At 33.6% G+C, this 115,343-nt stretch carries 116 protein-coding genes (2 of these 116 only partly in view); 79 read left to right on the forward strand and 37 right to left on the reverse strand.

The window, feature by feature from the left end; all coding sequences use genetic code 11:
* The 22 genes from DOS84_RS04110 to DOS84_RS04215 form a co-directional block, all read left to right on the forward strand.
* A protein-coding gene (locus DOS84_RS04110; RefSeq protein WP_111408842.1) for an arylsulfatase crosses the window boundary here: on the forward strand, window positions 1–1,910 show its 3' portion. The gene continues 448 nt to the left of window position 1, outside the view; 1,910 of the gene's 2,358 nt are visible here — the last part of the coding sequence; its start codon lies beyond the left edge, outside the window; the stop codon is at window positions 1,908–1,910.
* A 56-nt stretch (window positions 1,911–1,966) separates the two neighbouring features.
* Entirely contained in the window at window positions 1,967–2,524 is a 558-nt protein-coding gene (locus DOS84_RS04115) for a glycine zipper domain-containing protein (protein ID WP_111408843.1), read from the forward strand.
* Between the two features lie 423 nt (window positions 2,525–2,947).
* Complete coding sequence (locus tag DOS84_RS04120) at window positions 2,948–3,556, forward strand: MarC family protein (RefSeq protein ID WP_111408844.1); 609 nt, start codon at window positions 2,948–2,950, stop codon at window positions 3,554–3,556.
* A gap of 122 nt (window positions 3,557–3,678) precedes the next feature.
* On the forward strand, window positions 3,679–5,076 hold the full coding sequence (locus DOS84_RS04125; protein WP_111408845.1) for a DUF2252 domain-containing protein: 1,398 nt from the start codon (window positions 3,679–3,681) through the stop codon (window positions 5,074–5,076).
* Window positions 5,077–5,443: 367 nt separating this feature from the next.
* Window positions 5,444–5,899, forward strand: a complete 456-nt coding sequence (locus tag DOS84_RS04130) for a MarR family winged helix-turn-helix transcriptional regulator (protein WP_111408846.1) — start codon at window positions 5,444–5,446, stop codon at window positions 5,897–5,899.
* 11 nt (window positions 5,900–5,910) lie between these two features.
* Window positions 5,911–6,543: an NAD(P)H-dependent oxidoreductase gene (locus tag DOS84_RS04135; RefSeq protein WP_111408847.1), complete on the forward strand. Its 633-nt coding sequence runs from the start codon at window positions 5,911–5,913 to the stop codon at window positions 6,541–6,543.
* A 52-nt stretch (window positions 6,544–6,595) separates the two neighbouring features.
* Entirely contained in the window at window positions 6,596–7,162 is a 567-nt protein-coding gene (locus DOS84_RS04140; protein ID WP_111408848.1) for a YceI family protein, read from the forward strand.
* A gap of 386 nt (window positions 7,163–7,548) precedes the next feature.
* Window positions 7,549–8,826, forward strand: coding sequence for a hypothetical protein (locus tag DOS84_RS04145; protein ID WP_111408849.1), 1,278 nt, complete (start codon window positions 7,549–7,551; stop codon window positions 8,824–8,826).
* 265 nt (window positions 8,827–9,091) lie between these two features.
* Entirely contained in the window at window positions 9,092–9,661 is a 570-nt protein-coding gene (locus tag DOS84_RS04150) for a YceI family protein (protein WP_111409073.1), read from the forward strand.
* A gap of 295 nt (window positions 9,662–9,956) precedes the next feature.
* Window positions 9,957–11,357: an anthranilate synthase component I family protein gene (locus DOS84_RS04155; RefSeq protein ID WP_111408850.1), complete on the forward strand. Its 1,401-nt coding sequence runs from the start codon at window positions 9,957–9,959 to the stop codon at window positions 11,355–11,357.
* Between the two features lie 69 nt (window positions 11,358–11,426).
* Window positions 11,427–11,999 (forward strand): anthranilate synthase component II, encoded by a 573-nt coding sequence (locus DOS84_RS04160; protein ID WP_111408851.1) that lies wholly within the window; start codon window positions 11,427–11,429, stop codon window positions 11,997–11,999.
* 28 nt (window positions 12,000–12,027) lie between these two features.
* The gene (locus tag DOS84_RS04165; RefSeq protein ID WP_111408852.1) at window positions 12,028–12,870 is read left to right on the forward strand and encodes a c-type cytochrome; all 843 of its coding nucleotides are present in this window, start codon (window positions 12,028–12,030) and stop codon (window positions 12,868–12,870) included.
* A 45-nt stretch (window positions 12,871–12,915) separates the two neighbouring features.
* Window positions 12,916–13,323, forward strand: coding sequence for a GNAT family N-acetyltransferase (locus DOS84_RS04170; RefSeq protein WP_111408853.1), 408 nt, complete (start codon window positions 12,916–12,918; stop codon window positions 13,321–13,323).
* 95 nt (window positions 13,324–13,418) lie between these two features.
* The gene (gene trpD, locus DOS84_RS04175) at window positions 13,419–14,411 is read left to right on the forward strand and encodes an anthranilate phosphoribosyltransferase (RefSeq protein ID WP_111408854.1); all 993 of its coding nucleotides are present in this window, start codon (window positions 13,419–13,421) and stop codon (window positions 14,409–14,411) included.
* 77 nt (window positions 14,412–14,488) lie between these two features.
* Window positions 14,489–15,268, forward strand: coding sequence for an indole-3-glycerol phosphate synthase TrpC (gene trpC, locus DOS84_RS04180; RefSeq protein ID WP_111408855.1), 780 nt, complete (start codon window positions 14,489–14,491; stop codon window positions 15,266–15,268).
* 97 nt (window positions 15,269–15,365) lie between these two features.
* The gene (locus tag DOS84_RS04185; RefSeq protein ID WP_111408856.1) at window positions 15,366–15,998 is read left to right on the forward strand and encodes a phosphoribosylanthranilate isomerase; all 633 of its coding nucleotides are present in this window, start codon (window positions 15,366–15,368) and stop codon (window positions 15,996–15,998) included.
* 3 nt (window positions 15,999–16,001) lie between these two features.
* Window positions 16,002–17,183, forward strand: coding sequence for a tryptophan synthase subunit beta (gene trpB, locus DOS84_RS04190; RefSeq protein WP_111408857.1), 1,182 nt, complete (start codon window positions 16,002–16,004; stop codon window positions 17,181–17,183).
* Between the two features lie 175 nt (window positions 17,184–17,358).
* On the forward strand, window positions 17,359–17,679 hold the full coding sequence (locus DOS84_RS04195) for a gamma-glutamylcyclotransferase family protein (protein ID WP_111408858.1): 321 nt from the start codon (window positions 17,359–17,361) through the stop codon (window positions 17,677–17,679).
* Between the two features lie 37 nt (window positions 17,680–17,716).
* A complete protein-coding gene (locus DOS84_RS04200) occupies window positions 17,717–18,454 on the forward strand; it encodes a carbon-nitrogen hydrolase family protein (protein WP_111408859.1) in 738 nt (245 codons plus the stop codon).
* Window positions 18,455–18,512: 58 nt separating this feature from the next.
* Window positions 18,513–19,274, forward strand: a complete 762-nt coding sequence (trpA, locus tag DOS84_RS04205; RefSeq protein ID WP_111408860.1) for a tryptophan synthase subunit alpha — start codon at window positions 18,513–18,515, stop codon at window positions 19,272–19,274.
* 23 nt (window positions 19,275–19,297) lie between these two features.
* Complete coding sequence (locus tag DOS84_RS04210) at window positions 19,298–19,750, forward strand: GNAT family N-acetyltransferase (RefSeq protein ID WP_111408861.1); 453 nt, start codon at window positions 19,298–19,300, stop codon at window positions 19,748–19,750.
* A 6-nt stretch (window positions 19,751–19,756) separates the two neighbouring features.
* Window positions 19,757–20,239, forward strand: a complete 483-nt coding sequence (locus tag DOS84_RS04215; protein WP_111408862.1) for a GyrI-like domain-containing protein — start codon at window positions 19,757–19,759, stop codon at window positions 20,237–20,239.
* A 117-nt stretch (window positions 20,240–20,356) separates the two neighbouring features.
* On the opposite strand, the gene DOS84_RS04220 is transcribed toward DOS84_RS04215, so the two are convergent.
* Window positions 20,357–20,941, reverse strand: coding sequence for a CDP-alcohol phosphatidyltransferase family protein (locus DOS84_RS04220; RefSeq protein ID WP_111408863.1), 585 nt, complete (start codon window positions 20,939–20,941; stop codon window positions 20,357–20,359).
* Window positions 20,942–21,185: 244 nt separating this feature from the next.
* Between DOS84_RS04220 and DOS84_RS04225 the strand changes: the two genes are divergently transcribed.
* From DOS84_RS04225 to DOS84_RS04240, 4 genes are read left to right on the forward strand one after another with little or no spacing between them, the layout of a single operon-like run.
* Entirely contained in the window at window positions 21,186–21,812 is a 627-nt protein-coding gene (locus DOS84_RS04225) for a TetR/AcrR family transcriptional regulator (RefSeq protein ID WP_111408864.1), read from the forward strand.
* Complete coding sequence (locus DOS84_RS04230) at window positions 21,802–23,121, forward strand: TolC family protein (RefSeq protein WP_111408865.1); 1,320 nt, start codon at window positions 21,802–21,804, stop codon at window positions 23,119–23,121. The genes DOS84_RS04225 and DOS84_RS04230 overlap by 11 nt, the downstream gene beginning before the upstream one ends.
* A gap of 12 nt (window positions 23,122–23,133) precedes the next feature.
* A complete protein-coding gene (locus tag DOS84_RS04235) occupies window positions 23,134–24,213 on the forward strand; it encodes an HlyD family secretion protein (RefSeq protein ID WP_111408866.1) in 1,080 nt (359 codons plus the stop codon).
* 58 nt (window positions 24,214–24,271) lie between these two features.
* Window positions 24,272–25,855, forward strand: coding sequence for an MDR family MFS transporter (locus DOS84_RS04240; protein ID WP_111408867.1), 1,584 nt, complete (start codon window positions 24,272–24,274; stop codon window positions 25,853–25,855).
* A 342-nt stretch (window positions 25,856–26,197) separates the two neighbouring features.
* On the opposite strand, the gene yaaA is transcribed toward DOS84_RS04240, so the two are convergent.
* The gene (gene yaaA / locus DOS84_RS04245) at window positions 26,198–26,956 is read right to left on the reverse strand and encodes a peroxide stress protein YaaA (RefSeq protein ID WP_111408868.1); all 759 of its coding nucleotides are present in this window, start codon (window positions 26,954–26,956) and stop codon (window positions 26,198–26,200) included.
* 168 nt (window positions 26,957–27,124) lie between these two features.
* Here yaaA and DOS84_RS04250 point away from each other — a divergent pair, with 168 nt between their 5' ends.
* From DOS84_RS04250 to DOS84_RS04265, 4 genes are read left to right on the forward strand one after another with little or no spacing between them, the layout of a single operon-like run.
* On the forward strand, window positions 27,125–27,649 hold the full coding sequence (locus DOS84_RS04250) for a GNAT family N-acetyltransferase (protein ID WP_111408869.1): 525 nt from the start codon (window positions 27,125–27,127) through the stop codon (window positions 27,647–27,649).
* Window positions 27,649–28,926: an MFS transporter gene (locus DOS84_RS04255; protein ID WP_111408870.1), complete on the forward strand. Its 1,278-nt coding sequence runs from the start codon at window positions 27,649–27,651 to the stop codon at window positions 28,924–28,926. The genes DOS84_RS04250 and DOS84_RS04255 overlap by 1 nt, the downstream gene beginning before the upstream one ends.
* A gap of 53 nt (window positions 28,927–28,979) precedes the next feature.
* Window positions 28,980–30,395 (forward strand): amidohydrolase family protein, encoded by a 1,416-nt coding sequence (locus DOS84_RS04260; RefSeq protein WP_111408871.1) that lies wholly within the window; start codon window positions 28,980–28,982, stop codon window positions 30,393–30,395.
* A gap of 28 nt (window positions 30,396–30,423) precedes the next feature.
* Window positions 30,424–31,665, forward strand: coding sequence for an ATP-binding cassette domain-containing protein (locus DOS84_RS04265; protein WP_111408872.1), 1,242 nt, complete (start codon window positions 30,424–30,426; stop codon window positions 31,663–31,665).
* 50 nt (window positions 31,666–31,715) lie between these two features.
* On the opposite strand, the gene DOS84_RS04270 is transcribed toward DOS84_RS04265, so the two are convergent.
* Together DOS84_RS04270 and DOS84_RS04275 are read right to left on the reverse strand one after the other, a co-directional pair.
* Window positions 31,716–32,756: an RluA family pseudouridine synthase gene (locus DOS84_RS04270; RefSeq protein ID WP_111408873.1), complete on the reverse strand. Its 1,041-nt coding sequence runs from the start codon at window positions 32,754–32,756 to the stop codon at window positions 31,716–31,718.
* Window positions 32,746–33,366, reverse strand: a complete 621-nt coding sequence (locus DOS84_RS04275; RefSeq protein ID WP_111408874.1) for a PASTA domain-containing protein — start codon at window positions 33,364–33,366, stop codon at window positions 32,746–32,748. Before DOS84_RS04275 ends, DOS84_RS04270 begins: the two co-directional genes overlap by 11 nt.
* A 290-nt stretch (window positions 33,367–33,656) precedes the next feature.
* Here DOS84_RS04275 and DOS84_RS04280 point away from each other — a divergent pair, with 290 nt between their 5' ends.
* From DOS84_RS04280 to DOS84_RS04300, 5 genes are all read left to right on the forward strand, one after another.
* The gene (locus DOS84_RS04280) at window positions 33,657–34,628 is read left to right on the forward strand and encodes a D-alanine--D-alanine ligase (protein WP_111408875.1); all 972 of its coding nucleotides are present in this window, start codon (window positions 33,657–33,659) and stop codon (window positions 34,626–34,628) included.
* 102 nt (window positions 34,629–34,730) lie between these two features.
* Complete coding sequence (locus DOS84_RS04285) at window positions 34,731–35,303, forward strand: TMEM175 family protein (protein ID WP_111408876.1); 573 nt, start codon at window positions 34,731–34,733, stop codon at window positions 35,301–35,303.
* A 6-nt stretch (window positions 35,304–35,309) separates the two neighbouring features.
* A complete protein-coding gene (gene coaD, locus DOS84_RS04290; RefSeq protein ID WP_111408877.1) occupies window positions 35,310–35,774 on the forward strand; it encodes a pantetheine-phosphate adenylyltransferase in 465 nt (154 codons plus the stop codon).
* A gap of 50 nt (window positions 35,775–35,824) precedes the next feature.
* Window positions 35,825–36,322 (forward strand): GNAT family N-acetyltransferase, encoded by a 498-nt coding sequence (locus DOS84_RS04295; RefSeq protein WP_111408878.1) that lies wholly within the window; start codon window positions 35,825–35,827, stop codon window positions 36,320–36,322.
* Window positions 36,323–36,410: 88 nt separating this feature from the next.
* Window positions 36,411–36,989, forward strand: a complete 579-nt coding sequence (locus DOS84_RS04300; protein WP_111408879.1) for a PhnA domain-containing protein — start codon at window positions 36,411–36,413, stop codon at window positions 36,987–36,989.
* Window positions 36,990–37,081: 92 nt separating this feature from the next.
* Here DOS84_RS04300 and DOS84_RS04305 read toward each other — a convergent pair whose 3' ends face one another.
* The 3 genes from DOS84_RS04305 to DOS84_RS04315 all read right to left on the reverse strand — a co-directional run bounded on the left by DOS84_RS04305 (window position 37,082) and on the right by DOS84_RS04315 (window position 40,614).
* A complete protein-coding gene (locus DOS84_RS04305; RefSeq protein WP_111408880.1) occupies window positions 37,082–37,522 on the reverse strand; it encodes a hypothetical protein in 441 nt (146 codons plus the stop codon).
* Between the two features lie 233 nt (window positions 37,523–37,755).
* On the reverse strand, window positions 37,756–39,105 hold the full coding sequence (locus DOS84_RS04310; protein ID WP_111408881.1) for a DEAD/DEAH box helicase: 1,350 nt from the start codon (window positions 39,103–39,105) through the stop codon (window positions 37,756–37,758).
* Window positions 39,106–39,420: 315 nt separating this feature from the next.
* A complete protein-coding gene (locus DOS84_RS04315; RefSeq protein WP_111408882.1) occupies window positions 39,421–40,614 on the reverse strand; it encodes a BamA/TamA family outer membrane protein in 1,194 nt (397 codons plus the stop codon).
* Window positions 40,615–40,898: 284 nt separating this feature from the next.
* Between DOS84_RS04315 and DOS84_RS04325 the strand changes: the two genes are divergently transcribed.
* A complete protein-coding gene (locus DOS84_RS04325) occupies window positions 40,899–42,629 on the forward strand; it encodes a M14 family metallopeptidase (protein ID WP_111408884.1) in 1,731 nt (576 codons plus the stop codon).
* A gap of 11 nt (window positions 42,630–42,640) precedes the next feature.
* Here DOS84_RS04325 and DOS84_RS04330 read toward each other — a convergent pair whose 3' ends face one another.
* Complete coding sequence (locus DOS84_RS04330; protein ID WP_111408885.1) at window positions 42,641–43,243, reverse strand: NUDIX hydrolase; 603 nt, start codon at window positions 43,241–43,243, stop codon at window positions 42,641–42,643.
* Between the two features lie 7 nt (window positions 43,244–43,250).
* On the opposite strand from DOS84_RS04330, the gene pyrE reads away from it, so the two are divergent.
* Together pyrE and DOS84_RS04340 are read left to right on the forward strand one after the other, a co-directional pair.
* Complete coding sequence (gene pyrE, locus DOS84_RS04335; RefSeq protein WP_111408886.1) at window positions 43,251–43,892, forward strand: orotate phosphoribosyltransferase; 642 nt, start codon at window positions 43,251–43,253, stop codon at window positions 43,890–43,892.
* A gap of 64 nt (window positions 43,893–43,956) precedes the next feature.
* A complete protein-coding gene (locus DOS84_RS04340; RefSeq protein WP_111408887.1) occupies window positions 43,957–44,349 on the forward strand; it encodes an SRPBCC family protein in 393 nt (130 codons plus the stop codon).
* An 81-nt stretch (window positions 44,350–44,430) separates the two neighbouring features.
* On the opposite strand, the gene DOS84_RS04345 is transcribed toward DOS84_RS04340, so the two are convergent.
* Complete coding sequence (locus DOS84_RS04345; protein ID WP_111408888.1) at window positions 44,431–45,159, reverse strand: biotin--[acetyl-CoA-carboxylase] ligase; 729 nt, start codon at window positions 45,157–45,159, stop codon at window positions 44,431–44,433.
* A 96-nt stretch (window positions 45,160–45,255) separates the two neighbouring features.
* On the opposite strand from DOS84_RS04345, the gene rsfS reads away from it, so the two are divergent.
* From rsfS to DOS84_RS04380, 7 genes are all read left to right on the forward strand, one after another.
* Window positions 45,256–45,627 carry a ribosome silencing factor gene (gene rsfS, locus DOS84_RS04350; protein ID WP_111408889.1) on the forward strand — a complete coding sequence of 124 codons (372 nt, stop codon included), beginning with the start codon at window positions 45,256–45,258 and terminating at the stop codon, window positions 45,625–45,627.
* Window positions 45,628–45,642: 15 nt separating this feature from the next.
* Window positions 45,643–47,568 carry an ATP-dependent zinc metalloprotease FtsH gene (gene ftsH, locus DOS84_RS04355; RefSeq protein ID WP_111408890.1) on the forward strand — a complete coding sequence of 642 codons (1,926 nt, stop codon included), beginning with the start codon at window positions 45,643–45,645 and terminating at the stop codon, window positions 47,566–47,568.
* Between the two features lie 110 nt (window positions 47,569–47,678).
* The gene (locus DOS84_RS04360; protein ID WP_111408891.1) at window positions 47,679–48,281 is read left to right on the forward strand and encodes an LUD domain-containing protein; all 603 of its coding nucleotides are present in this window, start codon (window positions 47,679–47,681) and stop codon (window positions 48,279–48,281) included.
* A 1-nt stretch (window position 48,282) separates the two neighbouring features.
* Complete coding sequence (locus DOS84_RS04365) at window positions 48,283–49,134, forward strand: phosphatidate cytidylyltransferase (RefSeq protein WP_111408892.1); 852 nt, start codon at window positions 48,283–48,285, stop codon at window positions 49,132–49,134.
* Window positions 49,124–49,777 (forward strand): phosphatidylserine decarboxylase family protein, encoded by a 654-nt coding sequence (locus DOS84_RS04370; protein WP_111408893.1) that lies wholly within the window; start codon window positions 49,124–49,126, stop codon window positions 49,775–49,777. Before DOS84_RS04365 ends, DOS84_RS04370 begins: the two co-directional genes overlap by 11 nt.
* Window positions 49,777–50,043, forward strand: coding sequence for an acyl-CoA-binding protein (locus DOS84_RS04375; RefSeq protein ID WP_111408894.1), 267 nt, complete (start codon window positions 49,777–49,779; stop codon window positions 50,041–50,043). Before DOS84_RS04370 ends, DOS84_RS04375 begins: the two co-directional genes overlap by 1 nt.
* A gap of 12 nt (window positions 50,044–50,055) precedes the next feature.
* Entirely contained in the window at window positions 50,056–50,832 is a 777-nt protein-coding gene (locus tag DOS84_RS04380; RefSeq protein WP_111408895.1) for a superoxide dismutase, read from the forward strand.
* A gap of 100 nt (window positions 50,833–50,932) precedes the next feature.
* Here DOS84_RS04380 and DOS84_RS04385 read toward each other — a convergent pair whose 3' ends face one another.
* On the reverse strand, window positions 50,933–52,744 hold the full coding sequence (locus DOS84_RS04385; protein ID WP_207802020.1) for a glycoside hydrolase family 13 protein: 1,812 nt from the start codon (window positions 52,742–52,744) through the stop codon (window positions 50,933–50,935).
* A 20-nt stretch (window positions 52,745–52,764) separates the two neighbouring features.
* Entirely contained in the window at window positions 52,765–54,648 is a 1,884-nt protein-coding gene (locus tag DOS84_RS04390; protein WP_111409075.1) for an alpha-amylase family protein, read from the reverse strand.
* A gap of 288 nt (window positions 54,649–54,936) precedes the next feature.
* Between DOS84_RS04390 and DOS84_RS04395 the strand changes: the two genes are divergently transcribed.
* The 8 genes from DOS84_RS04395 to hemN all read left to right on the forward strand — a co-directional run bounded on the left by DOS84_RS04395 (window position 54,937) and on the right by hemN (window position 65,047).
* Window positions 54,937–56,568, forward strand: coding sequence for an OstA-like protein (locus tag DOS84_RS04395; protein ID WP_111408896.1), 1,632 nt, complete (start codon window positions 54,937–54,939; stop codon window positions 56,566–56,568).
* 83 nt (window positions 56,569–56,651) lie between these two features.
* Window positions 56,652–57,833, forward strand: a complete 1,182-nt coding sequence (locus DOS84_RS04400; RefSeq protein ID WP_111408897.1) for an aspartate aminotransferase family protein — start codon at window positions 56,652–56,654, stop codon at window positions 57,831–57,833.
* 215 nt (window positions 57,834–58,048) lie between these two features.
* Window positions 58,049–59,446, forward strand: a complete 1,398-nt coding sequence (locus tag DOS84_RS04405; protein WP_111408898.1) for a tetratricopeptide repeat protein — start codon at window positions 58,049–58,051, stop codon at window positions 59,444–59,446.
* Window positions 59,446–60,195, forward strand: coding sequence for a shikimate dehydrogenase family protein (locus DOS84_RS04410; protein WP_111408899.1), 750 nt, complete (start codon window positions 59,446–59,448; stop codon window positions 60,193–60,195). Before DOS84_RS04405 ends, DOS84_RS04410 begins: the two co-directional genes overlap by 1 nt.
* A gap of 288 nt (window positions 60,196–60,483) precedes the next feature.
* A complete protein-coding gene (locus DOS84_RS04415; protein WP_111408900.1) occupies window positions 60,484–62,496 on the forward strand; it encodes a DUF349 domain-containing protein in 2,013 nt (670 codons plus the stop codon).
* A 133-nt stretch (window positions 62,497–62,629) separates the two neighbouring features.
* Window positions 62,630–62,977: a hypothetical protein gene (locus DOS84_RS04420; protein ID WP_111408901.1), complete on the forward strand. Its 348-nt coding sequence runs from the start codon at window positions 62,630–62,632 to the stop codon at window positions 62,975–62,977.
* Window positions 62,978–63,087: 110 nt separating this feature from the next.
* Window positions 63,088–63,558, forward strand: a complete 471-nt coding sequence (locus tag DOS84_RS04425) for a hypothetical protein (protein ID WP_111408902.1) — start codon at window positions 63,088–63,090, stop codon at window positions 63,556–63,558.
* A 124-nt stretch (window positions 63,559–63,682) separates the two neighbouring features.
* Window positions 63,683–65,047: an oxygen-independent coproporphyrinogen III oxidase gene (hemN, locus tag DOS84_RS04430; protein ID WP_111408903.1), complete on the forward strand. Its 1,365-nt coding sequence runs from the start codon at window positions 63,683–63,685 to the stop codon at window positions 65,045–65,047.
* 53 nt (window positions 65,048–65,100) lie between these two features.
* On the opposite strand, the gene DOS84_RS04435 is transcribed toward hemN, so the two are convergent.
* The 8 genes from DOS84_RS04435 to DOS84_RS04470 form a co-directional block, all read right to left on the reverse strand.
* Complete coding sequence (locus DOS84_RS04435; RefSeq protein WP_111408904.1) at window positions 65,101–65,802, reverse strand: sulfite exporter TauE/SafE family protein; 702 nt, start codon at window positions 65,800–65,802, stop codon at window positions 65,101–65,103.
* Between the two features lie 77 nt (window positions 65,803–65,879).
* Window positions 65,880–66,332 (reverse strand): FixH family protein, encoded by a 453-nt coding sequence (locus DOS84_RS04440; protein WP_111408905.1) that lies wholly within the window; start codon window positions 66,330–66,332, stop codon window positions 65,880–65,882.
* A gap of 54 nt (window positions 66,333–66,386) precedes the next feature.
* On the reverse strand, window positions 66,387–67,805 hold the full coding sequence (gene ccoG, locus DOS84_RS04445; RefSeq protein ID WP_111408906.1) for a cytochrome c oxidase accessory protein CcoG: 1,419 nt from the start codon (window positions 67,803–67,805) through the stop codon (window positions 66,387–66,389).
* Between the two features lie 85 nt (window positions 67,806–67,890).
* On the reverse strand, window positions 67,891–68,823 hold the full coding sequence (locus DOS84_RS04450; RefSeq protein WP_111408907.1) for a cbb3-type cytochrome c oxidase N-terminal domain-containing protein: 933 nt from the start codon (window positions 68,821–68,823) through the stop codon (window positions 67,891–67,893).
* A gap of 27 nt (window positions 68,824–68,850) precedes the next feature.
* Window positions 68,851–69,018: a CcoQ/FixQ family Cbb3-type cytochrome c oxidase assembly chaperone gene (locus tag DOS84_RS04455; protein WP_111408908.1), complete on the reverse strand. Its 168-nt coding sequence runs from the start codon at window positions 69,016–69,018 to the stop codon at window positions 68,851–68,853.
* A gap of 16 nt (window positions 69,019–69,034) precedes the next feature.
* A complete protein-coding gene (gene ccoN / locus DOS84_RS04460) occupies window positions 69,035–71,221 on the reverse strand; it encodes a cytochrome-c oxidase, cbb3-type subunit I (protein ID WP_111408909.1) in 2,187 nt (728 codons plus the stop codon).
* Between the two features lie 62 nt (window positions 71,222–71,283).
* Window positions 71,284–71,463: a cbb3-type cytochrome oxidase assembly protein CcoS gene (ccoS, locus tag DOS84_RS04465; protein ID WP_111408910.1), complete on the reverse strand. Its 180-nt coding sequence runs from the start codon at window positions 71,461–71,463 to the stop codon at window positions 71,284–71,286.
* A gap of 117 nt (window positions 71,464–71,580) precedes the next feature.
* On the reverse strand, window positions 71,581–73,959 hold the full coding sequence (locus DOS84_RS04470; protein ID WP_111408911.1) for a heavy metal translocating P-type ATPase: 2,379 nt from the start codon (window positions 73,957–73,959) through the stop codon (window positions 71,581–71,583).
* A gap of 109 nt (window positions 73,960–74,068) precedes the next feature.
* On the opposite strand from DOS84_RS04470, the gene DOS84_RS04475 reads away from it, so the two are divergent.
* Window positions 74,069–74,749 carry a Crp/Fnr family transcriptional regulator gene (locus tag DOS84_RS04475; protein WP_111408912.1) on the forward strand — a complete coding sequence of 227 codons (681 nt, stop codon included), beginning with the start codon at window positions 74,069–74,071 and terminating at the stop codon, window positions 74,747–74,749.
* Between the two features lie 67 nt (window positions 74,750–74,816).
* Here the strand turns inward: DOS84_RS04475 and mazG are convergent, their stop codons facing one another.
* The 3 genes from mazG to def form a co-directional block, all read right to left on the reverse strand.
* Window positions 74,817–75,590 (reverse strand): nucleoside triphosphate pyrophosphohydrolase, encoded by a 774-nt coding sequence (gene mazG / locus DOS84_RS04480; RefSeq protein ID WP_111408913.1) that lies wholly within the window; start codon window positions 75,588–75,590, stop codon window positions 74,817–74,819.
* Window positions 75,591–75,715: 125 nt separating this feature from the next.
* Window positions 75,716–76,195, reverse strand: a complete 480-nt coding sequence (locus DOS84_RS04485; protein WP_111408914.1) for a DUF5606 family protein — start codon at window positions 76,193–76,195, stop codon at window positions 75,716–75,718.
* Window positions 76,196–76,262: 67 nt separating this feature from the next.
* Complete coding sequence (gene def / locus DOS84_RS04490; protein WP_111408915.1) at window positions 76,263–76,850, reverse strand: peptide deformylase; 588 nt, start codon at window positions 76,848–76,850, stop codon at window positions 76,263–76,265.
* 195 nt (window positions 76,851–77,045) lie between these two features.
* On the opposite strand from def, the gene DOS84_RS04495 reads away from it, so the two are divergent.
* On the forward strand, window positions 77,046–79,259 hold the full coding sequence (locus DOS84_RS04495; protein ID WP_111408916.1) for an FUSC family protein: 2,214 nt from the start codon (window positions 77,046–77,048) through the stop codon (window positions 79,257–79,259).
* 258 nt (window positions 79,260–79,517) lie between these two features.
* Here the strand turns inward: DOS84_RS04495 and DOS84_RS04500 are convergent, their stop codons facing one another.
* From DOS84_RS04500 to DOS84_RS04510, 3 genes are all read right to left on the reverse strand, one after another.
* Window positions 79,518–81,011: a malate:quinone oxidoreductase gene (locus tag DOS84_RS04500; protein ID WP_111408917.1), complete on the reverse strand. Its 1,494-nt coding sequence runs from the start codon at window positions 81,009–81,011 to the stop codon at window positions 79,518–79,520.
* A gap of 110 nt (window positions 81,012–81,121) precedes the next feature.
* On the reverse strand, window positions 81,122–81,532 hold the full coding sequence (gene ruvX, locus DOS84_RS04505) for a Holliday junction resolvase RuvX (protein WP_111408918.1): 411 nt from the start codon (window positions 81,530–81,532) through the stop codon (window positions 81,122–81,124).
* A gap of 23 nt (window positions 81,533–81,555) precedes the next feature.
* Complete coding sequence (locus DOS84_RS04510) at window positions 81,556–82,290, reverse strand: class I SAM-dependent methyltransferase (protein WP_111408919.1); 735 nt, start codon at window positions 82,288–82,290, stop codon at window positions 81,556–81,558.
* A gap of 223 nt (window positions 82,291–82,513) precedes the next feature.
* On the opposite strand from DOS84_RS04510, the gene DOS84_RS04515 reads away from it, so the two are divergent.
* Window positions 82,514–83,329 carry a 2,3,4,5-tetrahydropyridine-2,6-dicarboxylate N-succinyltransferase gene (locus DOS84_RS04515; RefSeq protein ID WP_111408920.1) on the forward strand — a complete coding sequence of 272 codons (816 nt, stop codon included), beginning with the start codon at window positions 82,514–82,516 and terminating at the stop codon, window positions 83,327–83,329.
* A 77-nt stretch (window positions 83,330–83,406) separates the two neighbouring features.
* Here the strand turns inward: DOS84_RS04515 and DOS84_RS04520 are convergent, their stop codons facing one another.
* Window positions 83,407–84,156, reverse strand: coding sequence for a glycosyltransferase family 2 protein (locus DOS84_RS04520; RefSeq protein WP_111408921.1), 750 nt, complete (start codon window positions 84,154–84,156; stop codon window positions 83,407–83,409).
* Between the two features lie 124 nt (window positions 84,157–84,280).
* Here DOS84_RS04520 and DOS84_RS04525 point away from each other — a divergent pair, with 124 nt between their 5' ends.
* From DOS84_RS04525 to DOS84_RS04535, 3 genes are all read left to right on the forward strand, one after another.
* On the forward strand, window positions 84,281–85,345 hold the full coding sequence (locus tag DOS84_RS04525; RefSeq protein WP_111408922.1) for a glycosyltransferase family 9 protein: 1,065 nt from the start codon (window positions 84,281–84,283) through the stop codon (window positions 85,343–85,345).
* Between the two features lie 73 nt (window positions 85,346–85,418).
* Window positions 85,419–86,399, forward strand: a complete 981-nt coding sequence (locus DOS84_RS04530) for a glycosyltransferase family 2 protein (protein WP_111408923.1) — start codon at window positions 85,419–85,421, stop codon at window positions 86,397–86,399.
* Window positions 86,396–87,187: a glycosyltransferase family 2 protein gene (locus tag DOS84_RS04535; protein WP_111408924.1), complete on the forward strand. Its 792-nt coding sequence runs from the start codon at window positions 86,396–86,398 to the stop codon at window positions 87,185–87,187. Before DOS84_RS04530 ends, DOS84_RS04535 begins: the two co-directional genes overlap by 4 nt.
* On the opposite strand, the gene DOS84_RS04540 is transcribed toward DOS84_RS04535, so the two are convergent.
* Entirely contained in the window at window positions 87,171–87,932 is a 762-nt protein-coding gene (locus DOS84_RS04540; RefSeq protein WP_111408925.1) for a Kdo domain containing protein, read from the reverse strand. The two genes, DOS84_RS04535 and DOS84_RS04540, sit on opposite strands and share 17 nt — an antisense overlap.
* A gap of 349 nt (window positions 87,933–88,281) precedes the next feature.
* Between DOS84_RS04540 and DOS84_RS04545 the strand changes: the two genes are divergently transcribed.
* Complete coding sequence (locus DOS84_RS04545; RefSeq protein ID WP_111408926.1) at window positions 88,282–89,223, forward strand: glycosyltransferase family 2 protein; 942 nt, start codon at window positions 88,282–88,284, stop codon at window positions 89,221–89,223.
* 320 nt (window positions 89,224–89,543) lie between these two features.
* On the opposite strand, the gene DOS84_RS04550 is transcribed toward DOS84_RS04545, so the two are convergent.
* A complete protein-coding gene (locus DOS84_RS04550; protein ID WP_124020618.1) occupies window positions 89,544–90,413 on the reverse strand; it encodes a glycosyltransferase family 17 protein in 870 nt (289 codons plus the stop codon).
* A 268-nt stretch (window positions 90,414–90,681) separates the two neighbouring features.
* On the opposite strand from DOS84_RS04550, the gene DOS84_RS04555 reads away from it, so the two are divergent.
* The 7 genes from DOS84_RS04555 (at window position 90,682) to DOS84_RS04585 (ending at window position 98,433) form a co-directional block, all read left to right on the forward strand.
* Window positions 90,682–91,626 carry a WaaS/CpsH family glycosyltransferase gene (locus tag DOS84_RS04555; RefSeq protein ID WP_111408928.1) on the forward strand — a complete coding sequence of 315 codons (945 nt, stop codon included), beginning with the start codon at window positions 90,682–90,684 and terminating at the stop codon, window positions 91,624–91,626.
* Window positions 91,627–91,754: 128 nt separating this feature from the next.
* A complete protein-coding gene (locus tag DOS84_RS04560) occupies window positions 91,755–93,347 on the forward strand; it encodes a capsule assembly Wzi family protein (protein ID WP_111408929.1) in 1,593 nt (530 codons plus the stop codon).
* Window positions 93,348–93,406: 59 nt separating this feature from the next.
* The gene (locus DOS84_RS04565) at window positions 93,407–94,384 is read left to right on the forward strand and encodes a glycosyltransferase family 2 protein (RefSeq protein WP_111408930.1); all 978 of its coding nucleotides are present in this window, start codon (window positions 93,407–93,409) and stop codon (window positions 94,382–94,384) included.
* A 7-nt stretch (window positions 94,385–94,391) separates the two neighbouring features.
* Window positions 94,392–94,958: an L-threonylcarbamoyladenylate synthase gene (locus DOS84_RS04570; RefSeq protein ID WP_111408931.1), complete on the forward strand. Its 567-nt coding sequence runs from the start codon at window positions 94,392–94,394 to the stop codon at window positions 94,956–94,958.
* A gap of 52 nt (window positions 94,959–95,010) precedes the next feature.
* Window positions 95,011–96,447 carry a CCA tRNA nucleotidyltransferase gene (locus DOS84_RS04575; RefSeq protein ID WP_111408932.1) on the forward strand — a complete coding sequence of 479 codons (1,437 nt, stop codon included), beginning with the start codon at window positions 95,011–95,013 and terminating at the stop codon, window positions 96,445–96,447.
* Between the two features lie 21 nt (window positions 96,448–96,468).
* Entirely contained in the window at window positions 96,469–97,488 is a 1,020-nt protein-coding gene (locus tag DOS84_RS04580; RefSeq protein WP_111408933.1) for a COX15/CtaA family protein, read from the forward strand.
* Between the two features lie 171 nt (window positions 97,489–97,659).
* Window positions 97,660–98,433: a CDP-alcohol phosphatidyltransferase family protein gene (locus DOS84_RS04585; RefSeq protein ID WP_111408934.1), complete on the forward strand. Its 774-nt coding sequence runs from the start codon at window positions 97,660–97,662 to the stop codon at window positions 98,431–98,433.
* A gap of 92 nt (window positions 98,434–98,525) precedes the next feature.
* Here the strand turns inward: DOS84_RS04585 and DOS84_RS04590 are convergent, their stop codons facing one another.
* From DOS84_RS04590 to DOS84_RS04620, 7 genes are all read right to left on the reverse strand, one after another.
* Window positions 98,526–99,296: a LytR/AlgR family response regulator transcription factor gene (locus DOS84_RS04590; protein ID WP_111408935.1), complete on the reverse strand. Its 771-nt coding sequence runs from the start codon at window positions 99,294–99,296 to the stop codon at window positions 98,526–98,528.
* 91 nt (window positions 99,297–99,387) lie between these two features.
* A complete protein-coding gene (locus tag DOS84_RS04595; protein ID WP_111408936.1) occupies window positions 99,388–99,741 on the reverse strand; it encodes a 2TM domain-containing protein in 354 nt (117 codons plus the stop codon).
* 138 nt (window positions 99,742–99,879) lie between these two features.
* Complete coding sequence (locus DOS84_RS04600; RefSeq protein ID WP_111408937.1) at window positions 99,880–100,185, reverse strand: 2TM domain-containing protein; 306 nt, start codon at window positions 100,183–100,185, stop codon at window positions 99,880–99,882.
* Window positions 100,186–100,215: 30 nt separating this feature from the next.
* Window positions 100,216–101,571, reverse strand: a complete 1,356-nt coding sequence (locus DOS84_RS04605) for a 2TM domain-containing protein (RefSeq protein WP_111408938.1) — start codon at window positions 101,569–101,571, stop codon at window positions 100,216–100,218.
* Between the two features lie 24 nt (window positions 101,572–101,595).
* Window positions 101,596–102,216, reverse strand: coding sequence for a hypothetical protein (locus DOS84_RS04610; protein WP_111408939.1), 621 nt, complete (start codon window positions 102,214–102,216; stop codon window positions 101,596–101,598).
* Between the two features lie 26 nt (window positions 102,217–102,242).
* Window positions 102,243–102,656, reverse strand: a complete 414-nt coding sequence (locus DOS84_RS04615; RefSeq protein WP_111408940.1) for a DUF2141 domain-containing protein — start codon at window positions 102,654–102,656, stop codon at window positions 102,243–102,245.
* A 235-nt stretch (window positions 102,657–102,891) separates the two neighbouring features.
* The gene (locus tag DOS84_RS04620) at window positions 102,892–105,051 is read right to left on the reverse strand and encodes a TonB-dependent receptor (protein ID WP_111408941.1); all 2,160 of its coding nucleotides are present in this window, start codon (window positions 105,049–105,051) and stop codon (window positions 102,892–102,894) included.
* Window positions 105,052–105,197: 146 nt separating this feature from the next.
* Between DOS84_RS04620 and DOS84_RS04625 the strand changes: the two genes are divergently transcribed.
* Window positions 105,198–105,665: a DinB family protein gene (locus DOS84_RS04625; protein ID WP_111408942.1), complete on the forward strand. Its 468-nt coding sequence runs from the start codon at window positions 105,198–105,200 to the stop codon at window positions 105,663–105,665.
* A gap of 12 nt (window positions 105,666–105,677) precedes the next feature.
* Window positions 105,678–106,136 (forward strand): YciI family protein, encoded by a 459-nt coding sequence (locus DOS84_RS04630; protein ID WP_111408943.1) that lies wholly within the window; start codon window positions 105,678–105,680, stop codon window positions 106,134–106,136.
* Between the two features lie 23 nt (window positions 106,137–106,159).
* On the opposite strand, the gene DOS84_RS19065 is transcribed toward DOS84_RS04630, so the two are convergent.
* Complete coding sequence (locus DOS84_RS19065; RefSeq protein WP_165830394.1) at window positions 106,160–106,303, reverse strand: hypothetical protein; 144 nt, start codon at window positions 106,301–106,303, stop codon at window positions 106,160–106,162.
* Between the two features lie 303 nt (window positions 106,304–106,606).
* On the opposite strand from DOS84_RS19065, the gene DOS84_RS04635 reads away from it, so the two are divergent.
* The 9 genes from DOS84_RS04635 to DOS84_RS04675 all read left to right on the forward strand — a co-directional run bounded on the left by DOS84_RS04635 (window position 106,607) and on the right by DOS84_RS04675 (window position 113,721).
* The gene (locus tag DOS84_RS04635) at window positions 106,607–107,065 is read left to right on the forward strand and encodes an SRPBCC family protein (protein ID WP_111408944.1); all 459 of its coding nucleotides are present in this window, start codon (window positions 106,607–106,609) and stop codon (window positions 107,063–107,065) included.
* A 253-nt stretch (window positions 107,066–107,318) separates the two neighbouring features.
* The gene (locus DOS84_RS04640) at window positions 107,319–107,579 is read left to right on the forward strand and encodes a hypothetical protein (protein WP_111408945.1); all 261 of its coding nucleotides are present in this window, start codon (window positions 107,319–107,321) and stop codon (window positions 107,577–107,579) included.
* A 53-nt stretch (window positions 107,580–107,632) separates the two neighbouring features.
* Window positions 107,633–108,610: a lipid A deacylase LpxR family protein gene (locus tag DOS84_RS04645; protein ID WP_111409076.1), complete on the forward strand. Its 978-nt coding sequence runs from the start codon at window positions 107,633–107,635 to the stop codon at window positions 108,608–108,610.
* 105 nt (window positions 108,611–108,715) lie between these two features.
* Window positions 108,716–109,105: an SMU1112c/YaeR family gloxylase I-like metalloprotein gene (gene gloA2, locus DOS84_RS04650; protein ID WP_111408946.1), complete on the forward strand. Its 390-nt coding sequence runs from the start codon at window positions 108,716–108,718 to the stop codon at window positions 109,103–109,105.
* Between the two features lie 322 nt (window positions 109,106–109,427).
* Window positions 109,428–110,699: a chloride channel protein gene (locus tag DOS84_RS04655; RefSeq protein ID WP_111408947.1), complete on the forward strand. Its 1,272-nt coding sequence runs from the start codon at window positions 109,428–109,430 to the stop codon at window positions 110,697–110,699.
* Between the two features lie 10 nt (window positions 110,700–110,709).
* The gene (locus DOS84_RS04660) at window positions 110,710–111,312 is read left to right on the forward strand and encodes an HPP family protein (protein ID WP_111408948.1); all 603 of its coding nucleotides are present in this window, start codon (window positions 110,710–110,712) and stop codon (window positions 111,310–111,312) included.
* Window positions 111,313–111,577: 265 nt separating this feature from the next.
* Window positions 111,578–112,117 (forward strand): IS1096 element passenger TnpR family protein, encoded by a 540-nt coding sequence (locus DOS84_RS04665; protein ID WP_111408949.1) that lies wholly within the window; start codon window positions 111,578–111,580, stop codon window positions 112,115–112,117.
* Between the two features lie 88 nt (window positions 112,118–112,205).
* Window positions 112,206–113,264 carry a nucleoid-associated protein gene (locus DOS84_RS04670; protein ID WP_111408950.1) on the forward strand — a complete coding sequence of 353 codons (1,059 nt, stop codon included), beginning with the start codon at window positions 112,206–112,208 and terminating at the stop codon, window positions 113,262–113,264.
* A 214-nt stretch (window positions 113,265–113,478) separates the two neighbouring features.
* Window positions 113,479–113,721 (forward strand): hypothetical protein, encoded by a 243-nt coding sequence (locus tag DOS84_RS04675; protein WP_111408951.1) that lies wholly within the window; start codon window positions 113,479–113,481, stop codon window positions 113,719–113,721.
* Between the two features lie 19 nt (window positions 113,722–113,740).
* On the opposite strand, the gene DOS84_RS04680 is transcribed toward DOS84_RS04675, so the two are convergent.
* A complete protein-coding gene (locus tag DOS84_RS04680) occupies window positions 113,741–114,808 on the reverse strand; it encodes a hypothetical protein (protein WP_111408952.1) in 1,068 nt (355 codons plus the stop codon).
* 317 nt (window positions 114,809–115,125) lie between these two features.
* Between DOS84_RS04680 and DOS84_RS04685 the strand changes: the two genes are divergently transcribed.
* Window positions 115,126–115,343, forward strand: partial view of an ABC transporter ATP-binding protein gene (locus DOS84_RS04685; RefSeq protein ID WP_111408953.1) — the start only. 679 nt of this gene lie beyond the right edge of the window; the window shows 218 of its 897 coding nt (coding positions 1–218); it begins with the start codon at window positions 115,126–115,128; its stop codon lies off the right edge, out of view.

Below are 115,343 nucleotides of genomic sequence, written 5' to 3' on the forward strand. Positions count from 1 at the left end.
CATCTGTAAGACCACAAACCATTACACCAATGGCCGAAGTGCTTCGCCAAAATGGGTATAACACAGCTGCTTTTGGAAAATATCACGAAACTCCACCATGGGAAATCTCTAATTCAGGTCCACAAGACCGTTGGCCAACCCGCTCTGGATTTGAAAAATTTTATGGCTTTATAGGTGGTGAAACCAATCAATGGGCTCCTTTGATCTATGATGGAGTTACACTTGTTGAAACACCTGAGGATCCTAAATATCACTTTACAACCGATATGACCAACCAAGCTATTTCTTGGGTACGTTTTCAGCAAGCATTATCACCAGATAAGCCTTTTTTTATGTATTATGCACCAGGAGCTACTCATGCACCGCATCACGTTCCTGCAGCATGGATCGAAAAATACAAAGGAAAATTTGACCAAGGTTGGGATAAAGTAAGACAACAAACCTTGGAACGTCAGATTAAATTAGGTATTGTGCCAGCAGGTACTAAACTTGCCCCAAAACCTAAAGATATAAAAGATTGGGATAAACTTTCAGCCGATGAGAAGAAGTTATTTTCACGTCAAATGGAAGTCTACGCAGGATTTGCCGAACAAACCGATTATGAAGCCGGAAGACTTATTTCCAGTCTTGAAAAATTAGGTGTTTTAGACAATACCATAATTGTATTCATTGCTGGTGATAACGGTGCTAGTGCCGAAGGACAAATGAACGGGATGTTCAGTGAAATGACCTATTTCAGTGGAATACCTGAAACCGTTCCAGATATGTTGAAACATTATGACGAATGGGGTTCTGAAAGTACGTATCCACACTTTTCAGCGGGGTGGGCAGTTGCTATGGATGCTCCTTTTTCTTACACAAAACAAGTAGCATCTGATTTTGGAGGTACAAGAAACGGAATGATCATTCAATGGCCAGCAGGAATCAAAACTAAAGGTGAAGTATGTTCACAATTTGGACATGTTATAGACATCGCTCCAACTATTTATGAGGCAACAAAAATACCTGCCCCAAAAATGGTAAATGGTATTCAACAAGATCCTATAGAAGGAACTAGCCTATATTATACTTTTAACGACGTTAAAGCAAAAGAACAACACACAGTACAATACTTTGAAATGTTTGGCAACAGAGGAATATACCAAGATGGATGGTTTGCACGTACCGTTCACAGACCTGCTTGGCAACAAAAACCTAATAGCACACTTCAAGAAGACAAATGGGAATTATATAACACCTTAGAGGACTTTAGTTTGAATGTTGATTTAGCTTCTAAAAATGATAAAAAACTCAAAACAATGCAGGAATTATTCATGAAAGAAGCAGAAAAATTCCATGTCTTACCTCTTGATGACCGTTTGTTGGAAAGAACCAATGCCGAATTAATGGGCAGACCAACAGTAATGGGCAATAGAAATACCGTAACTTATGGCGAGGGTATGAAAGGAATGGGAGTTGATATTTTTATCGATTTGAGAAATACAGCCTATACGATTACTTCAGAAGTAGCAGTAGATACTAATGGTAACGGTGTTATTGTCTGTCAAGGAGGACGATTTGGCGGTCTGTCTTTTTACATAAAAGATGGAAAACCTGCTTTTAGTTATAATTATTTGGGAATGGAATCAACCCAAATAATAGCTCCTGAAGCTCTGAAACCTGGAAATTATAAATTGGAATATGATTTCAAATATGATGGAGGAGGAATGGGTAAAGGAGGTATTGGAACTATTTCCGTAAACGGAAAAAAAGTTGCGGAAAAAAGAATTGAAAAAACACAGCCTGGACTATTCTCTGTTGACGACTTAGCTGATATCGGTGTAGACGATGGTACCCATGTTGCTGATTATGGCAAGTTCTCAAAATTCAATGGCAAAATTGAGTACGTAACTATTGAAAAAAGAAAATAATTCCGCCATTTGGATCTAAATATAAGTTTATATAATCAATAGAAAAAATAAAAAAAATGAAAACAAATTATTTATCCAAAGCAATTAGCAGACTTTTTATGCCCGTTTTATTAGTTGGTTTTTCGCATTCTTTTTTTGCACAAGAAAAATTACCCACTACACTAGATCCCTCAAAAATGACGTATAACCAAATTTCACAAAGTCTGAAATTGTTTGTATATCCTTCGAAAGGACAAAGCCAGGAAAAACAGAAAGCAGATGAATTTGAATGTTACAAATGGGCTGTGGATCAATCTGGTGTGGATCCTATGAACATGACAAAAACTCAAGCTCCACCACCACAAGAAGGTCCTACAGGTGCCGGAGTAGGAGGTGCTGCAAAGGGAGCGTTAGTAGGGACTGCCATTGGTTCTATTAGTGGTGATGCAGGCCAAGGTGCGGCAATAGGAGCCATAGCTGGTGGTGTTGCTGGAAGAAGAAAAGGAAAACAGGCACAGGCTCAACAAAACCAGCAGGCACAAGCCACTGCAACTGCAACTGACCAAGCAAAAAAAGATAGTTTTAAGAAAGCCTTTTCTGTTTGCATTGAGGGAAAAGGATACACTATTAAATAATAAAAAATAATTAGATGAAACCGCTAAATTCTATAATAAATTGCATTTTTAAATTATATACCTTTTAAACAGATAAAAAAAAACATTCGACTTCTAAAACTTATGGGTCGGGATGAAAATGTTTACCATATAAAAAACATAAGAACAGATAAGACCCTGCTTAAATGACCTTATATTTTTATTTAGAGATTCTCTAAAGACCTTTATTTATCCCAAACAAAAAACGCAGAAAATCTAATTAAAACACTAATATTCAGTACTTTTACATCAACAAATAAACATAAATTAATTAAAATAATAGTATAAATATTCGACGCCTTTACGTCCAATTAATTCTTTGGATTTTTAAAAGAAGATTACAACTTTAAGTTGAAAACTATTTAAAGACAAGCTGACTAATTAAAAAACAAAACTCATTAAGTGATGTCATTCGAAATGCAGATATTTTCGTTTCTTTTCCTAATGCTTGGGCCTTTCAAAGTTATCGTGCCATTCGTTAAAATCACGATGAACGCAACTCCAAAACTTTCTCGGAATATTGCATTTCGAGCCACTCTTTTTTCTTGTTCAGTTCTATTAATAGCAGCTTTTCTCGGTCAAAGAATTATGAGTAGTTATGGCATTCCTATGCCAATTATGGCTCTAACTGGAGGAATTATACTTTTTCTTGTGGCACTTCTTAACGTTATAAAACAGTTTGAACCTCCCACAGGGAAAAAGGATTTTGTTACAACCCCAACATTGAACATGGCATTAAATCCACTTGCTTTCCCAGCAATAGTAACTCCTTATGGAATTGCTGCACTTATCGTTTTCCTTTCCCTTAGCCCTAATTTAAAAACTAAACTAACCATTGGTGCTATAGTCATAGGAATCATGTCTTTAAATTTAATTGTAATGCTTCTATCGAAGAGTTTCTTCAAACCACTCTCTTTAATCCTTTCACTAATTGGAGTAATTCTGGGCATTATTCAGGTAGCACTTGGACTCATGATCATTATTAATCAAATCAAGAAAATATTCGCCTTATAATTGTCTAACAAGAATTACACCCCATAAGAGTACAATTTTTGAATGATATATAGACTCCTTTTAGTGTTAGAAATAAAAAAACAAGGTTAAAATGTAAATAAATATAAGTAACCAAAAAGGCCATGGACAATCAAACAATAAGTTATTTTAAATCGAAAGCCAAAACGATTGAAGAGCGCTTTGCAGAAGGCAAAGCCCTGCGAGATAAATTCCCCAGAAAGAAACAAGGAGAATACAAACCCGATCCTAACCGTGCCGATCCTATTACAATATTAGAAGAACAAGGAAAAACTCGCCTTACTGAACTTGTACCTATCCGGTACGCCCGAATGCTGACTTCTCCTTTTGCGTTTCTCCGTGGTTCAGCTGCGATAATGGCAGCCGATCTTGCAGCTGGTCCTAAACCTACCGGAATTAATGTTCAGCTATGTGGTGATATGCATTTGGCCAATTTTGGTGTATTTGCTTCAGCTGAACGCAACATGATTTTCGGCATCAATGATTTTGACGAAACCTTGCCAGGACCTTGGGAATGGGACATAAAACGGCTTGTGGCAAGTATAGTTGCTGCAGGTGTATTTTTAGGTGCCAATAAAGATTTATGCAAAGAGAGTGTCTTTGCTGGAGTAGCTTCATATAAAAAACACTTAAGAGACTATTCCTATATGGGACATATGGAATTAGCTTATTCTACAATGACCGAAAAAGAGCTACTAAAAAAACTACCTCCCGTGGTACAAAAAGGACTTAAAAAAATAACTGATAAAGCCCGAGAACGCACCAACTTTCAAGTACTTAGTAAGCTAACAGATATAATAGATAATAAATATCGATTACGAGATGATGCCCCTTTTATTGTACACGAAACACACACAAAAAGCGGTAGACCAATCGATGAAGCTTTGGGATTATTTCTTGAATCCTATATGCTTTCCTTGAGCGACAATCGTAAGGAATTACTAAAACATTACCGTATTATCGATGTGGCACGTAAGGTTGTGGGTGTGGGAAGCGTGGGAACAAGATGTTGGGTTGTTTTTCTTTTAGGAAACAATTCTCAAGACCCTTTATTTTTACAGATAAAAGAAGCCCAATCCTCAGTATTTGAAAATTTTATTCCGAAAAGCACTTATCAGAATCATGGACAGCGCGTGGTAGCAGGACAAAGATTGTTGCAGGCCGCTCCGGATATTTTTCTAGGCTGGGGAGAACAGGATGGCATTCATTTTTATGTACGTCAGTTACGCGATATGAAAGGCGGTGTCGAATTCGATCCTGATAAAGTAAACATTGAAAACATGCCAGAATATAGCAAACTATGTGCTTGGGCATTGGCATTGGCTCACGCCAAATCTGGAGATGCAGCCATGATTTCAGGTTACATCGGAAAAGGTGATGAATATGATGAAGCCATGGTTGAGTTTGCCTTTGCATATGCTGATCAGACGGAAAAAGATTATCAAGCAATGCAGGCAGCGGCGGCGAGTGGCAGAATCAAAGTTGCTAACGCGGAATCCTAAAATCAAACCATTTTTTCTAGCTAAACTATATAACAAATTTTAATTATACTTGTTAACAACGGAGAATTCACAATTCAAAACAGCAATATTCTGGTATAACAAAGACTGAAATTTAACGTATCATATAAGTTGATTACCTTTTTACTACTTATTTTAATATGGCATCATATCTCCTATATGATTGCGTTACATTATACTTTTATATTTTTTTTAAAAGACATTAACCTTACTGGTCATTATTGAACTAAAACTTATGCTAATACTTCTCCCCCAACAAAACTCTTTTTAACAAAAAAATAACACAACACTTGTATATACAAATATAAATATGACTACATTTGTATCAACAAATAAGACACCTACAAATATGAAGATTGAAGATGTATTAAAAAGTACGGTTGATTATACTAAATCGACGAGAGTGGTTTTAAATTTGATGTACACACAAAACGTAATCACTGACAGTTTTAATGAGATCATAAAACCTTATGATATTTCAGGGGAACAATATAATGTATTACGAATATTAAGAGGGCAAAAAGGACATCCTGCCAATATGTGCATCATACAGGAACGAATGCTTGCCAGAACGAGTAATACAACAAGACTGGTTGATAAATTATTACTAAAAGATTTGGTCACACGTAATGTTTGCCCGGAAAACAGAAGAAAAATTGAAGTTTTAATTACCCAAAAGGGTTTAGATTTATTAACAGAACTGGATCCAAAAGTAAAAGAGCACGAAGAAATTTTTTCTAAAAATCTTAATGAAGAAGAATTAATACAGTTGAATACCTTACTAGAAAAATACCGAACTAAATAAACATTTATATTATGAGCAATTTTTTGAATAATCAAAATTGGAGATACGCAACAAAGAAATTTGATGCAACAAAAAAAGTTTCAGCAGAAGATTTAAACACTTTAAAAGAAGCGATTCGTATGAGTTCATCTTCATATGGTTTACAACCTTACAAAGTAATTATTGTTGAAAATCCAGAATTAAGAGCGCAACTGCAACAAGCAGCTTGGGGACAATCACAAATAGTAGATGCATCACATTTATTTATTTTTGCCAATGACACTAATATTGGGGATGAAGCAATCGATGAATTTTTGAATACCATAAGTGCTACAAGAGAAACACCTTTGGAAGCTTTGGCAGGTTATGGTGATTTTATGAAATCTAAAATATCAACTTTGGAGCCAGCTGTCAAAAATGTTTGGACATCGAAACAAACCTATTTAGCATTAGGAAATTTATTGAATGCAGCTGCAGAACTTAAAATTGACGTAACTCCTATGGAAGGATTTGTTCCTGCACAGGTAAACGAAATATTAGGATTGGACAAACTAAATCTTAATGCTTCACTTATTGCAACCGTTGGATACCGTCACGAAGAAGATGCTACCCAATTTTACAAAAAAGTTAGAAAGTCACAAGAAGACTTATTTATCACTTTATAATAATTACTAATTCAAATTAAAATCAATTAAATCAAATTAAACAAATTACAACATGAAAAATTTAAAATCAATTGCCTTAGCATTCGTAGTAGCTTTATCTACACTTGCAGTAACTGCACAAACTAAAAAAGTAGACGTTTCAAAAAGTACAATCAATTGGGTTGGAAAAAAAGTAACAGGTGAGCATTCTGGAACAGTAAACATTAAAAGTGGAGCTTTAGTTTTCAAAAAAAATGCATTAAAAGGAGGAACTTTTACTGTTGATATGACAAGTCTAACTTCTACAGATTTAACTGGAGAATACCAAGGAAAATTAAACGGTCACTTGAAAGCTGATGACTTTTTTGGAACAGACAAATATCCTACTTCAACTTTAGTTTTCAAAACTATTGCCGCTAAAGGAAATGACGTATACACTGTTACTGCAGATTTGACTATCAAAGCTAAAACGAATCCAATTACTTTTGATATTACTGTGAAAGGCGACACTGCTACGACAGCATTAAAAATTGACAGAACTAAATACGATATCAAATACGGTTCAAAAAGTTTCTTCGAAGGTTTAGGAGATAAAACTATCTATGATGATTTCGACTTAACAGTGAACTTGAAATTTTAATTTTAGAATCCTTAATGGAAAGAGTACCCTCGGCATTTTTGTCGGGGGTATTTTTTTATGGAAAAATTGAATTCTGCCCAAAATCCCTTTTATGAAAACAGGATTGCATAAAGGATGGAAATGGCATCCCACGCTTTTTTTAGCGTGGATACAATGTACAGCCTGACCCTTGCGGTTATGCCCAAACTAAAATAGTATCTGAATTTGCTTTTGTGATACGGGAGCTTTTTTTACAATAAATAAAATTTCAATTTACCCATAGCCTTCTTAACTTAAAGGTCATGAATAAATAATATTAAGAAAATACGCTTAAAACATCGTAATGGTATTTTTGAAAAAAAATAAAGAACCAAAAAAATACTGCAAAACCTACAATCATAAGCGTTATGAAAAAAAAACTATTCGTTGTCGTTATCATTTTTATTTCTATTATACCTCTGAATGCACAACAAATAAAAGGAATCACTGGCGACACAAACTGGTTTACCAGTTGGACCAATTTCAAACCTGCAACCACAGAATATAATGAAGCCAACCAAATACTGGCAGGTACAATCAGCTCCGATATGAAACTAACAAGAAACAATACCTATCAATTAGTTGGGACAGTTTATGTCACCAATAATGCTGTTTTGACCATAGAACCCGGAACAGTTATTAGAGGCGATAAAGAATCTTGTGGAACTCTTGTAATTACCAAAGGTTGCAAAATTATGGCAGTAGGCACTGATGCCAATCCAATAGTCTTCACTTCAAACAACGGCATATCCCAAAGAAGACCTGGAGATTGGGGCGGTATCGTAATTCTTGGAGAAGCGCCTATCAACAAAATTGGAGGTGTCGGATTTTTGGATTTCAACTTCGATCCAGCGGTTAGTTATTACGGTGGCCAAGATCCCAACAGCAATTCAGGCATATTAAAATATGTGCGCATTGAATTTTCAGGACACAAAATAAATTCTCTTAAAGAATTAAACGGTTTGTCAATGGCAGGAATCGGGAAAGGTACTAAAATCGATTTTGTTCAAATTAGTTTCTCCAATGATGATTCGTTTGAATGCTATGGAGGCGATGTCAATTTTAACAACTTGATTTCGTTTAGAGCCACCGACGACGATTTTGATTTCACACAAGGAGTCCAATGTACTATATCCAATAGTATAGCTATTCGAAATCCTTATTCTTCGGATTTTTCTGGTTCTCGTTGTTTCGAAATTGATTCTTACGATAAAATTGAAAATGCCGATGTGAGCAAAAAACTAACCAAAATTACCGCCAACAACATTACATTGGTAAACACTGAAGATAATAATCAAGGATTGGTAAGGGAAGCGGTTTATATCAAGGAAAAAAGTTATTTTAATATCAACAACAGTGTCATTGATGGCTTTAGTACGTGTGTTCTGCTCGAAAATAAAATTGGGGTTCTACCGGCCAATTTAGCAAAAATCAACATCCAAGGTTTACAAATTAACAGATGTGGTGGAATTGTCCAAAGCGAAAATGCAACAGTAAATCCAGAATTATCAAACTGGTACAATAGCGATACATTTTCATTAGAAACAACAAAATTGAATAGTACTGAATTATTCATACAGTCAGATGTCAAAAAATCACCAGATTTCAGAGGAAGAAGTACAAACTCTTTTGCTAGTTCAAAATAATTTGTTTTCAATAAACTTCAAACACACAAAGCCTCATATTTAGTATCGGGCTTTTTATATAAAAAAAACAACATAAACCCCTAATACTTAAAATAATATATTGAAAACAATCAAAATATATTTTTTTGGTTTAACTTTATATATCATTTACAATTTCAGCTTATCATTATTTAAGATTCCATTTCAAATCGATTTCATGTTTTTTTATCAAGATGAAATCAACCTACATTTCATTAATTGTTTTATTAACTTAATTACTAGAAATATGAGAAACTTAAAATCATTTAGTATTGTTTTACTTGTTCTTTTTTCTTTCAACCACGGAATTTCGCAAACCTATAAAATTGATGTTTCCAAAAGTATCATTAAATGGGAAGGAAAGAAAATAACAGGCCAACACGAAGGGACTATTAACTTCAAGGATGGTTATCTTATTTTCAAAGACAAAAAATTAACTGGAGGCAGTTTCACTGCAGACATGAAAACTTTATCTAATAATGACCAAACAGGAAACTCCAAAATTAAATTGGAAAATCATTTAAGATCAGAAGATTTTTTCAATACTGATAATTACACTACGTCAACTTTAGTGTTTAAGAGTATTGCCAATAAAGGGAACAATACTTATCTCATAAATGCTGATTTGACCATTAAGGGAATTACTAATAGTATTCAATTTGATTTGGTGATTGTAGGCCCAAATAAAGCCACCGCCGAATTACAAGTTAACCGCACCAAATATGATATAAAATACGGTTCTGGAAGCTATTTTGACGATTTAGGAGACAAAACGATTTATGATGATTTTGAATTAAACGTGACATTGGTTTACTAATTTCAATAATTTAACAAAAAAGCAAAAAATTTCTCTTTTTTTTTATTTCATATTTTTTGCCAGAACAAATATCATTTATATATTTGCAAATAAGAAAAACAAAACATGAACACAATAACAAACAATACTTGGTGGTGGAATAATTTACGTCAGTCGTCGTGAACTAAGCTCCTATAGTATTATTTGAACTATAAATATAAAAGGCTTGTCATCACGACAGGCCTTTTTTTATTTCAAAAAATGAGCAAAAACAATTTAAAGAAAAAAGTCAATTGTATCAAAAGCAACATAAAGCATGAAAACATATAAATTACAAACCAACTACAAACAAATCCTAGCCGATACAATTACGCCGGTAAGTATCTATTTCAAAATCAGGGATAAATTCCCCAATAGCTTATTGCTGGAAAGTAGTGATTACCATGGAAACGACAATAGCTTTTCCTATATCTGCTGTAATCCTATTGCTTCGATAAAAATAGAAAACGAAAACATCTTTAAAAGCTTTCCTGACGGAACATCAGAAATTATCGCGATTGATGCAAACACCAACATCCCTGAAATTATTCAAAATTTTTCAGGACAGTTCCAATCCGATAAAACAGATTTCAAATTCATCAATAATGGTTTATTTGGATATATTTCTTATGATGCCGTTCGTTATTTCGAAAAAGTAAGCATTGGTAAAAAAGAAAACAGCAATTCCATCCCTGATGTGTATTATGCGGTTTATCAAAACATAATTGCAATCAACCATTTCAAAAATGAAGCCTATATTTTCTGCCATAACCTTGACGGAAAAAATAATATCTCTGAAATTGAACAGTTATTGCAATCCAGAAATATTGCTTCGTATAAATTCTCCAAAGAAGGCGAAGGTTTTTCAAACCTAACAGATGAAGAATTCAAACAAAACGTTGCTTTGGCCAAAAAACATTGTTTCCGAGGTGATGTGTTTCAATTGGTTTTATCAAGAAGATTTACACAAGGATTCAAAGGCGACGAGTTCAATGTTTATAGAGCCTTAAGAAGCATCAACCCATCTCCTTACCTTTTCTTTTTTGATTATGGCGATTTCAAAATTTTTGGATCTTCACCCGAAGCCCAGATTATTGTCAAAAACCGTAAAGCCGAAATACATCCAATTGCCGGCACTTTTAGAAGAACAGGCGATGATGAAAAAGATGCTGATTTGGCCAAAAAATTATCAGAAGATAAAAAAGAAAATAGCGAACACGTGATGTTGGTCGATTTGGCCAGAAATGATTTAAGCCGTCACGGACACAATGTGAATGTAGAAAAATACAGAGAAGTCCAATTTTTCTCTCACGTTATCCACTTGGTTTCAAAAGTAACGGGACATTTGCACGAAAAAGCAACAACAATGCAAGTTGTAGCAGATACTTTTCCGGCAGGAACTTTGAGCGGAGCACCAAAACACAGAGCCATGCAACTGATAGAAGATTACGAAAAAACAAACCGTAATTTTTATGGAGGAGCCATCGGATTTATGGATTTTGAAGGTAACTTTAACCACGCTATTATGATACGAACTTTCCTGAGCAAAAACCATCAATTGCATTCCCAAGCAGGAGCAGGAATTGTGGCCAGTTCAGACGAAGAAAGCGAAATGCAGGAAGTTTACAATAAATTACTGGCATTGAATAAAGCATTGGATTTAGCAGAGGAAATTTAAAAATTAAAAATTGAATGATTGAAAAATTACTAACCATTAAATTTTTCAATCTTTAAATCATTAAATAAAATGAAAAAAATACTAGTCATTGACAATTACGATAGTTTCACTTATAATTTAGTGCATTATCTCGAAGATTTGGATTGCGAAGTTACCGTTTACAGAAACGATGAATTTGATATTGACGAAATTGCTGTTTTTGATAAAATTCTGCTTTCTCCAGGACCTGGAATTCCAGACGAAGCTGGATTGTTGAAAGCCGTTATCCAAAAATATGCCTCTACCAAAAGTATTTTCGGAGTATGTCTTGGACAACAAGCCATTGGTGAAGTTTTTGGAGGAACGCTTTCTAACTTAGATAAAGTCTATCACGGCGTTGCAACACCTGTAAAAACAGTAGTTGACGATGAGCTTTTATTTGAAGGTTTGGGCAAAGAATTTGAAGTGGGACGTTACCATTCTTGGGTGGTCGATGCCAACCTACCCGATGTTTTGGAAGCCACTTCTTTTGACGAAAATGGTCAGGTAATGTCTCTAAGACACAAAACATTCGATGTAAGAGGTGTTCAGTTTCACCCTGAAAGTGTATTGACACCCAACGGGAAAAAGATTTTGGAAAACTGGGTGAATTCAACCAAATAAAAAAGACATTAAAACAAATCTTATAACTTTGAAAACAGTCAAAACCCATCTTATCCTTTCTTGCTTTTTTATTTTTAGTGTCCTTTCCTGTAATCAAAAGAAGGAGCAAAAAATAGAACAGACAGTTAATGTCCAAGCTGAAATTGTTTTGGACTTATTGGCTTTGCAAGAAAAAAATAAACTGGGAAAAGATACTGTTGTCACTGTAATAAACGACCCTGTTTATCATAAAACAAAGAAGTATCATGCCGTAAACGCATTGTTTCTTTTAAAGAATGAAATTGATTTATCAAAAGTTGACATAAAAAACACATTAATAATTTTTGAATGCATCGATGGTTACAAACCTGAAATGCCACTTGAATTGTTTTTAGAAACAAACCCTTTTCTGGCTTTCAAAGATGTTGATGCCCCAAAAGGTTCCAATTGGGAAAAGATTGTCAAAAACGGAAATGAGATGGATGCCGACCCTTTTTATCTGGTTTATACATCTGCTCCAACAGATGATCAGGAATACAAATGGCCATATAATGTTATTAAATTTAGGTTAGAATCAAAAAATAAAAATATCGAAGTCTTACAGCCAAAAGACGATGAGAAAGCAATGAAAGGCTTTGCACTATATCAAAAACAATGCATCACTTGTCACGCGATAAACGGAATTGGAGGCGAAATGGGACCAGAATTAAATTATCCCAAAAGTGTAACCGAGTATTGGAAAGAAAGGGATTTGGTCGATTATATCGTAAATCCGGCTTCTTTCAGACACAAAGTTAAGATGCCTACACTAGGAATTACAAAACAAGAATCGCAGGAAATCGTTGACTATTTGAAATACATGTCCGAACATAAAAAAACGAACAGTAATTAGTGAATAGTATTAAGTAACAATTTTCAATTTAAAATAAAAACTAAAATGAGCATACAAATTTCCGAAACAAGAGACATAAACGTTGATGATATATTAATACTTTATAAAGCAAATAATTGGAGTTCTGCTAATAAACCATCACAATTGTACAATGGTTTATTAAATTCCGAAACATTGATTACTGCGTGGGAAGGCAATAAATTAGTCGGACTTGGAAATGCCATTTCCGACGGACATTTAACGGTTTATTACCCACATTTATTAGTCCTACCAGAATATCAAGGAAAAGGAATTGGAAAAATGATAGTTGACAAAATGCAGGAAAAATACAGTCACTTTCACATGCAAATGCTCACTGCCGATGGAAAAGCTGTGGATTTTTATAAAAAAAATGGTTTTGAACGTGCCGGGAATACCGAACCAATGTGGATTTATCAAGGAAATGAACACTAAAAAAGTAAGCAGTTTCCAGTATTTAGTTAGTAGCCAAATTTAGAAATAAAAACTTAAAATCTTAGTCACTTAGAATCTTAGCATCTATATAAAAAATGAAAAACATATTAAACAGATTAATCAACCACGAAATTCTCACCAAAGAGGAAGCTAAAAACGTATTGGTAAATATTTCCAGCGGGAGTTATAATCCAAGTCAGATTTCAGCATTTTTGACCGTATATATGATGCGAAGTATCAGTATTGAAGAATTGGCGGGATTCAGGGAAGCACTTTTGGAATTGTGTATTCGAGTTGATTTATCCGATTACAACACCATCGATTTATGCGGTACAGGAGGTGACGGAAAAGACACTTTCAACATTTCGACTTTAGCTTCATTTGTAGCCGCCGGAGCTGGAATAAAAGTCGCCAAACACGGTAATTACGGTGTTTCTTCCATTTCAGGCTCGAGTAATGTGATGGAGAAATTGGGAGTAAAATTCAGCAACGACAGTACTTTTATTGAAAAATGTATCGACAAAGCCGGAATTGCCATTTTACATGCGCCTTTATTTCACCCTGCCATGAAAAATGTGGGACCTATCCGAAAAGAATTAGGGGTTAAAACCTTTTTCAATATGCTTGGTCCAATGGTAAATCCATCGTTTCCGCAAAACCAATTGGTTGGAGTTTTCAATCTTGAATTGGCAAGAATGTATAGTTATTTGTACCAAAACACCCCAGTTAATTTTACGATTTTACATTCCTTAGATGGTTACGATGAAGTTTCTTTGACTGGCCCTACAAAAATGATTACAAGTACACAAGAAAGAATGCTAAATCCTATTGATTTTGGCGTTCCACTTTTGGAACAAAACGAAATTGAAGGCGGAAAAACCATCGAAGCATCAGCTGAAATGTTTATGAATATCATCTCCGGAAAAGGAAATGAAGCTCAAAACAATGTAGTTTGTGCCAATGCTGGAATAGCGATTGCAACAGTTACTAAATGCTCACCACTGGAAGGTTTTGAATTAGCCAAAGAAAGTTTACTTTCAGGAAAAGGATTGATAGCTTTGAATAAATTACAAGAATTAAGTAAATAAAAATAGTTTAGAATGGGGATGAGTTTAGAAAGTTTAGTCTAAACCCATAACCTTTCTAAACCTTCTAAACTTTTAAGATGAACATACTAGATAAAATCATAATCGACAAAAAAAGAGAAGTTCTTCTCAAAAAATCCATCATTCCGGTTTCACAGTTGGAAGCTTCGGTTTTCTTTGGAAAAGAAACAATTTCTTTAAGTCAAAATTTGCGAAACAGTAACTCCGGAATCATTGCGGAGCACAAACGCCGTTCCCCTTCAAAAGCAATTATAAATCAAAGCTTTACAGTTGAAGAAGTAGTCAAAGGATATGAAAGTGCTGGTGCTTGTGGTATTTCGGTTTTGACGGACGGAAAGTATTTTGGCGGATCTCTAGACGATTTGCTTTTGGCAAGAGCTTCTGTAAACATTCCGCTTTTGCGAAAAGAATTTATAGTGGATGAATACCAAATCCTAGAAGCCAAAGCTCACGGAGCCGATCTGATTTTGCTTATCGCAGCCGTTTTGACCAGAGACGAAATCAAATCATTATCTGAATTTGCCAAAAGTTTAGGCTTGGAAGTATTATTGGAAGTTCATAATTTAGAAGAATTGGAAAAATCAATAATGCCTACTTTGGATATGATTGGCGTGAACAATCGAAACCTAAAAACTTTCGAAGTGAGTTTGGAATTCAGCAAAGAACTAGCCTCAAAAATCCCTAATGATTTTGTAAAAGTTTCCGAAAGTGGTATCAGCTCTATCGAAGCCATAAACGAATTGAAGCCTTATGGTTATAAAGGATTTTTAATTGGTGAAAACTTTATGAAAACCGATAATGCAGGAAAAGCGGCAACGGAATTTATATCAAAATTGTAAAAAGTTTAGAATGGGTATGAGTTTAGAAAGTTTAGTTTATGTCAATCTCTAAACCATATAAACTTTTCTAAACCTTATAAACTAAAACCTAAAAAAAATGAAACTCAAAATCTGTGGCATGAAATATCCCGACAATATACTCGAAGTAGGTTCGCTCCTTCCCGATTATATGGGATTTATCTTTTGGCCAAAATCGGCTCGCTATTTTGACGGAGATATACCAGAATTACCAAAATCAATTAAAAAAACAGGAGTTTTTGTCAATGAAAGCATTTCTGTAATTGAAGAAAAAGTAACGAAATACAATTTGCAAGCTGTTCAGTTACATGGTCAGGAATCGGTTGAATTTTGTTCGGAATTAAAAAGTAAATTTGGTACTTCCATTGAAATTATCAAAGTGTTTTCGGCAGACGAAAATTTTGATTTTAGCGTTTTGAAACCATATGAATCCGTCTGTGATTATTTTCTTTTTGATACCAAAGGAAAATTGCCCGGCGGAAACGGAACCACTTTCGATTGGAAAATATTAGAAAAATACCAATCGCCAAAACCATTCTTCCTTAGTGGCGGAATCGGAATTGCCGAATTGGACTCGATAAAAGAAATTTTGAAAACCAATTTACCGCTTTATGCCATCGATATAAACAGTAAATTTGAAATTGAACCTGGATTAAAAAACACATCATTATGTAAAGATGCATTGCAGTGCATCTCAACAATTAAAAAATAAAAAATGTCATACAACGTCAACGAAAAAGGCTATTACGGAGAATTTGGAGGAGCCTACATTCCCGAAATGTTATATCCAAATGTAGAAGAATTACGTCAACAGTATTTAAAAATAACTGCTGAACCTGATTTTATCAAAGAATTTGAACAGCTGCTAAAAGATTATGTAGGCCGTCCAAGTCCTTTATATTTTGCCAAAAGGTTATCGGAAAAATACGGAACCAAAGTCTATCTAAAAAGAGAAGACCTTAACCATACAGGTGCACACAAAATCAACAACACCATTGGTCAAATATTGGTAGCCCAAAAACTAGGCAAAAAACGCATCATTGCCGAAACTGGTGCTGGCCAACACGGAGTAGCCACTGCTACAGTTTGCGCTTTGATGGGGCTGGAATGCATCGTTTATATGGGCGAAATCGACATCGAGCGTCAAGCTCCAAATGTGGCTCGCATGAAAATGCTTGGGGCCTCCGTTCGTCCCGCACTTTCGGGTTCACGTACCTTGAAAGACGCAACTAACGAAGCTATTCGCGATTGGATTAATAATCCGGTAGATACGCATTATATTATTGGATCTGCAATCGGACCACATCCTTATCCAGATATGGTAACTCGTTTTCAAAGCATCATTTCCGAAGAAATCAAATGGCAATTACAAGAAAAAGAAGGTCGTGAAAATCCGGATTATGTAGTGGCCTGCATCGGTGGAGGAAGCAATGCAGCAGGAACTTTCTACCATTTCCTTGACCAAGAACAAGTTGGAATAATAGCCGTAGAAGCTGCTGGTAAAGGGGTCAATAGTGGCCATAGCGCTGCCACCAGCAAACTCGGAAAAGTGGGTATTATTCATGGTTGCAAAACCCTGTTGATGCAAACCCCCGACGGTCAAATTACCGAACCGTACTCGATTTCTGCAGGGCTGGATTATCCGGGAGTTGGTCCTATGCATGCTCACCTAGCACAAACAGGACGCGCCGAATTCTATTCCGTAACCGATGATGACGCAATGGAATCCGGATTGGAATTATGCAAGTTAGAGGGCATAATTCCTGCCATCGAATCCTCTCATGCCTTGGCGGTTTTAAAAGAAAGAAAATTCAAACCTACCGATGTTGTTGTCATCAGCCTTTCTGGTCGTGGCGACAAGGATTTGAACACCTATATTGATTATTTCAAATTGTAGTATAACGATTTACTTGATCAATTCGCAAAAGCTTGGTTGGGCGTTACCACAAGGGTCGGGCTGTACGTTACAATCTCCCGAAGAAAAATCGGAAGGATTTCCACTTCCATCCCTAACGCACTCACCACATACATATAAAATTTAGGTACAATTAACATTTCCAAAAATAGAATCTATGCAAAAATTATTCGCTTACGGGACTTTACAGGACAAGGATGTTCAAGAAAACCTTTTTGGACGTATTCTTGAAGGAACTCCAGAAACATTGATTGGGTATGAATTAAATGAAATCCAAATCGAAGAGGAATTTGGCATAGAGCATTATCCTATCATTATGGAAACCAATGATTCTAACGACACCATCAGTGGGGTTTTATATGATGTCACAATGAGAGAACTCCATCAGGCAGATTTGTATGAAGGACTCCATTACAAACGTGTGGAAGTAACGTTGCAATCGAACCAGAAAGCCTGGGCTTATAGTGCAGCCATTTAGAAACAATAAAAGGAAATTTAAAACAAAATAAGAAAAAATGATTTTAGCTGCTGCGCAAACCAAACCAATTCGTAGAGATATCGATTCGAATCTTTTGGACCATTATCGTCTGGTGAAATTAGCTGCAGCCAATGGAGCTCAATTAATCGTATTTCCAGAGCTATCGATTACTGGTTATGAAAGAGAAGATGCCGCGCAATTGGCTTTTTCCGAAAATGATTCTCGATTGGATTATTTAAAAAAATTAGCTCACGAAAATAGTATCACCATCATTGCAGGAGCTCCGATACAAATAGAATCAAAATTGTTTTTGGGCGAATTTTGCATTGCACCAAATAATTCGGTTTCATTATACGCTAAACAATTTTTGCATACGGGTGAAGAAATGTATTTCCAACCCTCTTTTGATTACAATCCAATGCTAGAAATAGAAAACGAAAGCATTTCCTTTGCCATTTGTGCCGATATCGACAATCCGAAACATCCGGAAAATGCCAGCAAAAAAAATAGTTCAACCTATGTTGCCAGTATTTTCTTTTCACCAAATGGGATTCCGCAAGCACACCAATCGCTACAGAATTATGCTTTCCAGTACCAAATGAACGTGCTGATGGCAAATTTTGGAGGAGACTCTTACGGAAGTCCATCAGGTGGTCGCTCTGCTTTTTGGAACAACAAAGGGGAATTGATTGCCCAAATGGAAAATTCAGGCTCTGGATTGTTACTTGTACAAAAACAGCATTCTGGTTGGACAAGCAAAACACTCAACGATTAATAAAATATAAAAACAAAACTATAGGATTTTGAAAATCCCAAGATAAAAATATATTAAAATGAATAGAATAAATCAAAAACTACAAGAAGACAAAAAGATACTTTCCATCTACTTTTCGGCAGGATATCCCAACTTGAATGACACCGTACAAATCATTCAGGATTTAGAGAAAAATGACGTAGATATGATCGAAATTGGATTGCCATTCAGTGATCCTTTGGCCGATGGACCAACTATTCAAGCCAGCTCAACACAGGCTTTGCATAACGGAATGACGACACAAATCTTATTTGATCAACTAAAAGACATTCGCAAGAGCGTAAATATTCCGCTAATTATTATGGGTTATTTCAATCCGATGTTGCAATATGGAGTGGAAAATTTCTGTAAAAAATGCGCCGAAATCGGAATCGATGGATTAATCATTCCCGACCTTCCAGTAGATGTATATGCTGACCAGTACAAAGCCACTTTTGAAAAATACGGATTAATCAATGTATTTTTGATTACGCCACAAACTTCAGAGGAACGCATTCGTTTTATTGACAGTGTTTCGAATGGATTTATCTATATGGTGAGTTCGGCGAGTGTAACGGGATCACAAACTGGTTTTGGAAACACACAGGAAGTCTATTTCAAACGTATTTCAAACATGAATTTGAAAAACCCTCAAGTCATTGGATTTGGCATCAATAATGCCGAAACTTTCAATCAAGCGACTCAGTTTGCCAAAGGAGCGATAATTGGAAGTGCTTTTATCACCCATTTAACGGAAAACGGAACTGGTAAAATTGGGGAGTTTGTTAAAGCGATTCAATAGTTGGACCATATAACAAAAACAGCATGACAACAACAAGAACAACCTCCGAAAACATCGATTTTCGAAAACTGGTCGTTTTACTTGATCAAGTTTTGAGAAGTAGAGATGGTGAAGATCATAGTTTTTATGCCCAGCATAATACTCTCGACAAAATCAATCATGTTGTGGTTTTTTATGAGCAAGATATAGCGATTGGTTGCGGTGCTTTCAAGGAATTTGATTCGAATACTGTCGAAATAAAAAGAATGTTTGTTCATCCCGATTATCGGGGAAAAGGAATTGCAAGTGCAGTTTTAAAAGAACTGGAAATTTGGGCAAGCGAAACCTATTATACCAACTGCGTTCTGGAAACTGGAAAAAACAATCCCGAAGCCATCGCACTGTATCAGAAAAATGGTTATACGATTATTCCAAATTACGGACAATACGAAAATATTGAAACTAGCGTTTGCTTAAAAAAATCCATTAATAAATAGTTTACAATGATTCCCAGAATTGAAATTTTATCCAAAAAGAAATTAATTGGTAAACGAATTAAAACATCTCTTACTGATAACAAAACACATGAACTGTGGAGGAGTTTCATGCCAAAACGTGCAGAAATTATTAATCCAATCAGTTCGGATCTTTTTGCGGTTCAAGTATACGAACCAAACTATTTTGAAGCTTTCAATCCCAACACTGTTTTCGAAAAATGGGCGACTCTTGAAGTGACAGACTTTGACAACATGCCAGCTGAGATGGAATCTTTTCTCCTATCTGGTGGGCTTTATGCTGTTTTTGAACTTAAAGGACACGACATCGCTATTTTTGACTATATCTTCAGAACTTGGATTCCCAATTCAAAATACGATTTGGACCACAGACCCCATTTTGAAATATTGGGAGCAAAATATAAAAAAGACGACCCAAATTCGGAGGAAGAAATATGGGTTCCCATCAAAGAAAAAAATAGTCTAAAATAAACAACATTTATCATAGAAGTCTTTATTTGCTAAGAATTAAAAAAGTAGAAAATATAAAAAGAGTGGTTAGTGGCAGCAAAAAATATCTTGACTACAATTTATGAAGCCTGCTAAAAATTAGGTTTTACTATGTTTTTCTCTTTTCAAAACCCAAAACAATCCTTTTACATTTACTTCCCATCTCGGAAGTAAAGCTACCAGAATTATTTCCTCTGTTAATTCAATACCTGTAACAGCAGCTGCAATATAAAATAAAAAATATAAGGGTTCCGGTAAAAGAAAAATCAGAATAAAAAATGCTCCCTGTAATATTGCAGCCGATTTGGCAAGGTAAGTATGAAAACTTGAGATTTTCCTGTAACGAATCAATGCAAACAGTGTTTGAAATGCATAAAGAAAAAAAAGCATCATTAAAATTACAAACTCCTTATTGATAAATTCACTTTTAAAAACAAACAATCCTATTACAGCCGCCAGCACAGTAAGATCGTCACCAATGGAATCGAGTCGAGAACCTAGAATACTTACTGCCTTGCATTTTCTTGCAAGGTAACCATCAATTAAATCGGTAAAAAAACTAATTGCAAGTAACCACTTAAATAGGTCTAATTGTTTTGCAAAAATTAAAACCAATAGTATCGGTGCAGCAACAATTCGATACAAAGTGATTGCATTAACAATATATTGATTTCGTTTATTCATACATTATTTTTCACTATGAATTAGCGGACAAATATAAAAAAAGCTACTCAACCAATGTATCAATTATCTGAATTCAAACATTTTACCACTTACAATTATTTATTTGTAAAAATTCAAAAAACCAAGACTTCTTCTAAAAATATATATCTGAATTATAAATTGTTAAAAAAAAGTTAAAACAAAATTAAACAATCGTTTAATTTAAACAGTTGTTTAATTTTGTACCGAATTTAAAAGTAAAGCTTTGAAAACGGATTTTAACGAAAAACAAATTCAAATTTTAGGAGTAGCCGAAAAGCTATTTGCAGAAAAAGGATTTGACGGCACTTCGATACGGGACATTGCCAAGGAAGCCAAAATAAATATAGCCATGGTTTCTTATTATTTTGGATCCAAAGAACAATTATTGGAAGCCATTATTTTAAACCGCGTTACAGATATTAAACTTCAATTGGACATTTTGACTTTGGAAGATTTAGATCCACTCCAAAAAATACAAAAACTTATTGAACTTTATATTGATAAGATAAACAGTAACAGATGCATATACAAAATTATGCACTTTGAATTTTCTTCAAGTCAAAGAGTTATTAACCTTCAGGCTTTTACTGATTTGAAAAAAGGAAATTTAAAATCAATCGAATCCATCATCCAAGATGGGCAGGAAAAAGGAATTTTCAGAAAAGACATTGTAATTCCTCTTCTTACCACAACCATTCTGGGAACTTATTTCCATTTTCATTTGAATAGGCCTTTTTACGAAAACCTATTAGACCTAAAAACCGAAGAAGAATACAATACCTATATAAAAACAACTTTAACAATGCACATTCAACAAACCATTAAAGCCCTCTTGACATATGAAAGTTAGTTATTTAATGCTCTTTGGAGGGTTCTTCATTGGAATTTCATCCATCAATGCCCAAGACAAAACCAATTTAAAGCTGGAAGATGCTATACAATTGGCTTGGACAAAAAGTAATGAAATCTCACTGGCCAGCACCAAAGTAGAGACGAAAAAACAAGAATTACAATCGGCTAAAAACACACAATATCCCGATTTAAAACTTACTGGACAATTTCTTCAATTGACTGAACCAACGGTCAAATTAGAATTTGATGCTGGATCAGGATCATTTCCTGTACCTGACAGAATGCTCATTGGTCAAGCCAGTTTGAAACTACCTATTTTTGCAGGGATGAAAATTCAAAACGGCATAAAACTTCAGGACAATTTGTTCCAAGCAGAAAATGCAATGGCATCCAAAACTAAAGAAGATGTTGCCATGAGAGTCATAGACTACTATGCCAATTTGCATAAAGCACAAAGAACTATTGAATTATTAAAGGAAAATCAAAAAAGCGCCGAACAACGTGTTACTGATTTTATAGCTTTGGAAAAAAACGGAATCATTCCCAGAAATGATTTATTGAAAGCTCAGCTCCAAGTTTCCAAAATTCAGTTGTCTCTTGACGAAGCTTTGAACAATGAAAAAATAATCAATTACTATCTGGTTACTTTGTTGAAACTACCGTCAGAAACAAGATTGGCTGTAACCGAAAGTGATTTGATTAACTTTCCGAAAAATTCTGTACCGACAGATGAACAACCAGCTTTTCAAAACCGTAAAGATTTAGAAGCTTTACAATTTCAGGAAAAGGCAACCCAAGACAACATTAAAATAGCCAAAGGAGATTACTATCCAAACGTCGCTTTGACTGGTGGATATGCCGCTTTGAACTTAAACAATGTTGTAACATTAGAGAATGCAATGTTTATTGGTGTTGGAATATCTTATGATGTCAGCGGTATTCTAAAAAATGGCACTCAGGTAAAAATTGCAGAAAGTAAAGCGCTAGAAGTAAAAAATACTCAGGAGTTATTAAAAGATAATATTAGAGTTCAGGTACAACAAGCGATTACCAATTATGATTTGGCTATAAAACAAAGTGCGGTTTACAATCAAGCTGTTGAACAAGCTACTGAAAACTACCGAATAGTAAAAGACAAATACGAAAACGGACTTTCGGATACCAATGACTTATTGGAAGCAGACGTAGAACAACTGAAATCAAAAATAGCCGAAACCATCGCCAGAGTAGATGTTATTCAAAAATACTACGAATTACTTTCTGCGACCGGACAACTATCACAAACCTTCAACCTTTCAAAAATATAACCATACCATATCATGGAAAAGAAAAAAACAAACGCCAAATTCATTATAATCCTATCGGTTTTAATCCTAGCTGGAGGAACTTATGGAACAATAAAATACATTCATTCTCAAGGACACGAAGAAACGGATGATGCCCAAATTGAGAAAAACATGAATCCAATAATCCCAAGAGTTTCGGGATATATCAGTAAAGTGTATGTTAAAGACAATGATTATGTAAAAAAAGGAGATACCTTATTTACCATTGACAAAAGAGACTACCAATTAAAGATTGAAGAAGCAAACGCTGCTTATATAGCTGCAGAAGGTGGATTTGAAGTAGCCAAAGAAGATATTGGAAGTGCTTTGGCAAGTATCGCTGTTTCGGATGCCAATGTACAATCGGCTGGAGGAAATATTGAAACTGCAAAAATTAGATTGGGAAGAGCAAATAGCGATTATATTCGTTACGAAAACCTATACAAAACTCACTCAATCACTAAACAACAATACGAACAAGCACTGGCAGCCAAACAAGAAGCCGAAAGCCAAGTGCGTATTTTGCAACAACAACAAAAAGCAAGTTCTTTTCAAAAATCGGTAATTGAAGCAAAATCAAGAGTTAGCAATAAACAAACAGAAGTTGCGGCAGCCAATATCAAAAAAGCAAAAGCATTACTTGAAGTGGCTCAATTGAACTTGACTTACACTGTTGTAACTGCAGCTATTGACGGACAAGTTTCAAAAATTGACATTCAACCGGGACAATTGGTTCAACAAGGGCAATCTTTATTTTATATCATCAATAACAATGAAGCTTGGGTTGTGGCTAATTTTAAAGAAACACAATTAAACAAAATGGTTATCGGTCAAAAAGTAACTGTAAAAGTAGATGCTTATCCTGATTACGATTTTGAAGGAACGCTTACTTCATTTTCACCAGCAACTGGATCTCGTTTTTCATTACTTCCTCCAGATAACGCAACAGGAAACTTTGTTAAAACAATACAAAGATTACCGGTAAAAATAAGCTTGAATGCTTCAAACGATCCTGAAAAAATAAAATTGCTTCGCCCAGGTATGAACGCTGATGTAGATGTTCATTTGAAATAATAAGTTTTAAAAAAACTTATTTAAAGGAATTTAAACCATTACATATTAAAAATTCAAAATGGTACAAAACCAAGAAGACGATTTAGTAGAATACGGCATTAACAGGGTCATCATCACGATAACCTGTATCATGTGTGCTTTGCTCGAAATTGTAGATACTACGATTGTAAACGTAGCCCTGAATAATATGAGAGGTAGTCTTGGTGCTACCCTAACCGATATCGCCTGGGTAATTACTGCGTATGCTATTGCAAACGTTATTGTAATCCCAATGACGAGTTGGTTGTCACAGCAATTTGGGCGCCGTAATTACTTTGCAACCTCCATTGTCATTTTTACGGTAGCTTCCTTTTTGTGCGGAAATGCCACCAATATTTGGGAACTGGTTGCCTTTAGATTCATACAAGGTTTGGGTGGAGGTGCCTTATTGGTAACTGCACAAACTATTATAACAGAGAGTTACCCCGTAGCCAAAAGAGGAATGGCACAGGCAATTTACGGAATGGGAGTTATTGTTGGGCCAACACTGGGACCACCATTGGGAGGCTATATTGTTGACCATTTCTCATGGCCTTTCATTTTTTACATCAACATTCCAATTGGTATTATTGCAACTTTATTAACCATTGGTTATGTAAAAAGCCCAAAATATGGAGACAAACTAAAAGCAAACCAAGTCGATTGGTGGGGAATTGGACTCTTGGCAACTTTCATCGGTTCATTGCAGTTTGTCTTGGAGCACGGTCAGCAGGATGACTGGTTCAATGACAGCATGATTGTAGCCTTAAGCGTAATTTCAGTGTTTGGTTTAGTCCTGTTTATATGGCGGGAACTCACCTATAAGCATCCAATTGTAAACCTGAAAGTATTAAAAGACAGTAACCTTAGAATTGGAACCATTATGTCTTTCATTATGGGATTTGGATTGTATGGATCGACATTTATCATTCCAGTATACACACAATCTATATTAGGATGGACAGCCACCGATGCAGGTTTATTGTTAATCCCAAGTTCCATAACAACGGGTATAATGATGCCTTTTATTGGCAAAATGATTCAGCGTGGAATACCCCAAGCCTATATGGTTGCAGTAGGATTCCTAGTATTTTTTCTTTTCACCTTTTTAATGCGTGGTGTAATGACTCCAGATACTGGCGTTGAGCACATGTTTTGGCCTTTAATTCTTAGAGGTGTTGGTTTGGGATTATTATTTGTGCCTATTACCACTTTATCATTGTCTACCCTTAAAGGGAAACATATTGGTGAAGGTGCAGCCTTTACTGGAATGATGAGACAATTGGGAGGTTCTTTTGGTATTGCCATTATTACTACTTACCTCACTAGGCTTAATCAGGAACATCGCGTGAATTTGATTTCATATCTTGACCAGTCTTCTTATAAAGTACAACAAACGGTTCATCAACTGCAAATGGGTTTTATGGCCAAAGGATATACAGCCAATGAAGCTCTGTCAAAAGCCTATAAAGTAATTGAAATGAAAGTGATGGCACAAAGTTCTGTGCTGTCATTTATGGACATCTTTATGTATCTCGGAATCTTATTCTTACTGTGCATTCCTTTTATTCTTTTGATCAAAAAAGGAAAAAACAAAATAGATCCTGCCGAGGCGATGCACTAGGTTTTAGATAGCAGTTTGCAGAAGGCAGAAGGCAGAATTAAGAATTGAGTTTGCTGATAATTAGGAGCAGAAAGATTAGGCATTTTAGCTGGCATTGGTCCTGCTATCCGCTGCAATCTTCTTATTTTTAAAGAAAAAATAAAAAGGATTTCCACTTCTATAGGGGCTAAAGAGAGATATTTCGCTTTTTTGCCGATATTTAAAAAAAATAGCGAGTTCAGATTATAAAAAAGCTCCAAATCTCACTTATTTATTAGTGAAATTCGGAGCTTTCTTATGCTTTCTTCTCAAATCTGAAATCTGCTTTCTGAAATCTGCCTTCTGCAAACTGCTACCTAAAATCTATCGCGTAAAAACCAAGCTATTCCCTTTGGATAAATTGGCGTCAAACTGATATCCTTCGTAATTGAATCCTTTTAAATCGTCAAGAGTTTGTGCATTGGTATCCAAGATATAGCGTACCATCAATCCCCTAGCCTTCTTGGCAAAAAAACTGATTATTTTCAGATTCCCATCCTTGTAATCCTTGAATTCTGGAGTAATTACCGGAACCTTCAATGCCTTCACATCCACAGCCGAAAAATATTCATTGCTCGCCAAGTTGATAAACAATTCACCTTTTTTAAGCTCTTTGTTCAATGAAGCGGTGATATTTTTTTTCCAAAACTCATATAAATTCTTGCTTTCGCCAATGGGCAATTTCGTTCCCATTTCAAGTCGGTAAGGCTGAATTAAATCCAATGGCTTCAAATAACCGTACAAACCTGATAAAATTCGCAAACTATCTTGAAGTTGTTCTAATTTATCCATCGGAATCGAATAGGCATCCAGTCCCGTATAAACATCGCCATCAAAAGCATATACTGCTGGACGTGCATTTTCGGGTGTAAAAGGAGTCTTCCAATCTTGGTTGCGTTTCCAGTTCAAATCAGCCAATTTATCTGAAATCGACATCAATTCGGATAAGTTTTTTGGCGATTGTTGCTTCAAAACTTTGTGGACCTGACGGGATTCTTTTAAGAAAGAAGAGGATGTATGTTGAGTTGTTGGTAATTCTTGTTCGAAGTTTAGTGATTTGGCTGGAGAGAGTACAATTTTCATATTTGACTGGGCTTTCGAATTCTTTTTATTAGCAATTTCAAAAGTACAAATTGAAATCTAGAATTCGGAAACAATGAATTGAATTGTTTAATGCAATCATAGAATTTTAAAATGAATGCTATTTATTTTCCTTATTTTTGATTTTATAAAGAAATAAAACCGATTCCAATGATCGAAATCAAAAGAGCCTATTTAGAAGATCTTAGCGCGATACAAAACATAGGCATAACAGCTTTTACCGAAACTTTTTCGGAAATAAATACTCCTGAAAATATGGAGAAATACTTGCAGGAAAATTTCAATACAGCTCAATTAACTTTAGAAATAAATAATCCTGATTCTCCTTTTTACATTGCCTTTTGTGATAATGAACCTGTTGGTTATCTCAAATTAAATATGGGAAATGCACAAACCGAAACAATAAAAGACGAAACAATCGAAATCCAACGCATTTATGTTTTAAAAGCTTTTCATGGAAAAAAAATAGGGCAGCTATTACTGGACCAGGCCGTAAAAGTTGCAAATGAATATCACGTCGATTATATTTGGCTGGGTGTTTGGGAAGAAAACCACAGAGCCTTGCAGTTTTATTCTAAAAATGGTTTTGTAACATTTGACAAACATATTTTCATTTTAGGCAATGACCAACAAACCGATTTATTAATGAAACTACAAATAAAGACCAGATCCTAATGAATAACATTCCCCCACCTATTATACAAAATCCGAAATCCATACTCAATGCCGCGGTAATTGTAGCCGCACTTGGCTATTTTGTGGACATCTATGACTTGCTACTTTTTGGAATCGTTCGTACCGATAGTCTAAAAGATCTTGGAATAACTGGAGATGCTGTTAGAAACCAAGGAGAATATCTCATCAGTATGCAAATGTTTGGTATGCTTTTCGGTGGTATTTTATGGGGCATTTTAGGAGACAAAAAGGGGAGAATATCTGTTTTATTTGGTTCAATTTTATTGTATTCCGTAGCCAATATTGCCAACGGAATGGTGACCACTGTTGATGGATATGCGTTTTGGCGATTGATTGCAGGCATCGGACTTGCAGGGGAATTGGGTGCCGGAATCACTTTGGTTGCAGAATCCTTACCTAAAGATAAACGCGGATATGGAACCATGATTGTAGCTTCGGTTGGAGTTTCGGGAGCGGTTGCCGCTTATTTAGTCTATCAATTTTTTCAGGATTGGCGCTTGTGTTATTATGCAGGAGGTGGTCTTGGCATTTTGTTATTGTTTTTAAGAATCAGTATTTCGGAGTCGGGAATGTTCAAACAAATACAGCAAAGCGATGAAAAGAAAGGAGACTTTCTGTCTTTGTTTACCAACTCAAAAAGATTTTCAAAATACCTTCAATGCATACTTATTGGTGTTCCGCTTTGGTTTTTGGTGGGCGTTTTGATTACTTTTTCACCCGAATTTGCAAAAGCCCTTGGTGTACAACATGCTGAAACTATTGCTGCTGGAAAAGCAATAGCTTTTTGCTACAGCGGTTTGGTTATTGGCGATATTGCCAGCGGATTATTAAGTCAATGGCTAAAAAGTCGAAAAAAAATCATGTGCCTGTTTTTGATTTCTAACCTAATTATGGTTTTTGTCTATTTGAATGCGTATGGAATTTCGGTTTCAACTTTCTACCTGCTTTGTTTTGCAATGGGGGTTTCTGTTGGATATTGGGTTTTATTTGTGACCATTGCAGCCGAGCAATTTGGAACCAACATCAGGGCTACTGTAACAACTACAGTTCCCAATTTTGTTAGAGGTTCGCTTCCGCTAATTATTTTGATTTATAGCTTTTTCCGTGATCGCCTTTTTGATGGTGATATTCTCAAATCGGGAATGATTGTTGGCTCCTTATTATCAATCGTTTCCCTATTGGCGCTATGGAAATTAAAGGAAACTTTCCATGTTGATTTGAATTATTCTGAGAGCAATGATGAAACTTTTATTTAAGTGAGATGAAATAAATTTCTATTTATTTTTTATATTTGAATGAAATTTATACAATGAAGATATTTTTCACCTTCCTTTTTTATACCCTATTCCAAGTAGGTTTTGCACAATCTGCCAATCAATATTTTGAAAAAATCAGAGATAATGAAGTTGAACTCACAGCTTTCTTTGCCCAAATGCCCAAAGGTGGCGATTTACACCACCATTATTCCGGTTCGATTTATGCAGAACCATTACTAGCCCACGCCATTTCCGAAGATTTTTATCTCAACACGCAAACCATGACTGTAAGCCAAGAAAAACAGTCTGGAAGTGACTGGGTATTGTTTTCAACTTTGCAAAAGAATGGCGAATTGGATGTCTACAAACAAAAAATAATGCATAAATGGTCTGTCAAAGATTATAATAATGTTGATTACCCTTCGGATAAATTATTTTTTGAATCCTTTATGAAGTTTGAACCTGCCACAAACAACAATTTTGAAGCTGGTTTATTGGAACTAAAAAACAGGGCTATCAAAGAAAATGTAAGCTATATCGAAACCCAACTATCGACTATTCCTTGTGCTATCAAAACGGATGGTTTATCCAAATACAATACCCAATTGCGAAAAATGGCTATCATTAAAAACGAAAAAGCCGTTATGCAATCTTTGGATTCCCTGTTTACTATTTTCAACCAAAAAGAAGCCAAAAAATATGCAACCGATTTCAATACTAATTTTGTTGCCAAAATGCACAAAGAGCTTAAAATCGATGACAATCAATTCACGATGCGCTATCAAAACTTTGTTTTGCGCTTTATGGAACCGGTTGATTTATTCAAAAATTTAATGGTTGCTTTTATCTCTGCTGATAGCAGTCCGTTGATGGCTGGTGTTAATATTGTTTCTCCCGAAGATGGTGAAACTTCAATGAAAGATTATTGGCTGCACATGGTAATGTTCAAATATTGCCACAGCCATTTTCCAAAAGTGAAATACTCAATGCATGCAGGTGAACTTACCTTGGGATTAGTTCGTCCCGAAGAATTATCTTGGCATATCAATGCTGCCGTTTATACTGCTGGCGCCAATAGAATAGGACATGGGGTTGATATGGCCTATGAAGAAAAGAGCTATGATTTATTGCGCTATATGGCAAAGAATAACATACCCATTGAAATCAATCTTACCAGTAATGAGTTCATTTTAAAAGTAAAAGAAAACCGTCATCCTATTTTATTGTACAAAGAATTTGGAGTACCAATTGTCATTAGTACAGACGATGCCGGAATATTGCGAACCAATATGACCGAGCAATATGTTTTACTGGCCAAAAGATATAAAACCATTTCCTATACCGACATTAAACAATTTGTTTACAACAGCATCAACTATAGTTTTATACAAGATCCTGCGGTAAAAAAACAATTAATTCAGGACTTGGATAATAGATTCAAATCTTTTGAAGCTAATTTTACAAATTAGATTATAATGCAAATTACATAATAGTAAAATGAAACATTGGGACATCCTTTTATCCAATCAAGTTGACAAAAAAACCTTTATAAACACTTTATTATCGGGAGAAATTCAGGGGGAATTATCGGTTTTCAATACACTAAATGGAATCCTGTATTCAGACATTTCCATCCAAAAATTAATCGAAGAAGAATATCAATATGATTCCATTGAAGCTACGACTGAATCGAACAGAAACCTGCGTACCTTTTCATCTGGGGAACGAAAAAAAGAGTTTTTAAAGTATTGCCTCAAGAAAAATCCTGACTATATCATTCTGGACAATCCTATGGATCATTTGGACCATAATTCCCGTATTGAATTAACATTGGCAATTGAAGCAATTTTGGGTTCTGTTCGAATTGTCCAATTGGTCAATCGAGCCGTTGACTTACTTCCTTTTATTACTAACAAGGCACTAATAAACGACAATTCATTCGAGTTGAAATCCATAAACTCAATCGAAAATAATTCATTAGAAAAAGACAGCTATAAAATACCAATTCATAAAGAAGTTTTCAATGACAACATTCTTGTCAAAATGAATTCTATATCCGTTTCCTATGATGAAAGACCCATTATCGATTCTCTTTCATGGACTATAAAACAAGGGGATTTTTGGCATCTTATTGGACCAAACGGTTCTGGAAAAAGTACTTTATTGTCCCTAATTTCAGGAGATAATCCCAAAGGTTACGGTCAGGACGTCGAGCTATTTGGAAGAAAAAAAGGAAGCGGAGAAAGTGTCTGGGAAATCAAAAAACAAATCGGTTTTTTCAATACCGCTATGACCGACTTATTTAATAAAAGTTATAGTCTGGAAGAAATGATTCTCTCTGGATTTTTTGATTCCATCGGATTGTACAGAGAACCCACAACCTTACAGCAAAGAATAGCCGCACAATGGCTTGAAGCGATTCAAATGACCCATCTGAAAAACAAAATTTTTAACCGCCTTTCCATCGGACAACAAAGAGTTGCCCTTATTGCTCGTGCAGTTATCAAACATCCTCCCCTATTAATTTTGGACGAACCCCTTGAAGGTTTGGATGACCAAAATATAGCATTGATAACACAACTAATCAATTTAATAAAGAAAGAAACCAATATAGCCATCCTATTTGTTTCCCACCGAATGGAACCGAATCTTTCCCCAGATTCCATTTTGGAATTATCTCCAAGTCCAACTGGTTCTAAAGGAATTATAAAACATCATTTTGAAACTGAAATAAAATAAAGTATTCCATAAAAAAAGTCCCGCAATTTGCGGGACTCTATATTTTATTATTAATCTTCTTCGGCATGATGTGATTTCGAATATCCTCTCCATTTCTCTATACAATCTTTAAAATCCTGAGGCAGTTCCGTGTCAAAACGCATCATTTCACCCGTATTGGGATGAACAAAACCAAGTGTTTTGGCATGCAGCGCCTGACGTGGTAAAGCTTTGAAACAATTTTCGATAAACTGTTTGTATTTCGTAAACGTAGTTCCTTTCAAAATCAAGTGTCCACCATAACGTTCATCATTAAATAACGGATGCCCAATATGCTTCAAATGCGCACGAATCTGGTGTGTTCTTCCTGTTTCCAATCGACATGAAATCAAAGTCACATACCCAAAACGCTCCAAAACTTTATAATGTGTTATGGCAGGTTTTCCTATTTCAGGATCGGCAAAAACAGCCATCTGCATACGGTCTTTCAAGTGTCGTGCCAAGTTCCCTTCAATGGTTCCTTGCTCTTCGGTAACATTACCCCAAACCAATGCAATATATTCTCTTTCCGATGTTTTGGCTTCAAATTGTTTCGCCAAATGCGTCATCGCTGCTTCTGTTTTGGCAATAACCAACAATCCCGAAGTATCCTTATCAATTCTATGAACCAATCCGGGACGCTCGCTGCTGTTCATTGGCAAATTCTCAAAATGAAACGCCAATGCATTCACCAAAGTTCCTGTATAATTCCCATGACCGGGATGTACTACTAATCCAGGTGGCTTATTGATTAGCAAAAGTGCCTCATCTTCATAAACAATATCAAGCGGAATATCCTCTGGATCTACCCTATTTTCAAAAGGCGGATGTGATAACATAACCTGAACCACATCAAAAGGTTTTACTTTATAATTGGACTTTACAGTCGCATCATTCACAAAAATATTCCCTTCGGTGGCAGCGTTTTGAATTTTGTTTCGTGTTGCATTTGGAATCAAACCCATCAAGTATTTGTCAATTCGCAAAATGGCCTGCCCTTTCGGAACCTCAAACCTGTAATGTTCAAATAACTCTTCGTCTAAATCCTCTATTGGTTCAATATTATTGTTCATTTGTTGTTGTTTCTTGTGCTGGTGGAGTAGCTGTGCTGTCCACTGCTTCCTCCTGATAACTCTCTTTTCCGTCTCCCAAAACCAAATCAATTTTAGAGGCTTTCAAAACTCTGTCTCCTACTTTTAGGTTTCTTCCTTTATAACGCATTTCCAAAACCATGTCTTTTCCTAAATTTGGCACATACGTAATTGTTCCTGCTTCAAGTCCCAATGCCTTAAGCGTTGGCACTGCTTCACGATATGTTTTATCAATCAAATCAGGAATTCGAACAGACGAAAACCCAGATGAATTAATCTTAATATATACTTTTCTACCTACTTTAACCTTTGTTCCAGGCATTGGATCTTGCTCCACCACACTGTATTTTGGATAATCTCCCCTAAAATCCACACTGTCCAACAGCTCATAATCCAAATCCAATTCATCCAGCTTGTCCTCTACTTGCTCCTCTGTCAATTTTCTCAAATCAGGAACAGCAATTTCATGACCATGATCCGTTGTAAAAGTCAACCAATGCATGAATAAATAACCCAAAACTGCAATAATGGCAAGTGCAATCAACACCTGTCCGAAAAATACACGACTCGTAAGATATTTTTTTAAGCTCATAAATATTTTTATTTCCCGCAAAGATAAAGCTATTTCGTTTCAAAAAAAATGATAATTTTGTTTAATAGTATTTGCCTTTCCAAGCTTCGTTCAAGGCAAGGAGCTATTTCCCGCTATTCGTTGCAATCTTGTGGACCGAACCCCGGCCCACAAGGATTTTCACTTCTATCGGGGCTAGGGCATTAGTTTTCAAAACAACATTAGAATTAAAAAATTAAAATCACAGTATTACAATTGCACTTAAAAAAAATCGTGCAATTCATGTAATTTGTGCCAAAATCAAGAAAAACATGAAAAACATTGCCATCATTATGGGCGGCTATTCAAGCGAATACCAGATCTCACTCATCAGCGGAAACGTAGTTTACCAGTTTCTGGACAAAACCAAATACAACGCCTTCCGCATCCATATTTTTAAAGAAAAATGGGTATATGTTGATGCCAATGATGCCGAATTCCCAATTGACAGAAATGATTTTTCGGTAAACATAAACGGAACCAAACAAACTTTCGATTGCGTTTTCAACGCCATTCACGGAACACCGGGCGAAGATGGATTGATGCAAGCTTATTTCGAATTATTAAACATTCCCCAAACCGCCTGCGATTATTACCAAGCTGCGTTAACCTTCAACAAACGTGATTTATTGTCGGTATTGAAACCATACGGAATCAAAACAGCGAATTCATATTACCTAAACAAAGGCGACGTTATTAACGCCGATGAAATTGTTCAAAAATTAGGATTGCCTTGTTTTGTAAAACCAAACAAAGCTGGTTCTAGCTTCGGAATTTCAAAAGTAAAAACCGCTGCCGAATTGCCTATCGCTATTGAAGTAGCCTACAAAGAAGACAACGAAATCATCATAGAAAGTTTCCTTGACGGAACCGAAGTTTCTGTTGGAGTGATCAACTACAAAGGAACCGTTACCGTTTTACCAATAACCGAAATTGTTTCCGAAAATGATTTCTTCGATTACGAAGCCAAATACCTTGGTAAATCACAGGAAATTACGCCTGCGAGAATCTCGGACGAAATGACCCAAAAAGTGGGAGAAATAGCCAAACGCGCCTACGAAGTATTAAAAATGAAAGGATTCTCAAGAAGCGAATTCATCATTGTGAACGGCGAACCGTACATGCTCGAAATGAATACAATTCCTGGTCTAACAACCGAAAGTTTGATTCCACAACAAGCCAAGGCTGCCGGAATTTCACTGGAAGATTTGTTTACAAATGCGATTGAGTTAGCACTTAATTAAGTTACTAAGACTCTGAGATTATGAGTTACTTAGATACTAGGCTCGTAGAGTCTTAGATACTCAGAATCTTAGCAACTTAGAATCTTTAAACAAAAAAAAACAATGAACAAAACCAGAATTGAAGCCTTTAGCGATGGCGTATTAGCAATTATCATTACCATAATGGTTTTAGAAATAAAAGCGCCTGAAGAAGATAGTTTTGAATCCTTAAAACACTTGATTCCAGTTTTCTTAAGCTACGTTTTGAGTTTTATTTATGTTGGGATTTATTGGAACAATCATCATCATATGTTTCAAGTGGTTAAAAAAGTGAATGGCTCTATTTTATGGGGCAATCTTTTTTTACTCTTTTGGCTGTCCTTGATTCCGTTTGCAACAAGTTGGATTGGAGAACATCATTTTGCAGCAACACCTATGAGTATTTATGGTTTTGTTTTATTGATGTGTGCTATAGCTTATAATTTACTCCAAAATAAAATCATAAAATTAGAAGGCAAAGATTCGATTTTGCACCGAGCAGTCGAAAAGGACTTAAAAGGTAAAATATCAGCATTAGCGTATCTTTTGGCAATTCCCTTGGCTTTTGTCTCGCCTTGGATTTCTGGTTTACTTTATATTGCAGTAGCGATGCTTTGGATTGTTCCAGATTCAAGAATTGAAAAACAACTAAATTAAATTGAAATGAAAAAAGCCATATTCCCGGGATCATTTGACCCTATCACTTTGGGACACGAAGATATTATTAAAAGAGGCATTTCGCTTTTTGATGAAATTGTAATTGCCATTGGCGTTAATGCCGAAAAAAAATACATGTTCAGCCTTGAGGAAAGAAAACGTTTCATTGAAGAAACATTCAAAAACGAGCCCAAAGTTACCGTTATCACTTACGAAGGTTTAACCATAGATTTGTGCCAAAAAGTGAAAGCCGATTTCATCCTCAGAGGACTCCGCAATCCAGCCGATTTCGAATTTGAAAAAGCCATCGCCCACACCAACCGAAGATTGTCCAAAATAGAAACGGTCTTTTTATTGACCGCTGCCCGAACTTCCTATATCAGCTCCAGCATTGTGAGAGACGTTATCCGAAATCACGGGGAATATGAAATGTTGGTTCCTGAGGCAGTGAGAGTTAAAATGCACAAATAAGATTAGTTACTGCTAATTTTTCAACCAAGTATTAAAAAAAAAGACTTACAATGAATATAAGAAGAGCAGACGAAAAAAAAGATTACGACAAAGTTTGGGACATCTTCACAAATGTTATTTCAACTGGCGACACTTATGTTTTTGACCCAAATACACCTAAAGACTCTTTGCATAAAAATTGGTTTGCAGACTATCTGGACACTTTTGTCGCGGTAGATGACAATGACGAAATATTGGGTACTTATATTATCAAGCCCAATCAAATTGACTTAGGCGACCACATTGCTAATTGTGGTTATATGGTGAACCCAAAATATCATGGCAAAGGAACAGGTAAGATTTTATGTGAACATTCCATAAACTTTGCTAAAGACAAAGGATACTTAGGAATCCAGTTTAATATTGTTGTAAGCACAAATACAAATGCGGTAGAACTTTGGAAGAAGTATGGGTTTAAGATAATAGGAACAACACCAAAAGGTTTTAGACATAAGAACTTGGGACTTGTGGATACTTACATAATGTTTAAAGACTTACAGAACAACTAATACAAACTACTACTAAAAACCAAAAATATAAACTTGCAAAACCTAGCATTTAAGCGTAATTTTGCAACCTAAAATAACACTCCTTATAATGAGCTTCGAAAGAGAATTAAATAAACGCAGCGGTTCCAAATGTGAATTATGCGCTGCCACTGAAAATCTAAAAGAATTCCAAATTTTGCCTACCAAAAAAGGCGGATTGGACGAAAGCATATTTGCCTGTCCTACTTGTATTGACCAAATTGAAAATCCTGGTCATGAAGATTTAAACCACTGGAGATGTTTGAACGACAGTATGTGGAGCGAACACATTCCGGTTCAGGTTTCGGCATGGAGAATGTTGAGCCGTTTGCGCAAAAATGGCTGGCCGCAAGAACTTTTGGAACAAATGTATTTGGATGAAGACACTTTGGAATGGGCACAAGCTACAGGAGAAGGGGAAGATGACGAAAACAAAATTATCCACCGTGATGTAAACGGCGTGATTTTAGCTCATGGAGATTCTGTTGTATTAATCAAAGATCTAAAAGTAAAAGGATCAAGCATGGTTGCAAAACAAGGAACTTCCGTACGTAACATCCGTTTAGATCATGAAAATGCCGAATACATTGAAGGAAAAGTAGATGGACAACAAATTGTGATTATCACGCAATACGTTAAAAAAATATAGTTTGCAGTTTGCAGTTTGCATAAAAAAGTCCCCTAAAATAGAGGACTTTTTTTGTTATAGATGCCTAACATTCTTAATCTGAAAACTAATATCTAGCTTTTTTGAAATAATTTTTCAACTTGCTCTTTTGATAATGGCTCCGAAATATGCGTTGAACTAGCCTCCTTGCTTGAAACCATAAACTGTACAGTTGTTTTATCAGAACTAGCAATATAATGCAACCAAACGTAATTATTAGGCAATTCCAATTTCACGTCATTCAAAGGACTTGCAGCAAATCCGCCTGTAATAATTTTGTAAAGGCTTTGGTAAGCATTATCCACATTTTTAAAAGTAAAAGCTTTCAAAGCTGCCTCTTCATCTTCACTTTGTACAGTTGTATAGAAAAAGGTAAAGTCATCACCAATTTTTTGAACATAAAAACTATTATTTACTCTTCCCAATTTTTCAACTGGCACAGTTTCAATAACTTTAATCTGGCTAAAACCAACAGAACTAATAAACAAAACAGCAATCGCAATAATTTTTTTCATAATTTATTTGAGGTTTAATGATATACTTTAGTAGGTAAGTATTTGTTAGCAAACATAATAATAAAAAGAAACAACTCCTTTCTATTATTATGTTTTTATCAACACTAATTCATTTTTTTTGTTTGTAAATTAACACTGCGACTCATAAGAGATTAAATTTCAGAATTTAAATTGCAGATGCATAAAAATCATAAAGACAAAAAATCTCAATTCTGCACTCTGAAATCTAAGATCTACTCCTCTTCTTTTTTTATAACTTTTCTTGCCACTTCAATCTTGAATTTCTTTCCTTTCATTTTTTCGTCTTTTACATGATTCAATAAATCTTTGACTTTATTGAATTTCACAGCTGCAAATGAGATAAAATCTTTCACTTCAATTAATCCCAAATCTCCTTTTTCGAGTTTTCCTTTTTGGGAAAAGAAACCTACGATGTCAATTTTATTGAGTTTATTTTTCTTTCCGCCGCTAATATAAATGGTTTGAAACTCAGGCGGTTTTGGCAGTGAAGTTGTATTTTCAACATTGAACACTTCCATATCATAATCCAGATAATCCATTTTTTTCTCACTTTCATGGGCAATCACATAAGCAGTTCCCGAAGCCAACATACGGGCAGTACGACCATTTCTATGGGTAAACTCATCTTCTTTCAGAGGCAGATGATAGTGGATTACATGCTTCATTTCGGGAATATCAAGTCCACGAGCTGCCAAATCGGTGGTGATTAAATAACTCATGCTTCCATTGCGGAATTGAATTAATGACCTCTCACGCTCGTCCTGATCCATACCGCCATGGTAATAAGTGGCATAAATCCCCTTTTCGTTTAGGGTATCACTAATACGTTCGGCAGCATCACGATGATTACAAAAAACAATCGCCGATTGTGATTTCAACGAACAAAGTAAATTAAACAAACTTCCCAGTTTATCTTTTTCTTTCGAAACTACCATTTTGGTGGCCAAGTTACTTTCCTGTTCATCTTCGGTTGGGATAAAATCTAATATTGTTGGATTAACTACCCGTGTATATTTTGGAATCTCAATATCCGATGTAGCTGAAACCAACACACGTTTGTTTAGTTTACTCAGTTTACCAATAATGAAAGACATTTGTTCATGAAAACCTAACTGCAAGGATTTGTCGAACTCGTCCAAAATTAAAGTTTGGATTTTGTCCAATCTAAAAGTTCCTCTGTCGATATGGTCTGCAATTCGGCCAGGAGTTCCTATCAAAACAGCCGGTGGATTACTTAAGTTTTTGATTTCAGTATCGATGGAATGCCCGCCGTAGCAAACGTTTACTTTATAATCGGTTCCCATTTTTTTCCAAACCTGTTCAATTTGCAATCCCAATTCTCGTGATGGAACCAGAATCAAACATTGAACGGATAAAATTTCGGGCTGTAGCATTTCGAAAATAGGCAATAAAAATGCTAATGTTTTCCCAGAACCTGTTGGAGAAAGCAGTAAAACATTATTGTCATTTAGGATGACATCTTGCGCAACTTCTTGCATTTCATTTAGGCTTTCGATACCTAAATTCAATAATATATTGTTGGAATGGTGTTTCTTATTCATTTTGCAAAGGTAATCAAAAATAACACTCTGTTTTCAATACTGGAATCGTCCATTTTATACCGCAGAATTACATAGTTTTGATGGTTAGTAATTCTGGGGCATTTTTTGGAATGATGGTAAAAAAGCAAAATATCTCCCTTTAGCCTCGATAGAAGTGGAAATCCTTGTGTGCCGGGGTTCGGTACACAAGATTGCAACGGATTGCTTCGCCAGTTCGGCTTTCAGCCTCGTGTGCGGGACAATACCAGCTAAAAATACCTAATCTTTCTGCTCCAAAATTAATTATCAAACTTAGATTATCTGAGCCATGTAACTTTAAAAAGCCTCGGTAATTCTAAAATAAAACCCCCAATCCCCGCGACCTAGTGCGACATCAATTCCTGCATTTACTTTTTGACCGGCCTTTTCAATCACCTGGTAACGAGCACCGGCACCTATACTTGGCAACGGCTTACTCCATGACGCACCAGAATTATACCAATCGCCCGCTGCGGCACCTTCTTCGGACTTTCTATATGCAATTCCGAGTCCAACAAACCCAACATATCCCCATTTTTTGTAAAAATTATTTCGAAATTCAGATTGAACTGTATAGGTTTGATTTCCTCTATATTCACCTTGGGTATAGCCTCTTAAATCAGTTTGACCAATATAATCCTGCGAAGCAAAAGGGACGTCTCCAAAATTGGCTTTCATTGCAAAGCGGCTGGCTAATATTTTGGTGTTGCTTATTTTCTTATAATGATTTACATATAACATTGTTTTAATGAAATCATGGTCGTTATCCAGCCATGAAGGAACTGTCGAAAATCTGCCGTCTATAAAAACCCCAGAACTCGGATTGTAGATACTATTTCGAGTATCGTAACTAATTGGTATAGCCAATGAATTAATATCATTTGGCTCCACTATTTCACTATTATCTGGAAGTGTGACCGTTACATCCGACCGCATCATAAATCCTCCTATTCCCAAATAAAAATTTTCAAAAACTCTTCTTTGTATAGCAAATGCAAATAGACTTCCCTTTGTAGTATAAGGGGTTTCATAAACTCCTGCCTGACCTCCATCTACATCTTCAAAAGTTTGAAAAGCCTGAAAATTATAGTTTATGTATCCAACTGCACCAAGTATTCTCCAATAATCTTCCATCAGATAAAGACGCGTCCCTAACATTAAATAATAAGAATCATTTGTAGCATAATTACCTACAGCTATAACTCGGGAAAGAGGTGCTTTTTTTGAATTGTCTGCCTTAAAAAGCCCCATGGCTATTATCCCAATTCCAGCTCCCTGTGAACGATCGAATGTCAAAGTGGGCAAAGGCATAAAGGCAAATTTCTTTTCTTTCTTTTTGATAGTATCTGCCTTTTTAACGGTATCCAAATTACCAACCAATATTGTCGACGGTATTTCTTTTTTAAAGTGTAGCCGTTTTTCATTTTTCGAAAATGAAAAAACATAAAAAATACAAAATAAAAATGCAAGGAGTAAAAAGCTTCTTTTCATCTGAAATTAAATTTTGGATACAAATAAATGATAATTGTAAAAATTCAACTATCAAAAATAAGTATAAACAAATTTAAAAACGATTTTTACATATCAATAAATTCATTAATTATCAACCTATTACGAACTACACACCATCAAATAAACATTTATGCGAAATCTTGTGTTTTGGTACAAAAACAAACTGCAATTATCTTAATTCCTTCTAATACCTTCAGTCCGATTTGCGACAAAAAATAATTTTAAATTAATTACATTTGAAACCTACATTCAAAATTAACCTTATGCAATTAATACGCTTTTGTTTCCTGTTGATCACAGTTTCTGTTTTTGCTCAAAAAAATAATAAATACAGTACTTTTTTCGAAAAAGGAAATGGAAACCAATCAGCTAATTATCAAGAAACAATTGATTATTATACTCTCTTGGCCCATGATTTTCAGACTATCAAAATGGAAAAAATGGGATTGACGGATAGTGGCGAACCATTATACATGATTACTTTCAATCCTGAAAAAAAATTTAATTTTGATGAAATTCAAAAAAACAAAGCTGTATTATTCCTCAATAATGGAATTCACGCAGGCGAACCGGACGGTATAGATGCAACGATGCAATTGTTTCGGGATTTGGCTTTAGGCAAAATCAAAACACCCAAAAATACGGTTATAGTAACGATTCCAATTTACAATATTGGTGGTGCTTTGAACAGAAATTCATCATCAAGAGCCAATCAAGAAGGACCAGAAGAATATGGTTTTCGAGGCAATGCCAGAAACTACGATTTGAATCGCGATATGATTAAATCGGATACCCGAAATACTAAAAGTTTTGTTTCCATTTTTCATAAAATAAATCCTGATGTTTTTATTGATAATCACGTGAGTAATGGCTCCGATTATCAATACAAACTGACCTATATCATGACGCAGCACAATAAATTGGGTAACATCTTAGGAGATTACATGAACACTGAAATGATGCCATTTATTGTAAAAGATTTGGAACAAAAAAACATTCCGACAACGCCTTATGTCAATGCATTTGAGGAAACACCTGATAATGGTTTCGTGCAATTTTCGGACACACCAAGATATACAACAGGTTACACTTCCTTATTCAATACTATTGGGTTTGTCGTTGAAACCCATATGCTCAAAAAATATGCTGATCGTGTAAAAGCTACTTATGAATACATGATTTCCACTATTGCTTTTACCGATTTGAATTATAAAAAAATAAAAGAATTGCGTGCCAAAAATGAAGAACAATATAAACCTAAAAAATCATATCCTGTTGAATGGAAAATAGACAGCTCTAAAGCAACAACCTTTTTGTTTTCAGGTTTTGAAGCTTCCTATAAAAAAAGCGAGGTAACAACTGGACAACGATTATTTTACGACAGAACCAAACCCTACCAAAAAAATGTCCCTTATATAAAAGAATATAAATCGGTTAAGGATGTTACGATTCCGAAAGCCTACATTATTCCAAAAGGCTACTGGAATGTTATCGATTTATTAAAAAGTAATAATTGCAAATACACACAATTAAATAAAGATACCATTATTGAAGTTGAAAGCTATAAAATTGCCGATTTCAAAACTTCAAGCCAAGCCTATGAAGGACATTATCCGCATAGAAATACAAAATTGACGGCAACTATTGAGAAGAAATTCTTTGCGAAAGGAGATTATGTATTTTCTACTGAACAAAAAGCTGTAAAATATTTACTAGAAACTTTAGAACCCGAAGCTGTTGATTCGTTCTTCAATTGGAACTTTTTCGATAGCATTTTACAACAAAAAGAAGAATATTCAGAATATGTTTTTGAAGATTTGGCTGCCCAACTTTTAAAAGACAACCCTAGTTTGAAAATTGAATTGGAAACAAAAGTCAATAATGACCCCGTATTTGCAAAAAATAGTGAAGCACAATTGGATTGGGTTTATAAACATTCCAAATTCTATGAAAAAGAACACTTACAATACCCAGTTTATAGATTAATCAACTAAAATCGGTTTATTTATTTGATAATTTTTTCTTCTTCAAACAGAAGTTTTATATTCTCATATGAATTTTCCAGTGCTTTTGGAATTTCACTTGGCTTAAGCCAGGCCACTTTTTCTATTCCTTCTTCTAATTGGCCTTTTGGAGTGCCTTCAAATGTAGATTGCATTTCAAACCAATGGGTAATTTTTAATTTATATTTTCCATTTCGTTTAAAAACATGGTAAGTTTTCTGAAGCTTTTTAACAACTTTCAATTCATTTACACCAGTTTCTTCTTCAACTTCACGCATGGCGGTTTCTTCAATTAACTCCCCTTTATCGGTACCACCTTTAGGTAAATCCCATTTTCCATTTCTAAAAATGAATAAAACCTCTCCATTTTTGTTATAAACCAATCCACCTCCTGCTTTATTTACTGGAATTTTGGCTTTCAAAGTTTTCATAATCACACTCTCATCAGGGTGGTAGAGATAGGCTTTCTTAATTTTATTTTGAAACATTTTCACAATAACCTGCTCGATATCAATACTATCTAGCAAGAAAAGTTGAAAATCCGTCTCCTTAGAGATTTCATTTGTCAAAAAAAGTGGTTTGTCGTTAACAAAAACTTTATACATTTGTATTATGATTTTTAATAAAGATACAGCCGAAAAAACAGCCGAATTGCTTTTGCAAATAAATGCAATTAAATTGAATCCAGGAAATCCTTTTACATGGGCTTCTGGATGGAAATCGCCTATATATTGCGATAATCGTTTAATCCTCTCGTTTCCAGCCATAAGAAATTATGTTAGGGACGAATTTTCTAAAAACATTGAAAAACAATTTGGTAAACCAGACGTTATTGCCGGTGTAGCCACTGGAGCAATTGGAATAGGAATGCTCGTTGCAGAAAGTATGGGACTACCTTTTGTTTATGTTCGACCAGAACCCAAAAAACACGGTCGTCAAAACCAAGTAGAAGGTTTTTTACAAAAAGGACAAAGCGTAGTAATTATAGAAGATTTAATTAGTACTGGAAACAGTAGTTTGCTTGCCGTTGAAGGCTTACGGGGAGCAGGAGCAGTTATAAAAGGAATGGCAGCTATATTTACTTATGGCTTTGACGTTGCAGACCAGAACTTCAAAAATGCTAAAATTGATTTATATACTTTAAGCAACTATCAAAATTTATTGAATTTAGCTGTCGCCAAAAAGTATATTACAGAAGAAGAAGAGCAAACCTTGAGAGAATGGAATGTAAGTCCTTCTACTTGGGCAGTTTAAATATCGGCTTTCTGATTTTAGATTAAATTCCTTTAAAACAAAACAACAAACAATACACAAAATAATGAACTTAGAAAGTCCAAAAGTTACAGTTGAAAAATCAAGTCAAGAATTATTCGATTTATTAAGCGATGTAAAAAACTTCGAAAAATTAATGCCCGATAATATTGCAAAATTTGAAGTTATCGGAGAAGATGCTTTTATTTTTGGATTAAAAGGAATGCCTGAAATCAAATTAAAGATGAAAGAAAAAGTAGCTCCAAACAAAATTGTTTTGGGGGCTGCAAGCGATAAACTTCCATTTACTTTAGTAGCCAACATTGATACTGTTTCAGAACAATCAAGCGCTGTGAAACTAGATTTTGAAGGCGAATTTAATGCAATGATGGCCATGATGGTAAAAGGTCCTATTGGCAAATTCATCGAGACATTGGCAAACAATATGACAAAACTTTAATATCTTTCTATAAAGAAACAACAAAAGCCTTTTAGAAAAAACTAAAAGGCTTTTTTATTGGTACAAAGAAAGAAATTAGTCTTAATACAACATTTGCACTTCTTTGAGATTGTATTCACAAATACTGTCGTCGTCCAAAAGAATCTGAAGTTTACCTATTGAAGAAACCCCTTTTATAATTCCCATAAAATTGTTTTCATTTTCATCTGTAAACGCCGTAGGGACTCCAATTTTAAATAATTCATTGGTATATTCTTCCCATAAATCAGACGCTTTTTTATCATAATCAGCTACCATTTGTTCCATTTGTGTAACTATATCAAATAGAATTTCTTCTTTATCAAAAAAAGAATTACACACTAAAGCCAATGACGACGCTCTTGGCAAATTTTCAAATTGCACTTGATTTACATTTAGCCCCAACCCTACAATCGACGTAATTGCTCCAGTTCCTTTTATGCTATTCTCAATCAATATGCCACCAATTTTCTTATTTGCTGACATAATGTCGTTAGGCCACTTTACACTTACTTCAGGAATATTATACTTTTTTAAGGTCCGGACTACCGCCAATGAAACAACAACATTGAGGTTAAAAACCGTTTCGTTATCAAATAAAAAATTCTTAACCAAAACGCTCATTATAAGGTTTTTACCGGATTCAGAATCCCATTTTGCCCCCATCTGCCCTTTCCCTTTCAACTGATTTTCAGCAGTAACTACAGTAAAATTTTGAACCTCTTGTTTGTTAGATAAACCTTTTAGAAATTCATTTGTAGAATCTATGGCATCGAGTTTGATTAGCTTCATGTGTACTTTTTTTTGTAAAACATAATTTAATATTATGTTAAGGTTCAAAATTAATCACAAAAAATGGTAACTTTACAAACTTATATAAAAAAATAAATGGCGAAAAAGACTATAAACAATGATGTTCTATTGGCGAACATTATAAAAGGAATAGAAGAAGTAAAAGGAAGTGATATCGATATTTTAGATTTAAGAGAAATAGACACTGCAGTTTGTGACTATTTCATTATATGCAATGGTAACTCAAATACTCAAGTGAATGCCATTGTCAATTCTATTCAAAAAACAGTTTCTAAAGATTTAAAAGACAAACCTTGGCACGTTGAAGGTTCTGATGTAGCAGAATGGGTTTTGATGGACTATGTTCACATTGTAGTGCATGTATTCCAAAAACACATCCGTGAATACTACAACATTGAAAGTCTTTGGGGTGATGCCAAAATCACTAAAATCGAAAACAAATATTAAAGAAATAATCTTCTAATGGCTAAAGATAATAATCCAAATTCAAATAAATTTAAAGTAAGTCCTTGGTTAGTTTACACTGCAATACTATTAATTTTTTTAGGAATAAGTTTTGTAACTGGTGGATCTAGCTTTCAAGAACCTGCTCAATTAACTTCTTCTAAATTTAATTCTTACTTAGAGAAAGGACAGATCGAAAAAGTAATTGTTTACAATAAAAACGAAGCTGAAGTTTATTTAAATGCGCAAGCTTTAAATGATCCAGAACATAAAAAAGTAGCAAAAGACGTACTGGACAGACCTAATAAAGGTCCTCATTATTCGTTTGACATTGGTAATGATCAAATTTTTCAAACCAAATTAGAAAAAGCAGTTGCTGAAGGAAAATTAAAAGATTTTAATTTTTTACAAAAAAGCAACTGGACAGATCTTTTTGTAAGCCTATTGCCAATTATTATCATTATTGGTGTTTGGATTTTCATTATGCGAAAAATGTCAGGTGGCCCAGGTGGCGGAGGTGGTCAAATTTTCAACATTGGAAAATCGAAAGCCAAACTTTTTGATGAAAAAACAGATATTAAAACTACATTCAAAGATGTAGCAGGTTTAGAAGGTGCAAAAGAAGAAATACAAGAAATTGTGGAATTTCTTAAAAACCCTGAAAAATACACCAATTTAGGAGGTAAAATCCCAAAAGGAGCTCTACTTGTAGGACCTCCAGGAACCGGTAAAACTTTATTAGCAAAAGCTGTAGCTGGTGAAGCCCAAGTACCTTTCTTCTCTTTATCCGGTTCAGATTTCGTTGAAATGTTTGTAGGTGTTGGTGCTTCAAGAGTACGTGATCTTTTCAAACAAGCCAAAGAAAAATCTCCTGCCATTATTTTTATTGATGAAATCGACGCTGTAGGTAGAGCTAGAGGAAAAAGCAATATGTCTGGTGGAAATGATGAAAGAGAAAACACATTAAACCAATTATTGACAGAAATGGATGGCTTCGGTACCAATTCAAATGTAATTGTTTTGGCTGCAACAAACAGAGCAGATGTTTTAGACAAAGCCTTAATGCGTGCTGGTCGTTTTGACCGACAAATTTTTGTTGACTTACCAGACATTCGTGAGAGAGCAGAAATTTTCTTGGTACATCTTGCGCCTTTGAAAAAAGTAGAAGGACTGGATACCGACTTTTTAGCAAAACAAACTCCAGGTTTTTCAGGTGCTGATATAGCCAATGTTTGTAACGAAGCAGCATTAATTGCCGCTAGAAACAACAAAGAAGCAGTTGACAAGCAAGATTTCTTAGACGCAGTTGATCGTATCGTAGGAGGACTTGAAAAGAAAAACAAAATCATTACACCTGAAGAAAAAAGAGCTATCGCTATTCACGAAGCAGGACACGCAACTGTGAGCTGGATGCTTGAACACGCTGCTCCATTAATCAAAGTCACTATTGTTCCTCGTGGACAAAGCCTTGGTGCTGCTTGGTATTTGCCAGAAGAACGTCTAATTGTTCGTACAGATCAAATGCTAGATGAAATGTGTGCTACAATGGGCGGTAGAGCAGCAGAAAAGGTAACTTTTGACAGAATATCCACAGGAGCTTTAAGTGATTTGGAAAAAGTTACCAAACAAGCTCGTGCCATGGTTACCGTTTACGGATTAAATGACAAAATTGGAAATGTAACTTATTACGATTCCAGCGGGCAAAGTGAATACAGTTTTTCTAAACCCTATTCTGATGAAACTGCCAAAGTAATTGACAAAGAAATTTCAGATCTTATCGAAAGTCAATACCAAAGAGCAATAAAGATTCTGGAAGAAAACAAAGATAAATTAGAGCAATTGGCTTCAATATTAATCGAAAAAGAAGTCATTTTCAAAGACGATTTAGAAACTATTTTTGGGAAACGAACTTTTGACAAAAACCTTGGTGAAGTAGTATCGTAATTACATAAAAAACACAAATATTTAAAATCTTAATTCAAAATCCTGTTTTGAATTAAGATTTTTTTATCTTTGAACGTTTTCAAGTAACACAAAACGATTATTAACAAATTATGAATCTTTTTAAAAAATTATTTGGTTCTAACGACCCCTCTTCAGATGAAGCTAGAAGCGGCAATTCAAACAGACCAAATCCAGATATCAATTCCCCTTTGGATGAGCAGTTTATCTATAATTTCAAAAAAAACGGCGGCAAATTTTTATACTGTGAAAACCTCAATGAAGTAAAAGAACAATTTGAAAATATACTTGAAGAAAACGACTGGTTTGAAAGCGAAGCTCTATGCTACGAACCAAAATTGCATTTTTTACTAGATGAAAACAAGCTTACTTACGGTCAAAACATAAATCCAAAATTTTTATTGTCGAGTTGTGAAAATCTAGTAGCCGAAGAAGGTTCTATTTTATTTTCATCAAATCAAATCAAACAAAAAAAACCTAATGATTTGCCCACTAACATCATTATTTTGGCCAACACTAGTCAGATAGTAGAAGGAAAAAGTGATGGCCTTAGTGCAATTAGAAAAAAGTACCTAACAGAATATCCAACAAATATTACAACAATAAAATATTTTGAAAAAGCAAAAGAGGAAGATTTTACTCAATACGGAAGCTCAGCCAAAAATTTATATTTATTGCTTTTAGAAGATCTTTAAAATGAATGAAACACTAAAAAGGTCAATATCTGGAGCTATTTACATTTTATTATTAATAGCTTCAATACAATACTCTATAGAAACTTTTTTCATTCTATTTGGAGTTTTTTTATTGATAGCGGTAATGGAATTTTGCAATTTGGTTCACTTAAACAAAATTGCTCCTATTGGAATTGCTATTATATTTTACTTGCTTTTTTATAAAATTGCTGTAGCGGTAAAGGCGGATGGCTTTTTTTATATATTGCGTTACAGCAAAAACTTTGATTTGGCTGTGCTTTTTTTGTCACTCATTGTTTCCCTAAAATGCATCGTATTTCTATTTGATAATAAAAATTTAAAAGTGAATACTTTTTCAACATTTGCTTATCTAATTGGATATATTATCTTACCCTTTATTATTATTACAAAAATACCTTTTGGAATAAAAGGCTATAACCCAAACATCCTAATCAGTATTTTTATTTTAATATGGACCAATGATACTTTTGCCTATTTAGTTGGTAAAACTTTTGGTAAACATAAATTATTTGAAAGAATTTCCCCAAAAAAAACCATCGAAGGATTTTTGGGTGGGATTGGATTTGCATTAATTGCCAGTTATTTTATCTCAAAATATTTTTTAATGCTCCCTGAAAAAAACACTTACATCTGGATCATAATTGCCTTAATAGTAGGTATTTTTGGAACGATAGGAGATTTAGTAGAGTCCAAATTCAAACGAATTTCAGAAAAAAAAGATAGTGGAAACATAATGCCTGGCCATGGAGGTATACTAGATCGACTAGATAGTGTTATCTTTGTAGCACCAATAATATTTTTATTTTATCAAATTTTAAGTTATGTTTCATAAAGAAGGAACTCAAAGTATTTTATTAGGCACTATTTTTACTGCTGTCGTTTGTTTAGTATCGGATCATTTTATTCAAACAAATTGGATAAAAATGACCATTGAAATAGCTGCTTTATTGCTATTAATTATCATTTTGCAATTTTTTAGAAATCCAAAACGAAAAGTAGAAATAAACGAAAATCATATACTTGCTCCAGTTGATGGAAAAGTTGTTGTTATTGAAGAGGTATTTGAAGCTGAATATTTTAAAGATAAAAGAATCCAAGTTTCTATATTCATGTCACCTATAAACGTACATGTAACGCGTTATGCTCTAAGCGGAATTGTAAAATTCAGCAAATATCATCCTGGTAAATTCTTGGTAGCATGGCACCCAAAAGCAAGTGAAGAAAATGAAAGAACCACAGTTGTGGTAGAAAATAAAACTTTTGGCGCGGTATTGTATCGACAAATTGCTGGCGCTTTAGCCAGACGTATTGTAAATTATGCCCAAGAAGGTATGCAAGTAGTACAAGGTACCGATGCTGGTTTTATTAAATTTGGTTCAAGAGTGGATATTTTTTTACCGATAGGCACTCCAATTAATGTGGTACTTGACCAAAAAGCAATTGGAGGAAAAACTATAATTGCAATTAAACCTTAATGATTGAAAAAGATTTAGATAAACAATTTCTGGAAGCTGTTGAAATTGCTTCTTTTATGACCCAAGCATCTTTACCGCAAGATGTCCAGTTACGTCTTTATGCCTTTTACAAGCATGCGACATTTGACAGAACCAAGTTTACCGTTACGGACAATTCCGACTTAAGAAATGCGTTCAAAACCAATGCTTGGATTCAAATCAGCCATCTGACGCAAGACGAAGCCAAACAACAATATATTGAACTAATTCATTCCTTAATAAAGTAATTGATTAATCTTATGAAAAAAAACACTTTTCTAATAGCTAACCTGCTCTTTATTTCGGTTTTAATTTCTTGTAACGATAAAAAATTAACTGAAGTTGTAGAAGTTCCTCTGCCAACCGTGCAAGAGAAGGTTGCTATAGGTAATCCAAATGACTTAAAAGCCGATGAAGGATCTTTTCAATTGGAAAAAATTCCTTTTGGATATGATGCGCTATCACCTGATCTATCAGCTTTGACAGTAGAATCGCATTATAAAAATTATCTATATTATACCAACAGCCTAAACAAAGCGATTGTAGGAACTGACAAAGAAAACCTTTCGATAGAAGATATATTAAGTAAATTAGACATCAACGATCTGGTATTACGTAATAATGCAGGTGGATATTACAACCATAGTTTGTACTTTAAAACTATAGGACCAAAAGCAGGTGGCGAACCAGTAGACACATTAGCTTCAAAGATCACTAAAGATTTTGGCTCATTTTCCAATTTCAAAACCCTATTTAAAGACGCCGCAACTAAACAATTTGGATCGGGCTGGGTTTGGCTGGTAGTTGACAAAACAGGAGTCCTGCAACTATCTACAACTCAGGATCAAGACAATCCATTAATGACCTATGCTCCTGTTGCTGGATTTCATGGAACACCAATTTTAGGAATTGACCTCTGGGAACATGCTTATTTCTTGGATTATCAGTACAAAAAGAAAAAATATATCGATGCTTTTTTCAATATAATAAATTGGGAAAAAGTAAACGAAAATTATAAAGCTACTTTTAAAAAGTAAAGAATAAAAAAAAGCTGAAGTAAAATTAATATTACTTCAGCTTTTTTTATTACAAACCACTAATCTTCAGTGTTTTGTATTTCTTTATATTGAAATTCATTTAGTTGCTTATAATAGTGTTACTCAATACAACAATATTCATTGGCTTTATCTGAACCTCTTTCATTGTTTTCTTTGTGAATACATCTTTATATTCTCCCTTTTTAAGAATAGGGTTGTTGAAATTAACATTTTTATCACTTCGATTCAAAATAACAATTACTTCTTCTGTACCAATTTTTCGGATAAAAGCATAAGTTTTTTCATCATCATTTATTTCAATCGTTGTGAAGCTTCCTCTTTTAATTGCATCATACTTATTGCGCAAACCAATAAAATTTTTGTACCAATTAAATAAATCTGTATTAAAATCTACTTTATCAGCTTCATGTATACTTTGGTTTGGATTGAACGTTTCGGAATCGTATTTTTTGTCTGACCAAATCATCGGTTTACGACAATCAGGATCATTACTACCCCACATACCACATTCGTCACCATAATAAATCATAGGCGAACCCAAATACAATATTTGAAACGCAGCGATTAGTTTTTGCTTTTGCAATTGTTTTGCATTAGGCTTCTGAGCATTGTATTCACCATTAGAACTTTTCTGACTCCAATTAAAATAGTCACCCCAATCACCAAACTTTTTCCCATCTGGATTCGCTACTGCACTGCCTATTCTAGTGGCATCGTGGCTGTCCACTAAATTTTGCATATTCATGGCAACGCCTTCTCCAAATCCTTCTCTTAATTCCTTTAATTGGGCATCAAATTTTGTAACAGTACAAGCTTTTGCATCCTGAACAAAAAAATCATGTACTATGAAAGCAAAATTATAGTTCATCGTTGCATCAAATTCATCACCGCTTAAATATGGTTTTGTCTTATCTATTGGGTAAACCAGTTCGGCAGTCAGGTATGCTTCTTTATTAATTGATTTTACCCATTTTCTCCAATCTTTCCAAAAAGGATGACCAACACAAAAAGCAACATCCAAACGCCAACCATCAATTCCAAATTGCGTTCCCTTGTTCATAGGATTCATCCAACGTTTGGTCGCATCAAAAATATATTGCTTAGGTCCCGGTGCAATACCCGTACTGTCTTCTTTTAACTCAGGCAACGTTTTTACACCATACCAACCTTCGTATTCAAACTTTGTCTCTTTGACATCATTGTTCCAACTTTTAATGGAAAACCAATCTTTATAGGCTGAGGTCTCTTGATTTTTCTCAACATCACGAAATGCAAAACTATTTACCCCTAAGTGATTGAACACTCCATCAAAGATGATGTACATTTTTCGTTTATGCACTTCTTCAATAAGTTTTAGGACAAGTAAATCTGCTTTTGTCCATACCCATTTTTCAGGATTCAGAGGATCTTCTTGCTCTATTAATTTTTTATCTCCTTCTGGATCTGGCCCAAATGTTGGGTCGACATGATGATAACACAATGCATCGTATTTATGAGAAGAAGGCGACCAAAAAACAGGATTCATATAAATGGCATTAATTCCCAATGATTGCAGATAATCCAACTTATCTATAACACCCTGCAAATCTCCTCCATAGCGCCTACGTTGAATATTATAAAAGATATCTTTACCATTTTTCTGCTCGTAAGGTTGCAGTTTATACCAATCACTAGTCCAAGGATGAATTTGAAATTCTGAGGCAACATCAAAAGGATAAGCTCCAATTTGATCATTCACTTTTGGATCGTTTGAAGGATCACCATTATTAAAACGTTCTGGGAATATTTGATACCACACTACTCCTTTACTCCAATTTGGTGTAAAATCAATTTGTGCAAAAGAGGACAAAAACATTAAAAGGAATAAACTTAATATGACTATTTTTTTCATTTACTTATTTATTGAAATTTTTATTTTAAAACATCTAACTCATAAATAAATGACTCTAAAGGCTTAATAGAAACAGAAGCCTTGCCTTCTCCATTCACAACTTGTAGCTGAATTGAACTTTTTCCATACAATTGATCTTTTATCGTATAACTTCCGTCTTTCAAATTCCATTTACTAATTATATCAGCAGGAATTTTTAGCTCAAAAGTATTAGAAGCTTCTGCTGAAAAATTAGTTAAAACAATTAGTTTTTGATCACCAGACCAACGTACAAAAGAATAGAGATGGTTAGGGTCATAGCCAAGGCCAGCATGACGATTTACTTCTTGAAGATCATGAAATTGTCCCATTACTGCAGAACTTTTCGCTGAGAAGTTCAACAATCTTTTATAAAAATCACGTAACTCTTTTTCGCTTTGCGATAATTTTCCACCATCAAATGCTCCATCATTCATCCATCGCTGATGATTTGGTACACCTACATAATCAAAAATAGATGTTCTGGAATGAGAGCCAAATCCACCATTTTCATTCCCTGCCTCACCAACTTCCTGTCCAAAATAGATCATAATAGGCGCTGAGGTTATCATGGTGGAAACTACCATCATTGGTTTTCCTTTTTCGGGAGAACCAGCAAATTCTGGACTTGCCAATCGCTGTTCATCGTGATTGTCCAAGAATTTTAACATGTGTACATCAATATCAGCTAAACCGCTTTGAATATATGATAGTCCATCTGGTGGAGTTTTTCCTTGAATGATATCTTTCAGTTTGTCGTAAGTCTCTACTTTATCATACAAATAATCCATTTTACCCAAATGAATATAATTGCGATATTCTTTCGGATTGTATACTTCGGCCATTAAGAAGGCATCTGGATTTATATTTTTTATTGCCGAGTTCATATAACTCCAAAATTCGTAAGGAACCATTTCGGCCATATCATATCTAAAACCATCAACACCTTTGGCAGTCCAATATAAAGCGATGTCCCTAAATTTAATCCAAGAACTAGGAACGTTTTTATCTTTCCAAAAATCAAAATGCTCTTTATAGGATAGCTTATCATAACCAGCCGGTAATTCAGGAAAATCTTTTGAACCATCAGGTCGAATACCATAATTTACTTTAACCGTTTCGTACCAGTCATTTTTATCCGGTTTTGCCAATCGAGAACCATTTCCAGTCCACTTAGCTGGATTTTCTTCGAATTTACCGTCAATAAGCGGATTGCTTTCCCCGTTCAAAGGTTTGTCGCCGTCAGGCAATTGGAAAGGTGTATTCGGAATGTAATAAAAGTTATTATCTCTTTTGTATTCTACAGTAACATCATCATCGGCACCAAAATCTTTTACCCCTTTTGGATTGCTTTTCCCTTCATATTTACGGGCAATATGATTAGGAACTATATCAATAATTACTTTAAGATTTGCCTTATGGGTTCTTTTAATCAAAGATTCAAATTCTTCTAAACGCTTTTCAGGATTGACTGCCAAATCAGGATTCACGTTGTAATAATCTTTAACAGCATAAGGTGATCCTGCTCTACCTTTTACCACTTCTGGATCATCATTTGAAACCCCGATAGCGGTATAATCCCTTATAACAGCATGGTGAGGAACGCCTGTGTACCAGATGTGGGTAGCACCCAAATCTTTTATTTCATGAAGTGCTTTATCTGTAAAATCATTAAATTTTCCAACTCCATTTTCTTCAATAGTACCCCATGGTTTATTGGTTGTATTTTTGTTACCAAACAATCGAGTAAAAACTTGATAAACTACTGCTTTATTTCCAGAAACGGTTTCTTTCTTTTGTACACTCATTTTTACATCTTTAGTTTTGCATGCAGTCGCTATAAGCAAAACACTTATTCCTGCCATTACTATTTTTTTTGTGATCATTTTTTTTGAATTATAAAAAATTAAAAATATAGAAGTGATACTATATTTGCATTCGGTATCAATCAATAAATTTAATGCTTTTTTCAAAAAAACAACCACCAAAACCTACCAAACCAGGCTAGTTCACAAATTAAAAAACCACTACAACGTAATAGCTAATCCTTTTGTTTATAAATATTTTTTTTCAAAAATCGCACTTATAATTCCAATGACAAACTATTATAAATAAATCCTAATATATAAGGGGTTTGTCTCAATTTTCATAAATTTACAAAAAAATTAAGACCATTGAAGAAATCTTTAAATTTCATTATATACAGCCTAGTATTTCTTTGTGCAAATCTTGCTTTGGCACAAGCTCCCAAAAAAATACATATTGAACAGTCTGACTTTGCTGATGTTGATCAACTTAAGTTCCCAGATGCGCTTTTACTTACTGGAAATGTAAGAGTTAGTCACGACGGAGTCATTTTGACCTGCAATAAAGCTTACTTTTTTCAGAAAGAAAATTATCTGAAAGCTTTTGGAAATGTTCAATTAGTGCAAGGTGATACTTTGTATCTGAACAGTAATTATGCGGAATACAGTGGTGAATTAAAAAAAGCATTTGCAACTGGAAATGCAGTCATGAGTTCTCCTGACGCTACTTTGGCAACAGACACAATAAATTTTGATAGAAACATACAAGAAGTATACTACAATACAAACGGAACTATCGTTAACAAAGACAATACCTTAAAAAGTAAGTCCGGAAGATATTATGTTACCCAGAAAAAATTTCAGTTCCTAACTGCTGTAACACTTACCAACAAAACATACGAAATCAAATCCAATCATTTGGATTATTACAGTAATTCAGGGCATTCGTACCTTTTTGGTCCATCAACAATAACCAGTAAAGCCAATTATATTTACACCGAAAAAGGGTTCTATGACACCAAAAAAAATCTAGCCCATTTTCTGGACAAATCTTATATTAGGTATGATGATCGAGTGATAAAAGGAGATAGTTTGTATTACGATCGAAATAAAGAATTTGCTTCGGCAACACGAAATGTAAAAATAACAGATTCTATTAATCGGGGAGTAATTCGAGGGCATTATGCCGAATTATACAAAAAGAAAGACTCTATGTTTGTGACCAAAAGAGCCTTGGCTGTTAATTTTGTAGATAATGACTCTGTTTATATTCATGGCAAGAAACTCATGGTTACTGGAAAAGAGGGAAACCGAATCATTCGCGCTTTCAATAATGTTCGTTTTTACAAAACAGATATGAGCGGAAAATGTGATTCTATCCATTCCAGTTCGAAATTAGGTTTAACAAAATTAATAGGAAACCCAATACTATGGAATGGTGAAAGCCAAATTACAGGTGATGTGATGCACCTCATTGCAGACAAAAAAACTCAAAAACTGGATTCACTCAAAGTGCTCAACAATACTTTTCTGGTCTCGAAGGACACTCTTGGTACCGGATTTAACCAGACAAAAGGTCAAAACTTATTTGGAAAATTTCAAGAAGGAAAACTCCATGATGTAGATATCATAAAAAATGCAGAAGTAATTTATTATATGCGAAATGACGCCAAAGAACTCATAGGCATCAACAAAAATGTAAGTAGTAAAATCAATATTCTTTTTGACAAAAACACAATAGAAACCATTACCTTTTTCAAACAAGTTGATGGCGATATTTATCCCGAATCTGAATTGCCCGAAAATGCAAGAACACTCAGGGGACTCAAATGGCGTGGAGACGAAAGAATAAAATCCAAAGACGATGTTTTTAGCAAAGAAGAAGACGAAGAGGAACTAAAAGTCATGCAAGCTACCGCAAAGGACAAAGCTAAAAAAGCTGTGCCAATGAAAATTCGAAAAGAAACATTGAATTACGACAAGAAGAAGTCGAAGAAGTAATCAGTAAGCTGAAAATTTAAGATAGCAGACTTTAGATTACGACTTTAACAATCAAACTTTTAAACAATTAAACTTTTCAGAAAGTGAATCCCGATTTCCTAAAATACCAAGCTCAAACTTCGCCTTATCCATTGGGTATGGAAGTTTCGCATGCTATTGGCTCCTATATTTTTGATACAAATAACAAAAAATATCTAGATTTTGTTGCTGGTGTTTCGGCTTGCACGCTAGGACATCAAAACAAGAGAGTGAATGACGCCATAAAGGATCAGTTAGACAAATATTCGCATGTCATGGTTTATGGTGAATATTCCCAAAGCCCAGCTGTTGAATATTGTAAATTAATGGCTTCACTCCTGCCCGCTTCTTTAGACAAAACCTATTTAGTCAATTCGGGTACCGAGGGTATAGAAGGCGCCTTAAAACTAGCCAAAAGAACCACAGGAAGAAGCCAATTGATTTCGTGCCACAACGCCTATCATGGTAACACAATGGGATCCATGAGCGTTATGGGATTTGAGGAACGTAAACAAGCTTTTCGTCCATTGCTTCCTGATGTAGATTTTATAACCTTCAACAACGAAGCCGATTTACAAAAAATAACTACCAGAACCGCCGGAATCATACTGGAAACAATTCAGGGAGGAGCTGGTTTTATTGAACCTCATAATGATTTTCTGAAAAAAGTAAGAGCAAGATGTACCGAAGTAGGTGCAATTATGATACTCGATGAAATACAACCTGGATTTGGAAGAACGGGAAAACTATTCGGATTCCAAAACTACGATGTTGTACCAGACATTGTCGTTATGGGAAAAGGAATGGGTGGCGGAATGCCAGTAGGTGCTTTTACAGCTTCATCAGCAATGATGGATTTACTGACTGAAAATCCTAAATTGGGTCACATTACCACTTTTGGAGGACACCCTGTCATTGCGTCAGCCTGCTTGGCTACTTTGAAAGAATTAACTGAAACCAATATCATGACAGAAGCTTTAGAGAAAGAAAAACTCTTTAGATCACTTTTGGTACATCCTTTGATACAAGAAATAAGAGGAAAAGGATTGATGCTAGCTGCCATGACAGCGAGCGCAGAAATCACGAATGAAGTGATCCTAAAATGTCAAGACAGAGGTTTAATTTTATTTTGGTTGCTTTTTGAAGGATGCGCGATTAGAATAACACCACCACTTACAATTTCCGAAGAAGAAATAAGAGAAGGCTGCGCAATAATTCTTGAAGTAATGAACAAAATTAAGATTTAAAATTGTAGATTTCAGAATGCAGATTTTTTATTTTTAGAAAATAGAACAAAGAATTTAGATTTTTAAAAATTGTAATAAACATTTTAACTGATATTTATATTTCCGTTAACATTGAAAAAACTGTTAATTAAATTGTTCACAACAAATAGAATTCTTCCTCATTTCAACAATACGTTTTCCTAATTTTAATTTAGGATAATTTAAAAACACACAGTATGCAATTAAGCAACGAAGAAGAAGATTATAACTTATCCCTATCCAAATTTGAGTCCATGTTGAAAACCAACAAAGTACTCTTTTTTGACTCCGAAGAATTTGAAGAAATCATTCTTCATTACCTCGACATGGGCAAGTCAGCATTGGCCAAAAAAGCTTTAAAACTAGCTCTGGAACAACACCCAAGATCCAGCGGGCTAAAATTAGTTCAAGTAGAAATGCTCATTTATGACGACAAACTCGAAATAGCCGAAAAGCTATTAAATGAGCTGTACGCGATCGAACCCACAAACGAAGAAATTTACATCCAGAAAGCCAATATTTGCTCCAAAAGGGATCAGCATGAAAAAGCAGTTGAAATGCTTAAGATTGCTTTAGAATACACTGATGACTATGCGGATGTATACAACTTAATCGGTATGGAATATCTTTTTATGGATAATCTTGAATTGGCCAAAGAGAGTTTCATTAAATGTCTGGAAGAAGATTTCGAAGACCAATCGGCGTTGTATAATGTGGTATATTGCTTTGAATTTTTGGATCAAAACCAAGAAGCCATAGTTTATATTAACAAATACATAGACAAAAATCCTTATAGCGAGATTGCTTGGCATCAATTGGGACGTTTATACTATGTTGTAAAAGAATACGAAAGTGCAATACGAGCTTTTGATTATGCAACTCTTATAGACGAGGAATTCCTTGGTGCTTTTATGGAAAAAGCAAAAGCATTGGAACGTCTAAAAAAGTACGACCTTGCCATTGAAAGTTACAATCGAACAATTGAATTGGACGATGCAACATCCTATGCCTTGCTTCGAATAGGAAAATGTTATGAAAAATTAGGCAACAAAGTTTTAGCCCTTAAATATTTCAACAAAACGGTACACGAAGATCCACTTTTGGACAAAGGATGGATTGCAATAACCGATTTTTATGTACGTCAAAAAAACTTCCAAAAAGCATTGTTTTTTGTCAATAAAGCTTTAGCTATTGATAACCAAAATAAATTGTATTGGAAACGATTTGCAGCTATCAACAAGCAAATGAATTTGTTTGAAGAAGCCGAATTTGGATATAGAAAAGCGGTAGAGTTTGGTGATTACCAACTCGACACATGGTTATTCTGGGTTGACATTTTACAGTTTTTAGGCGAATTCGAAAGTGCAATTCAAACATTACTACAAGCATCCGAATACTTCCCAGAAGAAAACGAAGTAGAATACCGTTTGGCTGGATTGTATTTCATGATTTCAGACAATATAAAAGCAAAATTTCACTTAAGCAATGCTTTACGCCTGAATTATGACAATTACATTCTGTTAGAAGATTTATTCCCAGTAGTCTGGGAGAAAAAAATGGTGCGAAATTATATTGACAAACATAAAAAACAATAATGATTGAAGTTTTAAAAAAACGTTTTGGTTTATTAGGCCGTAATATCAGTTATTCCTTTTCAAAAGGATATTTTACAGAAAAATTCAGCAAAGAACATTTTGAAGGTTGCACTTATGAAAATTTCGATATCCCTGAAATCAATAATTTCACTGAATTAAAGGAAAACAATGCAGATCTCAACGGATTAAACGTAACTATTCCTTACAAAGAGTCTGTAATCCCTTTTTTAGATAAACTTTCTAAAAATGCCCAACAAATTGGAGCTGTTAACACCATCAAATTTACCAAAAAAGGAAAATTAAAAGGCTACAATACCGATTATTACGGTTTCAAGAAATCTCTTGAACCTCTTTTGCAACCGCATCATAAAAAAGCACTTATTCTTGGAACTGGCGGAGCTTCAAAAGGAGTTGCTTTTGCGTTGGATCAATTGGACATCACTTACACTTTTGTGTCTCGTGAAGCCAAACAAAATTGTATTGATTACAGTGTTATCAATGCCACAACCTTTGACAATTACCAAATCATTATCAATTGTACTCCGGTTGGAACAAGCCCAAATGTGGATTTATTTCCGCTTATTCCTTATGAATTCTTTACCGAGAAACACATCGCCTACGATTTAATCTACAATCCCGCCGAAACCCAATTTCTTAACAAAGCCAAAGCACATGGAGCCCAAATTAAAAATGGCTTGGACATGCTCATTTTTCAGGCGGAGAAAGCATGGAAAATTTGGAATAAATAGAAAGTTACTTATTCTATTAATTTTACAAAAGCATCAACTCTTCGATTATAAAAATACTGAACCCTCAAAATGGATTATCCTTTGAGGGTTTTCTATTTAATGTTCCGTGATGAAAAAAGCAGCAATAAAATAAAAAAACAAGTCAACAAACTAGAAAGAATTCAAATTACATTATTTAAGTAAGTTTTGTCATTCAAATTGAATTATAAACAAAAGTTTTATTTTGTATTTTGACGCACCTTTAGTATCTTTCGCATTCAAAAAATAAAAACCTTATACATTTACAAAATGTTAGAAGAAAAGAACGATAACCTGTCTCTAAAAGGAAACGAGATAGATGGAAAAACGGCCAATGAATTGCAAAAAACAATTCAATCAGAAACGTCTGTAGTAACAGAAAGTGAAATCAGTGATGCTGCAGCAGAAGAAAATACGGTAAACCCCGTTTCTGAAACAGTAATTTCGAATGAAAACAGAACAGACGAAAAACAAAATGTGATTGACGCCATCGCAGAAACAAATGCTGAAGAAAGTGAAGATGAAACACTAAAAGAACGTCATGATATTCCAATGCTCGATTACGATGCATTACCAATGGAAACTCTTGTAAGTGAATTGAAAAATTTAGTTACAAATGAAAAAGTAATGTCTATTAAAGAGCACGTTGAAGAAATTCGAAAAGCATTTTTAGCCAAATACAACCACCTCATAGAAGAAAAAAGAGAAGAATTCAATCAGGAAAATCAAGATCCTAACGAGGAATTCCAATACCATTCTCCACTAAAATCAAAATTCGATCAATATTACACAATCTACAAAGACAATAAAAATGTTCACTTTAAAAGTTTGCAGTCTAATTTAAAAACTAACTTAGAAGTTAGATTGGCCATTGTAGAAGAGCTCAAAGAATTAATCAATCCACAAACAAACATCAAAGACACCTTAAATCATTTTAATGAATTAAGAGAGAGATGGAAAAATGCAGGTGCAATTCCGAAGGATAAATACAATCATGTTTGGAATAATTATCATTTTCACGTAGAAAATTTTTATGATTATTTGCATTTAGACAGAGAAGCAAGGGATATTGATTTCAAATATAATCTAGAGCAAAAGCTAAAAATAATTGCACGCGTTCAAGAATTACTTAAAGAAGCAGACATCAACAAAGCTTTCAGAGAACTTCAAGATTTGCACAGAATTTGGAAAGAGGATATCGGTCCGGTTTCAAGAGAACATCGCGATGAGATTTGGAACCAATTTAGTGAACTAACAAAAAAAATGCATGATAAGCGTGAAGTATTGTTTGAAAACTTAAGAGGAACAGAGCTTGAAAACTTAGAAAAGAAAAAAGAAATTATAGCCAAAATTGAAGTTTTAGCTACCGAAAAAGTAAATGCACATTCGCAATGGCTAGCCCAAATTGAAAAAGTAGAGGCTTTACGTTCTGAATTTTTCTCAGCAGGAAAAGTACCGGCAGATGTTAATGAAGCTACCTGGGCTGCATTCAAAACAGCCGTTAGAAATTTCAACAGCTTTAAAAATTCTTTTTACAAAGACATTAAAAAAGATCAAAACGACAACCTGAACAAAAAAATTGCTTTGGTAAAAAAAGCCAAAGAATTACAGGAAAGCACAGATTTTGCCAGCACTACTCCTATCATGAAGCAAATTCAGGAAGATTGGAAAAAAATTGGTCATGTTCCAAGAAAATATTCTGATAAAATCTGGAATGAATTTAGAGAAGCATGTAATCACTATTTCGATCAATTAAAAGAGCACAAAAGTGTTGAAAACGTTGACGAAGTAGAAGCTTTTGACAAAAAGAAAGCGTATTTAGAAACGTTAAGAGAATTCCAATTGACTGGAGATCACAAAACAGATTTAGATGCTATCAAATTGCATATCGAAACGTGGAAAAACTTTGGTAAAGTTCCATTTCCAAGACGACATATCGAAGGTAAATTCAATAAAATTCTAGATGCCTTATTTGAAAAATTAAGCTTAAGCAAAAAAGATACCGAAATGATGCGTTTCTCTAACAGAATGGATCATTTATCTGAAAGCAATGACACCAGAAAACTCGATAATGAGAAGATTTTCTTGATGCGTAAAATTGAAGAAGTACAAAATGAGATTTTTCAACTAGAGAATAATATTCAGTTTTTTACCAATACAAAAAATGCAAAAAAAGAAAATTCAATAGTATTAGAAGTGCGAAAAAACATCGCTATCCATAAAGAAAGCTTAGATGTTTGGAAAGAAAAACTAAAACAGTTGAGAAATTTAAACATCGAGTAAGTTAAAATTAAGTAATATAGCAAGCCCCAACCTTAATAAGTTTGGGGCTTTTTTTTATAAAAAAAAATAAACTTTAACTTTCATTTACCATAATACCCTCGCAAATCACAGGCCAATTATATACATTTGCTCCATGGGGAAATTTTGGAAATTTATCGTATTTACAGGGCTACTGATTCAGTTCAGTTTTGCCTATAGCGCAAATCACGATGCTACCATTTCTTTTAGAAAGGATAACAACACTTCATTCAGTAAAGAAAGTTTAAGCGTTTCCCACTTCGTCCAACCCAGCATAGAAAGAAACAATCCTGACCTAAAACACAACAACCGTATTCCAGTCAACATACACGACTCCAATACGACACTCCCATTATTTTCTAGTTTTAAAGAAAGTAATCTTAAAATAGTTTTATCAGATCAAGACATCGACCGATGTACAAAAGTCTCGATTTTACTTTTCCCTTTCCATTATTTTTGGTGATTTAATATCATGACTCTGCCTTATAAAAGTTAAAATAACTTTTATCTCTTCTTGGTTCCATCTGAATCAAGAAAAAATAAATCATTATATATAATTACAAAAAAATAAAAATGGACACATCAGTAACCATAATAGGTCTTATAATCACAGTTTTAATAGGTATTCCATTAACTTTAGTCTTCCGTTCCAACATAACGAATAGAGCAAAAATAAAAGAGATAAAGAAACAATACAGCCAAAACAATCATTATAACTTTGAATTAACCGAAACACAGAACAAAAAAATCCTATCCTTAGACCAAAAGAATAAAGGCTTTCTATTTATTGATTTCAGTTATAAAAAAGAAACTGTTTATTTTGTGGATCTATCAAACATTGTTCTGTGCAACTTAATAGAAACTACTCAAAGTAGATTAGGTACAATTTCAAAAGTTGAAATAGAGCTGGTTCACAAAGACACCATGCAAAAAGAAATGATTCCGATCTACAATATCGAAAATCATTTATTAGATTTCAATTGTTTGTTTGAAGACCACAAACTGGCAAAAAAATGGGTCGGCTTAATTAATGAGAGTCTATAAAAACTCTACAAAGAGGTTCGTAAGAACCTCTTTGTTTGTATATGACTATAAACGAATATGATAAATATCATTTTATACTTTAAAAAGTCACCCTAATTTTGACCTACACATAAAATGCATATTTATGAAAATCTCTCTTATTCAGAAATACAATGTTCCTGGGCCACGTTACACTAGCTATCCTACGGTTCCTTATTGGGATGAGTCAGGATTTACCCATGAGATATGGCTTCAAACACTGAAAAAATCGTTTCAGGAAAGTAATAACAAAGAAGGCATCAGTTTATATATTCACTTGCCTTTTTGCGAAAGTTTGTGCACATTTTGTGGTTGCAACAAACGTATCACCAAAAATCACAATGTAGAAAATCCATATATTGATGCTGTTCTAAAAGAATGGACGCTTTACCGTGATATCTTGGGCAAAAAACCTAAAATTAAAGAAATCCATTTGGGCGGAGGAACACCAACATTTTTCTCCATAGAAAGCCTTGAAAAATTAATAAACGGAATATTCTCGCTTGCTGAAAAAGCTGAAGGCTATGAATTTAGTTTTGAGGGACATCCCAATAATACAACTCTCGCCCATTTGCAAAAACTATACGATTTGGGTTTTAGAAGAGTGAGTTTCGGGGTTCAGGATTATTCCGAAAAAGTACAAAAAGCCATTCATAGAATACAGCCTTTTCACAATGTAGCCAAAGTTACTTTTTGGGCAAAAGAAATTGGTTATACTTCAATTGGCCACGATATTATCTTTGGATTGCCTTTCCAGGAAGTTCAAGACGTCGTCGATACTATCGAAAAAACAAACTCCTTACAGCCTGACCGTTTGGCATTTTATAGTTATGCTCATGTGCCTTGGATAAAAGGAAATGGACAACGTGGATTTCATGATGAAGACATTCCTAAAGACTATGCCAAAAGAAAATTATACGAAGTTGGAAAAGAATTGCTTTTTGAAAATGAGTATTACGAAATCGGAATGGATCATTTTGCCTTAAAATCGGACAGTTTATATCATTCGTTTGAGGACAAAAAATTACACAGAAACTTCATGGGCTATAGTTCATCCAAAACTCAACTGATGATTGGTTTAGGCGTTTCCTCCATAAGCGACAGCTGGTACAGCTTTGCCCAAAATGTCAAAACTCTGGAAGAATATTACAAAGTTTTGGAATCAGATGAATTACCATTATATAGAGGTCATTTATTATCTACCGAAGACCTAATTATCAGAAAACACATTTTGAATCTAATGTGTCAATTTGAAACCAGTTGGGAGGATTCAGCAAATTATGTTTCTGAAATCCCAGAAATTGTATTTCAGCTAAAAGAAATGGAAAACGATGGCTTATTGATTATAGGTGACAACAAAATCATTGTTACCGAAGAAGGCAAACCTTATGTTCGCAACATTTGTATGGCCTTCGATTTAAGATTAAAACGAAAAGCGCCAGAGACAGCATTATTTTCAATGACGGTTTAAAAAAAGTTTCTAAGTTTCTAAGATTCTAAGTTACTTAGAATCTTAGAAACTCATTAATGACAATTGGCTTTTTCTTGTACATACAAACTCATATTCGAAGGAGAAACATAGGGAATCCCAAGTCCAAGCCCTCTCAGAATAAATAATACACCTATTACAATCCCAACATAAGGAATTATTTTTTGAATTCTATTTCGAACGGGAACAGTGATAAACGAATTAATATATACCACTAAACTCATCAAAGGCACGGTTCCTAAACCAAAAAGTAACATATAAAGCAGCCCGAAACCTACACTCTGCATAGCAATTGCGCCAAATAGAGCGACATAAATCATACCGCAGGGTAAAAAACCGTTGAGCAAACCAATAATAAAAAGCGATTTGAAACTTTTGTTTTTGAAATGACTACCTAGATTTTGTTTGATTTTTGAAATCCAGCCATACATTGGTTTCGAAAAATTATATTGGGCAAAAATCTTTTCGGGAATCAGAATCACCAAAATCATGGCAACCCCAATAAAAATAGAAAGTTGTTGTTGAATTCCTGCCAAAAACAAACCTCTTCCCAACAATCCAAAAAGCAAGCCTACACTTCCATAAGCCGTTAACCTTCCCAAATGATACGTAATGATTTGAATTACTTTTTTGGATGGATTATTTCGCTCTACAGGCAACATCATAGCGATAGGGCCGCACATTCCTATGCAGTGAAAACTACTGATTAAACCAAATAAAAAAGCCGTGTAAAGCATAGTGATTTTAGATTGCAGAATTTAGAGTGAAATGATTTGAAACTAATTTTTATTTTCTTTATTCTATCATCTTTACTCTATTTTATATAAATCTCTTCTTTGGTCAAATAAGACTTTCCTTTATATTTCCATTCCATATTGATATCCCATTCACCGCCTATCACCTTATTCTTCGGGATAAATAAAGAAGCTGAATCCGTAAATGAAAGAGGTACTTGAAAGTCAAATTTCTTATTAGAAGGCCTATATAAAGCGACAGTTCCTTTGATATCATTTAGTACAAAATCAGCAGGAAAAACAATCGTAATACCATTAGCATCGACAGTAATTACTGGCTTTGACTTTAAATCATGAGCATTTTGGATGCGTGCCATTTCATCTTGAAAATGGACATCATGTTTATAATACTCTTCAACCACCAAGTCATTATCATATTTACTATCTGACTGCACTTTTACAACAAAATACATAATAAAGCTTATAAATAAAGCGAATGCAATCACAATATAAGTTCCCCAATTTATTTTCATATTATATTTTTTATATTTTTATCAAACTATAGATTCTTTTTGAAGCAACTAAAATCAATCAAAGCTTCGAGGACTTAAAAAACTAGTATAAGTTGATTCTATTTTCTTGTTTCCTTCATAAAGATCAATCTCCAATTTAGTTCTATCGCTTTCCAATAAAAATCTGTTAATTTCTATAAACATAGTTCCACTGGACATTTCATGTTTAGGAACTTTTAATTCCTGAACACCAACTACTTTTAAAGTGCCTTTAATTCCAACTAGTTTAAAATGCAAATCATTGATATCATGATTTGTCTTATTAATAATCTTAAAGGTATATATGTTACTGATATTATCGCCTTTATGTTGGAATAATTGACCTGGTAATCTCAAAATGGTGGCTTCGACTTCGGTTCTTAAAAACAACAAGCCCGTAAGTACACCAACTAATATGACCAATATTGCAGTGTAACCTTTCATTCTGGCAGTAAACTTGAATTTTGCTTTAGTTTCAATTTCGTCTTCCGAAGCATATCGAATAAGCCCTAATGGAAGCCCTACGCTTTCCATTATCGTATCGCATTCATCGATACAGGCGGTGCAATTTACACATTCGAGCTGAACTCCATTACGAATATCAATTCCTGTGGGACAAACGTTCACACATTGTTTACAATCGATACAATCACCTTTTCCTGAAGCTGTCCTGTCTTCTTGTTTATTGAATTTGGCTCTGCCTACTTCTTTCTCACCACGAACAAAATCATAAGCAACATTTATTGATTTCTTGTCCAATAAAACCCCCTGCAGCCTTCCATAAGGACAAGCAATAATACAAACTTGTTCTCTAAACCAGGCAAAAACAAAATAGAAAACACCCGTAAAAATTAACAATGACACAAAACTACTCGAATGGGCTAAAGGTCCGTCTTCTATTAGATGAAACAATTCATCACTACCGATAAGATAAGCTAAAAACACATTGGCAATTAGAAACGAAATCACAAGAAACGCAAACCATTTTAAAGCTTTCTTTCTAATTTTCTCTCCATTCCATTCTTGTTTCTCCAATCGAATTTGTGCTCCCCTATCTCCTTCTATCCAATATTCTATACGACGAAAAACCATTTCCATAAAAATGGTTTGCGGACAAATCCAGCCACAAAAAATTCGCCCAAAAATAACCGTAAATAAAATAACAAATACAACTCCAATAACCATAAACAGAACAAAAATGTAGAAGTCCTGCGGCCAAAAAGGAAAGCTAAGTATATTAAAACGACGTTCCAAAACATTGAACATCATAAATTGATTACCGTTTATTTTTATGAAAGGATTGGCAACAAGAATAATCAATAAAAAATAGCTAACCCATTTTCTATATTCGTAAAACTTACCTGAAGGCTTTTTGGGGTAAATATATTTTCTATGACCCTCCTTATCAATAGTCCCAATGGTATCTCTGAAAGATTCGTCTAGATTACTTGACATTTTTTTATTTTTAAAATACTAAAAAAGAGCTTTCTCAAAGTATTGATTTTTGACAAAGCTCTTCATTCAAATATATTGTTAATTACTATTTTACTTGTGTACTGTCCGCATTAGGAGCTGTAGCAGCAGGAGCCGAAGCATTATCATCAACCCAAATTTCTCCGTCTGGTGCTTTTGGATCTTTTGGATTACTTCCCCTTAAAGAGATAACATAACTCGCAACCGCCTGAATTTCTTTTGGTTTCAAAGTACCTTTCCAGGCAATCATCCCTTTACCATCACGACCTCCATTGGTAATCGTGTGAAATAAATTTTTAATTCCGCCTCCCAATATCCAATGATCATCTGTTAAGTTCGGGCCAATTTGTCCACCCGCATCAGCACGATGACAAGCCGCGCAATTGGTTTCAAAAATAGTTTTTCCCGATGTTAAGTCAGCTGGATCGGTTAACAAAGTTACTGTTTTTTCATCCATCAAATCAGGAGCTGTTTTCATATATTCAGCTACTTCAATTTTGGCTTGAGCCATTTCACTTTTTAATTCAGCTTCTTGGTCTGGCGCACCCATAATTTCATAACGAACCAAATATATCGCAGCAAAAATAATACAGGCATAAAATAAATAAACCCACCATGGTGGCAAATTGTTATCCAACTCTTTGATTCCATCATAATCATGATCCATCAAAAGTTGTTTTTCGTCTTCAATAGGCACTGTTCTTGTCAAGCGTAGCATTAAGTTTTTGTACCAACTTTTATCTTTCAAACTTAAACTATCTTCATGAGCTAGTTTTGCTTTTTCTTCTTCTGATAACAATCTATAAGTAATTGTATTAACAGCATTCAATGTTATTTCGATTGCAATCAAAAGGAAAAGCAATACAAACAAAAAGACTGCAACCATTGGATACTTTATAAAAGCAGGACGGTCTCCAGAGTCTATAAAATATTCCATCAATCCTAAGACCGAGAAAAATATGAAAAGGACTCTTATATAAGGTGGAATTAATTTTTTCATTATCTATATTTTTTGAAATTGTACAATTTAATCTTCTAATGGGATTTGACTTATTTCGTCTATTGTCTCTTTTTTATAGGAATAAACCCAAAGACCTAAACCAAGAAAAAAGAAAAAGAAAATTAGTAACGATATTATTGGAAAAATTGCTACACCCGCAATGGTCTCCATATTGTGTTTTATTTGTTCGAACATAACGTTTACTTTTTTATTATTCTTTAACTTTAATATCAGTGCCCAGCCTTTGTATATAAGCAATCATTGCTACAATTTCTCTTTCATTCATTGGAACGAATTTTTCACCTTTAGCCAAAGCCTTTTTCTTACTGTCCTCATAACTTTTTACAAAATCTGGATCATTCTTAAGGCTTTCTTCAATGGCGATAGCTTGAGTTCTCAAATCTTTCAATGCGTTTGCAATTTGTGCCCCACCTGGCTCATCGTAAGGAACTCCGAGAGTTTTCATTGCTTCCATTTTCTTTTGTGTCAAAGAAACATCCATAGCTTTATTGTCAAACAACCATTTATAACTAGGCATAATAGAACCTGCCGATATACTTTGAGGGCTCCAAAAGTGATTAAAATGCCAATTGTCATTGTATTTTCCACCAACTCTTAATAAATCCGGACCAGTACGTTTTGATCCCCATAAAAATGGATGATCATATACAAATTCTCCTGCTTTCGATTGAGGTCCGTAACGTTCCACTTCACTTCTAAATGGACGAACTGATTGAGAATGACAACCTACACAACCTTCACGGATATATAAATCACGTCCTTCCAACTCTAAAGGGGAATATGGCTTAACACTTGCAATTGTTGGAATATTTGATTTTACCATAATGGTAGGTACAATTTGAATAATTCCACCAATTAATATTGCTATTGTAGCGAATATGGCCATTTTGATAGGTTTTCTCTCCAGCCATGTATGGTATTTCTCTCCTCTAAGTCTTCCAGAACTAATGGTTTGTAATGCTGGAGCTTCCGCCAATTCATCTTCAACTTCATCACCAGCTCTGACTGTTTGAATAATATTATAAACCAACGTTAACATTCCTACCAAATACATTGTTCCACCAATGGCTCTCATCCAATACATTGGCATGATTTGGGTAACAGTTTCAAGGAAATTACCGTAGGTTAAGGTTCCGTCTGGATTAAATTGCTTCCACATAGAAGCTTGGAGGAAACCCGCCAAATACATTGGCAATGTATATAATATAATTCCCAACGTTCCAATCCAGAAATGGAAATTGGCCAATTTAGTAGAATATAAAGTCGTTTTTGTCATTCTTGGGATTAACCAATAAATAATCCCAAAAGCCATAAAACCATTCCATGCCAATGCACCTACGTGAACGTGAGCAATAATCCAATCCGTATAGTGAGCTATTGCATTTACATTTTTAAGAGAAAGCATTGGTCCTTCAAAAGTAGCCATACCATAACCTGTCATGGCAACAACAAAAAACTTCAATACTGGTTCTTCACGAACTCTATCCCAAACTCCTCTTAAAGTTAGAAGTCCATTAATCATACCTCCCCAAGAAGGAGCAATCAACATTACAGAGAATACAACTCCTAAATTTTGAGCCCAGTTAGGCAAAGCTGAATACAGTAAATGGTGAGGACCAGCCCAGATATATAAAAATATTAATGACCAAAAGTGGATAATTGACAATCTATAAGAATACACAGGACGATTGGCCACTTTAGGCACAAAATAATACATTAACCCTAAGTATGGTGTCGTCAAGAAAAAAGCAACCGCATTATGACCGTACCACCACTGCACCAATGCATCTTGTACTCCTGCATAAACAGAATAACTCTTCATACCAGAAACTGGCAACTCCAAACTATTAAAAATATGTAATACGGCAACCGTAATAAATGTGGCTAAGTAAAACCAAATGGCAACATATAAATGGCGCTCTCTTCTTTTTAGCATCGTACCAATCATGTTGATTCCGAAAGCTACCCATATTAAAGCAATAGCAATATCAATAGGCCATTCCAATTCAGCATACTCCTTTGAAGATGTATATCCCAATGGAAGTGAAATTGCGGCTGCAACAATAATTAATTGCCAACCCCAAAAATTGAGGTTACTCAAAAAATCACTATACATTCTGGCTTTTAGCAATCGCTGAAGCGAATAATAAATACCAGCAAACATTGCGTTACCAACAAAGGCAAAAATTACTGCATTGGTATGTAAAGGTCTCAACCTACCAAAACTTAACCATGAAATACCTTCGGTCATGTTTGGAAAAAGGAACATAGTAGCCAATATAAGACCAACTAACATTCCAACTACTCCAAATAGTATGGTAGCGTAAATGAATTTCTTTACAATTTTGTTGTCATAATAAAATTGTTCCATTTCCATATTTATAATTGTTTTTAAAGTTGTTTAAAATTGGGTGATTATTAAAAAGATTAAAGAGTAATTTAACCCTTAATTTCTGATTTATTTTGGGAAGATTTAATCAATTCATCGTCAAAAAGCATTCTGACTGATGGTGTATAATCATCATCATATTGACCTGATTTTACCGCAAAAATGAAAGCTATAAAAAATCCAATGGCAACAAAAATACTGATGGCAATAAGCAAATAAATTACACTCATAATCTTAATATTAAGTTAACAAAATTATAGGTATCACTATTTACAAAAAATGACAATTATCATATTTAATGTAATATGTTAAAAATATGAAAAAAAACTAAACAATTCCCTGTTAAACTATTTTATTTTCCGCGAATAATAATTGCTCATTATTGTGACAAAACTCACTATCGTAATGGTACTCAATGGCATAATAATCGCAGCAACTAATGGCAAGAGGTTTCCGGTAATTGCAAAAGACAATCCAACCACATTGTATAAAAGTGACAAAGTGAAGCTCATTTTGATAGTAGTGATCGCTTTTTTGGATAATTTTAAAAAATAATGCAACTTTTGAAACTGTTTTGCGTCCAAAATTGCATCACAGGCGGGCGAAAAAACATTTACGTTTTCTGAAATGGAAATACCCACATTGCTTTGCGCCAAAGCACCAGCATCATTAAGTCCATCTCCTACCATCATTACATTTTTACCTTGATCCTGTAAAGCTTTTATAAACTGAAGTTTTTGCTCGGGCTTTTGATTAAAAATCATCTCTGTACCCTTAGGCAGAATTAATTCCAATAAACTGCGTTCCCCTTCATTGTCACCCGATAAAACTTTTAGCTGATATTTAGTGCTCAATTTGCTAAACAACTCCGACAAACCCTCTCTATATTGATTGTTAAAAATATATTTACCAAAATATTTATCTCCTATTTTTATATGGACAGCAGTTTGCTTAATTTCATCTTCTTTGCTCTCAATTATAAAATTGACAGACCCTATTTGCAACAAAATCCCATCAATCACTGCTTTAATTCCTTTCCCGGTTATCTCTTCAAATGAATCCAATTTTATTTTTTTTGTTTCAGGCAAAAAATCATATAGCATTCTACTTAAAGGATGATTCGAGGCACGAAGCACGCTTTTCAGTACTGCCAAATTGGTTTCGTCAAGTATTACACCTTCATACGAAATATTCGATTTTGAATTCGTGGTAATTGTCCCTGTTTTATCAAAAACGATGGTGTCAACTTTGGCTAATTGCTCAATCACCAAAGCATTTTTGAGATAAAAATGTTTATTGCCAAAAATCCGCAACATATTCCCCATCGTAAAAGGTGCAGTCAATGCTAATGCGCAGGGACAAGCAACTATTAATACCGCTGTAAAAACATTGAAAGCGGTATTGGCATCAAAAAATATCCAATATCCAAATCCCGCAAATGCTATCAGCAGAAGAATTGGCGTAAAATAACGGCTGATGCTGTCGGTGATGGTTTTGTGTTTTTGTTCTACTGTTTTTTGAAAAACATCATTGCTCCACAATTGGGTCAAATAACTTTGAGAAACCGAATGCAAAACTTCCATTTCAATAACTTTTCCTATTTGTTTACCTCCGGCAAAAACTTTATCACCCGATTTCTTGGCTATTGGAACGGCTTCACCAGTAACAAAACTATAATCAATCTCCGCTTTATCCGATATTAAAATACCATCAACAGGAATCAGTTCTTGGTTACGAATCAATAATCTATTACCTTTTTCTATTTCATAAACAGGAATACTCTCTTCGGTAGAATCTGAATTTATTTTAGTGATGGCTATTGGGAAATAGGATTTAAAATCTCTTTCGAAACTAAGAAAACTATACGTTTTTATTTGAAACATCTTACCCAACAACATGAAAAAGATTAAACCGGTCAAACTGTCAAAAAAACCAGAACCATAATCCATTACAATATCAAACGTGCTGCGAACAAACATTACGACAATTCCCAGCGCAATAGGGATATCTATATTGAGCATTTTGGACCTTATGCTCTTAATGGCAGAAACATAATACCCGCTCGCAGAATAAAAAAATGAAGGTAAAGACAAGGCGAAGATTAATCCCCTGAAAAATGGGCGGTAATTATCCAGCCAAAATTCCTTTACTTCAAAATACTCCGGAAAAGAAAGCAACATGATATTCCCAAAACAAAAAAAAGCAACTCCGAGTTTGTAAGTCAAACTTCTATCCACATTATTTTTCCCGGTTTCATAATTCTCTAAACTGATATAAGGCTCATACCCTATCGAGCTTAATAAATAAATAATATTTTTTAGAGAAACTATCTCGGGATTGTAATTAATTCGAACTTTCTTTTCGGGAAAATTAACCTGCGAAGTGTTTATTCCTTTTTGAAGACGTTGTAAATTTTCCAAAATCCAAATACACGAACTACAATGAATATGAGGAATACTAAGTGAAATAATAGCGGTTGAATCTTCTTGAAATTCCAATAATTTTGAAACGATACTTTCATTGTCTAAAAAATCATATTTTCCATTAATATCTTGCGGAGTGGCACCTGGTGCTTTTTCGAAATCATAATAACAGCTTAAGTCATTTAGACTGAAAATTTCGTAAACAGTTTTACACCCATTGCAACAAAAATCTTTTTCATCAAAAACAATTTGCTCTTCTTTTACTATTTCTAAACCGCAATGAAAACAGTTATTTTTCTCCATAAATTAAGGTGGTGATTAAACAGATACAAAATTCACAAATTGAATATGCCTCAACTATGATATTTATCATATAAATGTATAACTTTGTAGGTGAAAATCCAATTCCGTTATGAGTAAATGTGAACAATGTATCGTGAGAGAGTTCAGTTCTTTGAAAGCACTAAATAAAGACGAACTTCTAAAAATTGCTGAATGCAAAACCTCTAAAATTATAAAAAAAGGAGAAACCATATTTGCAGAAGGAGAAAATGTAAACGGTATTTTTTGCGTTAAGGACGGGATATGCAAAATGACCAAATTAAGCCCTAACGGAAAAGACCAGATTGTAAAATTGGTCACCAAAGGAGAATTATTAGGGCAACGTTCCATGATAAGCGAGGAGCCGGCTAATTTGAGTGCTGTTGCTCTAGAAGACATGCAAGTTTGTTTTATTCCAAAAACTGAAATCTTAGGTTTCTTTGATAAAAACAATCAGTTTTCAATGAATGTTATGAAAACAATTTGTGGAGATTTAAAATTGGCAGATGACCACATGGTCAATATGGCTCAAAAATCCGTAAAAGAACGTTTAGCCGAAACTTTGATTTATCTGCATGAAACCTTTGGAACAAATACTGACAAGACATTAAAAGTGCAACTTTCCAGAGATGAATTGGCTAGTATGATAGGTACTGCAACCGAAAGCTGCATCCGATTACTATCCGATTTTAATAAATTAGGGTTGATTGAATTGGTTGGTAAAAAAATTGTCTTAAAAGACATTCAAAAACTAAAAAAACTAGCGGATTAAGCTCCGAATCCTAAAGAAAAAACCAAACAGAACTTATTTTCGATAACTGCTTTCAAATTACTTAATATCAAAGCTTCTTCGCTTCATTCCAAAATACATCCATCTCGGCAAGAGTCATATCCATCAAGGGTTTTCCTAATTGATCGGCTTTGCTCTCCAAGTATTGAAAACGCTTTATAAATTTTTTATTGGTTCGTTCCAATGCGTCTTCAGGATTTATATTCAAAAAGCGAGCGTAATTTATCATCGAGAATAAAACATCCCCAAACTCAGATTCCATTTTATCCTGATTTCCGGCAAGCACCTCATCTTGTAATTCCTGCAGTTCTTCCTTTACTTTATCCCAAACTTGGTGTGGCTCTTCCCAATCAAAACCCACTCCTTTTACTTTATCCTGTATTCTGCTTGCTTTCACAAGAGCAGGCAAACTTTTAGGAACTCCCTCAAGAACCGATTTCTTGCCTTCCTTAAGTTTTAGTTTTTCCCAATTCTGCTTTACTTCCTCTTCATCTTTGACAACAACATCGCTGTAAATATGAGGATGCCTGTGAATGAGTTTTTCGCAAATATCATTACACACGTCTGCCATATCAAAATCGTTAGTTTCACTGCCTATTTTGGCATAAAAAACAATATGTAATAACAAATCCCCTAATTCATTTTTTACTTCATTTAAATCATTATCCAATATGGCATCTCCCAATTCATAGGTTTCTTCTATCGTAAGATGACGCAGCGTTTGCATAGTTTGCTTTTTATCCCAAGGACATTTTTCACGCAAATCGTCCATTATATCTAACAATCTTTTGAAAGCTTCGATTTGATTTTGTTTAGAGTTCATTAGAAAAATTTAGGGAGGTTATTGGGTTTAAAAATTTAGCTTTTCACTAAACCTAATTATTGTAAAAATTAAGAAATCCTGTCCAGAAAAATCTGGACAGGATAAATATACTCAATTTGCGATAATTACTCTTTTTTTGCTTTTGCTTTTTTTGCAGGTGCTTTCTTTTCAGCAACAACCTCTTCAGCTACTGGAGCAGCTTCTTCAGTAACAACTGGGGCATCAAAAACAAGCAACCCTTTTTCTTGTAACATGTTGTACCAGTTCACGATCTTTTTAACATCGGATGCATATACTCTTTCCTCATCATATTCTGGCAATACTTCTCTAAAATAAGATAATAAAGTAGCATTGTCTTCTTTATGAGAAATCGTTTGTCCATTGTTCTCTTTGCTTGCAATGTTTTGCATGATTTCTGCCAAAGGCTTCTCACCTTCATAAGTATAAATAGAAATCTCAGACAATAGACTCACATTGCTTTTTAAACTTACTGTGATTTTTTTTCCATCCAACAATGACTCTGCAACAAAACCAGTGCGTGTTTGTACTTTTAAAACATATAAACCTGGTTTCCCTGAAATCGATAATATTTTCTCTAAACTCATTTTTATTTTTTTTATTTATTCTTTTTTATATCTAAAAACTTACTACTATCAACGGATATCTTAAAATTTATCTCCCCTTTTTGGCAAAAAACTTCATTCTGTAATCCTGAAATGTTTTCCCTTCGGTGATGTTTTTTAATTTTTTTTGGATCAAACGTTTTTTCAAAGATGATATTTTATCTGTAAATAAAATCCCTTCGATATGATCATACTCGTGTTGAATCACTCTTGCAATTAAACCATCAAAAACTTCGGTTTTCATAACAAAATCTTCTTCACAATATTCAATTGTAACTGTTGGCTTTCTGTACACATCTTCACGTACATCAGGAATACTCAAGCAACCTTCATTAAAAGCCCATTCTTCGCCTTCTTCTTTTATGATTTTGGCATTGATAAAAGTTCTTTTAAAACCTTTCAATTGATTTTGTTCTTTGTCTTCCAAATCTTCATCATCGCTAAAAGGAGTAGTATCAACAACAAATAATCGCAATGACAACCCTACTTGCTCAGCGGCAAGACCAACCCCACTTGCATTATACATGGTTTCATACATGTTTGCAATAATTTCTTTTAAATTTGGATAATCCGGAGTAAGTTCCTCCCCTATTTTTCTTAAAACAGGATCACCATATCCTATAATCGGTAATATCATTTGATTAATTTTTATTAATATCTAGCGTAAACAAAGGAAAAAATCCACTTAATTTAGTTGGCAAAAGTAGTAAAAAAATAGATAATGATTAATCTGCATTTGATAATTAGCATATTTTTGTAAAATCGCATTAGATAGATTGCACAAAACCTTACGAAGGCATTTATAACTTATCTTTGTATCAAATGAAATTCCATGATTACCAAAATAGAAAGATTCACTGATAGCACTTATTTTACAAATGCATTAAAAGCAACTATATCAGCAGTTCTTCCAGTATTGGTATTCACCTATTTTGGACTTTTTGAAATTGGTTTTGTCATTGCCCTTGGTGCTTTTTTAACGTATCCAAGTGATATTCCAAGTAGTTTAAAGCATAAAATAAACGGAATTATTGTCACCGCTTTTTTGATAGCGGGAGTCAATTTATTAATCAATCTTACGTACCCAATTCCCTTTATTTTTTATCCATTTTTTTCCATATTGGTATTCATATTAGCTATGTTATCTGTATATGGACAAAGAGCTACATTCACATCTTTTTCTGCTTTATTGTCGGTATCCTTATCTTTCTCTCATCTGCATACTGGACTGGAAATGGTTCAACATTCAGCGTTAATATTAGCCGGAGGTTTATTTTATCTAGTCATTTCACTACTGTTTCATTATATAAGCCCCTATCGTTATGCCGAATTACAAGTTGCCGAATGCATCAAATTAACATCCAAATACCTAAAACTAAGAGGGGATTTATGGAACAGCGTTGCCGATAGAAAAGTAATTCTCGAAAAACAACTGCATTTACAAGTCGAACTCAATGACATCCATCATAATATTCGAAGAGTACTTATTGGAAAACAAATAAATGCTGTTTCTTCCAACCAAAACCGAAAAATGCTCATTGTATTTATTTCTTTGGTAGAGATATTAGAATTAGCCCTATCTACTTCATTCGATCATAATCGATTACATCAAAAATTTGAAAAGCATCCTAAAACATTAGCCACTTACCAAAACTTGGCTTATAATTTGGCATCAACACTAAAACAATTATCCCAAAACATTGAAAAAAGAACCAATTATATCCCAAAACATAAATTATCCAAACATTTATTAGCTCTTGAAACCGCTATAAATGAGTATGAAAACGAATTGGGAAAAATAGAGGCTTCCGAGGGGGTTTTAATGCTAAAAACCATGCTCGAATATGCGGAGAAACAAGTCGAGAAAATCAAAGTAATTGAACGCGCTTTCACATCAGTATCGAATACTTATGACTTTAAGGGGAAAGATAAAGATTTAGAAAAATTTTTAACTCCCCAATATTATCCAATTAGTACATTTATTCAAAATATAAGTTTTTCATCAACAATATTTAGACATTCCTTACGATTAACGGTTGCGCTTATTTTAGGAGGCATTATAGGCAAATTGCTTCCGTTTCAAAATGAATATTGGATTTTGATGACTATCATCATCATAATGAGGCCTGGTTATGGATTGACCAAACAGAGATCGATACAACGTGCTATTGGAACTGTTATTGGCGGTATCATTGCATTCAGTATTTTATCTTTAATGCCTACACATTTTTTATTAAGCATTTTGGCAATACTCTGTATGTTGCTTGGATTTTCTTTTGCACAAATCAAATATACGGTAAGTGCTACTTTTGTGACCATGTATATTGTATTCTTACATGGAATTTTGTCTCCTGATTTTGTAAATGTCATTCAGTTTAGAATAGCGGACACTTTAACTGGAGCTTTACTGGCTTACTTTGCCAATCATTTTTTATGGCCTTCTTGGGAATACATCAAAGCTCCTGAATACTTAAAGAAATCTATTATAGCCAATCGAAATTACTTAAAAGAAATTTTTATTTTTTATACCCAAAAAGGAGAAGTCACGACCTCCTATCGTTTGGCAAGAAAAAATGCATTTATTGAAATTGGAAATCTCATGGCTTCATTCCAAAGAATGTCACAGGAACCGAAGTCCAAACAAAAGAAAATGGTTCTTTTATATAAATTGACAGAACTCAATCATTCCTTGCTTTCATCAACAGCCTCTTTAGGCACTTATACCCAATCCCATAAAACAACACCTTCTTCCAAAGCATTGACTATTGTTGTCGAAAAAGTGCTTAAAAACTTAGAGCAGGCTATTGCTTATTTAAAAGGAGAACCAATTAATGATTCAAATGAAATTACAAAAGAAGAATTGGCCAATCGTTTTATTGAATTAAAAAACATTCGTCAAAACGAACTAAAAGAGGGAAATCCAATTGACGAAGAAGCTTTTGCCTTAAAAATGCAGGAAGCGCAATTGGTAATAGAACAATTAATTTGGCTAACCAATTTATCGGAGGGAATTTTAAAAAACACTAAAAAACTAATGGAAGATTGAGTAAAAAAGAATGACAGCTTTTAGTTTCTTCTATTCGAAACCAAAAGCTGTCATTTAGTATTTATTAACTTGAACTAGTACTAATTGGAAATCATTACAAAAATGACAAATCTTCATCTTTAGCCCTGATCTCCTAAATTGCTCTCGCAATTACCTTTTATTTTTTTCTTTAAAAAAGCAAAGATATAGTGTAGAGCAGGTTCTATGTGACTAAAAAGCCTTATGCTGTTGCTCCAAAAATTAATAATTAAACTAGATTTAGCTTAATTTTAAAACTTCAGCAGTATTATTTCTAATAGCTGCCAATAGCTCTGAATTTTCATTTAAAGACTGGCCAAAAGAAGGAATCATAGCTTTCACTTTTTCCTGCCACTCCGGAGAACTAAATTGCTCTGGGAAACATTTACCCACCAACTCAACCATAATAGAAACAGCAGTTGAGGCTCCTGGAGAAGCTCCTAATAAGACCGCCAAAGTCCCATCGTTTGTATTGATAATTTCTGTACCAAACTCTAATTTTCCAATTAACTCTTCGTCTTTTTTGATAACCTGAACGCGTTGACCTGCTCTTTCCAGTTTCCAATCTTTTGTTCTGGCATTAGGGACATATTCGCGCAAGGCATTCATTCTGTCTTTTGGAGATTGACGCACTTGCTCTATTAAATATTTAGTAAGCGGAATGTTTTTGTATCCAGCAACAATCATCGGAATTACATTATCTGGTTTTATAGACAACGGTAAATCTGAATAAGAGCCATTTTTTAAAAATCGGGTAGAAAATCCAGCGAATGGTCCAAAAAGCAATGCTCTTTCTCCATCAATCATTCGAGTATCTACGTGAGGAACAGACATTGGTGGCGCACCTACACTAGCTTTCCCATATACTTTAGCTTGATGTTTTGCTATAACTTCGGGATTAGTACATTTTAGCCATTGTCCACTAACAGGGAAACCTCCGTATCCTTTTCCTTCGGGTACATTTGCTTTTTCCAATAATGGCAATGAACCTCCACCAGCACCTATAAAAACAAATTTGGTATATACTTTTTTCTTTTGACCGGTAGCCAAATCAGTAATTTTTATCCTCCAAGATTTGTCTTCTCTCTGTTTTAATTTTTTTACTTCATGGCTGTAGTGTATAGTCACATTATCCAGCTTTGTCAAATAAGCCAGCATGCTTCTGGTCAATGTACCAAAATTTACATCCGTACCAATTTTCATTGAAGTTGCAGCTACTTTTTCATCTAGATTTCTGCCTTCCATTACTAAAGGCATCCATTTTTGCAATTCAGAAATATCAGTGCTAAAAATCATTTCGGCAAAAAGAGGATTTGATTGCAAAGCTTCAAACCTATTTTTTAGAAAGTCAACATTTTTATCACCCCACACAAAACTAATATGAGGAATACTTTTTATAAAATCTTCTGGAGTTGAAAGTTTTCCTTCTTTGACCAAATAAGACCAAAACTGTCTGGAAACCTCAAATTGTTCTGCAATACTAATTGCTTTATTTGGATTTATTTTTCCATCAGCACTTTCAGGAGTATAATTAAGCTCACAAAAAGCGGAATGTCCTGTCCCTGCATTATTCCATGCGTCAGAACTTTCTGCCGCTGCAACATCTAATCTTTCGTAAATATCAATCTTTAAATCAGGTTGTAATTCTTTTAAAATTAAACCTAGAGTAGCACTCATAATCCCAGCTCCAATTAGAACTACATCAGAATTGGATCGTATTGTTGTATCGGACATTTTTGTGTGTTTTTAAGAAGTTGCAAAAATAGTTCTAAAAATCACAAAAAAAAATTATTTTTTGGTTACAAAACACCCAAAAAACATAACAGTTTGTTAAATTAAGAGTGCTATTTTCGATTCAAATAATCTTGAAGCATTATAGTGGCCGAAATTTCATCAATTAAAGCTTTATTTTGACGCTGTTTTTTATTGAGCCCGCTATCAATCATTGTTTGAAAAGCCATTTTGGAAGTAAAACGTTCATCAACGCGAATTACCTTCATATCAGGAAAGTGATTGGTAAAATGAGTTACAAATCCTTTAATTATGGATGCACTTTCAGATGGTTCACCATTCATTTGTTTGGGTTCACCAATAAGTACTGCTTCTACTTTTTCTTTAGCAAAATAATCTTTCAAAAAAGCAATTGCAGTTGTGGAGGGAATCGTAGTCAAACCCGAAGCAATAATTTGCAATTCATCGGTAACTGCTATTCCTGTTCGTTTTTGTCCGTAATCTATAGAGAGTATTCTTGGCATTTTATTTTTTTTATCAAAGGTAACTATTTTAATTTCCCAATTCTGAACAACAAAGGAAAAGTCACTTTCTTGTCATTATTTTGCCAAGAAATATTCAATTCTTCCCTAATCAATTCCAATGGATTGCTTTTGTTTTTCAAAATATAATGCTGTGTTGCCGACCATGTTTCGAGATATCCCATCAATTCTTCAAAAGACCAAGTAAAATGATTTTCAAAACTATCGATAGCAATTTCATCAAAAGGAAATGGAATCGTCGTATAGTTTTCATCCAAATATTTTCGCTCTTTATCCCAATACTCCCCAACTATATTGTAATAATAATTGCGGAGTATCACATCGGATTCGGCATTGGTAGAAAACAATCCATATCCCAAAACAGCAAAGGTTCCATCGGGTTTCAAAATTCTGTAGATTTCTTTGTAAAACAAATCAAAATCAAACCAATGAATAGCTTGGGCAACAGTAATTAAATCAAAAGTCTGATTATCGAAGCTTGTCTTTTCGGCCGACTCCAATTGATACACTAAATTAGGTGCTTGAATAGCATTATCCAGTTGGTTTTGACTAATATCAATTCCATAAACTTTTTCGAAAACAGTAGAGAGTTTATGAGCAATTTGTCCATTTCCGGTAGCAACATCAAGTGCTTTTGATTTGTTTTTTACAAACGAAATTAAATAGTCAATCATTTCATCGGGATAATGTGGACGATATTTTGAATATTCTAATGCTTGTTTAGAAAAATTATCTTTCATATGTTGATATTTATTGTTTTTTATCGGTCATATGTAATTCGTATTTCATCCTTTGCTAATGTGACCAATTTTTAAGTAATACTCATTTCATATTCCTTTACTTTTTCGTTTATCAAATTTACTACATTTAATCAACTACAAGTTAAATCTATAACATTTTCAATACAATTTCTCTTTTTTGCTATTGGTTAAAAATGGTATCTTTGCCAAAAATCTATCAAAAATGAATTCATTACAAACAATAATAGAACAAGCTTGGGAAAACCGTGCTTTATTGCAAGAAACAACCACTACTGATGCCATCAGAGAAGTTATAGAATTATTAGATGCAGGAAAATTACGTGTTGCTGAGCCTGTTGGCGAAGGATGGCAAGTAAACGAATGGGTAAAGAAAGCCGTTGTGATGTACTTCCCTATCCAAAAAATGGAAACATTAGAATCTGGAATTTTTGAATACCATGATAAAATGTTATTAAAAAGAGGTTATGCTGAAAAAGGAATTCGTGTAGTTCCAAATGCTGTAGCTCGATACGGTGCTTATATTTCAAGTGGTGTAATCTTGATGCCAAGTTATGTAAACATTGGTGCTTATGTCGATGAAGGAACAATGGTGGATACTTGGGCAACTGTGGGAAGCTGTGCTCAAATTGGTAAAAATGTACACTTAAGTGGTGGTGTTGGAATTGGTGGAGTATTAGAACCATTGCAAGCCGCTCCTGTTATTATTGAAGATGGTGCTTTTGTAGGTTCTCGTTGCATTGTAGTTGAAGGTGTTCATGTTGGTAAAGAAGCTGTTCTTGGTGCCAATGTGTGTTTGACAGCCTCAACAAAAATCATTGATGTAACTGGTGATGAGCCTTTAGAAATGAAAGGTTTTGTTCCTGCTCGTTCAGTAGTAATTCCTGGAAGTTATACCAAAAAATTTGCTGCTGGTGAATTCCAAGTGCCTTGCGCTTTAATTATCGGAACTCGTAAACCATCTACTGATTTAAAAACATCTTTAAATAACGCGTTAAGAGAATACGACGTAGCAGTTTAAAAATTATTTTTCATAAAGAAAAGAGGTCTTATTTTGTAAAATAAGACCTCTTTTTATATCGACCAAAATTCAAAATATCAACTATTTTTCTTCTGAATTTTAATTAGTTTGGCATATTTCATATAAGAAAAAAAACTTTGAATCATAGAAATTGTCAATCCGTCCAATCCATTCAAAAACCCTTTTTTAAAGAAATAACAACGTACAAATGCAACTGTTCCATTTAGAATTGGCTTATACCCTGATATCCTTACACCTTGATCAAAAAGTTGTTGTGCATGCCAACTTGAATATTGATTTTTTTTGGAAATAATTTGTTCCAAGGAGTCCCAACCATAGTGCAGTATATGAACAGGAACTTTCTTCTCATTGGTGGCAACTATAGTTTGATGCACTTTTGAATTAGATGGATTTGCTGATTTTTTATTAAAAAAACGTACTTTATGGTCTGGATACCAACCTGCAAAATCAATTAATTTATCACCCAAAAAGTTTTTTACTCTAAAACTAAAGGCATCATAATCTCCTTTTAGATATTTTTCTTTTAAAATATAATCCTCAGCGTCTTTATCCAAAAACTCATCGGCATCCAAGTTGAGAATCCAATCATTTTTACAAAAAGGTAAACCATGAGTACGTTGGGGACCATCGCCTAAAAAAGGTTGTTCAATTACTATTGCCCCTTTTGCTTTAGCTATCTCAACTGTTCTATCTTTACTCAAAGAATCAACTACTATTACTTCATTACAAACTCTAAAAAGCGCATCAATGCACTTTCCTATCATTTTTTCCTCATTAAAAGTAATAATCAAACCACTTATCGCCATCGTAATATTTATTTGCTGCTACAAAAATATAGTTTTTCCAACTAGATTACTCCATTTATAATCCAGCTCCCGCAAATATCTGTAAATACTTTGTATTTTAGCACTCAAATTAAGTTTATTCAATATGAGAATTTTAGTTATTCAGCAAAAAAGAATTGGTGATGTGCTTACAAGTACGATAATATGCAATAATTTAAAAAAACAATTTCCGCTATATACAATTGACTATATGTGTTATACCAATAGTCTTGACGTTTTAATAGGAAATCCAAATATTGACAACGTAATACCATTATCCCACAAGGTCAGAAAAAATTATTTTTCACTATTTAAGTTTATTTTTGAAATTAGAGCTAAAAAATACGATGTCATAATTGATGTTTATAATAAATTAGAAACAAATCTAATTACAATGTTTGCTGGTTCTCATTTTAAAATAGCCTATCACAAATGGTACACTAAATTGTTTTATACACATAATTTAAAACGTTTTGAAAATACCGACACGCCAAAATATGGATTTGCCATTGACAATAGACTTTTATTATTGGAGCCCTTAAATCTAGATCAAAATGCGATAGATCCTTATCCCAAATTATTTGTGAGTTCAGAAGAAAATGAAGAAACAATTTTACTTTTTGAAAAACACAAAATAAACAGAAGCAAAAAAACGATAATGATTAGTCTACTAGGAAGTGAGAAAAACAAAACCTATCCTCTAGAATACATGGTGAAGGTTGTTGAATATGTCGCAAACCATAAAGACGTAACAATACTTTTCAATTATTTTGAAAATCAAATTGAGGATGCCAAATCTATTTATAATTCCTGTTCACAAGAGACTCAAGAAAAAATACATTTTGAATTATTCGGTAAAGATTTGAGATCATTTATATCTATAATGAATCAATGTGATTTAATTATCGGTAATGATGGAGGAGCAATCAATATGGCAAAAGCCTTAAACAAACCTGCCTTTACGATTTTTTCTCCTTTCGTAGAAAAGAAAATTTGGGCAACTTTTGAGGATGGAATAAAAAACATATCTGTTCATTTAAAAGATTTCAAACCTGAGTTATTTACTAATATTAATCATGATGAGATAAAGAAAAACCACACCTCTTTATATCAACAACTTTCTCCCGAACTATTTAAAGATAAAATTGATTTTTTTATAAATAATAATTAACAATACGATTAAGCCCTATTAAATAAGTCCAATTTACACCATCAAATTAATCAAAAACTTATCTTATCATATAATGGATGTTTCAATTATTATAGTCAACTACCGAAGTTGGAAGCCATTACATAACTGTCTAGAATCATTACTTTCAATAGATAAAACAAACATGAATTTTGAAGTAATCATTGTTGATAATTTTTCGAATGATAGAGAGTTTGATTCGTTTCAAAATAAATTTAAAGACTTTATTTTCATCAGAAACAATACTAATTCTGGTTTTGCGAATGGATGCAACCTAGGAGCAAAAGAAGCAAAAGGAGAATATTTTTTATTTCTGAATCCTGACACCGTAATTTCACCCAATACCCTAAACACACTTTATAAAACTTATAAAAAACATTCAGAAATAGGAATATTATCATGTTTACAGGTTGACAAAAAAAATCATTTTTTTTATCAAACCAACATTTTTCCATCACTAGCGCGTCTTTTTGCGATAAGCAGGTTTTTTTTTAGAAAAATAATTAAAAAAAGAACAGACACAATTTTCGACTCCAAAAAAGAATTATTTTATCCTGACTGGGTCACGGGAGCAGTAATTTTTATAAGTAGAGATTGGTTCAAAAAAGTAAATGGTTGGAATGAGGATTATTGGCTCTACTTTGAAGATGTAGAAATTTGCAGAAAAATAGCCCAGAGGAATGGTAAAATGGCAGTGACTAGAAATACAACTATATTACATGAACACGGTGGTTCTTCAAGAAATGATTTTGAAACGGAACATATCAGCAAAACAGAAGTTATCATTTCAAAACATGTATACATAAACAATAATTTTAAGCCATCAACCAAGGCACTAGCACATGTGTTTTTGATACTCTTTATACTTTTAGAAAAAACCTTTCTATCACTTTTAAGCTTATTTTTATTTTTTAATTTAAAATTGAGAACAAATAGATACATTCTCAAAAATCTTTGTTCCTATTATTTTAATGCGATAAAAAAACAAACTTGGTTAAGTAAAAGATCTGTAAACTATCAAAAAGTCGACTTATGACAAATAGCAATGCTAAAAAATTGTCTGTGTTAATTATAACTTTAAATGAAGAAAAACATTTAAAAGCTTTATTATCAGATTTAGATTTTGCGGATGAAATAATAATTGTCGATTCGTTTAGTACAGATGAAACAGAATTTATTGCTAAAACTTTTCCTAAAGTAACGTTTATACAAAATAAATTTGAAAATTTTTCCACACAAAGAAATTTTGCAATCTCACAAGCCAAAAATGACTGGATACTATTTCTTGATGCAGACGAGATTTTAACTCCTGAATTAAAGCAGGAAATTATAGAAACGCTACAAAACAACCAAACTTATGTAGCTTACTTTTTTGAAAGAATTTTTATGTTTGAGAATACTGTTTTAAAGTATAGTGGCAATCAAACGGACAAGATATTCCGCCTTTTCGATAAAAAATCAGCGAGATATGATGAAAAAAGATTGGTTCACGAAAAACTAATAGTTAATGGTGAAATTGGTTTTTTAAAAAACAAACTAATTCACCATTCCTATTGTAGTTATCATGATTACAGGGAAAAGATTATTTTTTACGGAAAATTTAAAGCTCAGGAAAAATTTATAAAAAAAATAAAGCCAACATTATTACATCAGTTTTTCCATCCCAGTTATAATTTTCTTTACAACTATTTCATTAGATTAGGATTCCTTGATGGCAAAAAAGGAATAATTATCTGCTACCTAAATGCTTATTCTATAGTTGTACGATACAAAGAGTTAAAAAAACTATGGAAACAAAATCAGAATCTTACTTCCAAAATTTAAGTTTCTTCTTCAATCTTTTCTTTCTGTGAAATCTTTCTTGAAAATCGGCAGTATATCGCCAAAGAGTTTCAAATATCAAATTCTCAGGCTCACCTGATGCTTTTGCATATTCATTGCTCATTACGGCTACCATTTCTTTTACAGGTGTTAATCGGCAGAGATTTTTCATTCGCAATTCAAACGACATTTTTTCATGAAAATTCATTCTATTCAAATCAACCAAAAAGAAATGATATTGCCCTTCAACACTCTTTTTAATTAATGTATTTCCAGGAGAATGATCTTTGAACTCAATTCCTTTTTGATGCAAAGAATAAGAAAAACGAGTAAACTGGCGCAGAATATTTTCATGATCAGGATAAGTTGGAATTTCCACTAATTCTCTGTAGGTCAAATCACATTGAAGATGTTCACTGGCATAATAACTGTCTTTCAATCCTATCCAATTATAATTCTCCGAATAAGCGATAGGTTGTGGCGTCCCAATTCCTTTTTCCAATAAAAGAGTAGCATATTCAAAAGAGCGTCTTGCTTTTGACTTTCTAAAATATCGATAAGCAATCTTATTAATCAAATTTGGGATTTTGAAAGATTTGATATTAACAATCATATCATCAAGTTCAAATAACTTGATGATATTTCTTTTGCCGTCACCAAAGATTTTTCCTGAAGTTTTGAAATCACGAATATAACTATCGATTTCAGTAGATTTTGAAGTAAATTTTGAATTTATAATATGAGACATTAGCTTTATGACATTAAAATTTTGGCAAAAATACCAAATGATTTTTTTAGACCTCTAAAAAACACTACTTTTCTAACAATATAAATGCATTGGACAATAATTGAGTTACTTATTTAAATACAATAAATTAAATAATGATTGCAAATAATACTATTCAGCCAGATATATCTTTTTTCTTGTTACAAAACTATATCTATAAACTGTTCTGTTTTTGCAATATAAATTAATCATTATAGGACCTATTTCTTAATTTAGCACCTCAAAATTGAACTATTTTCATGTTTTTTATTTGTTACTTTGCAAAAATGTTTTTTAAACATATCAAATACAACACAAAGAATAGATACTTATGACAACGCAAGAAAAATACGATATTGCAGTAATTCTTATAAACTATAATTCAAGCGAACACAGTATCAACTGCATCCATTCAATACTTAAAAATACATCTGATAATTTAAATTTTCAAATCATCATCACAGACAATGCCTCTGAAGAAAAAGACTATTTAAATTTAAAGAAATTTTGTGATCAGGAAAATAATCCTAAAATAAAATTATATCGCAGTAATATCAACACTGGTTTTGGAGGCGGAAATATGCATGGTGTACAATATGCGAATGCTAATTATTTAGCCTTTTTAAACAATGACACATTACTACTGAATGATTGCCTTTCAATACTCAAAAAATTCTTAGAAGAAAACAAAAATACTGGTATAGTTGGAGGTCAAGCCTATAAAGAAGATGGCTCATTTATGCTTTGTTCAGATCATTTTGCATCTCCATATACTGAGCTTTTTGGAAAAAAAATATTAGAAAAATTAAATCCCATAAAATATCCCAAAAGCAAGAAACTTTACGACAATCCTACACGAGTAAACTATATTACAGGAAGTTTTATGTTTATGAGAACTGAGGATTTTAATGAAATTGGAGGATTTGACACAAATATCTTTTTATATCATGAAGAATCTGATTTATGCAAACGATTGCTCAACATATCCAAATTGGCCTATTTAATACCTGATGCAAAATATATTCATTTACATGGCGTTAGCACCACACAATCTATAGCAATTAAGAAAGAATTAAAAATATCTTTATTATATGTAATCCAAAAACACTATGGCTTTTGGGCACATAAAATAGTTTTGGTTTTCCTTACTATTAAATATTTTTTCAGTGGTATCGTAAAAACTAAAAACAGAGCTCTTTTCGTATTAGTTTTAAATGGAGCCCCTTTGACTAAATCTTTAAAACAAATTCAAAAAATACAAATTATTAAATAGCAAAATATGAAGTTGGTATAGATTTAATTAGTTACTAATAAATTGATAGATTTTAAAAAAAACCGGTTGCATATGAAAACAACAATTATACCCTAAGGTTCTTCCGAAATAGTATTTTAAAAAACCTTTAATCAATTATATTTTATAGTTTTTAACTATACAGGAATTATATAACGATTATATTTGTGTTAAACCAATTATGTGTGTGTGTTTAAAATTCTTGAAGGTTCACTTAAGTCTTTTTTATAAAGAACAAATTTTCACTAAATCTGTCATCTTATATTGCTTAAATCCAATAATTCAATGCAATTTTAGAAAATTTATTTAACAATAAAAAGTTTCTCAAATTTATTATATCCTTCTTTAGTCTTTAAGTATTTGGGCAAATTAGAATCTTTACTTATGACTTCAAACTCCATTTCTCGACCAAAGAGATCTTTACCAGTGTTAATTAATTCAATTATACTTTTTTCATCTTTATACTCTGCTAAATTATATTCTGAATGAGAAAAAGCCTCTAATTTTTGAATTATTTTTTTAACACCTCCAACATAAGTAAAATGCCATCCAGCATTTGGAATAATTTCATAAACTTCTCCCCTTCTTTTGGTTCGCATAATTGTTTTTCGAATTTTAAAAGGCTTCTTTTTAAAAAGTCTATAGGGTACCATTGCGGTACAATGCCAAATCCCATCTATGGATTCTTCTTTAGTCATATTGCTTCCACTGTCAAACACAAGCTTATTATTAAGAAAATACATAAACATATCCATCTTCAACCCATAAATTTTATTTATTCCTTGATGAATATATTTTTTAATTACTGAAGCATCTGGAATTTCATCAACATCAGAAATCAGTATAATATCATCAGGTTTACAGTCTACTAAACCTTTGACAATAGAATTTCTTTGAAAGAATTCTATTTTCCATGGAGAAAAAGGATTAAATATTGGAACAAATAATGGATACTTTGATATTTTTACATGTATTATCTTATCTAAAAATCCAGAAAAACGCTCTTTATTTTCTTCAAAAATAAAAGGTTTTGAAGAATTTTGAAATGTTCTATCAGCTTCTACCAATACAAATTTATCAACAACATCGTTTAATTCATTTAGCCGTATTTCTAGTAAATCTAATTCATTAAAGAAAATAAAACAATCATAGACCATATCTTTTTTGCACAAATATAATAAAAATAAGTAGGTTTCGAATTAAATCAAAATTACTATACTAATAGATTAAGCATAACTTATTTAAATTAAAAAATCTAAATTTGCGAATTCTAAAAAAATAATTTTAAAAAAATTTAACCATAAAGCAAGAAAAAAGCTTGTATTTAGTAACTTTTTTATATCATTTATCAAAACAAAAACAAGATTATTTAATTTAAAAACAATCATTTATCAAGTACATTTGTAATTAATTCGCACAACAGTATTAAAATATTCTTAAATGAAAATAACAATAATAAGCTATGATAATTGGGGACTCAATAATAACTTAAAAAATGCTTTGGAACAAAACGGCCATATAGTACATCATATTAATTTTTTTGATTTTAAGCACAATTACCCCAATTTTCAAACTAAACTTTACAATTTTATTTTAAAGACAATATTTAGCAAAAACATTAAAAACATTTATTACGGTAAAGAAATACTCAAGAAGTTAGAAAAAAACAATGAAATCCAAGACATAATTCTAACCATTAAAGGAGATTTCATTGACCCTAAATCTATTTTGGAATTTAAGAAATTTACACAAAAATCTATTGCATTTTTTAATGACAGTATTACAAGATGTCCAAAAATTAAACACACAATTCCAAATTTTGATGAAGTATATTCTTTTGAAAAAGACGATTGCGAAAAATACAATCTAAAGTTCCTTACCAATTGGATTTATCCTATTCCAAAAAGCGAGCAAAAAAAAACTAATTATCAAGTTTTTAACATTAGCTCCAAAGACAGGCGTTTTTCATTAATATTAAAAATAGTCTCAATTTTAAAAGAAAAAAACATTAATTATAAAATTATTGTTTTTGATAAAAAAAATAAAAACCAGAAGTCTAATATTGAATACATATCAAAACAAATTCCATTGACTGAGGTTAATGATTATTTGCACACTTCCCAGGTTTTACTTGACATTAATAGAAAAGGACAAAAAGGACTCACTTTTAGAGTATTTGAAAGTATTGGTTTACAAAAAAAATTAATCACCACAAATGCAGACATTAAAAATTATGATTTCTACAACCCTAATAACATATTGATAATAGATGAGAAAAAACCTAATATCTCTTTGGATTTTTTCAATACCAAATACGAGAAAATCTCCAAAGAAATGCTCAAAAATTATACTATAAAGGGATGGATTAATCAAGTTTTAAATTAACCTTATCAACTTTACAATTAGATAATTTTCAATTAATAATCCAACATTAATAAAGTATATTTGCATTTTTTAAAATTAATTTATTCCAAAATACTTTATTAAAAACCATTTTTTGAAAAAACAAATTCATGAAAATACAATTCACATTAGCTATTACCATTTTAACAGCTTTATCTTTAAAGGCACAGAGCATCCCAGTAGGTTCTATTGATCTAATAGAACAAAGAAGCAGAAATGAACAATTATTGGGTAATGGAAATCCATTAATATCTTATACTTTAAGGCCGTTAGCATTAGAAATAGTAGATTCTACACAAACATATGACATCCATTCCAAAAAAGTAACAACAAAGATACTTCCCATTACATTAACTCAGCAATACAATACATTTGCTCCTTATGGTTGGAATGATGGTTCGATGATTCCTGCAAAAGGATATCAAACACTTCTTACTGCTGGTTTATACGCTCAATATGGGATTTTGAGTGTACAGTTAAAACCAGAATATGTATATGCCGCTAATCCTGATTTTGACATTTTCCCATTAACTGAATCTAGCTCAGTTCGTCAAATCAATGCTTATTATTTAAACTATACTGATCTACCTACTCCCTATGGAGATAATTCCTATAGTAAATTAAACTGGGGTCAGAGTAATATCAAACTCAACATTAATAAATTTTCTGTTGGTATATCTACTGAAAACTTGTGGTGGGGTCCAGGAAATAGAAATTCGTTGATAATGAGCAATAACGCAACAGGGTTTTTACATTTCACCTTAAATACGAGACAGCCAGTAGAAACTTTTATAGGAAGTTTTGAAGGACAAATTATATCTGGTAAATTAGAGGGATCTGGCTTAAGGAGCCCGAAATCACAATTTATAATTGATGGCGTGGATTACGAGATTCCCAAAAGCAATGATTGGCGCTATATCAATGGACTCTCCATAAACTATCACCCTAAATGGATTCCTGGCCTATTTGTGGGATTGAATCGTACTATACAAGTTTATCGTGATGACATGGGAAACAGTTTTTCAGATTATATGCCAATTTTTGATCCTTTTCAGAAAAAAAATCTAACAAACGAAGATCCAAAAAACAGGGACCAATTAGCTGCTCTATTTTTTAGATGGGCTATGAAAGAATCAAAATTCGAATTTTATGGAGAAACCGGTTGGAACGATCACTCCTCAACACTTTGGGATTTATCTGAATCCCCAGAACATTCCAGAGCATATCTTTTTGGTTTTAATAAACTTTTTATACTTAATAAAACCAAGAATAAATATTTGAAAGTAAATTTTGAAACTACTCATTTAGAACAAAGTGCTGACCGTATCGTAAGACCTGCGGGCGCTTGGTATCTTCATGGAATCATAAAACATGGCTACACCAATAAAGGAGAAGTTCTTGGGGCAGGTATAGGACCTGGGAGTAATTCACAGACTTTAGATTTTAGTGTTTGGGAAAAGGATAAAGTTTGGGGAATTCAAGTAGAACGATATGCTCATAATATGGATTTTTATTATGATGCCTATACATACTATAATCACAAATGGGTTGATTTAAAATTAAACACTTATGCTTATCGAAAATTTGGTAACTTAGGTGTTCAAGCAAACCTAAATCTTTCTGAAATTCGCAATTATCAGTGGCTTTTAGACAATAACAAAATTAATCTGCAATTTCAATTATCATTGCAATATCAGTTATAAAAAAAAGCAAGATATCAAAAATGTAATTTTTCATTTTATTCAATAAAAGAAAACACACTATGAAAACTTCTGTTGCAATGTGTACTTATAATGGAGAAAAATATATTAAAGAACAGCTTGAAAGTATTTTTAACCAAACTGTAGCTATTGATGAAATAATCATTTGTGATGATGGATCCAATGATAAAACTATTACAATTATTGAGCTAATTCAAATAGAAAATCCCAATAAAATATCTTTATATAAGAACCAAATTAATTTAGGAAGTACTAAAAATTTTGAAAAAGCAATTGAATTTTGTTCTGGGGATTACATTTTTTTAAGTGATCAGGATGATATTTGGAAAGAAAACAAGGTAGAGAAAGTCATTCAACATTTTTTTAAGAATCCATCAACTGAAGCCGTTTTTACTAATGGAGATTTATTTAATGGTGAAAATAAAAAAATCGAAACACACTCTCTTTGGGATTCTGTTTTTTTTATGGAAAATCAATTATCAAAACCAATTGATTTATATCAGCATATTTTATTTAAAGCAAATATGGTGACTGGTGCCACCCTTTGTATTAAAAAGGAAATAAAAAAATTAATTTTGCCCATTCCTAATATCAAAAAATTCTATCATGATGAATGGATTGCAATAGTTATAGCCTCGCGAAACAATTTAGAATATCTAACCGATAAATTAATCTCATACAGAATTCATTCTAGCCAACAAAGTGGTATTAGTAGTAATCTTAAAATAAGTAAATCAAAGAAATATCAATTAAAGAGCAACCACATTTTAGGTCATGACACACCAAACTCATTTCAGGAACATAGCCAATTAGCTAAACTATATTTTCGCAATTATTTGAAATTTAAAACTGCTTCCAAAGAAGTTAAGAATGACTTTCCAGTAAATTTTAACGAAATAGCCGAAACTTATTTGGATTTATTCAAAAAATGCAATGAATCGCTAAAAAAAGCCAATCCAATTTTCTATTTTTTTAGAAATTTGACCGACAAGATGAGAGGAAAAAGACAATTAAATTAAAAACAAAATGGACATCAATCAAGAAATACACAACGCATTCGAAGTCATAAAAGAAGGCGGAATCATCCTCTACCCTACCGACACCGTTTGGGGAATTGGATGTGATGCAACCAATCCAGAAGCTGTCGCTAAAATATATAAACTCAAACAAAGAGCCGAGACCCAAAGCATGATTTGCCTGATGAATGGCGAAAAAATGATTTACAATGTTTTCAAAGAAATACCAGAAGTAGCTTGGCAAATTATGGACTTTTCCGAAAATCCAACTACTTTAGTTTTAGACAAACCTCGTAATGTAGCTCCAAACATTATTGCGCCCGATAATACATTGGGCATTCGTCTTGTCAAAGAACCTTTTTGTTTCAAACTGATGGAACGTATGAAAAAACCATTGGTCTCCACTTCGGCTAATATTTCTGGCCAACCGACTCCAAAAAGTTTCAAAGAAATTAGTCCCGAAATTATAAAAGGAGTTGACTATGTTGTAAATTTGCACCACGATAAAATTGCTGGAAAACCTTCAACAATCATTAAATTAACTAATGATTCACAGGTAAAAGTGATTCGCAAATAGTTTTCAGTTTTCAGTTTAACCACTTTAAACTTTAAGCTTTAAACCAATAAAAATGAGCACTAAAACTTCATACAAAGAAGCCTTAAATAATAAAATATTCGAAGTCATTTCGCAAGCATCCCAAGAACTAAATGTCGAAAGTTATGTGATTGGTGGTTTTGTACGTGATTTACTTTTAAACAGAAACTCAAAAAAAGATATCGATGTTGTAGCCGTTGGAAGTGGAATCGAACTGGCCCTGAAAGTATCTGATTTACTTCCTAAAAAACCAAAAGTACAAGTTTTTAAGACTTATGGAACTGCAATGTTGCGTTTTGAAGACACCGAAATTGAATTTGTGGGCGCTCGAAAAGAATCCTATAATCTTGACAGCAGAAATCCTATTGTTGAAAACGGAACGCTCCAAGACGATCAAAACAGGCGCGATTTCACCATTAATGCCCTAGCTTTATCATTGAACGCTACTAATTTTGGTGCTCTTTCTGATCCCTTCGGCGGTATTTGCGATTTGGAAAACAAAATCATAAAAACGCCACTCGACCCAGACATCACTTTTTCTGATGATCCTTTGCGAATGCTAAGAGGAATTCGGTTTGCAACTCAATTGGGTTTTGAAATAGACCAAAATTCATTGGACTCCATTACCAAAAATGCTGAACGTATCAAAATCATTTCCGGTGAGCGTATTGTCGAAGAATTGAATAAAATCCTTTCTACAGACAAACCTTCCGTTGGATTTTTGTTATTATTTAAAACTGGACTTTTGGATATTATCCTTCCTGAATTGACCGCTTTAAACCAAGTGGAAGAAATAGAAGGTCACACCCACAAAAACAACTTTTACCACACGCTTGAAGTAGTGGATAATATTTGTCCAAATACCGACGATGTTTGGTTACGTTGGTCGGCTTTGCTTCACGATATTGGGAAAGCTCCAACTAAACGCTTCAACAAAAAGCAAGGGTGGACTTTTCACGGACATGAATTTCTTGGCGGGAAAATGGTAAAAAAAATATTTGAACGCTTACACATGCCATTGAACCATAAAATGAAATTTGTCCAAAAAATGGTCATTATGAGTTCCCGTCCAATCGTTTTGGCACAAGATATAGTAACAGACTCGGCAGTACGACGTTTGGTTTTTGATGCAGGGGAAGATGTGGAAAATTTAATGACACTTTGTGAAGCCGATATTACCACCAAAAACCCTAATAAATTCAGGAAATATCATAGTAATTTTGAAATTGTACGCAAAAAAATTGTCGAAGTCGAAGAACGCGACCACATTCGCAATTTTCAACCGCCAATTTCCGGCGAAGAGATTATGGGAATTTTCGACCTGAAGCCTTCCCGCGAAATAGGGATACTTAAAGAAGCCATTAAAGAAGCCATACTTGAAGGGGAAATTGCCAATGATTATGATGCCGCCTATGAATTTATGATGAAAAAAGCGCAGAAGTTGGGATTACAGAAAGTGGAAAAAAACTGAGAAAGATTAACATAATTAAAAATGAAAAATAACAAATCCGTAATTATCTGGCTACTTTCAGGTTGCTTTTTAGTGTTTGTAATGGTTGTCGTGGGTGGTATCACTCGATTGACAAATTCAGGTTTATCGATGACCGACTGGCATTTGGTAACCGATACTCTTCCTCCTCTTACCGAAGTCAAATGGCAGGAAGCATTCGACCGATACAAACAGTTCCCTGAATACCAAAAAATCAATATTCACAACGATTTCACACTTTCTGATTATAAGTTTATCTATTTTTGGGAATGGTTTCACCGTTTTATAGGGAGAATAATTGGTCTGGTTTTCATTGTTCCATTCTTTTATTTCTTAGCCAAAAAGAAAATTGACAAAGCCACATTAAATAAATGTTTCGTGCTACTCGGAATGGGTGCTTTGCAAGGCTTTTTTGGATGGTTTATGGTAAAAAGTGGTTTGATTGACAATCCGGACGTGAGTCATTTTCGTCTTTCGCTGCACCTCACTTTTGCTTTTCTAACTTTTGCCTATACTCTTTGGGTAGCACTGGATTTAATCTATCCAGATAGAAAAGAAGCCATTGTTCCTTTACAAAAAATAGCTCGATTTGCATTAGTGTTTTTGCTTTTGCAAATTGTATACGGTGGATTTGTTGCAGGTCTAAATGCAGGTCTAATTCACAACCATTGGCCCATGATGAGCGATGGACAATTCATTCACGACAGTGTATTTATTGAGCAAAAAACATTGCTACTAAACCTTACCGAAGGAAAAAGTGGCGTTCAACTGGTACACAGAACCTTAGCTTATGTTGTTGTGGGATTCATTTTATTCCTCTACTTTAAAAGCAAAAAATACCAACTGTCTTCACAACAACAAAACGGATTGAATGCATTGGTGCTAATCGTTTTTCTTCAATTTACTTTGGGTGTTTTTACATTACTGTACAGCGTACCACTTTGGCTTGGTTTAACCCATCAAATTGTAGCGTTCTTTCTTTTGACGGCAATGACATACACTTTGCATCGATTGAGCAAATAACACTATTTTATAGCTAAAAAATGCTTTTAGAAACAGAATGACTTCTTTGAAGAAACTGTTTCTAAAAGCGTTTTTGTTATTTTTAACTACTGTTTACGATTCAAATACTTAAATTAGACTTACTTTTGTAGTCTGACTATATTGTCACATCTTGTTCTTTCATCCATTAAAATGTCTAAACTTGCTGCTCAAAATCAATTTCTTGATTTATCCGATTACGGTAGACCGCTTGCCAAAATATTTGCCAATCAATTAAAAAATACTCGTTTTACCCCCATTCACGTAACACTTCTTTTCGGTATTTCTGGTCTGATTGCTATCTTTTGTATTTTACAAAATCACTATTTTTTGGCCTCTTTTTTCATTATTTTAAAATCAATAATTGATGCCGCCGATGGTGAATTATCACGAGTTAAAAATACACCATCGTACACTGGAAGATACCTTGATAGCGTGTTCGATATAATCTTGAATTTTTTGATATTGATGACTATTTGCTATGTGTCAAAAACTACTTTTTGTATAACTTTTTTGGCATTTATCGGGATACAATTGCAAGGCACTTTGTACAACTATTACTATGTAATTTTGAGAAATAAATCTGTTGGAGGAGACGCAACAAGTCAAATTTTCGAAGACCAATCCCCACGTGCATTACCTGGTGAAAGTCAAAAATCAGTCGATATTTTGTTCAAAATTTATACTCTCGTTTATGGTGTTTTTGACAAGATTATTCATGCTTTGGACAAAGAGGCATACAAGGTAAAATCATTTCCAAATTGGTTCATGACAATTCTTTCAATTTATGGATTGGGTTTTCAATTATTGATAATTGCTGTTATGCTTTCTTTAAACGGGCTAGAGTACATCGCCCCGTTTTTTATAATTTACTCTTTTCTTATTTTTGTGCTAATAGCGATAAGAAAAGCATTTATACAGCCTTAAAATCATCATAAACAAAATCTATACACGATGTTTAAACTACATTAATTCAGTATTTTAAAACAAATTACATCATTAATAATTTGAAGTTGTTTTTAACTTATCCAATTTTTAAAATCCGACACCTTTTCCCGACTTACAATCACCTCGTCTTCCTTATAAGTAGGCAAAATAATCTTTAACCTAGAGTTGCTGTACACTACAATTTCCTTTATTGCCTTTAGCGGAATTATGAATTTTCTGCTGATTCTATAAAAATCAGTAGTATCTAATTCTTGCTCCAAAACTTCCAAAGTGCAATCCATCAAATAATTTCTGTTATCGAAAGTGTGAATATATGTTCCCTTATTTTCGCTAAAAAAACATTCAATCTCATCGGTGGAAATCACCTTGAGATGCTGCCCTATTTTTACGGTAAATCTTTTTTTGAATGTTTTTTCAAAAGGGTTCGAAAGCATTTTTCGAATTTGTTCAAAATCCAATTGTATGGATTCATTTCCTGCATTTTTTGAAAGCTGAAAATGATTTTTAAACTTCGTTACTGCAACTTCCAAATCATCTTCGTCGATGGGTTTCAAAAGGTAATCAATGCTGTTTAATTTGAATGCACGCAATGCATATTCGTCGTAAGCAGTCGTGAAAATAACAGCACTTTTTATGTCCGTTTTTTCGAAGATTTCAAATGACAAACCATCCGATAATTGGATGTCCAAAAAAATTAAATCGGGATGTTCATTTTCGGAAAACCAATTCAACGCTTCTTCAACAGAATGAAGCATCACTTCTACCTGAACATTTATTTTTTCGAGTTTGCGTTGCAACAATCTTGCCGCCGGTTTTTCGTCTTCTATTATTATTGTGGTCATATTTAAATTTTAGATTACAGATTGCAGAATTTAGATTGCAGATTGCAGATTTTGAAATTTCACTGATTACTATTTTCTGCTAACTGACAACTCACTCCCACTTTTGACTCTTGTCTTTATCCATAAACTCTTTGATTTTTCTTTCTTCCCAGTCGGCACCAAAAAATAGATCTCTACCAAAAACAGACATTCCATGAGCTACCAAACCGATGCCCCAAAACAATGCTGTGGAAAAAGTTTCCCATCTAAAAAAAACTTCGGTTCCCAATACGCTCCTATTAAAACTAGAGACAATTATAAAAGCATTTACCAAAACATAAATCAGTAAATGAATATAGAATCCTTTGATTCTTTTTACTCTTTTATAAGCCAATTCATATCTTGTGTCTGGATTGAAATTTTCATCCTGAAAATTTTCTAATAACCGTTTTCTATATCTTCCCATTTTATTTTATTTTATTTTTAGATTCTAAGTTGCTAAGGCACTAAGATTTAAAAAGCCAAACTAATAAGCTCGAAATTGAGTTACTTTTCTTTAAACTTAGAATCTTAGAAACTTAAACTCTTAGCAGCTCTTAAATTATTATTCCCACGTTTTTTTTGTTTGCTCTTCTTTTTCCATATATTCTTTAATTTTTCGTTCTTCCCATTCTCTATTAAAAAATGGTGAATAATTAAAAACTTTTAATCCATGAAAAAGAACACCAATTCCCCATCCCAATAAAGGCCAAAAGAACCATAAATACTGTGGCGATGTTACTAAATTTAATACTAGTAAAAAGCAATTTACCACTATATAGGAAATCAAATTTCCATAAAAACCTTTTATCTCTTCTACTCTTTTTCTCGCTTTATAATAGCGTTCTTCGTCTGTATTTTGATTTTCCATGACTTCTAAAATTTATAATTAAATTACATCCTATTTCCAACTCTGCTTGTTGTTTTCTTTTTCTAATATTTCCTTAATTTTTCTTTCTTCCCAATCAGTTCCATACCCAAATACCTTAAAAGCATGCATCGTTAAACCGAATCCCCAACCCGCTGCAGAGAACCAGAACCAATGAAATTTTGGCATATAGGTGAGATTAATAAATATTAAAATTGGAATCACAGTACAATAGGAAATCAAATTCCCATAGAATCCTTTGAGTTGTTCGACTCTCTTTTTTGCTCTGTTGTAAGCTCCATTTTCATTGTAATTTAAAGTTGTTTCCATAACACTGATTTGTTTAGTTAAAATCGGAATCTTAACCGTAAATGTTTTTTCATTTTGTTCTATCAACACTTTTCTGTTGGTAATAATTCCGTACCTATCCACAATATTTTGCAATCCTACACCTTGACGACTTTGAATAACTTCTTTCTTTTGAAAATCATTTTGAATCGCCAAATAATCACCATCAATAAATATTCTGATGTGCAACGGTTTTTGTTCACTAACCACATTGTGTTTTACTGTGTTTTCCAGAAGCAACTGCAACGAAAGCGGTACCACTTTGGCCTCTGGATTTATATCTGTTTCTGGCAATTCATAAAACAGACTGTTTTCGAAACGCATTTTCAAAAGGTTCATGTACGTTTTGGCAAATGACAACTCTTCGGCAACCGAAACCAATTCTTTATCTTTTTGTTCCAAAACATAGCGGTATATTTTGGACAATGAAGTGGTAAAACGTTGTGCATTTTCAGGATTTTCCTCAATCAATGAACTTAAAACATTCAAACTATTAAAAAGGAAATGCGGGTCGATTTGATTTTTTAAGGTTTCAAACTTGGCATTTGCAGTTCCGGCGATGATTTTTTGCTGAGTTACTTCAGTTTTTGATGCTTGTTTCCATTTTACCATAAAACTTCTGGCTTGCATAAAAACAGAAACCCCTAATGACAAAATGATGTAAAAGAGATGAATCCAAACCATCCTTTCATTAAAAAACTGATCTATGGACATTTTTTGCAAAATCACAAAAATGATATAATTTATGCCCAAAACAACAGGAATTGTGTACAGAACAGTAACCAAAATCCCGTAATAAACTCTCAAATTAGTTTGCTCGAGCCAATCCCATTTCCTGTCAAGTAAATTATTCAAAAAACCATTCCCAAAACCCAAACCAAAAGAATACAAGCAACTCAAAGAGAACGTTATTAAGACATTTTGTATACTAAAATCACTTCCTAATAAAACTGAAAAAACAACCGTAAAAACCATAGAAATTTTGAAACACATAATCGTTCCACTCTTTAAATCAGAAAATGTATTTCTATAGTCTTTCATTATAATCAGCTTAAATTAATTTAATCATTTACAGTTCTTCTGAGCTTCCAATGCTCTATCCAATCCCCATTTTGGTGAGAAAGGCGTTTCCGGTTTAAAAGTAGCAAAAAGTTCGATAGCTTTATCAACTTGTACACAAAGCGGTTTTGTATCAACACCTGTCCATTTTGCTCCTCCTAACTGATAATCTGCTTCACCAAAAACGGCTCTCGGATTATTCGGATCTAAAGCTTTGGCTTTGGCGTAAGCTTCCATTACTTTAGCCGAATATTTCATTCCGTTTGTCATAGGATCAGCAACGACCCAAGCAGTGTAAATCATGGCCTGCATAATGTACAACTCAGCATTCTTTTGATCCTTTATCATTTCTACATCCAAGACATTTTGCGCTTTGGTAAGCAAAGCATTTACTTGGGTTTTATCCTGAATTGCAAAAGAACTGGTAGTATTTACCAACGCTACATAATAATTAGGCAACCAACTGGTTTTATCCGCAGCCGCTATACGCTCAAACATATCAGAAGCTTCGGTATTTTTTCCTTCTCCCCAAAGCTGAAACGCTTTTCCCATTCCTTGTTCAAATTTTCCTTGAGCCGAACTTATTACAGCTACAAATAATGCGATAGTGGTGATAATTTTTTTCATTTTGATTTATGTTAAATGGTTATTTTTTAGTTATTGAATTTGATTTCTATTTTTGAATTTTTGTCGATGTTGAATTTGGCATCCTCATATTTTGGAGGTCCCATAAATCCTTTTGCATCGTTCGAGCAGGCAAAATCTTCAGAAGGGATTCCCATCATATTTTTGTCCAATTTTCCGTTGCTGTTTTCATCTTGATAGGTAGATATTCCATATTCTCCTTTTGGGATACCTACAAAAGTAACGGTGGCACTGCTGTTTTTAATTTCAGAAGTAATGCTTTTGTAAGTTGATTTCAGAAACGTGGCATCCGAATTGTACAAACCTACTTTTAAAATTCCTGTATTGCTTTTTAAACCTGAAACAGAAACGGTAAGATTGACATTTTGAGCAGATAATAAGCTACAAATGAAAAATGCGATTGCGGTGATGATTTTTAACATGGTGTTTGATTTTTAGTTGTGATTAATAATGATTGAAACTCTTTTTTATATTTTTATTGAAATTGCTATTGCTTTTATTCTTGAACAAATTTATATTGACATTACGTCTTTTAAAACTTAATGATACCGAACTGTCAGTTTTGATGGATGAATTGTTTCTTTTGAAGTTTCTAAGTTTCTGAGCTACTAAGATTCTAAGTCTTTTTCTTAGCGACTTAGAGTCTTAGAAACTTTTTTACAAATTCTTCAACTGATTGTCGTTTTTATTTTTGCTGATGGTCCAAAAGAAACCGATAAAGAAGAATCTGTCCGCTGCCGGTTTGATGGCGCTTCTTCTGTATTCTCCATTGGCATCGGGTCTAAGTGCATAATTATATCCATACACATTATTCGCTCCTAAAACATTGGAAACCGAGAAATACAAAATCTTTTGGGTAGTTAGCAAATATGCCCAATTGAAACTCAAATCGTTGTATGATTTTGTTTTCCCATTCATAAATTGGGTTTCGTTCGGATTGTTATATGGTCTTCCAGTACTAAAGGAATTCGTGAAACCCAGTTGAGATTTCCATTCCGGAATCCAATATTTAGTCACTATAGACAAGCTATTGTTTGGAACAAAATTGGGAGTCACCTGAGTTGGGTAATTTTTATACAAACGCTCGGTATCGATATATGAATACGAAACCCAATATTCTAAGTTTTTGATAGTTTTTCCGTCTCTCCAAAACAAATCCAAACCTTTGGCATATCCTGTTCCATCATTGGTAAATATTGAATTGTAGACAACTGTAGGACTGTCAAATCGAGTCAGATTACTGTAATCTTTATAATATGCTTCGGCTCTAAGTGTACGCCCTTCTTTACTGTATTGGTAATTCAAGATATAATGGGACGCTTTTTCGCTCTCAAACTGATTGTTTTTAGAAAACTTGATATACTCGACACTTGGCGTTTGGGAGAAATCACCATATGCAAAAGACAACTGGCTGAATTTCGCCATTTTGTAGGCTAACGAAATTCTTGGAGAAATAGAATTGTCATTTGTTAATTCATTTGCGGAAGCGCGAACGCCGACTTTTGCTGCCAACTTTTTCGAAAAGAAAATATCGGCTTCCGTATACAATGCTCCAATGGTATTGTCATATCCGTAATCAAAGGTGTTCCCTGCGTTTCGGGTAAAATCTTCAGTATATTTGGTGATAAAATAATCGGCACCAAAAGACAATTTAAAACGATTGGAGATGTTCTTTTTCAGTTTCAGCTTCATATTCACAGCGTTTTCCACATTGTTTAAGTTATCCAAATCAATATCTGATTTTACTTTATTATACCCATAACTCAAACCCGCCGTAATATTCCAATTGGTTCCGAAAAAACCATTGTAAGATGAGTTAAGATAGAAATTATCGTTTTTGGAATCGACCGTGATTTTGTCAATCGAATTGATATTTTCTTGTTTAATAACATATTGAGAAGCGTCAAAAGCAGCATACATCTTAAAAATTCCTCTTTCAAAATTGTATCTGTAGACCATTTCTCCTGACAAAGACTGTGGTGCGCTTTTCCATTCTACATCTTGGGGAACAAGTGCCTGATATGGCGTCAAATTGATATATGAAGTATTAATACTAAAAGAACTCTTTTTCCATTTTTGAGTATTTCCAAGACCAACACCTACAGACATTACGGAGATTTCCGTTTTGCTTTGATCCGGTTCGTCAATTGTATTCAAAAGCAGTACACTAGATAAAGCATCTCCATATTCGGCAGAATATCCACCCGTAGAAAAGGAAATTCCACTGAAAAGAAAAGGCGAAAATCGGCTGCGTGTTGGTAAATTATTAGGTGTTGAACCATAAGGCTGCGGCACTCGCATTCCATCGACATACGTTTGGGTTTCATTGGCTTCTCCTCCGCGAACGAACAATCTTCCGTCCTCACCTACCGTTTGCGTTCCCGGTAAAGATTGCAGGGCAGCTACAATATTTCCAACAGAACCTGCTGTAGTTACAATATCCAATGGTTTTAAAACTGATACCCGAGCTTTACTTCCCGAATCCAAAGAACCCGCAGTGATTATAACAGCATCGAGTGCATTCACATTATCCCTGAGTTTAATAGTTTGATTTTGAAAATGAGCTACATCTATAACAATATTCGAAGTTTCGTAAACCAATGAACTTGCTACCAAATTTTGATTCCCGGTGGTGGCGGTGGCAAATGTAAAGTCACCATTTTCAGAAGTGGAAGCGCCATCATAACTGCCTTCAATATAAACATTGGCACCTGCGATTGGGATTCCTTTTTCATTAACAATTTTACCTGAAATAGTGGTTTGCGAAAAAAGTGTGAAACTAAATAAAGAGGCGAATAATAAAATAATGGTTTTCATGATGACGGTTTTGATGATTTTGATGAGACAAATGTCATTCAGAAAAAAAAGGAATTCAAATTGTTGTGACCCAATTGCGGAAAATTAGGGATGAATCGTCAATTACTTATTTGTATCTTAGCTAGTAATTGCAAAAAATCATTGATATGTCAGAAAGTAAGAGAATTTCAAATCTATATCAGTCCATTTATGATGGCAATCCGTGGCTTGAGGTCACTTTGACAGACACTTTAAAAGATATAACTGCAGCACAGGCATACAGGAAAATCAATCCCGATTTAAACACAATCTGGGAAATTGTCAATCATCTAATACAGTGGAGAAGAAATATTTTGAGGCGTGTACAAGGAGAAACAATCACAACTCCTGACCATAATTATTTTGTGCCTGTTTTAGACCCATCAGAGGTTGCCTGGTACCAATCAATTCAAAATCTGGCAAAATCGCAGGAATCGTGGAATGCTTTTTTTGAGAGTTTTGACGACAAAGGTTTAGAAAAAATATATGCTAACAACAACCATACGTATTACGAACATATTCACGGAATAATCCAGCATGATGTTTATCATTTAGGACAAATTGTTATTCTTAAAAAGTTAGTTAAACATTCTTAAAAAGACATTTACATGAAAAAAGCTATCCTTACATTATTGCTTATAGTTAATTTCAATCTACTTTTCTCTCAAGAAGCTAATTCCACTTATGACGAAAAACTCGCCAAATCCCTAAATGCAGATGAACGCGGAATGAAGCAATATGTGTTTTGCATTTTAAAAACCGGAAGCAACACCACCGCGACAGAGGAAGAAAAAAACGAACTGTTCAAAGGACATATGGCCAACATAACACGCCTGGCAAAAGAAGGAAAATTGGCTTTGGCAGGGCCATTTATGAAAAATGACAAAAATTATCGAGGTCTTTACATTTTTAATGTAGCTACCATCGAAGAGGCAAAAGAACTCGTCGCCACAGATCCAGCAGTAAAAGCAAATATTTTTGAAGCCGAATTAACACCTTGGTACGGAACTGCGGCATTACAGGAAATATTGAAGATTCACGAAAAAATAACGAAAAACAAAATCTAGTTTTTTTTAAGAGCTGAGTTCGATTAATAGTCCAAAAGCCATCCGAAGACTGTAAAAACAAGTCCGAAACAAGTAACAACTTGTCCGAAGATTGTAATTGGGATTCCGAAGCTTATATCTGCAATTCCTAAGTAGACGTCAGGCATTCCGAAGTAAACGTCAGGCATTCCGAAGCATGTAACAGGCGTTCCGAAGCTCGTATCAGGGCATTCTTTTTTCTTCGGATGCCTTGTTTTACTAGTCGGAGCATAAAAACAACCAGAACAAACGAAATTTACGATTAATGAGTTTGTAATTTTTATATTTTAAAAAAGAAGAAAACAAAATAAACCTTCACCTACCTATCGCATTTCGGGTGTATCTACGAAAGTTTTTATCGCATGTGAACTAGTTATAGCCTGTGTTAAACGACTGCTAAGTATAACGAAAAATAACAACTCAAAAGATTAATTTAAACAAATATTAATATTATGAAAAAGTTACAATTCAAAGTAAGCATCAATGCATCTGTGACCAAGATTTATGATTTTATGCTTGGCATTAACAGTAAATCAACTTATGAGCAATGGACTTCTTTGTTTAACCCGACATCAACCTATGAAGGAAGTTGGGACAAGGGAAATAAAATTCTATTTATTGGAGTAGACGAAAAAGGAGAAAAGGGAGGTATGGTTTCCAAGATAGTTGAAAACATTCCCAACCAATTTGTTTCGATTCAACATTATGGTCTTTTTAAAGCTGACAAGGAAATTACAGAAGGACCTGAAGTGGAAAAATGGGCGAACGGATTTGAAAACTATACCTTCGAAGAAAACAATGGAATTACAAACGTTACTGTTGACTTAGACACCGCAGAAGATTTTGTAAGTTATATGGAACAAACCTACCCAAAAGCACTAGACAAGTTGAAAGAACTTTGCGAAAAATAACAATTTATAGAATATCTTAAAAACACAAAGAAATAAACACAGTCTATAACGACACCTCCAAGAAATTGGCGGCTCGGTGGTTAAATGAAGCTTTTTGCTTCATAATAAGTTCAGACAGACAATTTTCGTTTCCGAAATCGCCAACTTCTTGTAAAAACAAAAAGTTGACATAATAACGCAAATCTTTCCTCTCCAAAATCAATATTCAACCTCAGCATAAAAGTTTTAAAATAATTCTAAAAAAAATAAAAAAATGCCTTACCTTTTAGCAACACTCAGGAATGTTCCTTTTGAAACCATAAAAGGAGTTTTAGAAAATGACAGAGCCTTTCATGCTTCTGAAGAAATGTTTTTGGAGCACATTTGGCAAAATGTCGATAATGAAAATGAAGTACTATTTCTCTTTAAAATAAATTCTATAGAAAAAACAAAAAAACTAATTGAGAAATTGCACACCAAAGCACTAGAACAAGATCCGAAAGCCAATTTGCCAACTATGATCTATTTGCAATGATTTATCTAATCAATATAACCATTTTCAACTGGATTAAACATTCGAAAAACCCAATGTTTTTTTGGGTATCCGAGTGTAGAAAATATTATACCGTTAGCCTACTATTTCTATCATTATTATCATTTGGCCAAAGAATTGACAATACTGCCACTTTCAGAGAAATAAAAAGTGATCATTATTTTCGATATTATTTTGACAATGATTTTTTCGCAAACACCGATTACTACTATACTCTCGGTCAAAATTTTGAACTGGTAAGCCCTAAACTTCTTAAAAATCCAATAAATAAATTATTTGCAAAACTAAACAACAGCGAGCAAAAATATGGACTATCATGGGAACAAATCGGTTTTACGCCCACTAATCTCAAATCGGATGAAATTATTTATGACGACAGACCTTATGCGGCGGCGGCGATGTTAAAATCATTTTTAATTTCAACTGATACTATTCATAAAACTACAATTTCTTCTACTCTAAGTGTGGGTATTATAGGTCCTTTTTGTTCCGGTAAAGAAATACAAAGTACGATTCACGAATGGATTGGCAAAGATATCCCGTTAGGTTGGCAACACCAAATCCAAAATGATTTGATCCTAAATTATGAAATTTCACACGAGAAAGAATTATACCGGCTCAACAATTTATTTGCGTTAAATTCTAATGCAAAACTTCGATTGGGAACGATGAACACAAATATATCTGGAGGATTAACAACTACTTTTGGAAAAATTAACTCCCCTTTTACTTCCTTAAAAAGCAAAAATAATTTTCAAATCTATGGTTATTATCAAGGTCTAGTTACCGCTGTTGGATATGATGCCAGCTTGCAAGGTGGTCTTTTTAACCAAAATAGTCCTTATGTAATTACCAATGAGAATATGGAAAGATTTACTTTTCAAAAAAATTTGGGAATCGTTTTGCATTCCAAAACATTTTACCTGGAATATTATCGATCCTGGATTTCAAAAGAATTCGAAACAGGAAGAACACATAGTTGGGGCGGTTTTAGAATTGGGTTAACATTATAATTTTAAAAAAATAAAATTTGAATAATAAATTTACCTTTGATTTTTTAATGAAAAAATAGTAAACTTTAACACTGAATACTAATTTGCAACAATACTATATTTGTTATGATTACATTAAACAAAGTACACCACATTGCCATAATTGCCTCGGATTATTCAAAGTCAAAACATTTTTATATTGATATTTTAGGATTGACGATCATTCAGGAAATCTATCGGGAAAACAGAGATTCCTATAAATTGGATTTGGCTCTCAATGGCAATTTTATAATTGAATTGTTCTCTTTTCCTAGCCCACCAAAGCGAACTTCCGGTCCGGAAGCCGCCGGTTTACGACACTTGGCTTTTGAAGTAAATGATATTCAAGAAACTAGAAACCACATTTTAGAACAAGGCTGCGATGCCGAAGAAATTCGGATTGACGAATTTACCGGTAAAAAATTCTTCTTCACTGCCGACCCGGACAACACTCCAATTGAATTTTACGAGAAATAATTTTTTTATGACAGTCACAATACTAAAATAATTTTACCGCAAGAAACGCAAGGATTTCGGCATCTTTTAAAAACACAAGGAACGCAATGCTTTGCGAACCTTGTAATAAAGATATAGAAATGAAAATCTTGCGTACTTTGCGGTTAGGCGATATTTCTTAAAGAAATCACAAAACATTGTTATTATAACTGGCATCTAATACAATTGCAATTTTCTTTCTTTAGCTTTGTAATCCTAAAAAAATAAAATGGACCTTTTTATCTAGTTTAAAAGGTTCGTTTCTATCAAAATTAATCCAGCCTATTCGGTTTAAATAAAGAAAATGAAACAATACATACGAAATTATCAGTTCCTAAAACTCCAAAAGCTAGTTATAGTTTCTATTTTGATTGGTTTTCTTTCGGCTTTTCTGGGAGTTGCTTTAAAAAAATTAACCGAATATTATGAAGAAATATTTGCTCATCAGGCCTCAATAAATCCTTTATATTACATCCTTTTTCCAATCTTTGGATTGTCCGTTATTTATTTTCTTCGGGAGTATCTTTTTAAGAAAAAAGAAAACAAAGGCATCAAGGAAATATTTGAAAGTACCAATTCCAAATCACAGAATTTACCCAATTACAAAATATCCTCCCATTTTATCAACGGATTATTGACCGTAATTTTTGGAGGCTCGACAGGGATAGAAGTTTCTACAGTTGTCGCATCTGCAACTATTGGTTCTGTAGCGCAAAGAAAACAGAATGTCTTCAAAGAATACAAAACCGAATTAATCTGCGCTGGAGTTGCTGCAGGAATTACAGCTTTGTTCAGCAGTCCAATTGCCGGAATTTTGTTTGCCTTAGAAGTTATTTCAAGAAAAGTTACCCGCGCATTTCTAATCAGTAATTTGATTGCCGTTCTTACCGCATTTGGGCTTATTTTTATATTAAACGAAAAACCTTTGTTTAATGTTATTATAACAACTTGGCATCTAAAAGCGATTCCCTATTTTATCCTCTTAGGAATTTTAGCGGCATTCGTTTCCGTTTATTTAACTCGATGCGTGTTATTTTTCAAAGTTCAATTTTCAAAAATAAAAACCCATTATTTTAAAATCATCATCGGTTCAAGTATTTTGAGCATCTCATTACTTTTATTCCCACAACTCTATGGCGAAGGATATCACGCCATCAAAGCACTAATTGTAAACCCAAATGAGACACAATTAACATTGTCAATACTTTTGACATTCATTGGTATCTTAATCCTAAAACCGATAGTTACTTCAGCAACTCTGGTTTCGGGTGGCGATGGAGGTGTTTTTGCACCCAGTCTTTTTATTGGTGCCTTTTTGGGATTATTGGTTGCCTTGGTCTTAAACACTTATTTTTCGGCCAACGTTATTCCTGTAAATTTCATTATTATCGGAATGGCTGCAGTGTTAAGCGCCAGTATTCATGCGCCTTTTACGGCTATTTTTCTCGTTTGCGGATTAACGAATGATTACACCTTATTCTTTCCGATTTTGGTAGTTTGTCTGATTTCGAAGTACACCGCAAAAATGATTTATCCATTTACGGTTTATACTTATTCACCTAGTTTAGCAAAATAATATTCCTCTCATGCCGATTCAAAAAATAAAGCGAACCTATCGCAAAACAAAATATATACTTTACAAAGAAACTTTAGTTGATTATAAAGAGCAATTTTGGTCATTTTTAGGATCATTTGTCGGCATCGGGATTCTCGCTTATATACAATCCATACATTTCAAAGGAAATGATGCCGTTTACTTAATTGGCTCTTTTGGGGCCTCGAGTGTATTGGTTTATGGAATTATCCAAAGTCCATTTTCACAGCCAAGGAATTTGGTTGGAGGACATGTAATTTCAGCTATAATAGGCGTTACCGTTCATAAATTAGTTCCCGATATTATTTGGATAGCCGCTCCCTTAGCCGTTTCGTTTTCTATAATTTTTATGCAAATTACCAAAACTTTGCATCCGCCTGGAGGGGCAACCGCACTAATCGCCGTGATTGGTTCCGACAAAATAAAAGCCTTAGGATATATGTATGTGTTTTCTCCAGTTCTAATTGGTGTATTGATTTTACTTCTCACAGCACTAGTTTTCAATAATATGACGCCGAGTCGAACTTATCCGAGTCATTCCACCTACCACAAACACTATCATAAAATCAGAAAACGGTTGACCAGAAAGAAATAAATTCAAAAGCCAATTTAACCGCAAAGGACACAATGATTTTTGTTTTCTTGAAAAACGCAAGGAACGCAAAGCTTTGCGACCTTTGCGGAATAAAGATAAAGTAATTAAAAAACATTGCGCTCTTTGCGGTGAATAAAAGGCTTGGTATGTTTTGCCATTATTACTCAAATCAGCTCCCGACAAAATCTTTTCAACAAAACCCAATTCATAAATTTGAAATCTAAAATTAAACTTTACATTTGCTCTTTCAATAAAAACAAAGATTATGGTTTATAAATTCAGAGTCATTCTAGATGCCGAGGAAGACATTTTTAGAGACATAGCAATACTTGCAGAAGACACTTTAGAAGATTTACACAATGCTATTTTCAATTCATTTGGCTTTGACGGAATGGAAGTGGCTTCTTTTTATACTTGTGACGAAACTTGGAATCAAGAAGACGAGATTTCTATGTTTGATACGGGAGATGTTCCAGGTGAGCAAAAAATCATGAGTGACTATCAATTATCCGACATATTAGACGAACAAAATACCAAGATTATTTATGTTTACGACTTTATCAATATGTGGACTTTTCTAGTAGAATTAGCCGCTGTTGAAGAACAAATTGTAGGTAATACTTATCCAGAAACTATATTTTCTCACGGAGAAATGCCAGACGAAGCTATTGAGAAAAACTTTGAAGCCGATATGCACGATGATATCTATGGCGAATTTGAAGACGATTTAGACGAAGACGATCTAGACATGTTCGAAGGAGACGATAGTTTTGAAGACTACGGCTTTGAGGAGAATTGGAATTAGAATAAAACGACAATAAGAATCAAGAGCCAAGAGTAAAGACTTTAATCCGGTCTTTTTTCTTGGCTCTTTCATCTAAACTTAAAAATAAATGATCAACCTGTACAACACGCACATTGAAACGTTATCCATACACCGTGTGGGAAACATGAGTCGTAACGAACCTCTTTTTTTATCAGAAGAACCTTTTAGATTAAACGATGAGATTGTACCATTGATGAAAGAGTTTTTCTTTAAACCTTTTAAAGAAAAAGAAGAAAATTACTTTCAGTTTGCTCACGAAGTGGATTTGGACTACAATGACATGTTTAAATATGCTACCGAAATTTTTGCAAACCCAAGTGCTTTGCATGATGTTTCCAAAAAGATGACCAATCACCTTTTTGAACAATCAAACCATCCGCATATCAAAAATGGTGAGGTTTATGTAACTTATTTGACCAATTTAAGCATTGACAACAATGTAGTAGATGCAATCGGTATTTTCAAAAGCGAAATCCAATCTGACTTTTTACAGTTTGAAGAAAAAGGAACGCAATTGGAAATGATACTTCAACATGGAGTAAGCTTAAACAAACTGGACAAAGGTTGTTTGATTTTTAATTACAAAAAAGAAGAAGGATATAAAATCCTATCTGTAGACAGCAATCGTTATGATGCCAGATATTGGTTGGAGCATTTTCTATCGGTAGATGCATTTGAGGATGAAAATTTTATCACCAAAAAATACTTGAAATTCTGTCAAGGTTTTGCCAAAGATGTTGTTTTCCCTGCCGAAGACAAAAAAGAAGAAGTAATGTTTATGAATCGTTCTGTAAATTATTTTGCAAAAAACGATCAATTTGAAGAAACTAATTTCTTAAATGAGGTACTAGATAACCCAGACTTAATTCCCGAATTTAAAAACTACAAAGTTGACAAAGGGGAAAAATACAGCATTGAAGACGTAACCTCTTTCCCGATTGCCAATGCAGCGGTAAGCGACGCCAGAAAATCAATTAAAAACGTAATCAACCTTGATACCCATATCCAAATCAAAATGGATTTTATCAATCCGGAAAGTGCCGAAAAATTCGTGGAAAAAGGATGGGACGAAGAAAAACAGATGTATTACTATTTGGTTTATTTCAATAAAGAAGAGAAATCTTAATAAGTATTCTTAAAGAATTATTTCAACAAAATTACAATCCCCAACTGCTTAGATAGTTGGGGATTTTTTTAGTAATAAACTCTATCGATTTTATATAAATAAAATTATTGTAAGATTTACACTTCTTTCAATAAAGAAATACGCATTTCATCGGTTTTATTTGAATAATAAGTGTTTTTTTTATACGTTTGTTGAAATTTATAACCCCCACACTATGAGCTTCTTAGATTTTATGTCGAAATTTGTCGATAAAAAAACTGCCTGTTCCATTTTTGGCCACAAAATAGTAACTGTCAGAAATGTAACTGGTCATTTCAAAGAATATAAATGTACGGTTTGTCAGGTTGAATTGACCAATGATTTACAAGACAGAAAAACATTTCTAACTCCTGAGTTAAAAAAAATAAATGAAACTTTATTGAATCACTACACAAGAAAGAGACTTTCTTCAATGTAATTGTTTTAAAATATTTTCACTAAAATCCTGGTCTGAATAAATTGGAGCTATTGAAGTTTCTCGTAACAAATTCGAAAGCGGCACTTAGCACATTTCCCATTGATTTTGCATTTTTAAAATTCATGTCATTCGTATAACGATACAATTCCAGCTTCAGGTGACTCAAATTTTCATCAGTGGAAATATTATCATTACCCATAATTTTCATCAGAATCTTGATTCTGTTTTCAGCTGAATTTATTCTTTTGGCCAATGCTGAACGCTCTTCATTTTTATATTGTTCTATGGACCGATCTTGAAGTTTGTTTTTTATATTTTGAATCATAGGATAATTTTCCTTGAAAAACTGAGGTCGATACACTTTAAAATTTCCTTCATAACATTGTTGGTCAAAGTCAATTGGTCTAATTTTATAGACAACTTGATCAAAATCATGAATCGGAATAACTACATAATTATACGATCTCATATCTCCCAATAAACGAATCATACAACGCTCGTTGAACTTCACAAATTCTTTTGCAATTTGCGCCTTTTCGGTTTCAGAACATTTGCTCAATAAAGTTTGCATGAAAACATCTCCGGGAATTCCAGTGATATGCTCTTCTATCAAAGTATCTTTAAAAACTAAAAAATTAATTTTATAAGGAGAAAGAAGATGCTCCAATTCCAAACCATAAACCCTGGATGCATCGGCTTTTTTTATATAAAAATAAGTATAGTTGTCATTCAAAATATTTCTGACTTTTATTCTAAATGGCTTTGAGTTTCCAAAAGTACAATAGTCAATTGCATCAACATTCAAGTACTTCAAAATATCAGTATTTCCATCAGAGTACAATAATGAATATACTTTTTTAAGATTCAGGTCTATCTCTTTTCGTTCGAACTCATTATAATACACCCTAATCCATAAGGTATCCTGATCATTTTTATCAAAAACACTAATTGCACCCGAAAATCGCAAAAGGTCATCATAAACAACAGGTTCTTTGGATACAAGATCAAATCGCTCCAGATAATTCATCAATGAACTATTTATAGGATAACATGGTTTTTTAAAAAACATTAAAGGTGCCTCGCTCATTTCAGGTAGATTTGTTACAAATTTACATTAAAACGGCTTATTTCTCTATTCTCATCTATTTAATTTGAGCGTGCCCCTCCGTAAAAACTTTGGGTCGTGCTGTCCGTTCCCGCTTTTTTTTTATTCCATAAAAAATGGAATCAAAAAAAGAGCTCCACTGCCATCACTCACGCAAAACTGCAAATCATGTAATTTAAGCTTTCAATCAAAAAAGTCAATATTATTCAAACAAAACATTTTATTGTGGTAAAAATAACTTAGCCATCAGAGTAACAAAAGCAAAGCAAACTCGTCCTATACAAAAAACACTTACTAATTTGGAAACAATTCTTTCAATACATAACCTCAATAAACGTTATGGCAGTCTTCAAGCTCTAAAAAATGTTTCGTTAGAAATAAAAAAAGGCAATGTTTATGGTATTCTAGGACCTAATGGAAGTGGAAAATCGACTACTTTGGGTATCGTTCTTAACGTAGTGAACAAAACTTCTGGCGAATACAGTTGGTTTGATGGAAATCTTCAAACACATGAAGC

Source organism: Flavobacterium aquariorum, from assembly GCF_003254745.1.
Lineage (GTDB): Bacteria > Bacteroidota > Bacteroidia > Flavobacteriales > Flavobacteriaceae > Flavobacterium > Flavobacterium aquariorum.

Coding starts and splice junctions, on each gene's coding strand:
- DOS84_RS04115 (WP_111408843.1), top strand. CDS start 1,967: ATGAAAACAAATTATTTATCCAAAGCAATTAGCAGACTTTTTATGCCC.
- DOS84_RS04120 (WP_111408844.1), top strand. CDS start 2,948: ATGTCATTCGAAATGCAGATATTTTCGTTTCTTTTCCTAATGCTTGGG.
- DOS84_RS04125 (WP_111408845.1), top strand. CDS start 3,679: ATGGACAATCAAACAATAAGTTATTTTAAATCGAAAGCCAAAACGATT.
- DOS84_RS04130 (WP_111408846.1), top strand. CDS start 5,444: ATGAAGATTGAAGATGTATTAAAAAGTACGGTTGATTATACTAAATCG.
- DOS84_RS04135 (WP_111408847.1), top strand. CDS start 5,911: ATGAGCAATTTTTTGAATAATCAAAATTGGAGATACGCAACAAAGAAA.
- DOS84_RS04140 (WP_111408848.1), top strand. CDS start 6,596: ATGAAAAATTTAAAATCAATTGCCTTAGCATTCGTAGTAGCTTTATCT.
- DOS84_RS04145 (WP_111408849.1), top strand. CDS start 7,549: ATGAAAAAAAAACTATTCGTTGTCGTTATCATTTTTATTTCTATTATA.
- DOS84_RS04150 (WP_111409073.1), top strand. CDS start 9,092: ATGAGAAACTTAAAATCATTTAGTATTGTTTTACTTGTTCTTTTTTCT.
- DOS84_RS04155 (WP_111408850.1), top strand. CDS start 9,957: ATGAAAACATATAAATTACAAACCAACTACAAACAAATCCTAGCCGAT.
- DOS84_RS04160 (WP_111408851.1), top strand. CDS start 11,427: ATGAAAAAAATACTAGTCATTGACAATTACGATAGTTTCACTTATAAT.
- DOS84_RS04170 (WP_111408853.1), top strand. CDS start 12,916: ATGAGCATACAAATTTCCGAAACAAGAGACATAAACGTTGATGATATA.
- trpD (WP_111408854.1), top strand. CDS start 13,419: ATGAAAAACATATTAAACAGATTAATCAACCACGAAATTCTCACCAAA.
- trpC (WP_111408855.1), top strand. CDS start 14,489: ATGAACATACTAGATAAAATCATAATCGACAAAAAAAGAGAAGTTCTT.
- DOS84_RS04185 (WP_111408856.1), top strand. CDS start 15,366: ATGAAACTCAAAATCTGTGGCATGAAATATCCCGACAATATACTCGAA.
- trpB (WP_111408857.1), top strand. CDS start 16,002: ATGTCATACAACGTCAACGAAAAAGGCTATTACGGAGAATTTGGAGGA.
- DOS84_RS04195 (WP_111408858.1), top strand. CDS start 17,359: ATGCAAAAATTATTCGCTTACGGGACTTTACAGGACAAGGATGTTCAA.
- DOS84_RS04200 (WP_111408859.1), top strand. CDS start 17,717: ATGATTTTAGCTGCTGCGCAAACCAAACCAATTCGTAGAGATATCGAT.
- trpA (WP_111408860.1), top strand. CDS start 18,513: ATGAATAGAATAAATCAAAAACTACAAGAAGACAAAAAGATACTTTCC.
- DOS84_RS04210 (WP_111408861.1), top strand. CDS start 19,298: ATGACAACAACAAGAACAACCTCCGAAAACATCGATTTTCGAAAACTG.
- DOS84_RS04215 (WP_111408862.1), top strand. CDS start 19,757: ATGATTCCCAGAATTGAAATTTTATCCAAAAAGAAATTAATTGGTAAA.
- DOS84_RS04220 (WP_111408863.1), bottom strand. CDS start 20,941: ATGAATAAACGAAATCAATATATTGTTAATGCAATCACTTTGTATCGA.
- DOS84_RS04230 (WP_111408865.1), top strand. CDS start 21,802: ATGAAAGTTAGTTATTTAATGCTCTTTGGAGGGTTCTTCATTGGAATT.
- DOS84_RS04235 (WP_111408866.1), top strand. CDS start 23,134: ATGGAAAAGAAAAAAACAAACGCCAAATTCATTATAATCCTATCGGTT.
- DOS84_RS04240 (WP_111408867.1), top strand. CDS start 24,272: ATGGTACAAAACCAAGAAGACGATTTAGTAGAATACGGCATTAACAGG.
- yaaA (WP_111408868.1), bottom strand. CDS start 26,956: ATGAAAATTGTACTCTCTCCAGCCAAATCACTAAACTTCGAACAAGAA.
- DOS84_RS04250 (WP_111408869.1), top strand. CDS start 27,125: ATGATCGAAATCAAAAGAGCCTATTTAGAAGATCTTAGCGCGATACAA.
- DOS84_RS04255 (WP_111408870.1), top strand. CDS start 27,649: ATGAATAACATTCCCCCACCTATTATACAAAATCCGAAATCCATACTC.
- DOS84_RS04260 (WP_111408871.1), top strand. CDS start 28,980: ATGAAGATATTTTTCACCTTCCTTTTTTATACCCTATTCCAAGTAGGT.
- DOS84_RS04265 (WP_111408872.1), top strand. CDS start 30,424: ATGAAACATTGGGACATCCTTTTATCCAATCAAGTTGACAAAAAAACC.
- DOS84_RS04270 (WP_111408873.1), bottom strand. CDS start 32,756: ATGAACAATAATATTGAACCAATAGAGGATTTAGACGAAGAGTTATTT.
- DOS84_RS04275 (WP_111408874.1), bottom strand. CDS start 33,366: ATGAGCTTAAAAAAATATCTTACGAGTCGTGTATTTTTCGGACAGGTG.
- DOS84_RS04280 (WP_111408875.1), top strand. CDS start 33,657: ATGAAAAACATTGCCATCATTATGGGCGGCTATTCAAGCGAATACCAG.
- DOS84_RS04285 (WP_111408876.1), top strand. CDS start 34,731: ATGAACAAAACCAGAATTGAAGCCTTTAGCGATGGCGTATTAGCAATT.
- coaD (WP_111408877.1), top strand. CDS start 35,310: ATGAAAAAAGCCATATTCCCGGGATCATTTGACCCTATCACTTTGGGA.
- DOS84_RS04295 (WP_111408878.1), top strand. CDS start 35,825: ATGAATATAAGAAGAGCAGACGAAAAAAAAGATTACGACAAAGTTTGG.
- DOS84_RS04300 (WP_111408879.1), top strand. CDS start 36,411: ATGAGCTTCGAAAGAGAATTAAATAAACGCAGCGGTTCCAAATGTGAA.
- DOS84_RS04305 (WP_111408880.1), bottom strand. CDS start 37,522: ATGAAAAAAATTATTGCGATTGCTGTTTTGTTTATTAGTTCTGTTGGT.
- DOS84_RS04310 (WP_111408881.1), bottom strand. CDS start 39,105: ATGAATAAGAAACACCATTCCAACAATATATTATTGAATTTAGGTATC.
- DOS84_RS04315 (WP_111408882.1), bottom strand. CDS start 40,614: ATGAAAAGAAGCTTTTTACTCCTTGCATTTTTATTTTGTATTTTTTAT.
- DOS84_RS04325 (WP_111408884.1), top strand. CDS start 40,899: ATGCAATTAATACGCTTTTGTTTCCTGTTGATCACAGTTTCTGTTTTT.
- DOS84_RS04330 (WP_111408885.1), bottom strand. CDS start 43,243: ATGTATAAAGTTTTTGTTAACGACAAACCACTTTTTTTGACAAATGAA.
- pyrE (WP_111408886.1), top strand. CDS start 43,251: ATGATTTTTAATAAAGATACAGCCGAAAAAACAGCCGAATTGCTTTTG.
- DOS84_RS04340 (WP_111408887.1), top strand. CDS start 43,957: ATGAACTTAGAAAGTCCAAAAGTTACAGTTGAAAAATCAAGTCAAGAA.
- DOS84_RS04345 (WP_111408888.1), bottom strand. CDS start 45,159: ATGAAGCTAATCAAACTCGATGCCATAGATTCTACAAATGAATTTCTA.
- rsfS (WP_111408889.1), top strand. CDS start 45,256: ATGGCGAAAAAGACTATAAACAATGATGTTCTATTGGCGAACATTATA.
- ftsH (WP_111408890.1), top strand. CDS start 45,643: ATGGCTAAAGATAATAATCCAAATTCAAATAAATTTAAAGTAAGTCCT.
- DOS84_RS04360 (WP_111408891.1), top strand. CDS start 47,679: ATGAATCTTTTTAAAAAATTATTTGGTTCTAACGACCCCTCTTCAGAT.
- DOS84_RS04365 (WP_111408892.1), top strand. CDS start 48,283: ATGAATGAAACACTAAAAAGGTCAATATCTGGAGCTATTTACATTTTA.
- DOS84_RS04370 (WP_111408893.1), top strand. CDS start 49,124: ATGTTTCATAAAGAAGGAACTCAAAGTATTTTATTAGGCACTATTTTT.
- DOS84_RS04375 (WP_111408894.1), top strand. CDS start 49,777: ATGATTGAAAAAGATTTAGATAAACAATTTCTGGAAGCTGTTGAAATT.
- DOS84_RS04380 (WP_111408895.1), top strand. CDS start 50,056: ATGAAAAAAAACACTTTTCTAATAGCTAACCTGCTCTTTATTTCGGTT.
- DOS84_RS04385 (WP_207802020.1), bottom strand. CDS start 52,744: ATGAAAAAAATAGTCATATTAAGTTTATTCCTTTTAATGTTTTTGTCC.
- DOS84_RS04390 (WP_111409075.1), bottom strand. CDS start 54,648: ATGATCACAAAAAAAATAGTAATGGCAGGAATAAGTGTTTTGCTTATA.
- DOS84_RS04405 (WP_111408898.1), top strand. CDS start 58,049: ATGCAATTAAGCAACGAAGAAGAAGATTATAACTTATCCCTATCCAAA.
- DOS84_RS04410 (WP_111408899.1), top strand. CDS start 59,446: ATGATTGAAGTTTTAAAAAAACGTTTTGGTTTATTAGGCCGTAATATC.
- DOS84_RS04415 (WP_111408900.1), top strand. CDS start 60,484: ATGTTAGAAGAAAAGAACGATAACCTGTCTCTAAAAGGAAACGAGATA.
- DOS84_RS04420 (WP_111408901.1), top strand. CDS start 62,630: ATGGGGAAATTTTGGAAATTTATCGTATTTACAGGGCTACTGATTCAG.
- DOS84_RS04425 (WP_111408902.1), top strand. CDS start 63,088: ATGGACACATCAGTAACCATAATAGGTCTTATAATCACAGTTTTAATA.
- hemN (WP_111408903.1), top strand. CDS start 63,683: ATGAAAATCTCTCTTATTCAGAAATACAATGTTCCTGGGCCACGTTAC.
- DOS84_RS04435 (WP_111408904.1), bottom strand. CDS start 65,802: ATGCTTTACACGGCTTTTTTATTTGGTTTAATCAGTAGTTTTCACTGC.
- DOS84_RS04440 (WP_111408905.1), bottom strand. CDS start 66,332: ATGAAAATAAATTGGGGAACTTATATTGTGATTGCATTCGCTTTATTT.
- ccoG (WP_111408906.1), bottom strand. CDS start 67,805: ATGTCAAGTAATCTAGACGAATCTTTCAGAGATACCATTGGGACTATT.
- DOS84_RS04450 (WP_111408907.1), bottom strand. CDS start 68,823: ATGAAAAAATTAATTCCACCTTATATAAGAGTCCTTTTCATATTTTTC.
- DOS84_RS04455 (WP_111408908.1), bottom strand. CDS start 69,018: ATGTTCGAACAAATAAAACACAATATGGAGACCATTGCGGGTGTAGCA.
- ccoN (WP_111408909.1), bottom strand. CDS start 71,221: ATGGAAATGGAACAATTTTATTATGACAACAAAATTGTAAAGAAATTC.
- ccoS (WP_111408910.1), bottom strand. CDS start 71,463: ATGAGTGTAATTTATTTGCTTATTGCCATCAGTATTTTTGTTGCCATT.
- DOS84_RS04470 (WP_111408911.1), bottom strand. CDS start 73,959: ATGGAGAAAAATAACTGTTTTCATTGCGGTTTAGAAATAGTAAAAGAA.
- DOS84_RS04475 (WP_111408912.1), top strand. CDS start 74,069: ATGAGTAAATGTGAACAATGTATCGTGAGAGAGTTCAGTTCTTTGAAA.
- mazG (WP_111408913.1), bottom strand. CDS start 75,590: ATGAACTCTAAACAAAATCAAATCGAAGCTTTCAAAAGATTGTTAGAT.
- DOS84_RS04485 (WP_111408914.1), bottom strand. CDS start 76,195: ATGAGTTTAGAGAAAATATTATCGATTTCAGGGAAACCAGGTTTATAT.
- def (WP_111408915.1), bottom strand. CDS start 76,850: ATGATATTACCGATTATAGGATATGGTGATCCTGTTTTAAGAAAAATA.
- DOS84_RS04495 (WP_111408916.1), top strand. CDS start 77,046: ATGATTACCAAAATAGAAAGATTCACTGATAGCACTTATTTTACAAAT.
- DOS84_RS04500 (WP_111408917.1), bottom strand. CDS start 81,011: ATGTCCGATACAACAATACGATCCAATTCTGATGTAGTTCTAATTGGA.
- ruvX (WP_111408918.1), bottom strand. CDS start 81,532: ATGCCAAGAATACTCTCTATAGATTACGGACAAAAACGAACAGGAATA.
- DOS84_RS04510 (WP_111408919.1), bottom strand. CDS start 82,290: ATGAAAGATAATTTTTCTAAACAAGCATTAGAATATTCAAAATATCGT.
- DOS84_RS04515 (WP_111408920.1), top strand. CDS start 82,514: ATGAATTCATTACAAACAATAATAGAACAAGCTTGGGAAAACCGTGCT.
- DOS84_RS04520 (WP_111408921.1), bottom strand. CDS start 84,156: ATGGCGATAAGTGGTTTGATTATTACTTTTAATGAGGAAAAAATGATA.
- DOS84_RS04525 (WP_111408922.1), top strand. CDS start 84,281: ATGAGAATTTTAGTTATTCAGCAAAAAAGAATTGGTGATGTGCTTACA.
- DOS84_RS04530 (WP_111408923.1), top strand. CDS start 85,419: ATGGATGTTTCAATTATTATAGTCAACTACCGAAGTTGGAAGCCATTA.
- DOS84_RS04535 (WP_111408924.1), top strand. CDS start 86,396: ATGACAAATAGCAATGCTAAAAAATTGTCTGTGTTAATTATAACTTTA.
- DOS84_RS04540 (WP_111408925.1), bottom strand. CDS start 87,932: ATGTCTCATATTATAAATTCAAAATTTACTTCAAAATCTACTGAAATC.
- DOS84_RS04545 (WP_111408926.1), top strand. CDS start 88,282: ATGACAACGCAAGAAAAATACGATATTGCAGTAATTCTTATAAACTAT.
- DOS84_RS04555 (WP_111408928.1), top strand. CDS start 90,682: ATGAAAATAACAATAATAAGCTATGATAATTGGGGACTCAATAATAAC.
- DOS84_RS04560 (WP_111408929.1), top strand. CDS start 91,755: ATGAAAATACAATTCACATTAGCTATTACCATTTTAACAGCTTTATCT.
- DOS84_RS04565 (WP_111408930.1), top strand. CDS start 93,407: ATGAAAACTTCTGTTGCAATGTGTACTTATAATGGAGAAAAATATATT.
- DOS84_RS04570 (WP_111408931.1), top strand. CDS start 94,392: ATGGACATCAATCAAGAAATACACAACGCATTCGAAGTCATAAAAGAA.
- DOS84_RS04575 (WP_111408932.1), top strand. CDS start 95,011: ATGAGCACTAAAACTTCATACAAAGAAGCCTTAAATAATAAAATATTC.
- DOS84_RS04580 (WP_111408933.1), top strand. CDS start 96,469: ATGAAAAATAACAAATCCGTAATTATCTGGCTACTTTCAGGTTGCTTT.
- DOS84_RS04585 (WP_111408934.1), top strand. CDS start 97,660: ATGTCTAAACTTGCTGCTCAAAATCAATTTCTTGATTTATCCGATTAC.
- DOS84_RS04590 (WP_111408935.1), bottom strand. CDS start 99,296: ATGACCACAATAATAATAGAAGACGAAAAACCGGCGGCAAGATTGTTG.
- DOS84_RS04595 (WP_111408936.1), bottom strand. CDS start 99,741: ATGGGAAGATATAGAAAACGGTTATTAGAAAATTTTCAGGATGAAAAT.
- DOS84_RS04600 (WP_111408937.1), bottom strand. CDS start 100,185: ATGGAAAATCAAAATACAGACGAAGAACGCTATTATAAAGCGAGAAAA.
- DOS84_RS04605 (WP_111408938.1), bottom strand. CDS start 101,571: ATGAAAGACTATAGAAATACATTTTCTGATTTAAAGAGTGGAACGATT.
- DOS84_RS04610 (WP_111408939.1), bottom strand. CDS start 102,216: ATGAAAAAAATTATCACCACTATCGCATTATTTGTAGCTGTAATAAGT.
- DOS84_RS04615 (WP_111408940.1), bottom strand. CDS start 102,656: ATGTTAAAAATCATCACCGCAATCGCATTTTTCATTTGTAGCTTATTA.
- DOS84_RS04620 (WP_111408941.1), bottom strand. CDS start 105,051: ATGAAAACCATTATTTTATTATTCGCCTCTTTATTTAGTTTCACACTT.
- DOS84_RS04625 (WP_111408942.1), top strand. CDS start 105,198: ATGTCAGAAAGTAAGAGAATTTCAAATCTATATCAGTCCATTTATGAT.
- DOS84_RS04630 (WP_111408943.1), top strand. CDS start 105,678: ATGAAAAAAGCTATCCTTACATTATTGCTTATAGTTAATTTCAATCTA.
- DOS84_RS19065 (WP_165830394.1), bottom strand. CDS start 106,303: ATGCCTGACGTTTACTTCGGAATGCCTGACGTCTACTTAGGAATTGCA.
- DOS84_RS04635 (WP_111408944.1), top strand. CDS start 106,607: ATGAAAAAGTTACAATTCAAAGTAAGCATCAATGCATCTGTGACCAAG.
- DOS84_RS04640 (WP_111408945.1), top strand. CDS start 107,319: ATGCCTTACCTTTTAGCAACACTCAGGAATGTTCCTTTTGAAACCATA.
- DOS84_RS04645 (WP_111409076.1), top strand. CDS start 107,633: ATGTTTTTTTGGGTATCCGAGTGTAGAAAATATTATACCGTTAGCCTA.
- gloA2 (WP_111408946.1), top strand. CDS start 108,716: ATGATTACATTAAACAAAGTACACCACATTGCCATAATTGCCTCGGAT.
- DOS84_RS04655 (WP_111408947.1), top strand. CDS start 109,428: ATGAAACAATACATACGAAATTATCAGTTCCTAAAACTCCAAAAGCTA.
- DOS84_RS04660 (WP_111408948.1), top strand. CDS start 110,710: ATGCCGATTCAAAAAATAAAGCGAACCTATCGCAAAACAAAATATATA.
- DOS84_RS04665 (WP_111408949.1), top strand. CDS start 111,578: ATGGTTTATAAATTCAGAGTCATTCTAGATGCCGAGGAAGACATTTTT.
- DOS84_RS04670 (WP_111408950.1), top strand. CDS start 112,206: ATGATCAACCTGTACAACACGCACATTGAAACGTTATCCATACACCGT.
- DOS84_RS04675 (WP_111408951.1), top strand. CDS start 113,479: ATGAGCTTCTTAGATTTTATGTCGAAATTTGTCGATAAAAAAACTGCC.
- DOS84_RS04680 (WP_111408952.1), bottom strand. CDS start 114,808: ATGAGCGAGGCACCTTTAATGTTTTTTAAAAAACCATGTTATCCTATA.